Source organism: Clostridium sediminicola, assembly GCF_050402865.1.
Lineage (GTDB): Bacteria > Bacillota > Clostridia > Clostridiales > Clostridiaceae > Clostridium_AF > Clostridium_AF sediminicola.
In genome coordinates this window covers 1-107,898 of record NZ_BAABMF010000018.1, presented here as the reverse complement: position 1 = coordinate 107,898, position 107,898 = coordinate 1, and the positions used below count along the sequence as shown (strand labels likewise).

Annotated in this window: 100 protein-coding genes and 2 pseudogenes; 87 read left to right on the top strand and 15 right to left on the bottom strand. The window is 31.0% G+C overall.

The genetic code is table 11. The features are described from left to right. From ACQ3F0_RS21560 to ACQ3F0_RS21500, 13 genes and pseudogenes are all read left to right on the top strand, one after another. Positions 1–232, top strand: a pseudogene (locus ACQ3F0_RS21560) (alpha/beta hydrolase); the annotation flags it as partial. A 148-nt stretch (positions 233–380) separates the two neighbouring features. Further along, positions 381–1,763, top strand: a complete 1,383-nt coding sequence (locus tag ACQ3F0_RS21555; protein ID WP_428867792.1) for a sodium/glutamate symporter — start codon at positions 381–383, stop codon at positions 1,761–1,763. Between the two features lie 1,467 nt (positions 1,764–3,230). Continuing rightward, entirely contained in the window at positions 3,231–3,524 is a 294-nt protein-coding gene (locus ACQ3F0_RS21550) for an OadG family protein (RefSeq protein ID WP_428867791.1), read from the top strand. Between the two features lie 39 nt (positions 3,525–3,563). After that, positions 3,564–3,962, top strand: a complete 399-nt coding sequence (locus tag ACQ3F0_RS21545; RefSeq protein ID WP_428867790.1) for a biotin/lipoyl-containing protein — start codon at positions 3,564–3,566, stop codon at positions 3,960–3,962. Positions 3,963–4,052: 90 nt separating this feature from the next. Next, the gene (locus ACQ3F0_RS21540; protein WP_428867794.1) at positions 4,053–5,177 is read left to right on the top strand and encodes a sodium ion-translocating decarboxylase subunit beta; all 1,125 of its coding nucleotides are present in this window, start codon (positions 4,053–4,055) and stop codon (positions 5,175–5,177) included. 61 nt (positions 5,178–5,238) lie between these two features. After that, the gene (gctA, locus tag ACQ3F0_RS21535; protein WP_428867789.1) at positions 5,239–6,207 is read left to right on the top strand and encodes a glutaconate CoA-transferase subunit A; all 969 of its coding nucleotides are present in this window, start codon (positions 5,239–5,241) and stop codon (positions 6,205–6,207) included. Beyond that, positions 6,207–6,977: a glutaconate CoA-transferase subunit B gene (gene gctB, locus ACQ3F0_RS21530; protein WP_428867788.1), complete on the top strand. Its 771-nt coding sequence runs from the start codon at positions 6,207–6,209 to the stop codon at positions 6,975–6,977. Before gctA ends, gctB begins: the two co-directional genes overlap by 1 nt. 199 nt (positions 6,978–7,176) lie before the next feature. Then, positions 7,177–8,922: an acyl-CoA carboxylase subunit beta gene (locus ACQ3F0_RS21525; RefSeq protein WP_428867793.1), complete on the top strand. Its 1,746-nt coding sequence runs from the start codon at positions 7,177–7,179 to the stop codon at positions 8,920–8,922. 91 nt (positions 8,923–9,013) lie between these two features. After that, entirely contained in the window at positions 9,014–10,276 is a 1,263-nt protein-coding gene (locus ACQ3F0_RS21520; protein WP_428867787.1) for a nickel pincer cofactor-dependent isomerase, group 22, read from the top strand. 255 nt (positions 10,277–10,531) lie between these two features. Continuing rightward, positions 10,532–11,923, top strand: a complete 1,392-nt coding sequence (locus tag ACQ3F0_RS21515; RefSeq protein ID WP_428867786.1) for a sodium/glutamate symporter — start codon at positions 10,532–10,534, stop codon at positions 11,921–11,923. Between the two features lie 245 nt (positions 11,924–12,168). Next, complete coding sequence (hgdC, locus tag ACQ3F0_RS21510; protein WP_428867785.1) at positions 12,169–12,954, top strand: (R)-2-hydroxyglutaryl-CoA dehydratase activase HgdC; 786 nt, start codon at positions 12,169–12,171, stop codon at positions 12,952–12,954. Positions 12,955–13,061: 107 nt separating this feature from the next. After that, positions 13,062–14,285, top strand: a complete 1,224-nt coding sequence (locus ACQ3F0_RS21505; RefSeq protein WP_428867784.1) for a 2-hydroxyacyl-CoA dehydratase subunit D — start codon at positions 13,062–13,064, stop codon at positions 14,283–14,285. Beyond that, on the top strand, positions 14,285–15,424 hold the full coding sequence (locus tag ACQ3F0_RS21500) for a 2-hydroxyacyl-CoA dehydratase subunit D (protein ID WP_428867783.1): 1,140 nt from the start codon (positions 14,285–14,287) through the stop codon (positions 15,422–15,424). Before ACQ3F0_RS21505 ends, ACQ3F0_RS21500 begins: the two co-directional genes overlap by 1 nt. A gap of 102 nt (positions 15,425–15,526) precedes the next feature. Here ACQ3F0_RS21500 and ACQ3F0_RS21495 read toward each other — a convergent pair whose 3' ends face one another. After that, the gene (locus tag ACQ3F0_RS21495; RefSeq protein ID WP_428867782.1) at positions 15,527–16,282 is read right to left on the bottom strand and encodes an IclR family transcriptional regulator; all 756 of its coding nucleotides are present in this window, start codon (positions 16,280–16,282) and stop codon (positions 15,527–15,529) included. 262 nt (positions 16,283–16,544) lie between these two features. Between ACQ3F0_RS21495 and codY the strand changes: the two genes are divergently transcribed. Further along, positions 16,545–17,324, top strand: a complete 780-nt coding sequence (codY, locus tag ACQ3F0_RS21490) for a GTP-sensing pleiotropic transcriptional regulator CodY (protein ID WP_428867781.1) — start codon at positions 16,545–16,547, stop codon at positions 17,322–17,324. 23 nt (positions 17,325–17,347) lie between these two features. Next, on the top strand, positions 17,348–18,247 hold the full coding sequence (locus ACQ3F0_RS21485; protein WP_428867780.1) for an MBL fold metallo-hydrolase: 900 nt from the start codon (positions 17,348–17,350) through the stop codon (positions 18,245–18,247). A gap of 170 nt (positions 18,248–18,417) precedes the next feature. Here ACQ3F0_RS21485 and ACQ3F0_RS21480 read toward each other — a convergent pair whose 3' ends face one another. Continuing rightward, complete coding sequence (locus ACQ3F0_RS21480) at positions 18,418–19,746, bottom strand: MATE family efflux transporter (protein ID WP_428867779.1); 1,329 nt, start codon at positions 19,744–19,746, stop codon at positions 18,418–18,420. Positions 19,747–19,851: 105 nt separating this feature from the next. Here ACQ3F0_RS21480 and ACQ3F0_RS21475 point away from each other — a divergent pair, with 105 nt between their 5' ends. From ACQ3F0_RS21475 to prxU, 5 genes are all read left to right on the top strand, one after another. After that, positions 19,852–20,685, top strand: coding sequence for a MerR family DNA-binding transcriptional regulator (locus ACQ3F0_RS21475; RefSeq protein WP_428867778.1), 834 nt, complete (start codon positions 19,852–19,854; stop codon positions 20,683–20,685). 100 nt (positions 20,686–20,785) lie between these two features. Next, the gene (locus ACQ3F0_RS21470) at positions 20,786–21,925 is read left to right on the top strand and encodes an AI-2E family transporter (protein WP_428867777.1); all 1,140 of its coding nucleotides are present in this window, start codon (positions 20,786–20,788) and stop codon (positions 21,923–21,925) included. A gap of 19 nt (positions 21,926–21,944) precedes the next feature. Then, entirely contained in the window at positions 21,945–22,223 is a 279-nt protein-coding gene (locus tag ACQ3F0_RS21465; protein WP_428867776.1) for a MerR family transcriptional regulator, read from the top strand. Then, positions 22,220–22,480, top strand: coding sequence for a GyrI-like domain-containing protein (locus tag ACQ3F0_RS21460; protein ID WP_428867775.1), 261 nt, complete (start codon positions 22,220–22,222; stop codon positions 22,478–22,480). Before ACQ3F0_RS21465 ends, ACQ3F0_RS21460 begins: the two co-directional genes overlap by 4 nt. 337 nt (positions 22,481–22,817) lie before the next feature. Further along, positions 22,818–23,429 (top strand): thioredoxin-dependent peroxiredoxin, encoded by a 612-nt coding sequence (gene prxU, locus ACQ3F0_RS21455; protein WP_487250449.1) that lies wholly within the window; start codon positions 22,818–22,820, stop codon positions 23,427–23,429. 356 nt (positions 23,430–23,785) lie between these two features. Here the strand turns inward: prxU and ACQ3F0_RS21450 are convergent, their stop codons facing one another. Genes ACQ3F0_RS21450 through ACQ3F0_RS21440 form a run of 3 tightly spaced genes read right to left on the bottom strand, consistent with a single transcriptional unit; the run spans position 23,786 to position 26,912 of the window. Beyond that, complete coding sequence (locus ACQ3F0_RS21450) at positions 23,786–24,673, bottom strand: PHP domain-containing protein (RefSeq protein WP_428867773.1); 888 nt, start codon at positions 24,671–24,673, stop codon at positions 23,786–23,788. Beyond that, on the bottom strand, positions 24,674–25,864 hold the full coding sequence (locus ACQ3F0_RS21445) for an MFS transporter (protein ID WP_428867772.1): 1,191 nt from the start codon (positions 25,862–25,864) through the stop codon (positions 24,674–24,676). 19 nt (positions 25,865–25,883) lie between these two features. After that, positions 25,884–26,912, bottom strand: a complete 1,029-nt coding sequence (locus ACQ3F0_RS21440; protein WP_428867771.1) for an ROK family protein — start codon at positions 26,910–26,912, stop codon at positions 25,884–25,886. Positions 26,913–27,101: 189 nt separating this feature from the next. Between ACQ3F0_RS21440 and ACQ3F0_RS21435 the strand changes: the two genes are divergently transcribed. The 9 genes from ACQ3F0_RS21435 (at position 27,102) to ACQ3F0_RS21395 (ending at position 36,917) form a co-directional block, all read left to right on the top strand. Then, positions 27,102–28,025, top strand: a complete 924-nt coding sequence (locus ACQ3F0_RS21435) for a helix-turn-helix transcriptional regulator (RefSeq protein ID WP_428867770.1) — start codon at positions 27,102–27,104, stop codon at positions 28,023–28,025. Between the two features lie 195 nt (positions 28,026–28,220). Beyond that, a complete protein-coding gene (locus ACQ3F0_RS21430; RefSeq protein ID WP_428867769.1) occupies positions 28,221–28,988 on the top strand; it encodes a GNAT family N-acetyltransferase in 768 nt (255 codons plus the stop codon). A gap of 227 nt (positions 28,989–29,215) precedes the next feature. After that, the gene (locus ACQ3F0_RS21425; RefSeq protein WP_428867768.1) at positions 29,216–30,145 is read left to right on the top strand and encodes a MerR family transcriptional regulator; all 930 of its coding nucleotides are present in this window, start codon (positions 29,216–29,218) and stop codon (positions 30,143–30,145) included. A gap of 14 nt (positions 30,146–30,159) precedes the next feature. Beyond that, entirely contained in the window at positions 30,160–30,987 is an 828-nt protein-coding gene (locus tag ACQ3F0_RS21420; protein ID WP_428867767.1) for a MerR family transcriptional regulator, read from the top strand. A gap of 99 nt (positions 30,988–31,086) precedes the next feature. Then, positions 31,087–32,436: an MATE family efflux transporter gene (locus tag ACQ3F0_RS21415; RefSeq protein WP_428867766.1), complete on the top strand. Its 1,350-nt coding sequence runs from the start codon at positions 31,087–31,089 to the stop codon at positions 32,434–32,436. Between the two features lie 155 nt (positions 32,437–32,591). Next, entirely contained in the window at positions 32,592–33,788 is a 1,197-nt protein-coding gene (locus ACQ3F0_RS21410; RefSeq protein ID WP_428867765.1) for a DUF1835 domain-containing protein, read from the top strand. Positions 33,789–33,993: 205 nt separating this feature from the next. Beyond that, positions 33,994–34,860, top strand: a complete 867-nt coding sequence (gene epsC / locus ACQ3F0_RS21405; protein WP_428867764.1) for a serine O-acetyltransferase EpsC — start codon at positions 33,994–33,996, stop codon at positions 34,858–34,860. A gap of 220 nt (positions 34,861–35,080) precedes the next feature. Then, positions 35,081–36,244 (top strand): MFS transporter, encoded by a 1,164-nt coding sequence (locus ACQ3F0_RS21400; RefSeq protein WP_428867763.1) that lies wholly within the window; start codon positions 35,081–35,083, stop codon positions 36,242–36,244. A 67-nt stretch (positions 36,245–36,311) separates the two neighbouring features. Further along, complete coding sequence (locus tag ACQ3F0_RS21395) at positions 36,312–36,917, top strand: hypothetical protein (RefSeq protein WP_428867762.1); 606 nt, start codon at positions 36,312–36,314, stop codon at positions 36,915–36,917. Between the two features lie 126 nt (positions 36,918–37,043). Here the strand turns inward: ACQ3F0_RS21395 and ACQ3F0_RS21390 are convergent, their stop codons facing one another. Both ACQ3F0_RS21390 and ACQ3F0_RS21385 read right to left on the bottom strand, forming a co-directional pair. Further along, a complete protein-coding gene (locus tag ACQ3F0_RS21390; RefSeq protein WP_428867761.1) occupies positions 37,044–38,210 on the bottom strand; it encodes an FMN-binding protein in 1,167 nt (388 codons plus the stop codon). Between the two features lie 167 nt (positions 38,211–38,377). Beyond that, entirely contained in the window at positions 38,378–39,655 is a 1,278-nt protein-coding gene (locus ACQ3F0_RS21385; protein ID WP_428867760.1) for an FAD-dependent oxidoreductase, read from the bottom strand. 192 nt (positions 39,656–39,847) lie between these two features. Between ACQ3F0_RS21385 and ACQ3F0_RS21380 the strand changes: the two genes are divergently transcribed. After that, on the top strand, positions 39,848–41,266 hold the full coding sequence (locus ACQ3F0_RS21380; protein WP_428867759.1) for a VanW family protein: 1,419 nt from the start codon (positions 39,848–39,850) through the stop codon (positions 41,264–41,266). A 157-nt stretch (positions 41,267–41,423) separates the two neighbouring features. On the opposite strand, the gene ACQ3F0_RS21375 is transcribed toward ACQ3F0_RS21380, so the two are convergent. Both ACQ3F0_RS21375 and ACQ3F0_RS21370 read right to left on the bottom strand, forming a co-directional pair. Continuing rightward, positions 41,424–41,813 (bottom strand): hypothetical protein, encoded by a 390-nt coding sequence (locus ACQ3F0_RS21375; RefSeq protein WP_428867758.1) that lies wholly within the window; start codon positions 41,811–41,813, stop codon positions 41,424–41,426. Between the two features lie 247 nt (positions 41,814–42,060). After that, positions 42,061–42,627, bottom strand: coding sequence for a helix-turn-helix domain-containing protein (locus tag ACQ3F0_RS21370; protein WP_428867757.1), 567 nt, complete (start codon positions 42,625–42,627; stop codon positions 42,061–42,063). 257 nt (positions 42,628–42,884) lie between these two features. On the opposite strand from ACQ3F0_RS21370, the gene ACQ3F0_RS21365 reads away from it, so the two are divergent. From ACQ3F0_RS21365 to ACQ3F0_RS21340, 6 genes are read left to right on the top strand one after another with little or no spacing between them, the layout of a single operon-like run. Then, positions 42,885–43,304, top strand: a complete 420-nt coding sequence (locus ACQ3F0_RS21365) for a RidA family protein (protein ID WP_428867756.1) — start codon at positions 42,885–42,887, stop codon at positions 43,302–43,304. Positions 43,305–43,319: 15 nt separating this feature from the next. Further along, a complete protein-coding gene (locus ACQ3F0_RS21360) occupies positions 43,320–44,597 on the top strand; it encodes an aconitase X (protein ID WP_428867755.1) in 1,278 nt (425 codons plus the stop codon). Between the two features lie 2 nt (positions 44,598–44,599). Beyond that, positions 44,600–45,016 (top strand): aconitase X swivel domain-containing protein, encoded by a 417-nt coding sequence (locus ACQ3F0_RS21355; RefSeq protein WP_428867754.1) that lies wholly within the window; start codon positions 44,600–44,602, stop codon positions 45,014–45,016. 19 nt (positions 45,017–45,035) lie between these two features. Beyond that, positions 45,036–45,362 carry a DUF1904 family protein gene (locus ACQ3F0_RS21350; RefSeq protein WP_428867753.1) on the top strand — a complete coding sequence of 109 codons (327 nt, stop codon included), beginning with the start codon at positions 45,036–45,038 and terminating at the stop codon, positions 45,360–45,362. Positions 45,363–45,392: 30 nt separating this feature from the next. Then, positions 45,393–46,991 (top strand): BCCT family transporter, encoded by a 1,599-nt coding sequence (locus tag ACQ3F0_RS21345; RefSeq protein WP_428867752.1) that lies wholly within the window; start codon positions 45,393–45,395, stop codon positions 46,989–46,991. A 22-nt stretch (positions 46,992–47,013) separates the two neighbouring features. After that, positions 47,014–48,411 carry a trimethylamine methyltransferase family protein gene (locus ACQ3F0_RS21340; RefSeq protein WP_428867751.1) on the top strand — a complete coding sequence of 466 codons (1,398 nt, stop codon included), beginning with the start codon at positions 47,014–47,016 and terminating at the stop codon, positions 48,409–48,411. 101 nt (positions 48,412–48,512) lie between these two features. Here ACQ3F0_RS21340 and ACQ3F0_RS21335 read toward each other — a convergent pair whose 3' ends face one another. From ACQ3F0_RS21335 to ACQ3F0_RS21325, 3 genes are all read right to left on the bottom strand, one after another. Continuing rightward, a complete protein-coding gene (locus tag ACQ3F0_RS21335; RefSeq protein ID WP_428867750.1) occupies positions 48,513–49,958 on the bottom strand; it encodes an APC family permease in 1,446 nt (481 codons plus the stop codon). Positions 49,959–50,050: 92 nt separating this feature from the next. Further along, positions 50,051–50,428, bottom strand: coding sequence for a RidA family protein (locus tag ACQ3F0_RS21330; protein ID WP_428867749.1), 378 nt, complete (start codon positions 50,426–50,428; stop codon positions 50,051–50,053). A 12-nt stretch (positions 50,429–50,440) separates the two neighbouring features. Next, entirely contained in the window at positions 50,441–52,036 is a 1,596-nt protein-coding gene (locus ACQ3F0_RS21325) for an L-serine ammonia-lyase, iron-sulfur-dependent, subunit alpha (RefSeq protein ID WP_428867748.1), read from the bottom strand. A 461-nt stretch (positions 52,037–52,497) separates the two neighbouring features. Between ACQ3F0_RS21325 and ACQ3F0_RS21320 the strand changes: the two genes are divergently transcribed. The 46 genes and pseudogenes from ACQ3F0_RS21320 to ACQ3F0_RS21095 all read left to right on the top strand — a co-directional run bounded on the left by ACQ3F0_RS21320 (position 52,498) and on the right by ACQ3F0_RS21095 (position 97,101). Further along, positions 52,498–53,052 (top strand): helix-turn-helix domain-containing protein, encoded by a 555-nt coding sequence (locus tag ACQ3F0_RS21320; RefSeq protein ID WP_428867747.1) that lies wholly within the window; start codon positions 52,498–52,500, stop codon positions 53,050–53,052. A gap of 841 nt (positions 53,053–53,893) precedes the next feature. Next, positions 53,894–55,546: a BCCT family transporter gene (locus tag ACQ3F0_RS21315; protein WP_428867746.1), complete on the top strand. Its 1,653-nt coding sequence runs from the start codon at positions 53,894–53,896 to the stop codon at positions 55,544–55,546. A 179-nt stretch (positions 55,547–55,725) separates the two neighbouring features. Further along, positions 55,726–57,126 carry a trimethylamine methyltransferase family protein gene (locus ACQ3F0_RS21310; protein ID WP_428867745.1) on the top strand — a complete coding sequence of 467 codons (1,401 nt, stop codon included), beginning with the start codon at positions 55,726–55,728 and terminating at the stop codon, positions 57,124–57,126. Positions 57,127–57,192: 66 nt separating this feature from the next. Next, positions 57,193–57,981: an aspartate/glutamate racemase family protein gene (locus ACQ3F0_RS21305; RefSeq protein ID WP_428867744.1), complete on the top strand. Its 789-nt coding sequence runs from the start codon at positions 57,193–57,195 to the stop codon at positions 57,979–57,981. A gap of 242 nt (positions 57,982–58,223) precedes the next feature. Next, positions 58,224–58,769, top strand: coding sequence for a sigma-70 family RNA polymerase sigma factor (locus ACQ3F0_RS21300; protein ID WP_428867743.1), 546 nt, complete (start codon positions 58,224–58,226; stop codon positions 58,767–58,769). Beyond that, positions 58,769–59,710, top strand: coding sequence for a hypothetical protein (locus ACQ3F0_RS21295; protein WP_428867742.1), 942 nt, complete (start codon positions 58,769–58,771; stop codon positions 59,708–59,710). Before ACQ3F0_RS21300 ends, ACQ3F0_RS21295 begins: the two co-directional genes overlap by 1 nt. 90 nt (positions 59,711–59,800) lie before the next feature. Further along, on the top strand, positions 59,801–60,388 hold the full coding sequence (locus tag ACQ3F0_RS21290) for a hypothetical protein (protein ID WP_428867741.1): 588 nt from the start codon (positions 59,801–59,803) through the stop codon (positions 60,386–60,388). Between the two features lie 170 nt (positions 60,389–60,558). After that, the gene (locus ACQ3F0_RS21285) at positions 60,559–61,560 is read left to right on the top strand and encodes a putative ABC transporter permease (RefSeq protein WP_428867740.1); all 1,002 of its coding nucleotides are present in this window, start codon (positions 60,559–60,561) and stop codon (positions 61,558–61,560) included. 4 nt (positions 61,561–61,564) lie between these two features. Beyond that, positions 61,565–61,720 (top strand): annotated as a pseudogene (locus ACQ3F0_RS21280) (purine-nucleoside phosphorylase); the annotation flags it as partial. Positions 61,721–61,968: 248 nt separating this feature from the next. Further along, positions 61,969–62,451 (top strand): nucleoside deaminase, encoded by a 483-nt coding sequence (locus ACQ3F0_RS21275; RefSeq protein ID WP_428867739.1) that lies wholly within the window; start codon positions 61,969–61,971, stop codon positions 62,449–62,451. Positions 62,452–62,473: 22 nt separating this feature from the next. Further along, on the top strand, positions 62,474–63,559 hold the full coding sequence (locus ACQ3F0_RS21270; RefSeq protein WP_428867738.1) for a 4Fe-4S binding protein: 1,086 nt from the start codon (positions 62,474–62,476) through the stop codon (positions 63,557–63,559). A gap of 48 nt (positions 63,560–63,607) precedes the next feature. Continuing rightward, positions 63,608–64,822, top strand: coding sequence for a YgeY family selenium metabolism-linked hydrolase (locus tag ACQ3F0_RS21265; protein ID WP_428867737.1), 1,215 nt, complete (start codon positions 63,608–63,610; stop codon positions 64,820–64,822). Positions 64,823–64,877: 55 nt separating this feature from the next. Continuing rightward, a complete protein-coding gene (locus ACQ3F0_RS21260) occupies positions 64,878–65,861 on the top strand; it encodes an ornithine carbamoyltransferase (RefSeq protein WP_428867736.1) in 984 nt (327 codons plus the stop codon). Between the two features lie 94 nt (positions 65,862–65,955). Next, positions 65,956–67,308 (top strand): dihydropyrimidinase, encoded by a 1,353-nt coding sequence (hydA, locus tag ACQ3F0_RS21255; RefSeq protein ID WP_428867735.1) that lies wholly within the window; start codon positions 65,956–65,958, stop codon positions 67,306–67,308. A 22-nt stretch (positions 67,309–67,330) separates the two neighbouring features. Beyond that, positions 67,331–69,904 carry a selenium-dependent xanthine dehydrogenase gene (gene xdh / locus ACQ3F0_RS21250; RefSeq protein WP_428867734.1) on the top strand — a complete coding sequence of 858 codons (2,574 nt, stop codon included), beginning with the start codon at positions 67,331–67,333 and terminating at the stop codon, positions 69,902–69,904. Between the two features lie 32 nt (positions 69,905–69,936). Then, the gene (locus ACQ3F0_RS21245) at positions 69,937–70,323 is read left to right on the top strand and encodes a RidA family protein (protein ID WP_428867733.1); all 387 of its coding nucleotides are present in this window, start codon (positions 69,937–69,939) and stop codon (positions 70,321–70,323) included. Between the two features lie 14 nt (positions 70,324–70,337). After that, positions 70,338–71,549 (top strand): diaminopropionate ammonia-lyase, encoded by a 1,212-nt coding sequence (dpaL, locus tag ACQ3F0_RS21240; RefSeq protein WP_428867732.1) that lies wholly within the window; start codon positions 70,338–70,340, stop codon positions 71,547–71,549. 64 nt (positions 71,550–71,613) lie between these two features. Continuing rightward, complete coding sequence (gene arcC / locus ACQ3F0_RS21235; protein ID WP_428867731.1) at positions 71,614–72,543, top strand: carbamate kinase; 930 nt, start codon at positions 71,614–71,616, stop codon at positions 72,541–72,543. 222 nt (positions 72,544–72,765) lie between these two features. Further along, positions 72,766–73,419, top strand: a complete 654-nt coding sequence (locus ACQ3F0_RS21230; RefSeq protein WP_428867730.1) for a Crp/Fnr family transcriptional regulator — start codon at positions 72,766–72,768, stop codon at positions 73,417–73,419. Between the two features lie 240 nt (positions 73,420–73,659). Further along, positions 73,660–74,487: a selenium-dependent molybdenum cofactor biosynthesis protein YqeB gene (yqeB, locus tag ACQ3F0_RS21225; RefSeq protein ID WP_428867729.1), complete on the top strand. Its 828-nt coding sequence runs from the start codon at positions 73,660–73,662 to the stop codon at positions 74,485–74,487. 122 nt (positions 74,488–74,609) lie between these two features. Continuing rightward, positions 74,610–74,987 (top strand): iron-sulfur cluster assembly scaffold protein, encoded by a 378-nt coding sequence (locus ACQ3F0_RS21220; protein ID WP_428867728.1) that lies wholly within the window; start codon positions 74,610–74,612, stop codon positions 74,985–74,987. A 30-nt stretch (positions 74,988–75,017) separates the two neighbouring features. Beyond that, positions 75,018–75,827 (top strand): XdhC family protein, encoded by an 810-nt coding sequence (locus ACQ3F0_RS21215; RefSeq protein WP_428867727.1) that lies wholly within the window; start codon positions 75,018–75,020, stop codon positions 75,825–75,827. A 67-nt stretch (positions 75,828–75,894) separates the two neighbouring features. After that, positions 75,895–76,917, top strand: a complete 1,023-nt coding sequence (locus ACQ3F0_RS21210) for a molybdopterin-binding protein (RefSeq protein ID WP_428867726.1) — start codon at positions 75,895–75,897, stop codon at positions 76,915–76,917. Positions 76,918–76,922: 5 nt separating this feature from the next. After that, positions 76,923–77,411, top strand: a complete 489-nt coding sequence (gene moaC, locus ACQ3F0_RS21205) for a cyclic pyranopterin monophosphate synthase MoaC (RefSeq protein WP_428867725.1) — start codon at positions 76,923–76,925, stop codon at positions 77,409–77,411. Then, positions 77,401–78,180, top strand: a complete 780-nt coding sequence (locus ACQ3F0_RS21200) for an ABC transporter permease (RefSeq protein ID WP_428867724.1) — start codon at positions 77,401–77,403, stop codon at positions 78,178–78,180. The genes moaC and ACQ3F0_RS21200 overlap by 11 nt, the downstream gene beginning before the upstream one ends. Before the next feature lie 11 nt (positions 78,181–78,191). Continuing rightward, complete coding sequence (locus ACQ3F0_RS21195) at positions 78,192–79,283, top strand: ABC transporter ATP-binding protein (RefSeq protein ID WP_428867723.1); 1,092 nt, start codon at positions 78,192–78,194, stop codon at positions 79,281–79,283. A gap of 2 nt (positions 79,284–79,285) precedes the next feature. Then, a complete protein-coding gene (gene moaA, locus ACQ3F0_RS21190; protein WP_428867722.1) occupies positions 79,286–80,272 on the top strand; it encodes a GTP 3',8-cyclase MoaA in 987 nt (328 codons plus the stop codon). A 15-nt stretch (positions 80,273–80,287) separates the two neighbouring features. Then, positions 80,288–80,725 (top strand): MOSC domain-containing protein, encoded by a 438-nt coding sequence (locus ACQ3F0_RS21185; RefSeq protein WP_428867721.1) that lies wholly within the window; start codon positions 80,288–80,290, stop codon positions 80,723–80,725. Beyond that, positions 80,706–81,014 (top strand): molybdate ABC transporter substrate-binding protein, encoded by a 309-nt coding sequence (locus ACQ3F0_RS21180; RefSeq protein WP_428867720.1) that lies wholly within the window; start codon positions 80,706–80,708, stop codon positions 81,012–81,014. Before ACQ3F0_RS21185 ends, ACQ3F0_RS21180 begins: the two co-directional genes overlap by 20 nt. A gap of 5 nt (positions 81,015–81,019) precedes the next feature. Further along, on the top strand, positions 81,020–81,505 hold the full coding sequence (gene modA / locus ACQ3F0_RS21175; protein WP_428867719.1) for a molybdate ABC transporter substrate-binding protein: 486 nt from the start codon (positions 81,020–81,022) through the stop codon (positions 81,503–81,505). Between the two features lie 124 nt (positions 81,506–81,629). Beyond that, a complete protein-coding gene (locus tag ACQ3F0_RS21170; protein WP_428867718.1) occupies positions 81,630–82,103 on the top strand; it encodes a (2Fe-2S)-binding protein in 474 nt (157 codons plus the stop codon). Between the two features lie 40 nt (positions 82,104–82,143). Beyond that, entirely contained in the window at positions 82,144–84,411 is a 2,268-nt protein-coding gene (locus tag ACQ3F0_RS21165; RefSeq protein ID WP_428867717.1) for a xanthine dehydrogenase family protein molybdopterin-binding subunit, read from the top strand. A gap of 254 nt (positions 84,412–84,665) precedes the next feature. Next, positions 84,666–86,009 carry a uracil-xanthine permease family protein gene (locus ACQ3F0_RS21160; protein WP_428867716.1) on the top strand — a complete coding sequence of 448 codons (1,344 nt, stop codon included), beginning with the start codon at positions 84,666–84,668 and terminating at the stop codon, positions 86,007–86,009. 278 nt (positions 86,010–86,287) lie between these two features. After that, complete coding sequence (locus ACQ3F0_RS21155) at positions 86,288–87,586, top strand: amidohydrolase family protein (RefSeq protein WP_428867715.1); 1,299 nt, start codon at positions 86,288–86,290, stop codon at positions 87,584–87,586. 124 nt (positions 87,587–87,710) lie between these two features. Next, positions 87,711–88,292, top strand: a complete 582-nt coding sequence (locus ACQ3F0_RS21150) for a TetR/AcrR family transcriptional regulator (protein WP_428867714.1) — start codon at positions 87,711–87,713, stop codon at positions 88,290–88,292. 357 nt (positions 88,293–88,649) lie between these two features. After that, complete coding sequence (locus ACQ3F0_RS21145; protein WP_428867713.1) at positions 88,650–90,023, top strand: nucleobase:cation symporter-2 family protein; 1,374 nt, start codon at positions 88,650–88,652, stop codon at positions 90,021–90,023. Between the two features lie 26 nt (positions 90,024–90,049). Continuing rightward, the gene (locus tag ACQ3F0_RS21140) at positions 90,050–90,328 is read left to right on the top strand and encodes a hypothetical protein (protein ID WP_428867712.1); all 279 of its coding nucleotides are present in this window, start codon (positions 90,050–90,052) and stop codon (positions 90,326–90,328) included. A gap of 20 nt (positions 90,329–90,348) precedes the next feature. Then, positions 90,349–90,618 carry a hypothetical protein gene (locus ACQ3F0_RS21135; RefSeq protein ID WP_428867711.1) on the top strand — a complete coding sequence of 90 codons (270 nt, stop codon included), beginning with the start codon at positions 90,349–90,351 and terminating at the stop codon, positions 90,616–90,618. A gap of 32 nt (positions 90,619–90,650) precedes the next feature. Continuing rightward, entirely contained in the window at positions 90,651–90,776 is a 126-nt protein-coding gene (locus ACQ3F0_RS21130) for a hypothetical protein (RefSeq protein ID WP_428867710.1), read from the top strand. Positions 90,777–90,808: 32 nt separating this feature from the next. Next, positions 90,809–92,170, top strand: coding sequence for an APC family permease (locus ACQ3F0_RS21125; RefSeq protein ID WP_428867709.1), 1,362 nt, complete (start codon positions 90,809–90,811; stop codon positions 92,168–92,170). Positions 92,171–92,187: 17 nt separating this feature from the next. Next, the gene (locus tag ACQ3F0_RS21120) at positions 92,188–92,454 is read left to right on the top strand and encodes a hypothetical protein (RefSeq protein ID WP_428867708.1); all 267 of its coding nucleotides are present in this window, start codon (positions 92,188–92,190) and stop codon (positions 92,452–92,454) included. Positions 92,455–93,094: 640 nt separating this feature from the next. Next, complete coding sequence (locus tag ACQ3F0_RS21115) at positions 93,095–94,375, top strand: cytosine permease (protein WP_428867707.1); 1,281 nt, start codon at positions 93,095–93,097, stop codon at positions 94,373–94,375. Positions 94,376–94,398: 23 nt separating this feature from the next. Next, on the top strand, positions 94,399–94,587 hold the full coding sequence (locus ACQ3F0_RS21110) for a hypothetical protein (RefSeq protein ID WP_428867706.1): 189 nt from the start codon (positions 94,399–94,401) through the stop codon (positions 94,585–94,587). Positions 94,588–94,802: 215 nt separating this feature from the next. Next, a complete protein-coding gene (locus ACQ3F0_RS21105) occupies positions 94,803–94,955 on the top strand; it encodes a hypothetical protein (RefSeq protein ID WP_428867705.1) in 153 nt (50 codons plus the stop codon). Between the two features lie 9 nt (positions 94,956–94,964). Then, entirely contained in the window at positions 94,965–95,462 is a 498-nt protein-coding gene (locus ACQ3F0_RS21100; protein WP_428867704.1) for a Crp/Fnr family transcriptional regulator, read from the top strand. Between the two features lie 244 nt (positions 95,463–95,706). Then, on the top strand, positions 95,707–97,101 hold the full coding sequence (locus ACQ3F0_RS21095) for an amidohydrolase family protein (protein WP_428867703.1): 1,395 nt from the start codon (positions 95,707–95,709) through the stop codon (positions 97,099–97,101). A gap of 137 nt (positions 97,102–97,238) precedes the next feature. Here the strand turns inward: ACQ3F0_RS21095 and ACQ3F0_RS21090 are convergent, their stop codons facing one another. The 3 genes from ACQ3F0_RS21090 to ACQ3F0_RS21080 form a co-directional block, all read right to left on the bottom strand. Then, positions 97,239–98,324, bottom strand: a complete 1,086-nt coding sequence (locus tag ACQ3F0_RS21090; RefSeq protein ID WP_428867702.1) for a GerAB/ArcD/ProY family transporter — start codon at positions 98,322–98,324, stop codon at positions 97,239–97,241. Positions 98,325–98,634: 310 nt separating this feature from the next. After that, entirely contained in the window at positions 98,635–99,819 is a 1,185-nt protein-coding gene (locus ACQ3F0_RS21085; protein WP_428867701.1) for a Ger(x)C family spore germination protein, read from the bottom strand. Positions 99,820–99,846: 27 nt separating this feature from the next. Then, the gene (locus tag ACQ3F0_RS21080; protein ID WP_428867700.1) at positions 99,847–101,379 is read right to left on the bottom strand and encodes a spore germination protein; all 1,533 of its coding nucleotides are present in this window, start codon (positions 101,377–101,379) and stop codon (positions 99,847–99,849) included. Positions 101,380–101,667: 288 nt separating this feature from the next. On the opposite strand from ACQ3F0_RS21080, the gene ACQ3F0_RS21075 reads away from it, so the two are divergent. The 5 genes from ACQ3F0_RS21075 to ACQ3F0_RS21055 all read left to right on the top strand — a co-directional run. Beyond that, the gene (locus tag ACQ3F0_RS21075; RefSeq protein WP_428867699.1) at positions 101,668–102,501 is read left to right on the top strand and encodes a formate/nitrite transporter family protein; all 834 of its coding nucleotides are present in this window, start codon (positions 101,668–101,670) and stop codon (positions 102,499–102,501) included. Continuing rightward, on the top strand, positions 102,482–104,056 hold the full coding sequence (locus ACQ3F0_RS21070; RefSeq protein WP_428867698.1) for a sigma-54 interaction domain-containing protein: 1,575 nt from the start codon (positions 102,482–102,484) through the stop codon (positions 104,054–104,056). Before ACQ3F0_RS21075 ends, ACQ3F0_RS21070 begins: the two co-directional genes overlap by 20 nt. Next, positions 104,049–105,227 (top strand): trans-sulfuration enzyme family protein, encoded by a 1,179-nt coding sequence (locus tag ACQ3F0_RS21065; RefSeq protein ID WP_428867697.1) that lies wholly within the window; start codon positions 104,049–104,051, stop codon positions 105,225–105,227. The genes ACQ3F0_RS21070 and ACQ3F0_RS21065 overlap by 8 nt, the downstream gene beginning before the upstream one ends. A 130-nt stretch (positions 105,228–105,357) precedes the next feature. Further along, positions 105,358–106,707, top strand: coding sequence for a Na+/H+ antiporter NhaC family protein (locus ACQ3F0_RS21060; protein ID WP_428867696.1), 1,350 nt, complete (start codon positions 105,358–105,360; stop codon positions 106,705–106,707). A gap of 421 nt (positions 106,708–107,128) precedes the next feature. After that, positions 107,129–107,898: transketolase (locus ACQ3F0_RS21055; RefSeq protein ID WP_428867695.1), on the top strand; the 770-nt coding region annotated here is incomplete at its 3' end.

Here is a 107,898-nt window from a genome sequence, read left to right as displayed (position 1 = left end):
ATTTAATATAGAAGATACATTTAAACACTTAAACTGTGGAGTATTTGTAGGTCACGGAAAATATAATGAACTACATGATAGAGAAGAAGCTGATGAAGCTTATAGACTTGCAAAAGAGCCAAAAGAATTATATTTTGTAGAAGGAAAACATAACGAGTGGATGTTTGATGAAGATCCAAAATTTGTAGGTCTTATGGATGCACTGTCAGGTTTCTTCGCAAAATTCATCTGATTTAGTTTTTTACCAATAATAAAATAAGATTTTTAAATAGCTCAAGTGTTTATTATTAGAACTTTTAAAACTTAAGGTGATGAAATGTAACGAGTGTAGCAAAATACTTACTACACTCTGTATACATAAAAAAAGGAGGTTTTTTATTATGTCTTTCGGTCCATATTCCATGTTAATCGATTTTTGTATAATGTCCGTTTTCTTGTTTATTGCACAAATGTTAAGAAGTAAGGTGAAGTTCTTTCAGAATTACTACATTCCCGCATCATTAATTGCCGGATTCTTAGCTTTATTCATGGGACCACAATTCTTAAATGTACTACCTTTTAGCCAATCAACTGGGTCTTATCCTTATCTTCTTGTATGTGTTTTGTTTGCAGGTATTTTTCTAGGAAAAACAGAGAAGCTTCATCTTAAAAAAATTGTTAATAAAGTTGGAGATACATTTTTAATTAATATGTCAAGTGAGGTTATTTGCTTTGGTGTAGCATTGCTCCTTGGTGGATCATTAATGTTTATATTATTTCCTAATGTCTTCAATGAAATTTGTGTGTTACTACCAGCTGGATTTATGGGAGGACATGGTTATGCAGCGGCAATTGGAGGTACGCTTAATGGCTTGTTAGGACGAACTGATGGTGTAGTTATTGGACAAACATTTGCCACTTTTGGTTTGTTGTCAGGTATCTTTGGAGGAATTTTATGTATCAACTTTGCAACTAGAAAAGGTGCAACACGTTTGATCTCTAGTATAGGATCTCTTCCTCAAGAATGTAAAACTGGAATGATTCCTCCGGAAAAAAGACCATCTATGGGAGAAGAAACAATACATCCTATGTCTATGGACCCTTTGGCATGGCATATAGTATTGATACTGATGGCAACTGGTATGGGGTATGGAATATATAAGTTATATAAACCTTATGCTCCGAACATCGAAGTTCCTATGATGTGCTTGACTATGATGGCAGGTGTGTTTATACAAACGGTTCTCAACAAAATTGGTTATGGTGGATATGTAGATAAAAAAATTGTAGATCGTGTAGGTAGTGGTGTTACTGATTACCTAGTAGCTTTTGGAATTGCCACAATAAAGATATCCGTAGTTATGCAATTCATAGGACCGATATTGGTATTATGCGCTGTTGGTATAGCTTGGCCATTCGTAATGGTATTCTTTGTTGGAAGAAAGTTGTTTAGAAATTTTTGGTTTGAACGTTCAATTTTCATTTTTGGATATATTACTGGGGTAGTTGCTGTGGGAGTTACACTTCTTCGTATAGTAGATCCTGAAATGAAAAGCGGAACATTAGACGATTTTGGAACATCTTATACCTTGCAGTCTATAGTAGAACTATTTATTGTGACGATGGTGCCGGTATTTGCTGTACAAATTGGAACGATTCCTGTTGGGGCTGTATTGACGAGTATAGGGGTGTGTATGCTTATCTTATGTAAAGTTAAATATGGATCCTATAAGATGCCAATGCATCAGTTGCGTAAAGGAGAAAGCGAAATAATTGCAAGTTAAAAATCAGTATATCTACTATATAAGACTTATATTTAAACATATTTAAAGGGTATTTTTATAAAAATTCAAAAACGAAAGGACATAACAAAAGTGAAGAAATTTGACAAAAAAAGGCTCCAAAGAATACATACAAGATTATAATAAAGACCTCTACCAAGGTCAAAAACATGATATTCTAGATGCATACATAGGAGCATAAAAAATTAAATCAGATAAATTATAACTAAATTATTGAAAGAAAGCAACAGCAAAAGAAAAATTAAAAATAAATTGGTATTAGGAAGATATAAAATACATAATATCTTCCTGATCTTCAATAAATAATACTATTCGGTTTTAATTTAGAATAGTTTATCGCTACTTTGTTTTCTAGATAGATGGTTTATTTTTGATGTTATATTTAGTGGTAACAATGAAAATAAGCTATCTATAATTAGAAAGCTTTAATAGTTAATCCATAAATATTAGTAAGTTTTGCTATTTTACTGTGGTGCAAATCCACCCTCCTTAGCGCACACCCATGACGTGCAGATGAAAAAATAGCTAGGGTAGTCCAAATATTACAAGGTATAAGGATTTGAGAAAGTTATCCTGCGTAGTGTAACAACTACGTTACCCCTTTAAATTTAAAATATAAAGCTATTGGTAATAGTATTAGATTTAATTTTAATGCTATTTTGTGTGGTTTTTAATGAATTTAATTCTATTATTTATAATGATTAAAATTTATGATTGGAAATATTCCAAAATTTAGTATCGTTATAATAGTGAAGGATATAACTTGAAAAATGTTGAAAGGTACAGTGTTTCCAAATTAAAAATATTTTATCTACTATACATGGAAAGAAATATCATAGTCGTAAATTTAAAGTTTAAATTTACGACTATGATATTTCTTGTGATTATCGTGTTGTATTATTGGAGATTTTTTGTTGTCGAAAAGATCCATAATTTTATTGTCGAAAATATTGATAATTTATTGACAAATATAATTTTGTATGTTAATATCAAGATATAATTTAACTTGATTACGTTTATAGATAATTAAATTGTTTTAAAAAAGCATTATGAGTGGTTCTAATTAGTTGAATTTTTAAATAGCAACATGCTAATTTGTAACCTAGTTGTTCTACTTATCATAAAATGAACATATATTTAATTGCAAAATGATAGATCTATTGGGGGGAATCATTTTATTATTTTTCTATCAAAACAATGAAATGCATTTCACAATGTGGAATGTTAAGAAATGAAGATTATATTTTGATAGAAAGATATATAGTTCGTTATAAAGAAAAGTATAGAATTTTATTAAGAAACAAAGATATTTTTAAATTAAGGATTAAAAATCTATTTTATTTAAAATATCATTTTTATTGTTATCAATTTAATGAAATGAATTTCATAATGTGGAATATGAAGTTTTTGATAAACATCAAGCTTTATGCAGAGGGGGGGTAGAAATTAATGAAGGGATTAGACTCCATGGACTTCGGTCAATCTTTAGTAGTTTCCGGTCTTGGGATATCAACCGTAATATTGGTGTTGATAGTATTAGCTTTGGGTATTATTACTGTATCTAAATTTTTAATGATGCTTGGACTAGGGGTCGAAAAAAAAGTGGCTTCTGCTGTTCAGAGTGTAAGTCAGAGGGATAATCTAGATGAAGAGAGTTATGCAGTGTTGATGGCTGCAGCTTGTGAAGAAATGAAAGAAACACCAGATAAGTTCAGGATTGTTGGAATAAAAGAAATACATTAAAATTAAAAAAAATTAAAAATGTAAAGGAAGGTTATGAAAATGAAATATATTGCTACATTAAATGGTAAAAAATATGAGATTGAAATTGAGAAAGTGGCTGACTACCAACCATTATCACGTCAAGAGGCGGTAGCGCCAGTAGCTACTCCAGCTCCAGTGGTAGCACCAACTCCAGCGCCAGTAGCGGCTCCGGCGGCGGCTCCAGTAGCAGCACCAGCGGCAGCAGGAGAAACTACAGTAACTAGTCCAATGCCTGGTTCAATTTTCGATATCAAGGTTGCAGAAGGTCAAACTGTAAAGACTGGACAGGTTATACTTGTACTAGAAGCTATGAAGATGGAGAACGAAATTGTTGCTACTGCTGATGGAACTGTATCTTTATCAGTTAAAAAAGGTGATGCAGTAGATACAGATGCTGTTCTTGCTGTTATAAAGTAATAGCGTAAACAAAGTATGAAAAAATAAGTATAAGAACTTTATACTTTCTATAAATTAAGGAGGGGTCATCAAGTGGATTTTTTTACTATTATGGGAGGACTGTTAGCTGAATCTGGCTTTGCAGCAATGACATGGCAAAATGCAGTCATGATCATTATTTCCTTTGTTTTGATTTACTTGGCTATAGGTAAAAAGTTTGAACCATTGTTACTATTACCGATTGCTTTTGGTATATTCCTTGCAAACCTACCAGTGGCGGGATTAATGGCAGAATCAGCAGAACATTGGTATAGCTCAGGTGTTCTTAGAATTATATATTATGGGGTTAAGAGTAGTGTATTCCCTTGTTTAATGTTTTTATGTGTAGGGACTATGACAGATTTTGGTCCTTTGATTGCAAATCCAATTAGTTTGTTATTAGGTGCTGCGGCACAATTTGGTATTTATGTAGCATTCACGCTAGCTAATGCTACTGGCCTTTTCTCAGTCGGTCAAGCTGCGGCGATTGGTATTATCGGAGGAGCTGATGGTCCAACAGCAATTTATATTGCAAACAATCTAGCACCTGAGTTAGTTGCTCCTATTGCAGTAGCTGCGTACTCATATATGGCTTTGATTCCAATGATTCAGCCACCACTTATGAGAATGCTAACAACTGAAAAAGAGCGTAAAATTAAGATGGCTCAATTGAGAAAAGTAAGTAAAGTAGAAAAAATTGTATTCCCTATATTTGTTGCGTTATTCTGTTCGTTGATATTACCAGCAGTAGCGCCGTTGTTAGGAATGTTAATGTTTGGTAATTTGCTTCGTGAATCTGGGGTAACAGAGCGTTTATCTAATACAGCACAAAATGGATTATGTAATGTTATTACTATTTTATTAGGATTAACAGTTGGTGCTACAGCAAACGGTGAAATTTTCTTAAGAACTCAAACAATAGCAATTATTGCTATGGGTTTACTAGCGTTTTCTTTCTCAACTATGGGTGGTCTTTTAATAGGAAAGCTTTTATGTCACCTAACAAAAGGCAAAATAAACCCGTTAATAGGTGCAGCAGGAGTTTCAGCAGTACCTATGGCAGCACGTGTAGCGCAGGTTGAAGGAGCTAAAGCGAATCCAACTAACTTCTTGTTAATGCATGCTATGGGGCCTAATGTTGCAGGTGTTATAGGTTCGGCAGTAGCAGCTGGATTCTTTATGATATTATTTGGTTAGAAATAAATGGTTTAAAAAGCTTAAAAAAGGTTAATATAAAAAATGAATAGGAGGAGTTATTGTGAGTAATAAAGTTTATAAATTATCAGATGCAATAGCTAAATTTGTTGAAAGCGGAGATCATCTTTGTTTAAGTGGTTTTACTACAAACAGAAAACCGTATGCAGCAGTTGCTGAAATTTTACGCCAAGGTCAAACTGATTTTATTGGTCAAGGTGGACCAGCTGGTGGAGATTGGGATATGCTTATTGGTGAAGGACGTATTAAAGCATACGTTAACTGTTACACAGCCAATTCAGGTGTTACAAATGTATCACGTCGTTTCAGAAGTGGTATAGAAAAAGGTACTCTTATTTTTGAAGACTATTCACAAGATGCAGAGATGCTTATGTTACATGCAGCTTCATTAGGTTTACCTTACTTGCCTGTTCGTTTAATGATGGGAACAGATTTAACAGATAAATGGGGTATTAGCAAAGAAGTACGTAAAACAATTGAAAAATTACCAGACGATAAGTTTATATATGTAGACAATCCATTTAATCCAGGTGAAAAGATTGTTGCATTACCAGTACCAAAACTTGATTTAGCAATTATTCATGCACAAAAAGCTTCTCCAGACGGAACTACTTCTATTGAAGGTGATGAGTTCCATGATGTTGATATAGCTATAGCTGCAAAAAAAGTAATTGTTACTTGTGAAGAATTAGTTAGTAATGAAGAAATCCGTAAAGATCCTAGTACAAATTCAATTCCAGGATTCTGTGTTGATGCTGTTGTACATGCTCCATACGGTGCGCATCCTTCACAATGTTATAACTATTATGATTATGATAATCCATTCTTAAAACTATATGATGTTGCTAGTAAGACTGATGAAGCGTTCAAAGAGTTTGTAAATGAATGGGTATATGACTGTGAGAATCACGAAGCTTATGTTAATAAATTAGGTGCAATGCGTTTAGTTGACTTAAAAAATGTTCCAGGTTTAGGATATGCAAAAAGTAAAAGTAAGGAGGACGATAAGTAATGGCTGATTTTACATATAAAGAGATGCAGGCGGTTGCTATTGCTCAACAAATCGAAAATGGGCAAGTTGTTATTGTTGGTACAGGATTACCTTTAATAGGTGCTTCATTAGCAAAAAGAGTTTTTGCACCTGAGTGTAATTTAATTGTAGAAAGTGGTCTTATGGATTGTGCTCCAATAGAAGTTCCAAGAAGTGTAGGAGATAATCGTTTTATGGCTCATTGTGGTACACAATGGCCAAATGTAAGATTTGTTGGTTTTGAAACTAACGAATGGTTACATGACAGTGAGCGTTTGATTGCTTTCATTGGTGGTGCACAGATTGACCCTTACGGAAACGTAAACTCAACTTGTATAGGAGACTATCACAATCCAAAAACACGTTTTACTGGAAGTGGTGGTGCCAATGGTATTGCAACATATTCAAATACAATCATCATGATGCAACATCAAAAGCGTCGTTTCATTGAAAAGATTGATTATTTAACAAGTCCAGGTTGGATGGATGGTCCTGGTGGACGTGCTAAAAATGGAATTCCAGAAAATAGAGGACCAGTAATGGTTGTAACAGATAAAGGAATTATGAAGTTTGATGAAGAGACAAAACGTATGTATCTTGCAGCATATTTCCCAAATTCTTCAATAGAGGATATTGTAGAGAATACAGGATTTGAGATAGATACATCAAGAGCTGTTGCTTATGAAGCACCATCTGAAGAAGTTCTTCGTATTTTACGTGAAGAAATTGATCCAGGACATGCTTTCATCTAAAGTAAACATAATATAAAGAAAAATATATTATTATCCTCCTTTGTGGTTATTAACTTTAATGTAGTTATTGTGTAATGTCACGTTGGAGGATAATGTAAAGCATAGAGATTAAAAGATAGTAGAATGAAAGATTACAGTATTCTGTAATCGACTATTTGAAAAATAGAAAAGAGGAGAGTTAAAAGTGAGCCAATATTCAATGCCAGGATACTTTCAAAACATGCCTGTTGTAGGTAAAGCAATTGGAACTCCAAATGCAGAAAATGAAGAAAGCATTAAAAAGGTTGAACAAGAGATCCATGAAAGTATTAAAAAAGTTCATGCAGCAGGAACTCCAGATGAAAAAATAAACAAAAAAGGTCAAATGACTGCATTACAACGTATTCATGAGTTAGTAGATAACGGAACATGGAATCCATTAAACAGCCTATTTAATCCAGAAGATAACGCTAACGGATCAACAGGAATTATTAAAGGTCTAGGACGTATTAATGGAAAGTGGGCAGTAATTGTAGCTTCTGATAACAAAAAATTAGCAGGTGCTTGGGTACCAGGACAATCAGAAAACTTAATACGTGCCTCTGATACTGCTAAGTTATTGCGCATTCCTTTAGTTTATGTATTAAATTGTAGTGGTGTAAAATTTGATGAACAAGAAAAAGTTTATCCAAACCGTCGTGGTGGAGGTGCACCGTTCTATAGAAATGCTGAGTTACAGAAACTAGGTATACCTGTAATCGTTGGCATATATGGAACAAACCCAGCAGGTGGCGGATACCACAGTATTAGTCCAACAATTCTAATTGCACATCAGCAAGCTAATATGGCTGTCGGAGGTGCTGGTATACTTGGTGGTATGAATCCAAAAGGATACATAGATATGGAAGGTGCTGAACAAATTGCAGATGCTGTAGCAAATGCAGGAAAACAGACTCCTCCAGGATCAGTTTCTGTACACTTTAATGAAACAGGTTTCTTCAGAGAAGTATATGCTGAAGAACAGGGTGTATTAGAAGGAATTAAAAAATATGTAGATTCTTTACCGGCGTATAATTTAGATTTCTTTAGAGTTGCTGACCCATGTCTTCCTAAACTTAGTGAGGAAGAATTATATTCTGTAATACCTATGAATCAAAAACGTCCATATGATATTTATGATGTTATTGGTCGTGTGTTTGATAACAGTGAATTCTCAGAATATAAAAAAGGATATGGTCCAGAAGTAGTAACTGGATTAGCTAAAATAGATGGTTTATTAGTTGGTGTTGTTGCCAACGTTCAAGGTTTATTAATGCAATATCCTGAATATGTAGAAAAAGGAATAGGTGTTGGTGGTAAGTTATATCGTCAAGGTCTTGTTAAGATGAATGAATTTGTAACACTATGTTCACGTGACAAATTACCAATAGTATGGCTTCAAGATACATCAGGTATTGATGTTGGAGATCCAGCTGAAAAAGCTGAATTACTTGGTCTTGGACAGTCTCTTATCTATTCAATAGAAAATTCAGGTGTACCACAACTTGAGGTTACATTACGTAAAGGTAGTGCTGCAGCACATTATGTATTGGGTGGTCCACAAGGAAACAATACCAATGTATTTTCTTTAGGAACTGCTGCAACTGAAACTTATGTTATGAATGGTGAAACAGCAGCTAGTGCTATGTATTCTAGAAGATTAGCAAAAGACAAGAAAGCTGGAAAAGATTTACAACCAACAATTGATAAAATGAATAAACTTATCGAAGAATATGTTGCTAAATCTCGTCCAAAGTTCTGTGCAGAAACAGGTATGGTTGATGAAATCATAGATATGACAGCTATACGTGGTTATGTAAGAGCATTTACAAGTGCTGCTTATCAAAATCCGAAAGCTATTTGTGCATTCCATCATATGTTATTGCCAAGAGCTATAAGAGAATTTAATACATTTAATAAAAAATAGAATAATAAATATTTAATAGATTTTCATAAGTATTCGCTTGTGGAATTCCACAAGCGAATACTTATAAGTCTAAAGAAAGGAGAAGTGTTGCATGAACGTAATTAACAAACTACTTGACGGATATGAGATACCTAAAGTTGTGAAAGTTAAACAATTCTTCAATAATGATGTTGTGGAAAATGTTGAAGAAGTACTTATGGCTGAGTTAAATGCAAAGGAAATTCCAATTGCATCTGGTAATCGAATTGCTATTACTTGTGGTAGCCGTGGTCTTGATAAGTATATTCCAGTTGTAAAAACTATAGTAGAGTTTGTTAAATCCAAAGGTGGAATTCCATTCCTTGTACCTGCTATGGGTAGTCACGGTGGTGCTACTGCTGAAGGTCAAAAGGAGGTTTTAGCTCATTATGGTATCACTGAGGAAACAGTTGGAGCTCCAGTTATTTCTTCTATGGAAGTAGTAAAACTTGGAGAGACTGATAAAGGTCTCGGTGTTTATATTGACAAAAACGCTTGTGAAGCAGATGGAATTATTTTGTATAATCGTGTAAAACCTCACACTTCCTTCAGAGGAAAAATTGAGAGTGGATTAATTAAAATGATGGCTATTGGACTTGCAAAGCAAAAGGGTGCTGAAGCTACTCACTTTTTAAAGTATGAAAACATGGCTGAAAACATTGTATCTGTTGGTAAAATTGCACTAGAGAATTTAAATGTTGTATGTGGTGTTTCTACTATTGAAAATGGCTATAACAAAGTCGCTAAAATAAATGTTTCACGCAAAGATGAGATTTTAGCTAATGAACCAGAACATTTGGAAGATGCTTGGTCAAAAATGCCACGTATTGCTTTAGATAAAATTGATATTTTGATGGTAGGTGAAATAGGAAAAGAAATCAGTGGTACAGGAATGGATACGAATATTATTGGACGTTTTCATACTCAAGCTGCTTCTGGTGGACCAACTACTGTCAAGCTAGGAGTTTTAGATGTAACTGATAAGTCGGAAGGAAATGCTAATGGCATGGGATTAGCAGATTTTATTCCTAAACATATGTATGACAAAGTAGATTTTACAAGTACTTATGTGAATACGCTTACTTCAACAGAACCAAGTAGTTCACGTATGCCAATGGTTTTAGATGATGATCGCCGTGTATTTCAGGCATGTGTAAAGCTATGTGGACAGGTGAACAATGATGATATCCGTATGGTTATCATTAAAAGTACTAAGTATTTGGACGAAGTGTATATGACTAAAGCGGCAGTAGAAGCTGCAGTATTGCCTATAGAGACAATAGGTGATTATAAAGAAGTTAAATTTGATGAAAATGGGAAAATGATATTATTCTAAATGATATTTGCTAAGTTTAATTTATAACTTAGTTATGTAGCGTGAGAAGATTTCAAAATAATAAATTTCTTATCTTCTCTAATAAAGAATAACTTAACCTAAATAATGTAGATTGTTTAATATTTAATGTTGATGAATTTAATGGGTATCTGTTTGGTAATAATATTCTATGATGATTTTTAATGAAAACTTGACAAAAAACTAATCATAAGAACTGAAAGAACTAATAGATAAATTTATTTAGGAGGAATATTTATGGAATTAACTATGAAAACAGCAATCTGGAATATGTTTTTAGATGCATCTATTATGGGTGGATTATTACTATTAGCACAATTATGTAGGGCACAAATTAAAGTTTTACAAAAACTATTAATACCACCAGCATTAATTGCAGGATTTTTAGCGTTAGCATTTGGACCAAAAGGATTAGGGTATCTTCCTTTATCTGATAGTATAGGTACATACGCATCGATATTGATCGTTGTAGTTTTTGCAGCAACTCCAATAGGCGATAAACCTAAAAAAGAGGATATTTCTGGTCCTGTTATGGGTGGTATGTTCTTCAATATCACAGGTATCTGTGTTTTAGAGTATGCAGTTGGTATGTTAGTTGCTGTTTACGGATTAGTTCATCTTTTCCCAGATCTTCCAAAAGAATTTGGTTTAATGATGGCTACAGGTTTCTATGGTGGACATGGTACTGCAATTGCAGTAGGTAATGCGTTACAAAATTTAGGTGTTGAAAACATGACAGATATTGGTAGCACATTTGCTACTATTGGTATTGTCGGCGGTATTATTTTTGGTATGATAATTATTAACTGGGGTGCTCGTAAAGGATATACTCACTACGTTGCAGATCCACAAGATTTACCAACAGAATTACGTACAGGTCTAATTCCAGTTGAAAAACAAAAGGCAGTTGGTAAAGTTACTATTTCTTCAATTTGTATTGATCCTATGGCATTTCATGTAAGTCTTGTATTATTGGCATCTTTAATGGGTTATTATATGACTAAATATTTCAAAGTCTTCACAGGTAATTTAGGTTATAAAGTTTCTATTCCTGTATTCTGTACTGCTTTATTTGGTGGATTCATATTAAATATGATCTTGAATAAAACTGGTGGAATTAAATATGTTGATCGTTATACAATAGGAAGAGTTCAAGGAACTGCTACAGATTTCCTTATGGTTGCAGGTATTGGATCATTAAACTTATCAGTTGTTTTAGAGTATGGAGCTCCAATATTAATTCTTTCTGCTATTGGATTCTTGACTGTATGGTTCTGGTTTATGGTTGTAGGTACAAAATCATCAAAACATGATTGGTTTGAACGTAATATGATGAGTTGGGGACATGCAACTGGTGTTGTTGCAACTGGTGTTTTATTATCACGTACAGTTGACCCAGACTTAAAGTCTCGTGCTATTGAAGATACTGGTTTTGCTGATTTATTGAATCGTCCGATTGTTATTGGATTACAGGTTATTCCTCCAATAGTTATGAGTTTGGTACCAGCTTTAGGAGCACATTTCGTAACTTGGGGTATCGTTGCTGTAGTAGCAGTTATGTGGATTTGCGCATACATGTTTAAATGGTGGGTTCCATCTAGACCTATAAAAACATACGATAGAAAATAAATGTTCTACAATAAAAATTGAATTCAAGAAAACCATAGTTTAAATCATAGAATAATGGTATTTTTATTAATAGATATTTAATTACTTTATGTGTATATAACTTGTATACACTAAGGTGTGTTCATCAATATTAACTTTAAATATTTAGTGGTAAATTTGTTGTTAATAAGATATAATACCACTTATAAATTTTTAGGATAGTTTAATCTTTTGATTAAACTATCCTATAGCTACGGAGGTTAGAAATGGGGAATATATATACAATGGGAATAGATGTTGGGTCTACAGCATCTAAGTGTATTATTTTAAAGGATGGAGAAGAAATAATCAGTAAATCTTTGATACCAGTAGGTACTGGTACAACTGGTCCAGCCCGTGCAATTCAAGCAGTTTTAGAACAGTGCAATCTTAAAAAAGAAGATATGAACTATATTCTGGCAACAGGTTATGGACGTAATTCTATTGAAGGCATTGATTCGGAGATGAGCGAATTAAGCTGTCATGCAAAAGCAGCATATTTCTTATTTCCTAATGTACGTACTGTTATTGATATCGGGGGACAAGATGCAAAAGTATTACGTATCAGTGATAGAGGAATGCTTGAGAATTTTGCTATGAATGATAAGTGTGCTGCTGGTACAGGAAGATTTCTTGATGTTATGGCACGTATTATTGAAGTAGGGGTTGATGACTTGGAAGATTTATCAGCTAAATCAACTAAAGTTGTTAGTATAAGTTCTACTTGTACAGTTTTTGCTGAGTCTGAAGTTATTTCACAATTAGCGCAAGATTCAGATGTATGTGATATAGTTAGAGGAATTCACAGATCTGTAGCAGGTCGTGTAGCTGGACTTGCAAAGAGAGTGGGAGTTGTGGATGATGTTGTGATGACTGGTGGAGTTGCAAGAAATAATGGCGTTGTTATAGCCCTTGAAGAAGAGTTAGGTAAAAAAATATACGTATCACCATTAGCTCAATATAATGGTGCTTTGGGAGCAGCATTGTTTGCATACCAAAAACATAAAGGTTAACTTTAGCTATATACTGAAATATCAATGAATGATATTAAATAGATTGATTTTGTATGCTTTAATCTTTGTGATTAAAACAGACTAATTAAAACAGGGAGGTAAATAATATGTCAGAAAATGAAAGAGTACCAGCTAAGCTAAAACTTAGGGCAGTTGTTGATCAAGTTTATCAAAATGCATGGGACGCGAAAAAAAGAGGGGAACCGATTGGGTGGTCATCTTCAAAATTCCCATCAGAAATCGCTGAAGCTTTAGGGCTTGCTGTATGTTATCCAGAGAACCAAGCAGCTGCTATTTCAGCAAAACACGGTGGAGAAAGAATGTGTGAAAACGCTGAAGCTATGGGATTCGATAATGATATCTGTGGTTATGCAAGAATTAACTTGGCTTATGCTGCAGGATATGAGGCAGATGAGAAACCAATGCCACAACCTGATTTTGTGCTTTGTTGCAATAATATTTGTAACTGTATGACAAAATGGTATGAAAATATTGCAAGAATTCATAATATACCTTTGGTTATGATAGATGTTCCATATAATAACACAGTTGAGGTTAACGACGATTATGTTGCTTATATTCGTGGCCAATTCGATGATGCTATAAAGCAACTAGAAGAGATTAGTGGACGTAAATTTGATGAGAAAAAATTTGAAGAAGCATGTGCTAATTCTAACCGTACTGCAAAGGCATGGTTAAAAGTATGTAATTATTGTCAGTATAAACCATCACCATTAAGTGGTTTTGATTTATTTAACCATATGGCAGTAGTTGTTACTGCACGTGGTAAAGTGGAAGCTGCAGAAGGATTTGAACAATTAGCTGAAGAATTAGAGCAAAATGTTAAAGAAGGAAAATCAACATGGCGTTATGAAGAGAAACATAGAATTATGTTTGAAGGAATTCCTTGTTGGCCACAACTACAAGCATTGTTTAAGCCTTTAAAAGGTAATGGTATTAATACAACAGCTGTAGTATATGCACCAGCATTTGGATTTGTATATAACGATATGGATGAAATGATGAGAGCTTATTGTAAAGCACCTAATTCAGTATGTCTTGAGACTGGTGTTCAGTGGCGTGAAGAAATTTGTCGTGATAATAAAGTTGATGGTATATTGGTACATTATAACCGTAGTTGTAAACCTTGGAGTGGTTATATGCCAGAAATGCAAAGAAGATTCCGTAAGGATCTTGGCGTACCTGTAGTTGGCTTTGATGGCGACCAAGCTGATCCAAGAAACTTCTCAGAAGCACAATATAATACACGTGTGCAAGGACTTTTTGAAGTTATGGAAGAAAATGATAGAGAAAAAGGAGGAGAGGCATAATGAGTAGAATAGATGAACTTTTAAGTCAGTTTAGTGAAATAGCGGCTAGTCCAAGAAAACAATTAGACAAATATTTAGCACAAGGGAAAAAAGCTATTGGATGTTTTCCTTACTATGTGCCTGAAGAAATAGTTTATGCTGCAGACATGGTACCATTTGGTATATGGGGACAAACAGGTGGAACAATTAATGCGGCTAAAGAATATTTTGCAGCTTTCTACTGTACAATCGCTCAATTAAATCTTGAAATGGGATTAAAAGGAACATTAGACGGTTTATCAGGTGTTATTGCAACTTCAATGTGTGATACTTTACGTCCTTTTACACAGAACTTTAGAGTAGCTTGTCCACAATTTCCTTTTATGTTCTTAGCACATCCACAGAATCGTAGAAAATCTTATGGTGTTGATTTTACTATGGCTCAATACAAAAATGTTAAGGATAAATTAGAAGAAATTGGTGGAAAAGAAATTTCAGATGAGAGCCTTAAGAATGCTATTAATGTTTATAACGTAAGCCGTTCTACACGTCGTCGCTTCGTTAAGCTTGCAGGTCAACATCCAGAACTTATTTCTGCTAAACAACGTAATGCTGTACTAAAAAGTGCATACTTTATTTTAAAGTCAGAGCATACAGTTTTATTAAATGAATTAAATGATTTACTAGAAGCTGCACCTATAGTTGAATGGAAAGGTACTAAAGTTGTTACTTCTGGTATAGTTCTTGATAGTCCATCACTTCTTGAGATTTTCGATAACAATAATATTGCTATAGTTGCAGATGATATGGCACATGAATCACGTGCAATTGCTGTAGATGTTCCTGAAAATGAAGCAAATCCAATGAAAGCTCTTGCTCTTCAATTTGCTGCACAGGATAATGATACTTTATTATATGATCCAGAGATTAATAAACGTCCTGGATATATGATTGATAAAGTAAAAGAAAGTGGCGCTCAAGGTGTTGTTATAATGATGATGCAATTCTGTGATCCAGAAGAAATTGAGTTCCCTTCTCTGAAAAAAGGTTTGGATGAAGCAGGTATTCCTTTTGTTAAGATTGGTATGGATCAGCAGATGACTAATTTTGGACAAGCAAAAACATCTCTTCAAGCATTTTCAGACATGTTATCAGTATAGAAGTAAGTGAATCAAATAGGTTAGATTTTTAAGCCTAATAAATAAACCTCCTTAAGTGGATAAAGTTATCCTTATTAGGAGGTTTTTTTACATACATAATTTTTATTTAGGTGAATTACCAATAGAAATTGATAGTTGAGTACCATAATTTTTAACTATGTTCTTAAGTTTTTCCATATGATCATCGTCTTTTAATCGTGAAGCGGAAAAAACGATTCCAATAGAAGCTACAACATTATTTTTATAATCAAAAATAGGAGTACCAATTCCAATGGCGTTTTTAATGTATTCTCCATATGAAACTCCTATGCCAGTTTCTCTAATTTTTTCTATGTTAGTTAAAAGGGTTTGAGGTGACATTTTTGGAAAAGAACCCTCTTTAGTTAAAACTTTGTGTATATATTCTTTAATGAAATCATCTGACTGATAGGCTAGTAAAGTTTTTCTAATAGCACCACAGTGTAAGTTTCTTTCATAGCCATATCGATCAACAATTTTTAATGGATTATGAGATTGTGACATTTCTAAAACTAACCCTTTAAAATCTGACCTAATTATTAAAAATGAATCTTCTTCTGTTTCGCATGAAAGCTTATTTAAAATTGGTTTTGAAAAATCTAGTAAATGTAAATTATGCTGGGATATTAGACCTAATGAAATTAATGCAGGGCCTAACTTATAAGTATGTGCTCGTTCATCCTTTATAACATATTTTATTTCACATAATGTTTGTAAGAGACGATGTACAGTACTTGGAGACAATTGTAGTTCTTCGGATAGAGTAGCTATAGAAAATTCTTTATCAGGAACCTTAAGAGCTTCCAGAAGTGCTGATGCACGTAATATGCTTTGTATCATTGTGTTATATCTCCTTCTAATATTTACCAACTTGTATAGTAGAGTATTAATATAGTTCTAAATTAATACAAATCAATGTCTAAGTAAATTTAAATTCTTTGTTTGAATGATTATTTTGATTAAAAAAACTTTATAGTTTACTCTAAATTATATCATAAACATAAGATATGGTAAAGGTAACATTGTTTTGAAATTTTATAAATCTTTATTTATTAAATTACAGCATCAACTATAAGAAAAAATGTAAAAAGGGAGTGATAATATGACTTCAGAACTGTTGGAGAAAATGAGGTTATTAAATAATAAAATACTACAAAAATCAGGAGTTGAACATGTAGGATTTCAAGACATATGTGATACTTTAAGTTATTTATTAGGTAGTAATGTTTATATTATAAACAAAAAGGAAAAAATACTTGGGTATAGTTTCAATAATTCAGAATATGAAAGGGCAGACCATATTGATCAAAAGAGAAAAGATTTATCGCAATATTATAATAGCAAGTTTATGTCAATAAAAAAGATATTGCATAATATTGAAAATAATAGCAGATTAACCTTTGATGAAACTAAGTCTAGTGAAATAGAAGGCGAATATTTCATTATTACACCGATAATAGGGAATGGAGAAAGTTTAGGAACTATTTACCTAACAAGATTTAAAAAGAAATTTGATGACATAGACCAAATATTAGCTGAGTATACCGCAACAATAGTTGGACTTGAAATGATGAGATTTAGAAATGAAAAATTAGAAGAAAAATCAAGAAAGAAAGCAGAGGCTGAGCTAGTACTTAGTACACTGTCATATTCTGAGGTTGAAGCAATTGAACACATATTTAATGAATTAAAAGGTCCTGAAGGGCGATTAGTAACTTCAAAAATTGCTCGTAAAGAAGGAGTAACAAGGTCTATAATTGGTAATGCTTTGAGAAAATGTGAAAGTGCAGGAGTAATAAAGGCAAAATCTTTAGGAGCGCAGGGTACTCACATAAAGGTATTAAATGAAAAATTGTTATGTGCATTGAGAAGACTAAGATAGAAATAAAAAATGAAGGTGGAATTATGGAAATAAAGAAAGTAAAGGGAAATACATTTTGTATTGATACTGGAATGACATATGTACCTTTTTATAAGATTAATGATAAAGAAATTATTATGTTGGATTCAGGGTGGGCAAAAGGAGAAAGAGAAGGAATAGATGCGCTTTTGGAAAAGAACCAATTCAAAGTAGTTGCTATAGTTTGTAGTCATGCACATAGAGATCATATTGGAAATATCTCATATTTTAAAGAAAAATATAATTGTATTATTGCTATGCCAGCATATGAGGCTTTATTTTGTAGTTCAACGGTGAATCTAAAGGTTTATTATAGTAACCAGAATTTATCTGATGTAGAAAAGAACTTAGGACATTTGGTTTGCGAAACAGAAATAATGATTCTTAATAACCAAGATAGCATATATGTGTGTGGAATTAAATTTAAAATTCTTCATACACCGGGACATAGCCCTGCGCATATATGTATCACAACGCCTGATGATGTTGCATATGTAGCGGATGCGCTTATAAGTTATGAAGTCATGGAAGGAGCTAAAATGCCCTATGCTTATATAATAAAAGAAGATTTAAAAAGTAAAAAAAAGCTTTATGACTTAAAGTGTAGTAAGTATATAGTGGCACATAAAGGCATATATAATGATATTACAGAACTTATAACTGACAATATAGATTTCTATAAGAATAGAGCAGCAAAAGTATATGATGTTATAGAGGGTGCTATGACAATGGAAGATATTATGAAGGCTGTAATTATAAAGTGGAATATTAGTGTGAAAAACATTTATAAATATGCCGTAGTAGAAAGAATGCTAAGGGCAAATGTTGAATATTTAAATGAAATAGGAATGATTGAGCTAACTGTAGAGGATGGATTTCTTAAATATACTTCATTAAAAGCTTAACCATATATTATATAAGTGAATAAACCTTTAATATTGTCTATAAAAAATGATTTAATACTTATTAAGTATTAAATCATTTTTTAAAAATCACATGAAAATAACCTAAAAAATTTTTAGATTTATTGGAACTAATTTCGGGACTTATATGGAGGTAACTATATAATTTGTTCTTAACTAGACATACAATATTTTTTATTGCTTTTAGATTTCATAAAATAAACAACCATTATAGCACATATACCCTCAGCTAAAGGCTGAATTAGCCATACACCGGTCAACTTAAATAGGACAGGTAAAGTTAATGACCCTGTTAAGAAGAAAATAAAAGTTTTAGAAAAAGATATTAAAGCAGAAATCTTTCCGTTGGAGAGAGCAGTAAATAGTCCAGAACCATACATATTGAGCCCATTAAATATAAAACTTATAGAGAATAGGTATAAGCCTTGTACAGCAATAGAATAAACTGGATCTGATTGATTTACAAAAATCGATACTAATAATGGAGTTGTTATTAATGTTATTACAAATAAGAAAGGGCTGCAAATCATTAAAAATCGTCGGCAATATAAAAGAACTGTATTTAGTTCTTTTTCATTACGGGCACCATATTGGTAGCTAATTAATGGAGCTACACCTGTAGAAAATCCAATATATATTGAAGAAAAGATAAAGTTAATATAGAGTATAATGGATATAGCTGCAACACCACTATTTCCAGCATATTTTAGTGTTAATGTATTGAAGACCAATGTAGTAAAAGCAATAGCAATCTCATTAACCATTTCAGAAGAACCATTGGTTACAGTCTTTAATAGAAATGAATAATCTATTGGCGACAAGCTGAATGAAAGAACAGATTTGCCAGATTGAAAATGTGCAAATCCTATAAATAAGGATATAAATGCTCCTAAAAAAGTGCCTAATCCAGCTCCGGATATTCCCATACCCATAGGAACGATAAAAATATAATCTAAGACAATGTTAGTTACACCACCTAGAATAGACATTTTCAATGAAAGACCAGGATTACCATCTGCTCGCAAAAATCCCTCAAAGAGAACTTTGCAAATTAGTACAGGGAAAGATATAATCATAAAAAAACTATAATCTTTTGCATAAGGTTTTAAGGCTGTTGTGGCACCTAAAAACTGTAAAAGATGATTGTGGAATAATAAACAGATTACTGTTGCAAGGATACCAAAGCTTATACCAACAACCAGTAATTGAGTGAAGTTTTCACTTGCTTCTTTGATATGCTTTTGTCCAAGTTTAATAGACACAAGTGCCCCGCCTCCTGTGGAAAACATAATACCTACAGCAAATGCAATTGTATATAAGGGCAAAACAATATTAATAGCAGCTAAGGCGTTTGATCCTACAAAGCGTGCTACGAAAATACCATCTACTACGGTATAAATTGATATACATAGCATCACTAAAATAGATGGCAGAATAAACTTTGTAAAACTCATAGGGGTAATTTTTTCTTTGAAAATCATTATAAAAGCCTCCAAATTAAATAATAAATTTTATTGCATAGTGGTTACTTCTATACTAATATAAGGTATATAGCAACTATATAGTCAAGGAGAAGATAGAAAAAAATGATTAAAAAACAAAGTTTATTGACCACTGGGCAATTTGCTGAACTTTGCAATGTTTCCAAACAAACACTTATTTATTATCATAAAATTGGACTCTTTTCACCGTATTTTATAGATGAAAGTGGTTATCGTTATTATTCTTTGAGGCAACATGAGACGTTTCAGATTATTTGTATACTAAAAGAATTTCACACACCGCTAAAAGAAATAAAAGAGTATTTGAATAACAGAGATAGAGAGCAATATTTAGCCTTATTAGAAAAGAAAAATGAGGAAATGAAAAAGAAAATAAAAAGATTGACTAGATTATCTAATATAATTCAAAACAAATGTACAGACCTTACAAAAGGTATTAAAGTTATAAACAAAGGGCAAGAAGTTTTTTTTGAGACAAAGGAAGAAGTGGTATTAATTCTTAGCAAGCCAGTTTTACCAGAAGATAATAGTATGGATGAGCATTTCAAATACTTTCATGAGTTAGAATCTTATGTGCATGACATTGATGAAGGATATCCCGTTGGTGCAATTCTATCAAAGGAGAACCTATTAAAAAAAGATTTTAAACAACTGAATTATTTTACTGTAAGGATTAATAAATCAATAGGAGATTCTAGAGAATATTATTTTCCGGCAGGATGTTATTTATCAGTGATTCATAAAGGAAGTTACGAAGAAACTTGGAGAGGTTATGAAAAGTTATTTGCTTTTATTGAAAAAGAAGGATATGAATTTGATGGGGATTCTTATGAAGAAGGATTAGTGGACTTCTTAGGTGAAAAGGATGAAGAAAATTATTTTACCAAGATATCTGTTAAAGTAAAGAACAAAAGTTAATTCTTTCATTGACCTTCAAGTTACTTGAAGGTATATTATATATAATTAAGTAGACGAGCATTGATTATACGTATGATTTGTCTATAACTAAGGAGGAGCTATGTTTAAGGGAGTAGATAAAAAGAATATCATTACATATGTAAGTATTATTACATTAACAATAATAATATATTTGTTGTTGAGTAATTTAAGTACGGTAATTGGAGTATTAGCAAAGTTCATTGGAATTATGTCTCCAATTATTATAGGTTTTGTTATTGCCTATATTTTTAATATACCAATGAAGGCCATTGAAGAAAGAATATTGAGTAAAACCAAATTATCAAATAAGCTAAGGAGACCTATTGCATTAATTATAACAATTTTTGTTTTAATTTCACTTTTCATTGGGATATTCTCTTTTGCAATTCCGCAGCTTGCTGATAGTATAGATGTGTTAGGCAAAAATATTCCATCTTATGTAGGGATAGTTCAAAAATTTGTAGATACTTCTTTATCTCAATATAATATTAACGAAGAAATTACAGATAGAATAGTCAAGTCATGGAATGGATTGCTTCAAAATTTAACCAATATTGTGTTGGGACTTGTTGAGTCTTTATATGGATTTGTTTATGGATTGTTTTCTGGCATTGTAAGTACTTTACTTAGTTCAATTTTAGCTATATATATGTTACTTAGCAAAGAAAAGATATCTTTAGTGCTAAAAAAGGTTTTGTTTGCTTTTACTCCAACTAAAGTAACTAATGGGATAATTAAAGTTTTGCAAATTATGAATAAATCTTTTGAAAACTTTTTAAGAGGACAAATTTTAGAAGCACTTATTATTGGAGTCTTAAGTTTTGTTGGTATGACAATTTTTAGATTTGAGTATGCTCTTTTGATTAGTGTAATAGTTGGAATAACTAATATGATTCCTATGTTTGGTCCATATATTGGAGGTATTCCATCTTTTCTTATCCTGTTTATGGTAAGTTCAAGCCAAGCACTTTGGTTTATACTTTTCGTAATAGTACTACAGCAGATAGAAGGTAATATTATTTATCCTAGAGTGGTTGGCTCTTCTATGGGTCTTTCTGGATTTTGGGTACTAGTGGCAGTTATTATTGGAAATAATTTATTTGGTATGTTAGGTATTATTATTGGTATACCAATATTTTCTACTATTTATACATTAACGAGAGAAATTACTAATAACAAATTAGAAAAAAAGGGAATAGAAGAAGAGTTAAAGTTTTAGTATAAAGGGTGAGATTTCTATGAATAATAAATTTTCAATTGGCGAAATGTCAAAACTTCATAATGTTCCAATTAAAACATTAAGATATTATGATGAAATTGGATTATTTAAACCAATTGAAGTAAACAAAGATAATGGATACAGATATTATTCAACAGAACAATTCCAACAACTAAACACAATAAACTATCTGAAATTTTTAGGAATACCCTTGAAAGAAATTAAAAGTTATTTGGAGATTAGGAATATTAATTATTTTTTGGATCTGTTGGAGAAAAAAAATAAAAAGAATCGATGAAAGAAATTTTATTGGAAGATGTTATTGATAACAAACTTGCAAAAGCATTAAAAAAAGGGGAATATGCATGTATTTACTATAGAGGTTGTAATCATAAGGAATCTGAGAAATATTATAAAATACTATTGGGATATATAGAAAAGAATAATTACAAAATTATTGGAGATGCAATAGAAAGAGTTATTATTAATGAATATATATCTAATAATACAGATGATTATCTTACAGAAATACAAATTCCGGTTAAAAAACATTGACCCTCCAGCAACTGGAGGGTTTTTAATAAGTATATACTTATTTCGTTAAGAAAGAATTTACCATTAATTAAGGATTATATGCTCTGTTTTAATAGGCTCTCGTCTGTATCGATATGTAGGAATGTTAATTGGATTATTTGTGGATTAAAACCTAATTTGAAATAATGTTAATATTTTACTGGACACCTCATATATATAGATATTGATATTTATTTTTAAAGGAGGTGAAGATATGCCAGAAGAATTTAAGATAGGCTGTAAAAGACCAGACATCAAAAAACAAAAAAGTATTGAACATACGAATAGTGATATTTTTCCTAAAAAGGAGGATGTGGATATGTTGAAAGTAGGGAAGACAGCTCCTGATTTTACTGCACCATCATATTTTCAGGGAAAGTTTATGAGTGTGAATTTGAATGAATACAAAGGTAAATGGGTCTTACTATGCTTCTATCCTGGAGATTTTACTTTTGTCTGAGCTACTGAAGTTTCAGCAGTTGCTGAAAAGTACAAAGAATTACAAGATTTAGGAGTAGAAGTTATTTCTGTTAGTGTTGATAGTGTTTTTGTGCATAAGATGTGGAACGATAATGAATTATCTAAGATGATTGGTAAAGATATTCCATTTGTAATGGTGTCAGACCAAGGCGGAAGTATAGGGAAAATGTATGGAATTTATGATGAAGATAGTGGTATAGAAGCACGAGGGAGATTTCTTATAGACCCAGATGGAAATGTACAAGGGTTTGAAGTTTTAACACCTCCAGTTGGAAGAAATGTAAGTGAAACAATTAGACAAATTAAAGCATTCCAACTCGTAAGAAAAGCTGGTGGTACTGAGGCAACACCTTCTGGCTGGAAGCCTGGTAAGAAGACACTTAAACCAGGGCCAAAAATGGTAGGTAATGTATGGAAGGAATGGAAGGTAAGTGAGGCATTCGAAGATTAGTTGAAGCTAAGAAGAAAATTAGTGTGAAGTTATAATTTTTATGTTCTTCATTAAGAGAAGCAAAAGCTAATGACTCCTATATATAAAATTTTTATATGTAGGAGTTTTTATTCATTGTATAGGAATTTCATACTTGTCAAATGCAGTTATAACAATACATTGTAACATTGTGTAAAATATTTACACTGATTTATAAATTCCATCCTTCAGTGGTGAGAAGAAGCATATATAGCGTAAAAGTCATCGTAACAAACTTTAGAATTTCTTAGTGAAGTGGAGTGACTTTCTAGCTATATATGCATTTGTTCTCTGATAATCTTTCTTAGTTCTAAAGAGGTGTAAAAAAATCCTTAGTTTTAATAGTTTAATAAGGAATTCATTTCTTTCAAAAGTTCTTCGTCGCTAAAAGTATAATTGGTATTACCAAGTTTAACACTAGGTTTGTTTTTCCCATGAAAGTCACTACCTGCCGTAATAATCAATCTATTTTCTTTTGCCATGTTATAAAACAATTTACATTCTTTTCTATTATGATAAGATGAAAATGCTTCAATACCTTGTACACCAAGAGCAATTATTTCATCTATTTGTTCATAATTATCTCTAAAAGTTACTCCTGGATGTGCAATAATTGGAATACCACCATTATTTATAACTAAAGCTAATGCTTCTTCTATTGAAGGAAATTCCATATCAACATAACATGTTTTACCTTTAGAAAAGTAATCCCAATAAAAATTCACGTAAGGATTATCACTTCTATGTCCACCAGGTAGATATGGTGTTAGTAATTCATGTTTAGCAGCATAATTTTTATTTAATAAAACTTCTGCAATTTCTTCTGGGGTAACAATAAAATTATTTTTTAATCTTGGAAAATCTTCAATAGTTAAATAGAAACCAAGTTCATTTATTTTTTTTATTCTTTCAAGAGAAACAAGAGCCTCTTGCTCAAAAAGAGATCTGTATAAGTCATGAAATAATCTTGATTTATAATCAATGTTATACCCTAATAAATGTAGGTTGGTCTCTTTGTAAAAACAGTCTATCTCAATGCCAGGAATGAGTTTAATACCTATTTTTTTTGCATAATAGAGGCATTCATCAATTGCTTCTACACTGTTATGATCGGTAATTGATATAGTTTTAAGTCCTGCTCTTTCACATAGATTTATTATTTCTTTAGATGAATATTCCCCATCTAAACTCCACTTACTGTGCATATGCAAATCTATAACAGTCATTTAAATTGCCTCCTTGTTTTGAGTTATTTTGGCTAGCCTTTCGGAGCAGAAGAACATAATTAATATACAAGAAACTAAGTAAAATGGAAATATTGACATACTAGTATTTTTTGCTACTACGCCAAATAATGGTGGCAAAAAAGCATTTCCAATATAAGCAAAACCCATTTGATATCCAATAATAACTTGAGATTGACTCTTTCCAAAACGAGAAGGTGTTGCATGAATCATTGCAGGGAATATTGGTGAAAGTCCAAGTCCTATCAGAACAAAAGAACTAGCAAGTGCAAAATTGGGTAAAGGTAATAAGAGTAAAATAGTACCAGTTAATGCGATTTTTATACCAAGACGAATCATTTGAGTGTTATTTAATTTAAATGATATAAAACCGGAGATAAATCTTCCTAAAGTAATTCCCCCATAATACATTGCTACCCAAGAAGCGGCAGTCTCGACTGGTAAGTTTTTAATCTTCACAAGAAAACTACTACCCCACAAACCGACTGAAAGCTCTGTTGCACAATAGAATAAAAATGTTAAAAGAGCATATTTGACTCCATTTATTTTAAAAACATTTTTTCCTTTAGGGGTTTCTTTTACTTCATTTATTTCTTCTTTGTCCCTTTGTTTTACTGAATTCGCATGTTTTTTCCATAGAGGTAGGCTGATGAACAATATTATTGCTATGACTAGTTGAATAAAAGCAATAGTTCGATACCCTAGCCTCCATGAAGATGTTAGTAGTAAGGCTTGTGCCATAATAAGTGGACCTAGAGTAGCACCAATACCCCAAAATGAATGAAGCCAGTTCATATGATGAGCTTTAAAGTGTAGGGCTACATAATTGTTAAGTGCTGTATCCACTGATCCAGCTCCAAATCCTAAGGGGAAAGCTAATATAAGTAGCCATACATAAGATGGAGCAAATGAGAAGCCAAGTAAAGCTCCACCCGTCATAGCACAACTAAGAAAAGTTACTTTTCCAGTTCCAAATTTCTTAATAATATGACCACTTAGAAAGCTTGATACAATAGTACTACCTGTAATTAATATAGCAACAAGACCAACAGCATCAAGTGCCATACCCCATTCAGCCTGCATTATAGGCCAAGTAACACCAAGTAAAGAATCAGGTAGTCCTAAACTGATAAATGCTAAATAAATAATAATTAATAATACTATTGTAATCATGATAGTTCTCCTTATTATTTTAGTTTTTTTCAACTATTTTAATGCTGCAAGATAATTTTTCAAGAGCCATAGATGTCAATCCATTAATATAACTATCATGAATATCTTCTTCAAAAATCATTTCTGGGATATGGGCATCTGGTATTAAGCTGCATAGAAACGACTTAATTGATTCTATAATCTGTTCACTAAAACAGTATCCTGATAAAACAACACTTTTTGGATTTATAATGCAATTAATGGTCACTATAGTCTTAGCCACTAGTTCAGAAAAAAGAGGTGAATTTTTCTGAATATTGCCTTTGTCTTTAGAACTTATATTAAGTGGAAGGAACGATACTTCACCAGCAAAGTTTGTCTGTCCCCATAAGATTTCACCATTGATAATTATACCGGAACCAGGGTTTCCATCTACTGGATAATAGATATAGGCTAAGTTTTCATTAATTTTATACTGTGATTTACTATAAAATCCTATTGCTGTACAATTTAGATCATTTTCAGCTACAACAAGTAATTTATATTTGTTTGAAAAGTGATTTTCAATAGGTATATGACTTAGATTTTTGAAGTCACAAATACCTACAATACCTTTACTAACTACACCAGGTATTCCTAGTCCTAATACTTTGATATTAGGATAGATATTAAGTAACATTTCTACTGCATGTTCCAATTCTTTAATTGTTATATCATTATGCTCAATATATGTTTCATATACATTGACACCAATTATATTTGAGACAACACAAGATAAACTATTATAATTTCCTTCCTTACGAGCGTAAATCACAGCTACATAAGCATAGTTTTCATTATATACAAATCGTCTAGAAGGTCGGCCTCCTGTTGAAGGCTTTAAGTCTACCTCTAAAACTTCACCAGTCAAAAGTAACTCTTTTAGAATATTACCGCAAGTTGCAATACTAAGACCAGTTGCACTTGCAATACTAGCTTTAGTATTATATTTTTCTAGCTTGAGAGTTGATTTTACTATTTCAACATTAATTTGCTTTAGTTTCATTGAGTTAGTGGTAATTATTTTCATTAATACACCTACTTTCGTTAACACTTGTCATAAGTAAAATTATAATAAAGTTATTGGGACTTGTCAATTCGATATGTATGTGAATCAATGCAATAGAATTTTTATCCATTGAGTCATACAACTGGTAAAAAAAATATTTTAGATTTATAATTAGGATAAAAGCTACAAATAAGAAATTGGAGAATGATTATGAAAATAGATAGATTGTTTTCAATTGTAGTAATATTGTTGAACAAAAATAATGTGACTGCAAAGGAACTTGCTGAAAAGTTTGAGGTATCTACAAGAACGATATATAGAGATATTGATGTGTTATCATCCGCAGGTATTCCTATTTATACAAATAAAGGTACTGGTGGCGGTATATCGTTATTAGAAAATTATACAATTAGTAAAACTATGATCTCAGAAAAAGAAAGTGAAGGTATAATACTGGCTTTAAAAACATTGCAAACAACAAAGTATCCTAATATAGATACAATCATTAGTAAATTATCTTCGGTATTTAAAAATGTAGGTATAGAGGATTGGGTTAAAGTGGATTTTTCAGACTGGGAAGGTAACACTGATAGCATGGATAAGTTTAATACTATAAAACAAGCTATATTAGGTAGTCAAACTATAAGATTTATATACTTTAATTCATATGGTGAAAGAGCAGTGCGTGAAGTTAATCCTGTTAACCTTATCTATAAAGGACGAGCGTGGTATCTTTGGGCTTTTTGCAAATTAAAAAATGATTTTAGGATATTTAAAATAGATAGAATAAAAGAATTAGATATTTTAGAAGAGAATTTTGAAAGAGAAGAATTGGTTAAGCTAAAGAACTATGAATATAAAGAGAGCTTTAATCCTTATAATAAAATGGTGGAATTAGAATTAAAATTTAATTGTGCTGTTTTATATCGTTTGTATGATTATTTTGATGATAAAGATTTAGTTATGAATGATGACGGATCATATTTACTAAATATTGCTTTTCCAGAGGATGAATGGATTTATTCGTTTCTGCAATCTTTTGGAGGAAATGTTGAAGTTATTAAACCACAATATATAAGAAATGAGCTGATAAATAGATTGGAAAAAAATCTTAGAATATATAATAATAGATAAAGATACGAAGTAGTTTATCTATATAGAGACATACCACTTCAACTATAAATCTATGCAGGTCCAAAACTCACTGAAGCCTGAGATTTTGGACTTACATAGATTAACTTTTCGTAAGGTATGTCTATAATATGACAGACTGTTGTCAAGTTAGGTTTGATATTATTAGATTATAAAAGAAAAGAGATGGTGTTAATAATGAAAATGGACTTTATAACAGTAACAAAAGATAATATAGAAGAGGAGCACATCTGTTGTGCTTTTTCTGATAAAAAGAGTAAAGAAGGGTATAAAGCAAAGAAAAAATGGCTTGAAAAGCAATTTGAAAATGGTTATAAATTTATCAAATTAAATGAGAGAGCTAAAGTATTTATTGAATATGCTCCATCTGAAATAGCTTATCTACCTATCAATGCTCCTAACTATATGGTAATAAATTGTTTTTGGGTATCTGGTAAATATAAAGGTAATGGATACGGAAAAAAACTATTAGAAAAATGCATTAAAGATAGTAAAAAGAGTGGAAAAGATGGGATTACGGTTTTATGTAGTGATAAAAAAAGACCTTTTATGTCTGATAAAAAATTCTTTTTAAAACATGGTTTTGAAAAATGTGATACGGCAGAACCTTATTTTCAGCTCTTATATTTAAAATTAACAGAAAAGAATAAAGCACCTCAATTTTTAGAAACTACAAGAAATGTAACCTGTGAAAATAACGGTGGCTTTACAGTGTATTATTCTAATCAATGTCCGTATATGAACTATTATATTGATTTACAATCGAAAATCGCTGAAGAAGAAGGATATATTTATGAAAAAGTGCTTATAGATAGTAAACAAAAAGCAATTAAAAATCCATCACCTTTTACTATATATTCATTATTTTATAAGGGTAAATTTATAACTCAAGAACTTACAGCTGAGAAAAAATTTCGGAAGATAATAGAAGAAATGAGAGATTGAAATAATGATGAACAGAAAAGTTTCAAATTTATGAAAGAGTTTTGTATAAATAACAACATACAAAGGAGTTCTATGAAACATCGTGAAATTTATCTTACGGATGCAAGAAAGACTAAGCCAGAAAAATTGAAAACAGTATTGAGATTTAAAGTATAAATTATAAGTTTCAAAATAGTATTGACTAACACCCAAGGGCATAGATTATCATTAGTTTTGAGGTGATTTTCATGAAAATAAATGAGGTATGCAATTTAACAGGATTAACTAAAAAAGCTATAAGCTATTATGAAAAGCAAGAATTAATAATGCCAATGAAAGATAAAAATGGATATCGGGATTATGCTAATAAAGATATTAAGCTATTAAATGAGATATCTTTATATAGAAAACTTGACATATCAATTAAAGAAATTAAATTATTACTAGCTAGTGATGATAAAAAATCCATCTTAAAGAATATAATAATTGATAAGCAAAAGAAAGAATTTCAAATTAAAGTACAGAAGGTATTCTTAGATAAGATTATTAAAGGAAACTTTGAAGAAGAAGATATAAAGCTATTAAATGAAAAAATTATAAATAATGAAAAAAAATCTGGTGAGTTTATAAAAAATGAGCTAAAGAGAGCTTTCCCTAGTGGGTTAGGTTTATATTTATCATATCATTTTTCACCCTATTTAAATGAACCTATTAATTCAGAAGAAAAATATAATGCATGGATTAATATAGTAGAATTTTTAGATAATCTTCCACAGTTAAATATTAAAATGCCAGAAGCTGTTCAATCCTATTATGAAAACATATCAGAGGAAATGCATAAGAAAATAGTAGAAGGCACAAGGGAAGAAATTTTGAAGATGGTAAATGCTGAAGGAGAAGAACTAGAAAAGTATAAGAAAAAAATATTAGATACAATTGAAAATCAAAATGATAAAGAGATAGCTGAGGCTATGAAGCCAGTATTTAAATTTAAAAAACAAATGAATGAGTTTTTCAATAACAGTGGATATTATAATATCTTTTTACCTAATATGAAAGTTTTAAGTAATGAATATAAGGAATATCATAAAAGTCTTTTAATGTTAAATGAAAAACTATCTAAAGAATTAGGCATAGAGTATGATGAAAATATGAGGATAGTAAAAACTGTAAAGTGAATAAGGTGAGTAAAGTGAAACAAAAGTTAACAATAGGAGAGTTCGCAAAACTAAAAAATGTTACAACTGAAACATTGAGACACTATGATAGAATAGGATTACTTAAACCTATTGAAATAGATCCTAAAACGGGATATAGATACTATTCAATTTTTCAGGAAGAAGAATTAGGAACTATTAAAGACCTTCGTCAACTAGGAATGAGTATTGATGAAATTAAGAAGTATTTTAATAATAGAAATTTGAAACAGTCAATTAATATATTAAAAGATAAACACGATGATTTAAAAAAAAGAATACAAGAGTTACAACAATTAGAAGAAAGCATTAGTGAAAAAATAAAACACTTAGATAATATATCTGGAGTATTAGACTTTGAAGATATTATTATTAAAGAAATTGATGAAAGAGAAATAGTTACTTTTGATAAACCAATAAAAGATAGAATAGGGTTAAGTTATGCATTTGTAGAATTAGAGAATGTTTTAGAAGGAATAGCACCTATACTTGCAGGTAATCGTATTGGAACAATTATTAGCCAGGAGGAAATAGAATTAAATAAGTACTCAGAATCAGCTATTTTATTTTATTTTGCTAAAAACAAAGAGAGTATTAATGTAAGTCATGTAAAAAAGATTCATAAAGGTACTTACGCTTGCATGTATTATAAAGGAAGTATCCTGAACTTGGAAGTTAATCTAAAAAAAATGATTGACCATATTGAAAAAAAGGGATATAGATTATGTGGGGATGTCCTTCAAATTGTTCAAATAGATATTACTGTTACAGATAAAAGTGAAGAAGTATTAAACGAAATACAAATACCTATAAAAAAATGTTGACCTTTGTGTTACACAAAGGTTTATACTATATTTCGTAGAACAAAACATAGTGACTATACATTCGCTATGTTTTCTTATATTCTTTTGGAGGTAGAGTAAATGAGTGAAAACATATTAGGGACAGATAAAATATCTAGATTGTTTATTAAATATTCAATTCCAGCAATAATTTCTATGGTTATATCAGGGGCTCAGATTATAATTGATGGTATATTTTTAGGTAATTTTGTTGGTCAAAATGCACTTGCTAGTGTAAATATAGTACAACCATTTATGCAAGTTATAATTGGAGTTAGTATGATTATGGGTGTAGGTTCTCTAAGTTTTATAGGTAGAAAATTAGGAGAAGATAAAAAGGAAGAAGCTCAAAATGCTTTTAAAACAGCATTTCAATTTATTACTATAATTGCTTTAATAATAACACTAGTTGGTTGTTTATTTAGTAAAGAAATTGCAGTAACCTTAGGTGCAAGCCCAATATTATTAGAAGGAGTTTCAATATATATAAGAACTATAGCACTATTTGCTCCGCTAATGTGCTTAATGTTTATATTTGGATTTACAAATAGAGTTGTTGGTAAGCCGGAAGCATATTTAGGTGGTATGATTTTAAGTATAATTGTTAATATAAGTTTAGATTATGTATTTATAAAAGAATTAGGTTTTGGAATTAGAGGAGCGGCCTTTGCTACAGGAATAGCACATGTATCAGCGCTTCTTATTGTAGTGATACCTATGTTAAACAAGAAGAATGTAGTGAATATTTTTAAAGGAAAATTTGATAAATCATTAATTCTTCCTATGTTATACAATGGCTCATCAGAAGGAGTTATTTCATTTTCAACAGCTACAACTGCATATTTGTTTAACATTACATTTATGAAGATTGCTGGAGAAGCAGGTGTTGCTGCATTTACAATAATCAATTATATTTCTCAATTTGGTATACTTATTATGTTTGGTATATCAGATGGAATTACACCTATATTAAGCTATAATTATGGTAATAAAAGGCAGGATAGATTAAATGATACATTAAACTTAGCATCTAAAGTAAATTTAGCTATTGGATTGATACTATTTTTAACATTATTTATATTTGGAAAACACTTAATAGCATTATTTGCAAGCGGTAACAAACAGGTTTTAAATCTAGCAGTAAGTGGATCAAGATTATATTCATTTGCTTTTTTATTATGTGGATTTAATATCATTCGTTCAGGATATTTTACCGCTATGGGGGATGCCAAAGCGTCTATTATACTATCAGCTAGTAGAGGGATAATATTTATAGTTTTAGGTATAAATATACTTCCTATGCTTGTTGGAAATAATGGTATATGGCTTACTGTGCCTTTTGCTGAGAGTATGGCATTTATTGTAGGGATTTATTTACTTAAAAAGAATAACAAGATAATAATAAAAGACCTCAAACTTGTTGGGAAATAAGTTTGAGGTCTTTTATTCACATTTGATACATTTGAGATCAATCTATTTTACTAAACATAATTAAATTTGGGAGAGTAAAAAAGTGTGAAAGTGGTACTACAATTACTTTATTGGTATAATAAAAATACATTTGAATGTTAAAGGAGAATAGCGGATTGAGTAAATATATGCATATTGTTTTTGGAGATTCGGCAGCAGGATTATTGAAATATTATTTTCATAAAAATAAGAATGAATTCAAGGGTGAAATAATAAATTTAAGAAATGATTATTCTATTGGTCCAATACATGAAATCGAAACTGACGCAGGGTTTAGAAAACGGAAAGAATGGTTCAAAAAAATGCTAAAAGAGGTTTGGGCATATGAATACTATGAGGAATTTGAGGAAGAATTCATAAATACTTATGAAAGCGTAAAAAATATTGAATCAGATTCAAAAATAGTAATATGGTATGGTAAAAATGCTTCTGATGAAATAGGGATTAGATATTTAAGTTCATTGTTAGAAGATAGAGAATTATATCAGGTAAATATTTCTGAATCATATGTGAAGAGTTATGGGGGAAATAGCTATAAACCAAGAGCTTTTGGAGAGTGTGATCCAGAAGAAATAAATCATTTGATTTTAACAATGAAAAAAATAGAAATGGAAAAATGTAAAGATTTAATTAATCAATGGGAGATTATAAAAAATTCAAAAGAAAATTTGAGAATTTTACAAGATAATAAAATAGTTGGAGTAGATGAAAATTACTATGATAATGAAATCTTATCAAACTGTAGTTTTAATTTCAAAAAAGCTCCTAGAATAATCGGAGCAACAATGGGAAAAGCGCAGCAACTAGTTTCTGATTCTTACATCGATTATAGGGTTAGAAGACTTATTGAAAGTGGAATAGTTGAATATAGAGGAAAACTAGAAACTATGAGAGATTTTGAAATAAGAGTACAGGGTAGTTTGAATGAGTTTTTTATAAAGCTATTTGAGAAGAGTTGCGAAAAAGATAAAGATGGTTTTTATCACTATTTATTAGAAACAAAAGAAAATGATTTAGTAGTTGATACAACACATATAACTAAGTGGGATACAAGTGATTTGTATAATAAATTGATATTGGATTATGATGAGGAAAATATGTTTTCTTTGACTTGGTTCAAAGAAGGTATAGATATAATTAGGATTAATCATACTTTAGTAGATAATATTGAATATAGAACACAAGTATATAATGATGAAAATAGTAAAGAAATAAAAGAAGAAACAATAATGATTTTTTTAGAAAGTTTATGGGATAAATATATAGAAATTCAAATTAAACCGTATATAAAAATTGTGCTAAAGAATTTATAAATATTATACCTATGGAGTAAAAAACTTGTTTAACAAATAGCTTTAATGATAATATACTATATATACATAAAACTTAGTTTAAGATTTTCTGTAAGAAAATGAACCTTAACAGTGCATTGTGAACTGTGTACTGTGAACTGAAAAATGGGAGGGAATTGCAATTAATATAAATGATTGGCTAAATAATGAATTACCAAATATATCAATGACTTTGGAAAAAATTAATGAAAAACATTTTTTTAAAGAAAAGACAATTGGATTTGCAGGTAAAGAAACAACAAAAAGAATAATTTTTAATCTTCGTTCTGCCCTATTTCCTGGCGTATATGAGCCATATCCTATTAATGAAGCACGAGCTAATATAATTATTGGTAATAATATTAGAATGGCAGCTCTTGAATTAAGTGAATTGATGGAAAGTGCTTTGATGAATTGGTGTGAGAACAAAGATGGTCACAATGAAGGTTGCACTAAATGTAGAGATAAAGCAAATGAAGCTGTAATAGAATTATTAAATAGTTTACCAAACATTAGAGAAATGCTTAATACTGATATTGAAGCTGCTTTTAATGGAGATCCTGCGGCTATTTCGAAAGAAGAAATACTTTTAAGTTATCCTTCAATAGAGGCTGTTAGTATACATAGAGTAGCTCATTTACTATATGAATTAGAAATTCCTTTGATTCCTAGAATAATGTCAGAGTTGGCGCACCAAAGAACTGGAATTGATATTCATCCAGGTGCAAAATTAGGTGAAAGCTTTTTTATTGATCATGGAACTGGAGTAGTTATTGGTGAAACATGTACCATAGGTAAAAATGTAAAGATATATCAAGGGGTAACTTTAGGGGCTAAAAGTTTTCCTTTAGATGAAAATGGAAATCCAATAAAAGGGATAAAAAGACATCCTGATATTGGCGATAATGTAGTGATTTATGCAGGTGCTACAATCTTAGGTGGAGATACTGTAATTGGCCATGATTCAGTTATTGGTGGTAATGTTTGGTTAACACACTCTGTACCACCACAATCTAATGTTTATAATATACAGCCTTCACCAATAATAAAATAGTTGTATATTATAACTTAAACTTTAAAATTTACAATATCTAGAATAAGTAAAAGTTTGAAACAAAGCTTAATAAATAATAAAAGGAAAATTTGCTAATACAAAATTTTTCTTAACAAGGAGATATAAGCATGGTTAGTCCAATTTAAGTCACATACCAAAATAAATTTTTAGGCCTTTTTTATAAGGCCTTTTTGTGATGCAAATTTTGGAGGTGCTTAAATTGAATAATAAAAAAATAACTAATAGATCAAATATATATATAATGTATGCTATTGTATTTTTTCAAGGTTTTGTTTTTTACGGACCTGTTGCAACTTTGTACAGGCAAGATAGAGGAATTTCTATGTATCAAATATTTATCATTGAATCAGTTTTTTGGATACTAATGTTAGCCTTTGAAATCCCTTGGGGATTATTTGCTGATAAATTTGGGTATAAGAAAACACTTTTAATATCAAATTTGATATTTTTTATATCTAAGATTGTTTTTTACAAAGCATTTTCTTTTGAAATGTTTCTTTTTGAAAGAATATTATTAGCAATAGCAATATCTGGTTTATCGGGGTGCGATATGGCTTTATTGTATGCTTCTATAAAAGATGATGAAGCACAAAAGGTATTTGGGAGATATAATGCTTTAGCTACTTTAGGGTATTTAATTGCATCTTTAATGTCTACAATGATTGTGAAGTATTCAATTGACAAAACGGCATTATATACCATTGTACCTTATGGAATTGCTACAGTATTAACTTTGTTTATAGATGATATAAACAGAGATGTAGAGAAAAAGCCAAGGATAAGAGATAGTTTCAAAAATGCTCTGAGAAATAAAGAGATAATTGTTTTAGTAATTTCTATTGCATTAATACGGGAGGTATTTCAATCAGTAAGTGTATTTTTAAACCAACTCCAGTATATAAGAAGCGGAATAGATATAAGATATTTTGGAGTATTAGCTGTAGTTATACAAATTGTAAATCTAAGTTCTGATAAATCTTATATTTTAAGTAAAAAATTTGGGAAGAATAAAAGCATTGAAATTTTGATACTTACTATTACAATTTGTTGTTTTTTGTTAATACTTACTAGAAATCCAATAATATCTGTAATAATGATAATTTTTGTTTCTGGATCAATGTCTTTAATTAATCCAATTATTACTGATATACAGAATAAATCAATAGCTACTGCAGATAGAGCAACTATGTTATCTATTTATGCTATGGTAGGAAATATTGTTGCAGCTATAATCAATCCATTTATAGGTAAAAGTGCTGATATATCAGTACAAAGTGCATTTACTATTTGTTTATTTATAGCCACTTGTGGCTATGGATTTTTCATTATATATAAAAAATTAAAAAAGGAGAACTTTTCATAAACTCTTATGTGTATAAAGTGAAAACAAAATTTTATTATTTCAAAATTATATTCAGGAGGAAATGAAAATGAAAAAAAATATTCTTTTAATATCAGTATTATCTGTTGCAATTGCTTTTGTAGGGTGTTCAAACAATAAAGCTTTAACTACTTCACAGTCCAATTCAACAGAAGACAATTACGAGACAGTTGGAAAAATAATAGATTTTGATAATGAAGGTGTGCATATATTAACAAGAGATATAGCAGAAATATATAAAGTGGATTTAGAAAACCAAAAAGATTTTTACTTAGGAGAAACTGTAGCTGTCGAGAAGATAGGTGAAGGTGGATTTAAATTAGTCAAATGTGAAATTAAGGAATTTGAACAAAGATACACTAATATGGGAGATATAATCATTAAAGCATCTGGTAAAGTAAAGAAGGTTGATGATAAAAAGGTAATAATTGAAACAAAAGATGGAGAATTGGAATTTCAATTATACGAGGGGATGACTTTTGAAGGAGGAACAGATGTAATTGTAGAGTATTTAGATAAGGAAGACGGCAAAATTCTAATTAATAGTTATGATGAAAACACAAAAATAAATTTAATCGTTAAAAGTATAAAAAGAACGGAAAGTAATGGTATGATGGCTATAGAAACTGAAGATGATAATAATAGTATATCCTGAGGCTATTAGAGAAAGTTATCCTGCACAAGTAGATGCAAAAATGATAATTAGAAAGTAATTTTAGTAAGGTTTATTATTAATAAGATAAAATATCTGCCGTCGAGAAGCATGACGGTAGATATTTTTTTACTTAGCTTTATTTAATGCATCGTTAACAGCATCTTTTATCCCTAGTGATGAGTATGTTGCACCACTAACTAAGTCAACATCGGTACTTTGATTTTCGACTATTCTATCAGGTATAATATCATTTGCTCTATTAAACCACTTTCTATCATCATTATGTGCTACAACTTCTACTGTTATAATTTGTTGATTTTGAACTGTTACTGCCACTGTCATTATACCTCTAAAACCTTCACCATCACCTTTATAAATTCCATCTGCAACACCAGAAGCTTCTCCTAAATTTTTAATATCAGAAGTGACATTTTCTGAAAGTTCATTTTTTGAGGATTTAGCCTCTGAATTTGAAGGTAAGGTTTCTGTTGCTGTAGATTCTGTATGTTGTTTAGTCTTTAAATTAAAAGGGGTATTTCCAATAAAAACATTATACACTAAAAAAACTCCGATTAATATTGACAGGGTTGTAAGAGCACCAATATATTTTTTCTTTTCACTCTTTGTCATATTAATTTTTCCATAATGGAGCGTGCCATCTATTGGGCAGCTAGTAATACATTGGAAACAATTGATGCACTGAGGAGATCTAAGGTTGCTACATTTTGATATTTCAATATCCATAGGACAACTTTTATCACATTTTTTGCAATTTATACAAGTATTAATATTTCTTTTGATTGTAAGTGGCCTTAAAAAACTTATTAATCCATATTTAGCTCCTTCATAACAAAAATAATTGCAGAATGGTCTTTGAAAGAATAAAGAAATTAATAAAAAGAAACAGATGACAATAATTGTTCCGATAGATCCAATGTTGCCTAGCAATAATTTTTCAAAGTTAGTTCTGGGATCGAATGAAACAATACTAAAAACTAAATCTGTTCCAACTAATAGTACTAGTAAGAGTAGTATATATCTGCTGAATATCATTATTTTTTGAATAGAAGAGGGCATTTTCCTTTTTTTTATACCTAATAATTTTCCTAATTTACTCGATAGGTCTTGAAGTAATCCAAAAGGACAAACCCAACCACAGTAGAATACACCAGATAAAAGTGTTAAGCACATAATCACAAGCATAGTTATTTTAAAGTTAATGAAAAATGAAAATATAGTTAAAATTAAACATATAATTTGTGTATAAAGACGATATTTTTGTATATTTTTCATATATAACACGACCTTTCATTAGTTCATATTTTACTAAAGTATTTATATCTAGTTATATTATAATTTCATATGTAAATTTAATCTAGTATAAATATATGTGAAGATTATGGGAATGCTGTGGGCAGAAAAAAAGCACCTGAGGTCGTGAAATACGACATCAGGTGCTTTTAAGATATTGTAGATTTTGAAAAAATTCCTGATAACCCTAAATTGGCGACGTTATTTTGAATTTCTTCTATGTTAGTAGTGTACAACCCTAGATCTTTCATTCTATCAAAAAAAATAGACCCGGAATATGTATATTTTTTTCTAAATCCTGATTGAGTTTGCATTTGTTCATTTACAAAAGCTATAGATTCACCAATGGCTAGTTTTCTAGGTAATTCTAGAAGCTTTTTTCTTTTACAGAATTTTGTACTATTGTATCCAGCTAAAGTGCCTGTAACAATGGCTTCTGTATGACCAACCAAAAGACCTGCCTTTTCACCTGCACAAAATAGATTTTCAATATTTTTTACTTTTAGAGTATTATCTCTAGGTGCCATAGAGAAGAATCTCATTGAATTCCCGTTACTTCCCGCATACGGATCTGCGTACCTAGCATCCTCTAATCCAGGGATTTGATGTAATTTATCTATATTAAAGTAAGGTGCCATTAATTTTGCGTGGCCAGTATCTAAAAGGATAATATTTTCATTGTATTCTTTTAATGCATATTGTTGACATGCTTTTATATTAAGATGATCTTCAATCATTGATTGTGGTAGTGGAATAATACATACTCCTTTTGTGTTCAGTTCATTTATTATATTTACTGAAAGAGAGTCTTTGAATAATTTACAAGAACCGCTCATTGCTCCTACTGATCCATCAGCCTTTTTACCTACATATTCCTTAATGCCAGCGAGTGAAGTGAGACTTATTCTTCCTCCAAAACTAGGACATCTTATTATGCACATAGCACATCCATTTCCATATTTAATACAATTCTTTATTGGACCTGCTGTACCCGTTGTATCTATAAAAACATCTCCAGGGTATAAATTATTATTGTCATCTTTAACACTTAAAATAATGTTATCATCCATATTAACTCTTCTTATTCTTGATTGAAATTTCACGTCTACTTTAAGTTCTTTAAGGTAATTGAATACAGCACTGGGAGTTTTGTCTATATCGTATAAACTAGCATGTTTGTGGCCAGGAAACTCAATGTTACTATGTCTTGAGTTGGCATCAGTAATAGTGAATAAATCTCCTCCGCCCAATGCAATCATTTCTTCTGTAGCAGTATATCTTCCGTTATTTCTCATTATACCGCCTACAAGACCTGTACCTAAAAGCATATCAGTTCTCTCTAGTAATGTAACTTTTCCTCCAGCTTTACTGGCACTAATAGCAGCAGCACAACCAGCCCAGCCAGCACCTACTATAATGACTCTCATAAGAACCCTCCTTTATTGAATATAGATATTATTTGTTTTTAATAGGGATTTATACAAAAATAAAAATTGATTTACAAATTTATGTAAAAAATATGAAAATTAAAAGGAAATAGGGAGATAATGTATAATATAATATAATGGAATAAATTTACAAACAACAACTTGTAACTATAAGGTAAGGGAGCTGGAAATGTGGAGATTAATAATGAAGTCAGTAATAAAATAAAAAATAAAACAAATGACAAAAACCATGTTCGAAATAATGGAAAGACAAATATAAAGAAAAAATTATTAACAGCTGCTAGCATAATTACATTTATTTGTGCAGGGATAGTAGGATATATGTATCAAGAAATAAATGAGTGGGAATTAGTAATGATGCCCAATGTTATTATTGAAGGTATTAATTATACAGGAAAGACAAAGGATGAAGTTTTAACAGATATTAATAAGACTTATGGTGACATAATTTTAGATAAAACAGTAGAAATTAAAGCAGGAGAAAAAGAATATTCTATTGGTTTTGAGGAATTAAAAGCAAAATATAATACTATTCATATTGTAGATGAAGCTTTTGAATATGGAAAAAAACTTGGTTTTATAGATAAGTATAAATTAATAAAAAATCCGCGAGATAAAGAATTTGAATTAAAATTTACTTATGATAGTAATCTAATTGATAAAGTTGTAGGGAAGATTGAAGAAGATGTTAATAAAGAGCCTGTAAACGCAACTATTAAATATCTTGGAAAAAGTAAATTTGAAGTTACAGACGATGTTAAAGGGGCGAAATTAGATTCTGAAAAATTGATTATTGATATAAATAATGGAATAATGAGCAAAGCAAAGGAATTAAAATTTGTAGCTCCTATTGAAACATTAGCTGCAAAAATAACTGGTGAAAGTTTGAGAACAATAAATTCAAGTATTGGTTCATTTTCTACAAGATATACGAATTCAGGGGCTAATAGATCAAGCAATATTGCTCTTGCTACTAAAGCTATAAATGAAACAATATTAATGCCAGGTGAAGTATTTAGTTTTAATGATACAGTTGGACAGAGAACCAGAGAAAAAGGATATAAAGAGGCTCATGTTATAGTAAACGGTGAATATGTAGATGGTCTAGGTGGAGGTATATGCCAGGCATCATCAACCCTATATAATGTAGCTTTACTAGCTGGTTTGGAAATTGTTGAGAGACATCATCATACATATCCCTCAAGCTATGTTCCTGTTGGACAAGATGCAACAGTTGATTATGGAAATCTAGACGTGAAATTTAAAAATAATGGAGAGTACCCAATTTATATTTCTGCATATACACAAAATAAACAAGAATATTTTACAATATTTTCAAATGGTAATTTAAACAAAACTGAGAAAAAAATATGGAATGATATATATAAGAAATACCCAGCTTCATATAAAATAATTGAAGATTCTAACCTCCCCAAAGGTACAGAAAAGATCGATAAAAAAGCTCATACTGGATATAAAGTAAAAGTATATAGAGTAACTTATGAAAATGGTGTTAAAATCAATACAGAAACAATTTCTTCAGATTATTTTGTGCCTGTTAAAGGAGTTAAGAGAGTAGGGACGAAATAGTTGTAAGTTGTAAGTTGTAAGTTGTAAGTTAAGGGTGATTTTCTTTCAGAAAATCTAAAATGAAGCCTTTGCTTGAGAATGGTGTCCTTAACTTACAACTATAAACTTCATCCGTTATTTTAATTAAAAATATCTTAACAATTCCAAAAAAATATTATTATTCAGTAAGTACTGAGTCTCTATTTACTATATTTTCTTCAGATGAGTTTTTGCTTTGTGAATAAAGCCATAATGGTATATAATAGCCTAACACAATAAATCCTACCCAGGTTGATTTCCAATCAACTTCCAATGAATTTAGATAAACTACTCCAATTAAATAAAAAGGAATATTAATAATTCCAAACAAGAGGGCAATATTATTCCATCCTTTTGGAGCTTTAAATGATGCTTCAAGTTTTGATAGTTTTGAGTCTCTTTTTGCTTTTACATAGGAAAACAAACTTATGCCATTTGCAAATACGTATCCAATAGAAGATGCTGCGATAATAGCAGTAGGAGTTCTAAGACTTATAAGAACTAGATTTAATAACGCAATACAAATCATTGCATTTATTGGAGTGTGCAAAAGCGTTGATAGATATAGCCCATCCAGATTTTAAAGGTGAACTTATGAAAAGGTACAATGAAAAATTTAGATAAGATTATATAGATAAAAAGGGTTTGAAAAAAAGCATATATAACGAAAAAAGTTATTTCAACAAACTTTTTTGATATATATGCTTTTATTCATATTCATGTCTTAGTAGCTCATTACATTTATTTTGAGAAATATTTTCTATTTATATTAAAGTTTAATAGTTATTTAAGTTTATATTCATATTGTTAGCAGCTTCATGATAAGTCCAGTAGCTTATACATTCACCGCCGCATAATTTTCTGAAACTATGCTTAGTATTAGCTTTTATATATATAGAATCTCCTTCTTCTAATAAATATGCTTTATCATTGACAGTCATTTCTAAAGAACCTTTAATTATGATTCCGAATTCATCTGTATTATGCTCATAGGATTGATTCAATTTAGAATTATCATCTACTACCATACATACTCCTTTAAGGTTTCGCTTACCTTCTGAAGTTAATTCATATCTAATATGAGATTTCGTTTCAAAAATTACACGTCTCTCGTTTTTTTTCACGCATATTTTATCTTCTTCTAATGTGGCTAATAAATCAGTCATATTTACATCTAGTGCATTGCATATTTTTTGAAGATTTACTATTGTAGGACTATTAAGATCCCTCTCAAGTTTACTTAAAAAACCTGTTGATAATTCTGTTTTATCAGACAGCTCTTGGAGAGTTATACCCTTTTGTTTTCTCATTTTTTTTATATTCGAACCTATTTCATTTACCAAAAAATCACCTCTAATTGTTTAACTAGAATACCATATAATTTCACGTGTGTAAAGATTACATGCAGATAAGTTGCTGTAAATGTTCATGCGTGTAAAAATATTTTTACCAAAATGAAAATATAACATTGACATAAATTTTGGGTGGTGATATAATGTAAACGATGTTATTCATAAACGTAAAAAAAATAATGAAAAAACGAATTAAATATTCATTAAAATTAAAAATGGTGTTGTACGTGAAAAGTTAAAGCTTGTTTATGTTTTTTACGATTATTAAAAATAAGGAGGTGGAATTCATAAAAAGAAAATTTGATTCTAATAAAGGTTTTGTTCCAAGTGGAACAATTGCACAAGTAAGTATAGGTAATAACATTGCGCATGTTTCTGGTCAAATTTCGATCAATCCTGAGACGGGTGAAATTGAAAAAGGTACAGTATCTCATCAGACTAAAAGAGTGCTAGAAAATATCAAGGGCATAGTTACTGATATGGGATTATCGATGGATGATATTATTAAGTGCAATGTATTTATTTCATCTATGAAGTGTTTTGATGAAATGAATGAAGTGTATCAAAAGTATTTTTCAATAGAAAACCCGCCTGCTAGGCAAACAGTTGGAGCTGAAATATGGGGAGGATTGGATGTTGAGATTAGTGCAGAAGTATTAATAGACTAAAAGGAGATATATACTATGGTTAAATTAACAGATTATGAAAAAAGAATGTTAGAAGGAGAGAAGGGTGACTTCAAAAAAGTAGCTCTACAAAATATAATTAAATATGCAGAAGCTTTAGGAGCAGAAGAGTTATGTGAAGTTACAAAAGCAACTGTATATTTAGGAGCACACCCTTATCTAGATGTTGTTGATTCTGAAAACTATGATGAGATTTTTTCAAAGATGCTTTTGTGTAGTGATGATACAATAGAGATGGACAAGTTTGCTGAAGGATGTAACTGTCAAACTTGTGTTGCGCCTTGCGATCAATATGTATATGAACCATTAAATCTTACAAAAGAATTTTTCGATAAGAATAATAGGTTTTTAGAAATTACAAAAGAAGCGGGTGTAAATATTACAGGTTCTTGTACACCGTATCTTGTTGGGTGGCTTCCGTTAAGAGGAGAGCATTTTGTTACTACCGAATCTAGTAATGTATTATTTTGTAATTCAGTGTTAAGTGCTTGTGGAAATTCAGATGGATTAGAAGCAGCTGCTTGGTCAGCTATTTGTGGAAGAACTCCTAAATGGGGAAATCATATTATGGATAATAGAAAAGGAACGCATGTATTTAATATTGAATGTCCATCAGAAACTGCATTGGATTGGGATGTTTTAGGATATACAGTAGGAAGAAAGCTTCCACCTCATGCAGTGCCAATAATAAGTGGTGATTTTAAAAGACCTGATGTAATTAAATTAAAACAATGTTTTGCTTCTTTAGCTACAACTAGTGGAGCTGAAATGTGTCATATAGTAGGTATCACACCAGAAGCGGTTGATTTAGAAATGGCTTTAGGAGGAAATGAACCTAAAGGTACTATAACAATTACTAAAGAAGATTTTGAAGAATCTTTAAATATGTTATGTGATAAAGGCGATGAAGAGATACAATTTATTACTTTGGGATGTCCACACTATACTTTAGAAGAGATTAGAGATGCAGCATTATATATTAAAGGTAAAAAAATCAAAGATGATATATTATTTATGGTTTGGACAGATTATGCTACAAAAGAAATGGCAAATGTAAATGGATTTACAAAGATTATTGAAGAAGCTGGTGGACATATTCTTACAAGCGGTTGTCCGTTGGTTATTGGACATAAATGTCATGAAGGAGTAACAGGAATGGCTATGGACGGAGCAAAACAAGCCCATTATATTAGATCAGAGACTGATGCAACAGTGTATTACGGTGATATGTATAAATGTATCGATGCAGCAGTTACAGGAAGATGGGAGGCATAATTATGGAAAAAATAGTAATTAAAGCTAGAGGTGCTATTAAAGGAATTGCAGAAGGAGAAGCATTAGTTTGCCCAGAGAGTATACAAGGTTGGGCTGGAGTAGATGATCATACTGGTAATATAATAGAAAAAGGACACTCACAAGAAGGACAAAACATACATGGTAAAATACTTGTATTGCCATGTAGTAAAGGATCTAATGGATGGTCTTGTCATTTCCATTCAGCTCAAGTAAAAGGGAAAATTCCTGCTGGGTGGGTATTTACAAAAATGGATTCAAGATCAGGTGTAGCGGCAGTTGTCTTGGATGTACCAATGGTTGCGGATTTTGAAGATGTAGATCCTTGTGAAATAATTGAAACAGGTGACTGGGTAAAGGTAAATGGTGATACAGGAGAAGTGGAAATCACAAAAAAATAGTTAAAGGAGTGTATTGAAAATGCCTCAAATAACTTTTAAAGGAATAAAAACGGACGAATTATGCTCGATAAGTAAAGAATTAAAAGATAATCTAGAAAAAATAATTGGGTGTGAAAGAAAACATATTAAATTTGACATTATTAATTCTCTTGATGTAGATAATGGCACAGTTATTGAATCCTTTCCTAGAGCTCAAATGCTTTGGTTTCCAAGAGATCAAAAGATGCAAGATACTGTAGCTAAGGAAATCACTGAACAATTGTATAATATTGGATATAAACATATACAAGTAACGTTTAATGTATTTAAGCCAGAAAACTTTTATGAAAATGCTAAACATTATTAATTAAACAAGCAAATTATAGGAGGAAAATCTATGAAAAAACATGATAAGAAGGATTTTAGGATTAATAAAGTAGTTATAGGTATTTCAGCAGTAATTTTTGGTGCGATTTTTATTTTAGGTATTGTATCCCCAGAACTATTTTCCAGTGTGCTTGGTGGAATAGTTGACTTCTTATGTGACCAATTGGGGTGGTTCTTGAATTTAGCGGTTATATTCAGTATTGGGATGTCATTATTTTTCTTATTCAGTAAATATGGAAAGATAAAAATTGGTGGAAAAGACGCAAAACCAGAATTTAGTAAGTTTACATGGTGGGCAATATCGCTTTGTGCAGGTATGGGAATGGGGATAGTTTTCTTCCCGCCAGCAGAAATAATAGAATACACATTTAATCCTGCTGTAGGAAGTGGCTTAGAAGCAGGAGGAATGGCAGCTTTATCAAACGCCTTTGAATTTACATATTTACATTGGACAATAACTTTATATGGCGTGTATGTTGCTGCTGGATTAGTAGCGGCTTATATATATTATAATTTGAAGCAACCATATAGTATCACATCTAGTTTGTATCCTTTGTTTGGTAAAAAGGTATACAAATATAGAAACTTTATAGATGGACTTGTAACATTTGCAATAATTGGTGGAGTTGCAGGATCATTTGGTTATGGAATATTACAAGTATCTGATGGATTGAACCAACTCTTTGGGTTACCTACAGGCGCATTTATGTGGATTATAATTGCAATAGTTGTTACATTAGTATATACTTTATCAGCTGTAACAGGACTAAAGAAAGGTATACAATTTTTGGGAGATAATAATGCCAAACTCTTTATTGGAATGCTCTTATTTGTAATTATATTTGGGCCAACAAAGTTTTCAATGAATTTAGGTGTGCAAAGTACTGGAAACATGTTTACTAATTTATTTAAGAATCTTACTTTTACAGAGCCTTTTGAACCGGCAGCAAAATGGTCAGTATGGTGGAACTGGTTATGGTATTTAGATTTCTTTATCTTTGCACCTACGACAGGATTGTTCTTAGCTAGACTTAGTAAAGGAAGAACAATGCGTGAATTTGTAACTGTTAATATGGTCGCACCTTGTTTATTTGGATGGTTATGGGTAACAATATTTGGTGGTCTTGCAGCGAATGCACAGTTTGTTGGAGGTTTAGATTTATGGCAATTAATTCAAACTAGAGGGCATGAAGCTGTAATGTTAGGTTTGTTTGAACAATTACCTTTACCAATGATATTAAAAGTCATAATGATGATAGTAGTACTTGTATCTTTTATAACCCTAGCAAATGCAGTTACTTCTACAATATCAAAAATGAGTGTAACTACAGGTGAAAACTATTTAGAAGATGACGCTCCAGCATCAGTACAAATTTTCTGGGGAATATTCATGGGAGCAATTGCTATAATATTCTTAATAAATGGAGGTCTAGATGGAGCTAAAACAGTAAAGATGTTAGTAGGATTCCCAATAGTAATATTGCAAGTTGTAGCGGGAATAGGTTTCTTGAGAATGTTTGCTAAAGGTAAATATGTTGAAGTGGATGAAATAGAGAATAATGTAATACAAGAAAGTGTACCAGGAGAAGGAATTGTAGAAGATATGTAATTTTATTTGAGGGGGATTATATATGAAACTTATAAATAATTTTTTAGACAAGGTAGAAGTAGAAAAAATCCACAGCATGACTTTGAGAATCCTTTCAGAGGTGGGAGTTGAAATTGATTGTGATGATATAGTGGAATTATTTAAGAAACATGGTGCAAAAACTGAAGGAAATAAAGTTTTTATCCATGAAGAATTATTTGATAAAGCCATGAGTACTATTCCTAAAGAGTTTGAGTTATATGGAAGAAGAGGATCTATTACAGTTGGTGGGGACAGTAAAATAATTGCACCAGTATCAGGACCTCTAATGGTAATGGAGGGCAACGAAACTAGAAGTAATACAGCTGAAGATTTTGTTAAATTCCAAAAACTACATCATAGTAGTACAGTAATGGATGTAATGAATCCTAATCTTATAGAACCACAGGATATTGATCGTGAAAATGTTAGAAATTATCAAATGGCAGTTTGTCTAAAATATTCAGATAAACCTATGATTGGATTTACAACGAGTCCTAAAGCATCTATTGATAGTATTAATATGGCACAAGAGTTTTATGGCTGCAAAGAAAATGTTGTGTTGGGGATAATTAGTGTTATTTCGCCTTTAAAATATGACGGAGTAATGTTGGAAGCAACTAAAATATATGCAGAAAAAAATCAACCTCTAATGTTTGCGTGTTGTTCATCACCAGGGGCAACAAGTCCAACAACTTTATCAGGTACAGTTGCAGTAAATAATGCAGAGGTATTGGCTGGTATAGTAATATCCCAATTATTACGTCCAGGCTTACCGGTTTTATACGGAAATACTACAGGATCATGTGATATGAGATTTGTATCTCCCGCAATAGGTTCTGTGGAAACTGGATTGATAATTTATGCAGCAGCGGCAATGGCCAAATACTACGGAATACCATGCAGAACTGGAGGTTCTTTATCAGATGCAAAAGCGGTAGATTGGCAAGCTGGTGTAGAGTCTACTATAACAATGTTACCAGCATTAATGTCTACTAGTAATTTTATATTACAATCTTGTGGTGTTATGGATTCATTTAATATAATAAGTTATGAAAAGTTTATATTGGATGAACAAAATATTGAAATGTTCTTGAGAATGACAAAAGGATTTGAGGTGCTAGATACTGAAGAAGAATTTGAGTTAGTTAAAGAAGTTGGACCAGGTGGAGCGTATATAGAAGAAATGCATACATTTGAAAACTTTAGAAATGAACACTATACTCCTAAAATGTTTAATAAAGAGGGTTATGAAGTTTGGCAAAATCATGGCGGACTATCAGTGTTAGAAAAAGCAAGTTTAGAAGTTAAGAGAAGATTAGAAGAACATGTATATGTTGAAAACACACCAGAACAGGAAGAAGTATTAAATAGATACTTAGGTGGTTATGAAATAAATTAAAAGATTAATTCAGTAACTTATAAAAATGTACCCTATAGAGTGGACAAAGAAAAAAAGTCTACACTATAGGGTTTTCTTATTTTTAAACAGAGCTAATAATATTATTTATCAGTAAGGATTGAATCTCTATTTACTAGATTTTCCTCAGATGAGTTTTTACTTTGTGAATAAAGCCATAATGGTATATAACAGCCTAACACAATAAATCCTACCCAGGTTGATTTCCAACCAACTTCCAATGAATTTAGATAAACTACTCCAATTAAATAAAAAGGAATATTAATAATTCCAAACAAGAGGGCGATATTTTTCCATCCTTTTGGAGCATTGAATGATGCTTCAAGTTTTGATAGTTTTGAATCTCTTTTTGCTTTTACATAGGCAAACAAACTTATGCCATTTGCAAATACGTATCCAATAGAAGATGCAGCAATAATAGCAGTAGGAGTTCTAAGACTTATTAGAACTAGGTTTAACAACGCAATACAAATCATTGCATTTATTGGAGTTCCATATTGATTTGTTTTTCCGAAAAATTTTGGTAGGTTACCTTCAAGTGACATTGAGTACATTGCTCTTGATGAACCTAAAAGTGCAGTTTGTATTATTAGTACCATGGCTGCAATTAACATAAAGATAGATATATACGCACCTGTTGAACCAAGAGATACTTTTGCAAGAGAAAGCATTGGAGAAAGAGGTGCACTTAATATACCGTTTACTCCTAAAGTTCCTATACATGCAGTTTGAACTAGTGCAAAGATTAGAAAACAAGCTATTCCACAGGAAAATAAAGCTTTAGGTAAATCTGATTTTGGATTTTTATACTCTGGTCCATATATTGAAGCTGTTTCCCATGCACAGGCACTCCATTGGGCCATTGCGAAGACACCAAAGAGCATCATAATATGAGATAAATCCCATTGCCAACTAGTTGGGAGCCAGAATTCAGTAATATTACTAAAATGAAATTGTTTTGTTATAAATGGAGATAAAGCAATTATAATAACAGGTGCTAATGAAATACCTGCTAGTATATATCCTAGTACTGCGCCGCTAGATAACCCCTTATAGTTAACAATAATTAGTAGTGAATTTATAATTATTCCTACCAATAAGCATAATTTTAGTTCGGAAACCGAATTAAAAATTGGTAATAACTCGTGTAAGTAGGTTCCAATTAATATTGAAAATATAGCTAAAATAGGATTCCATGCAAACCAATAGCTCCAAGCGCTGAAACCACCAATAAATTTACCTATGCTGTATTTATTTTTACTATTATTATTCTTAAAAATACTTTGAGCAAAGCCTGGTAATCCAGAGGCATTGGGAAACATTGTTGCCATTTCTCCATAAGCTAGATTTTGCATAAAGCCTTGGAATACAGATAACATCCAAACGATAATAGAAAATCCCCACACATAGTTTGTGAAATAGCCTATTGAAGGTAATATTAATAATGGAACACCAATAGCTATGGCTAATCCTTGTTTCCAATCTATACCTCTTTGTAGTTTTGCTGATGTATTATTTTTCTCTGACATAAATAATCCTCCTGTAAATATTCTCTTTTGGTGATTAATTTTATAATATAAAAAGAGGTGTGAAATCACCTCTTTTTATATAGCACAAACAACTAAATGAATGCCACTACATCTACTTCTATATCTAAATTTTCGTATAATTCCTTCACTGCAACAGTTACGCGAGCTGGTGGGTTATTTGGAAAGAATTCCGTGTACACTTCATTCATTTCTTCGAATTTATCCATTGAAGAAATATATACATTACATTTTAATACTTTTTCAAGGGATGACCCTGATGCTTCTAATATATTTTTTATATTTATTAAAGATCTTCTTGTTTGCTGAGCTACAGTATCTCTTTCCATTTCATTTGTTTCAGGATTTATACATATTTGTCCTGATAAATAAATAATATCATTATGTACAACGGCCTGAGAATAGGGACCTACAGCTTTAGGAGCCTCATTTGTTGATATAATTTTTTTCATTGTAAGTTCTCCTTATCTGTGGGCATCTCTTTCAGCTTGTTCTCTAGCTAATCTCTGGCCAGTTGGAGTTGTGCACAGCCCACCATTGCATGTACATCTTAATTCGCTTGGTAATTGAGCACCGACTCTAAACATAGTTTCTGTTGATTCGTCAAGTGGGATGCAAGGATCAAATCCGCCTATTACAATATTTGCACAAATTACTGCATTTGCAGCGGACATAGCATTTCTGCTAATACAAGGAACTTGAACTAGACCTGCCACAGGGTCACAGATAGTACCGAGTATATTTTGTATTGCCACTGATGCAGCATCAAGTGCTTGCTTTGCAGTTCCACCTATGTAATGCATTAAACCTGCTGCAGCCATTGCTGATGCTGCGCCTGGTTCTACCTGACATCCATAAAGTTCAGCAGAGAAGTTACAATCTTTTGCCATACAAACACCTACAATTGCAGTTGCAAGCATAGCTTTTATTTTATCATCTTCATTTAATCCTAATTTATTTGCAGTTCCGAGTATAGCTGCTGGAATTACGCCGGCTGATCCACCGGTTGGGGCACATAAAACTACTCCCATTGCACTACTATACTCCATAGTTGCGATAGACCATGGTGTAACTAAATCAAGAATCCCGGTGCTTAACCACTTCTTTTCATTTTCAGAAGCTTTTTGAATTTTTCCAGATGTAGGTTTCAATATACCATACATATCTATTTTACCTTTTAAAGCCTCAGCAATACCGTCTTCCATTATCATTATTATTTTTTTCATATAATCAAAGATTTCTTCCTTAGACCATCCACTTCTTGCTGATTCATACATTACAGCAAGTTCCCAAAGTTCTTTGTTTTCTTTTTCAGCGATTTGAAGCATTTCTTCAGCTGATTTAAAAGGAACTTTATCATGTAAGTTAGATAAAACAGTAAGTACTGGTTTGATTTGTTTTACTGAAATAATATTTTTAAAAGCTTTTATTTGAGAGATTAAATTATCAGAAACCTCTATAGTGGTTTTTATATTAATTAATCCTCTACTATCAACAGTAGAAAAATCTATTTTTTCAACTCTATCTAATTTATTTTTTATATCATTACCTAATTCTTTTAATGCTTCTAGCTCTAAGTTTTCTGTGAAAATTAAAAGCTCATTAGCATCTCCTACAATGGATACAGGTAGGTCATTAATTGATAAAAGTTTTACAGTTCCTCCGCCTGTAGAATCTGCATGTACACAAACTACTTCTCCATCTTCACTTGCCATTGTAATTTTTGAGATGTTTGGAACTATGGCTTGGAAATCACTAATTAAAAAGCTAATATCTATTCCCATTTCTTTTGCATCTAAACCTGCTGTACGAAGTCTAGGATCTTCAGGGCGTCTACCTAAAAGACCTGAAGTAAATCCTAAATCAGATTTTTGTCCTTTATACATATTTGTATAAGCACCTTCTCTTGCAAATTCAACAACAGCCTTTTTTAACTTCCTGTCTAAAAGTTGACTACTTAAGTATCCAATTCTAGCGCATCCACAAGTGTGAGAACTTGATGGACCTACCATAATTGGACCGATTATATCATTAAAAATACTGGGATTCTGTCTTGTCATAAAAAAACCTCCTTATTAGTTAAAAAACTATAAAATTCAAATATATGAAATTATTAATAGGATATGAAATTCACATATATGAAATAAAGGAATAGGTTTTTTATTAATTATGGATTGGAAATTTCAAAATAATAAAAATGGATATAAAATATTTTAAAAATATTTATTGTAAATAGGTCTGAGTAGTATTGATAATCTATTTAGAGTATATAATAAAAAAATAAAAATTACAAGCTGCAATTTCATGAATTTGAAAAAACACAATATGTGCTAGTTAATATATAAATAAAAATTTTATGATTATAAAATTTTTATTTATAAAAGAGTGTATTTATAGTATAATTATAATGAATATATATACCATAGCTCTAGATACAAAGATACTTAGAAATAGTATTGAAATACTCTAATAAAATGTACTTATTAAATTATAGTGAAATGATATATACAGGAGGAATAAGATGGAACAAAATAATAGAATTTCTGAGATTGGAGATAGAATTAAAGATATTAGAAAGCAAAAAGGATTTACATTACAACAACTATCTGAAAAATCTGGATTATCAATTGGTTATCTAAGTAATTTAGAAAGAAATGTGAATAGCCCCACTCTTGACTATTTACAGAGAATTTGTGAAGTGCTTAATATCAATATTATTGAAATTTTAGAAAAATCGCCAGAAAATAAGCTGCATATAAAGAAAGATGAACGACGAGTAATATATGAAAAAGAGGAAAAAGTTAAATATGAATTGATTACTGAAGGAGAAAAAGATATAAAAGGTATTTGTATGACTATAGAAGAAGGGGTAGATTATAAAAGCATATCTTGGGGGCATAATTCAGATGAGCTTGGTGTTATCACTAAAGGTACAATGGAGATTGAAACTGCAGAAAATAAATATGTTTTAAAAGAAGGAGACTCATTTTACCTTTATGCAAATAGTATGCATACATATAGAAATATAGGAAATGGTGAATGTGTAAGTTATTGGGTATCTATAGATAAAGAATAAAGTAGTTGGCAATAATTCTGGTGGTAATTTAAGTGTCTAATATTTTCGTTTAAACAAGAGGGTTGGCAAAATTTGATTTTGTCAACTCTCTAATTTTTTTTGGGTAGTAATTATAACAGATAAATAGAAGATAAATTCAAAAATATGAAATATGATATTCGTAATAGATTTGATAGATAGCAATACAAAGCGGTGTAAGAAAGGAAATTTCACTATTTTGAAAGAGTTCAACGAGAATTAACCATTTGAAATTTTATTGCCATATCTATAAAATGGGAGGTTGACGTAGGTGTAGTGCGGATATTTGCTGTTGTTCAATTGAAATTAATAAAAAATTAGAATCAATGATTGACATGTAGAAGCAAAAGTTATATAATAATTTCATGGATATGAAATTACATAAATATGAAATTGGATAAGTAGATTAAAAGAAATTTTAAGTGTAGGTTGGTAAAAAAATAAGGTTATAAAAGGAAGAGTATTATCAGGTGTTATTTATTTGTAGAAATGAAAACGATTTACATTATTTGTTAAAATAGTGGTGAAAAATAATGAGTTGTTGAATTTATACGGATGTTATAAATTTTTAATAAAGAAAGTTTAAGTGAAAAATGGGAACAGTCACCGTTTTTGAGTTTCATGTTCTGTGGGAAGATCAATGGATAACTCTAAAAGGTGACCTAACAGTAATTATACCATTAAATATTTTTAGAAAAAATAGATTTACAAGAAAAATTAAAAATAGAATATCAAATATAGTCTTGAAGAAAACTAATATTCAACAACTACTATTAATTTTAATAACCACTATTATTATAAAATTATTTGAGAGGATGGTTATATGGCAAAAGAAAAAAAAGGTTTTTGGTCTTTAGTCAACAAGCAAGTATTCTTTCCACCTGCAATTTTATTAACTGTTGGAGTTATTTTAGGAGTTGTTAATCCAGAAGGTTTTGGAAAAGCCTCCTCGGCGGCATTAGATTTTACATTAAAATATTTTAGTTGGGCTTATGCTCTTGGGGCAATAATATTAACATTATTTTGCTTTTGGGCTGGATTCAGTAAATATGGGAAAATTAAACTTGGAGGGCCTAAAGCAAAGCCAACAATGAATCGTTTTACATGGTTTGCAGTTACTTTTACTTCTTCACTTGCAATTGGGATTAGTTTCTATTGTGTTGCGGAGCCTATGATGCATTACATGAATCCTCCAACATTTTTAGGTATAGCTGGAAAATCAGTTGAGTCTGCAGCTGTTGCATTAAGGTATACTTATTTACACTGGGCATTTATACCTTTTGCTATTTATACTAGTGCAGGAGTTGGATGCGCATTTGTTTTCTATAATGCAAGAAGAGCATTTAAAGTTAGTTCTTCTTTGTATCCACTTATAGGTGATAAAGCTGATGGTTTATGGGGAAATTTAGTAGATGCATTAGCAATATTTGCGATGGTTGGTGGTATTGGAACGTCTTTTGGTTTAGGTACTATGCAGATTGCAGGTGGAATGGACTTCCTATGGGGAGTTAAATCTGGAGCGGGTGCTTGGACTGTGATTATTGCTGTTATGGTGGTTATTTATACTTTATCTGCTTGTACAGGAATACATAAAGGGATTAAATATGTTAGTACAGCAAATATGTATATGTATTTTATACTTTTAGGAGCAGCATTCTTATTTGGACCTAAAATAGCTATTCTTGAGAATACTATAACTGCTGTTGGTGATTATTTAGGTAATTTAATTCCGATGTCATTTAATCTTGATCCTATTAAACAAACAGGTTGGACAAAAGATTGGACGATGTTCTATTGGGCTTGGTGGCTGGCATTTGCCCCACTTACAGGATTATTTATGGTTAAATTATCAAAGGGAAGAACAATAAGAGAATTTGTTACAATGAACTTAGTTGCTCCTGCTACATTCGTTATAGTGTGGTTCGGTACATTCGGTAGTGCAAGTATATTTATGGATCATTTCCAAAATACAGGTATTGGGGCAATCATTACAGAACATGGAGTGGATGTTGCATTATTTGCTTTTTTTCAAAAGCTACCATTAGCTCCGTTAACATGTACGATTGGTTTGTTAGTTGTTGCTGCATCTTTTATTACTCAAGCAGAAGCTGTAAGTATAACTTTATCAACTATGACTACTGTTGGATTTGATTCAGCTGGAAATGAAAAAAATCCACCAAGAGTGGTGACTATTTTCTGGGGAGTATTAATGGGGGCAATTGCCTTGATTCTTCTTTTAACTGGGGGAGCTAAGGCTCTTCAAACATCGGTTATTGTATGTGGTTTACCAATTATAGTTCTTCAACTTGTTATGGCTGTTGCTCATGTTAAAGCGATGAAAAATGCTCAAGAACTTGATAAAGTAGGAACATTTGATGAAGGTAGAAATCCTTTTGTAGATGATCCGATGTTTGATGAAAGTTCAAATTTGGAGGCAGCTGTTAGTTCAGAGATTGCTGCTGATAAGATAAAATAGTATTTGAATATAAAATCCCTGATTATTCATAGATTATACCAATCTATGAATAATTGGGGAACTATTAAAAGTGGTATCAAATAGCGAAAAATAAAATTATGTAATATAAAATAGATAAGTCTAAGTTTGGATTTAAGATTTATTAAAACAAATCCAAAAACATATGAGGGGGTTAAGATATGCAAGCAAAAGGTACTTTTGTTAACAAAGAAGACATATTAAAGATGCATGAAGCGATATTGAAAATATTATCTGAGATTGGTGTTAAATTCCATTACGAAAAAGCGTTAGATGTTTTTAGAGAGCATGGTGCTAGAGTAGAGGGAGAAGTAGTTTATATAGAAGAAGAATTATTAAATAAGGCGTTAAAGACAGCACCAAAATCTTTTGTTATCCGTGCAAGAGACGAAAAAAATAATGTAGAAGTAGGTGGGAAAGAAAGTGTTTTCTGTCCAGCTTATGGACCAGTTTTTATAAAAAGAGGCGATGAAAAACGTTTAGCAAATAAAGAGGATTTTATTAATTTCACTAAACTTACACAAGATAGTGAAACTATAGATATGTTGAATCCGTACGTGGTAACTCCATCAGATATACCTGAAAAGGAGATACAAATGTTCCAACAAGCTACATGTTTGAAATATGGAACAAAACCTATGATGGGAATTACAGCAGGTTATGAAAAGTCAAAGGAATGTATCAAATTAATAAAAGATTTTTATGGTCCAGAATACAAAGATGATCATGTTACAATAGGGTTAATGAGTGCTATATCTCCATTGTCTTATGATGATGCAATGATTGGTGGTATATTTGCTTATGCAGAAGAAAATCAACCAATTATACTTGGATGTGGTGCATTACCAGGAGCTACTTCGCCAACTACAATAGCAGGAACTATGGCAGTTGCTGGTGCTGAACTTTTGGCTGGACTTGTATTAAGTCAATTAATTAGACCAGGGGTTCCAGCAGTATTTGGTAATATGGCAGCATCAACTGATTTACGTTTTGTTACTCCAGCAATTGGAACTCCAGAAGCTGGGCTTATAGCTATGTTTTCAAAAGCTTTAACAGACTTTTATGGAATTCCTTGTAGAGGTGGCGGTGCACTAAGTGATTCTAAGGCTGCAGATATGCAAGCTGGAATAGAGTCTACATTTACTATGATACCAGGTGTTATAGCAGGTGTTGATTATATTATTCATGCATGTGGTATTATGGATTCTTTTAATATTATATGTTATGAAAAATTCATAATTGATCAACAAACAATTGAAATGTCCAAACGTTTTAGAAATGGTTTTGAAATAAATGATGATACAATAGGATTTGATACAATTAAAAATGTTGGGCATGGAGGACAATATTTGGAAGAAATGCATACTTTCGAATATTTTAGAGAAGAGCATTTCATGCCACATTTATTCTGCAGAGAGTATTATGAAAACTGGGAGAATAACGGCTGCAAGACCGTTTTAGACAAGGCAAATGATAAGATTGATGAGATGTTAAATGAATTTAAAATGCCAAATATAACTAAAGAACAGGAAGAATTAATAGCACCATTTGTGTTAGATTAGAATGATTTTGAGATAAAGCTTCACAGATAAATAAAATTATAATATTATTTATGAGGAGGATATAATATGTATTATAACGGAAGAGATATGGGAATCAATCATATAAAAGCAAGAAAACAACATAGTTGCTATGGTATGGGATTAGGAATTATGATATTAGATGAGGTATATCCAGGATTTCCAGGGGATGTTAGAAATGCAAGTGCATTTCCTTACCCAGTGCAATATGATATAGTAAAGGATATAGATATTTTTAAATTAGTTTGGGAAGAAGATAAAAGCCAATGTTTGCAGCCTATTTTGGACGCAGCTAAAAGACTTGAAAAAATGGGATGTAGAGCAATTGCGGCTGAGTGTGGATATTTTGCATATTTTCAAAAAGAAGTGGCAGCACATGTAGATATTCCAGTGTTTATGTCTAGTTTACTACAAGTACCATTTATTCAGCAATTAATAAAACCTGATCAATCAGTAGGTATCGTAGCTGCTCAAGGGAAATTCTTAAAAGAAGCTCATTTAGTGAATGTAGGTATTAATCCTAAAAGTAATCTTGTAATAGTAGGTGCTCAAGATGAATATGGATGTACTCAATTTGATAACTTATGGGATCATGAAAAGAGACCCGAAGTGCCAGAAGCGTATTTTGATAAATCAGAAGAAGATATGGTAAGATTATGTAAAGATCTTGTTGAAAAGAATCCAAATATGGGTGCTATAATGCTAGAATGTACAGGTATGCAGCCATTTGCAAGAGCTATACAAAGAGAAGTAGATTTACCAGTATTCAGTTGGGGAACTTTATTAGATTATGCATATTCAGTAGTAAATCATAGAGAATACTATGGTCATGTATAAAATTTAAAAGAAATAAAAAAGGACTGTCTCAAATATAATAAATTTTGAGACAGTCCTTTTTTATTTAATTATTTTTGATTAATTACGAGTGAAAACTACAAAAACCATTGTATTTATATATATCACTTAAAGTATGGTTAAACCACAAAAAGTAAGTTCAACTAAATTACTTTTTGTGGTTTAACCAGAGTATAATTGGATAAACAGTATTTTTAGAAATCTAACAAGAATGAGGGTAAAAAATGGAGGATAGTAGAATACTTTTGCTTCTTAAAAATAGTCCTGAAAGAGGAATTTATGAAGCAACTGTAAAATATGGAGGGTTGGTTAAAGGAATTGCAATAAAAATTTTGCATAATAGACAAGAGGATATAGAGGAATGTATTGCAGATACTTTTATCGTTTTGTGGAAAAATATTAATAAAATTGATTTTGACAGAGGATCACTAAAAGGATATATTGCTTGTGTAGCGCGCAGTACTACTATTAATCGTTATAACAAATTAGCGAGAGAAAAAATTGATTATTTTGAAGATGAAAATATGGAGGCAAAAGAAAATATTGAAGAGTATTTAGCTCTAAAAAGTGATGTAGAGGTTTTACAAAATATTATTAACGATATGGGAGAACCGGATAAAGAGATATTTACTAGGCGATTTTTTCTCTTTGAAAAAGTGAAGGATATAGCTTCATACTTATGTCTTACCCCAAAAACGGTCGAAAATCGTATATACAGAGGACGTAAACGGCTGAGGAAAGAAATGATTGAAAGGGGGATTGTTCTTTAATGAAATATGATGAAAAATTATTAGATGCATTAGATAAAATGGAGATGAATATGGAAAAATTAACTGAAGATGAGTTAAAAAGAATTAGTGCTTTGCAAAAGCAAAAAATGAATCTAAAGAGACCGAAATCTAAAAAAGCAAAATGGAAAATAAAACAGTTCTCTAGAATTGCAGCAGCTTGTGTAATCATAGTAGGAGGTGCTTTGATATTTATTCAAAGTAGTGGTTGGAAAATTCAAGAAACAAATGATAGTAATTTAATCACTAAAGAAGATATTGATTCAAAAAATAATAAGGATAACATAGGAATCGCAAGTATTGATAATTTTAAGAATGAACAAAAAACAACAAATATTGAGCCGGATGCTACTAATCAAGGCGATGTTCTTACATCAGATGATAATAATGTAGGCATTGATAGTATCGATGATTCAAATGATCAACAAAATATTACAAGTGTTCAATCGGATAATTCGGATACAACAAAAGAAAATAAAACAGATAAAAATAATGACATAGGAATTGCAAGTATAGATAACTTTGATAGTCACAATAATACAGTAAGTGTAACATGGAATAATTTTAATCAAGTGAAAGAAATTTTAGGATATACAGTTATGATTCCAATTGGTAATTTAGATGAGCTAAGTAGAGGGGATATTAAAGTAATTGATAATGAAATATTAGAAATTAATTATGAATATAATAATTCTTTTATTACTTATAGAACTGGAAAAGGAAACATAATTACTGGAAGTGGTGTAGTAGATGATAATACAAAAACAATTACACATAATGAAATACTAATTACTATCAAAGAAAATAAAGGTAAAAGGATGTTTGGATTTAAGAAAGAAGGCCGAAGTTATTCTATGGATATAAACGGTGTTATTTCTGATGATGAAATTATAAAAATAATCGACAGTATTAGGCCATACTAAATTTTTTCAAAAAAGATGAGTGAAAACCAATTAATCATTTGTATGTATATATGAAAAACAAATTATTGGTTAAAATTTAGGAGGAAAACAATGAAAAAACTATTAATTATGGCATTGGCAATTTCAATATCATCAACAATGTCTTTTTCAGTAAAAGCTGATGAAGTAAAAACTAAAAGAACTGTTAGCAATAATAGGGTAGAAGAGAAACAAGAAGAAAATAAACTTTTTATAGGATTAATCAAAGGCTATGAAAATGGTAAGGTAAGAGTAAAGGCTTTATTTGATGTGGATAGTGGTTTGGAATCAGAAGATACTATTTATATTAATGTCGATAATGCAGAATTTCCTAATGGCGAAGTAAATGAATATCCAGAAGGATATTTAATAACTATCAATTACGATGAGATAAAGCAAGCATCAAATGGACATGAAATAATAGCTAAAGTGGTTCGTGCGGTAGAAGAAGACCAAGAGGTAACAATAGCAGAGAGTCCGGAGATAAATTTAATTTCTGCTAATCCTTCTCAAATAAAAGAAAAACGTATCAAGCCTGAATTAATTAATGAAGAAGTTATGCACTATGATGAAGAAGCTAATGAAATTATAGATGATAATACTGTAGCAGAAGGTTTCTTTAGAAGAATTATATTGTTATTTAAACAAATCTTTTCATAATTACAACATAATAGAGAAAAATCTATAGTAAAAAGATAATCTTTGGTATTTAGAGATTATCTTTTTTTTATAAAAAATCTTGGTTAAAATTATTAGATAGCTGAGTTTTATATTATTTTTTTGGGAATAACTAATATTATAAATTCTATAGGAATAGGACGGTGGAAACATTGCATTCAGTTTTAGAACTAATAATATTATTCTTTGTTTATTCCTTTTTAGGTTGGGGCTTAGAAATTTTTTATGCATCATATTTAACAAAAAAACTAGTCAATAGAGGATTTTTGAAAGGCCCTTTATGTCCGATTTATGGATTTGGCTCCTTAACAATTGTAATGATAATGCAATTAGATTCTAAATTTGTACACTCATTATCTATAAAGCTTTTTATTGCAATTATCGCAGTGACCCTTCTAGAATATATCACAGGAGTTTTATCAGAAAAGGTTTTGAGTAGGCGATTATGGGACTATAGTGATAATATTTTAAACATTCAAGGACATGTTTGTATACATTTTTCGATTCTATGGGGAGGATTAGCATTTTTGTTAATTAGGTTTGTTCATCCAAAGATAATTGGACTAATAAAATTAGTTCCTACAAGTACTAACAAAACACTTACATATATTGGGTTTATAGTATTTTTAATTGATATTATTTATTCTTTAATTAATAACAAAGAAGAAATTACTGTTAAGAATACCGAAAATCCTTCTAGTGAAGAAAAATTCAAAGAGTATATTGAAGATATAGTGGGCCATGATGCGGTAAAAGAAATGAAAAATTTTTGTCATCATCGTAATGTGAGTTGTTATGATCACTCTTTGCATGTTGCGTACAATAGTTATAAAATTTGTAGACTTTTAGGATTAGATAGTAAATCAGCTGCAAGAGGGGGACTTTTACATGATTTTTTCCTATATGATTGGAAAAAAACTAGACCGCCTGAAGGGTTACATGCATTTTCACATCCATCTATAGCTTTTAAAAATGCTAATAAATATTTCACAGTTAATAAAATTGAAAAAGACTGCATAATGAGACATATGTGGCCTGTAACTTTGATGCCCCCAAAATATCCGGAATCTATTATTGTATGTTTAGTTGATACTTATTGTGCTGCTACAGAAATTTTTTTCAGGAATAGAATTAAGATTATGAGAATAAGTTGATATAATAGGAATTGATGTACTTGGAATATCTTGCATTACCAATATGGCTACAGGAATACAAAAGGTCAATCACTCACACGAAAGAGTAGTAGAAACAGCTAAAAAGGCATCTGTTGATTTTTGTAAATGGGTAACTAAGATAATCGAAAATTTAGAGTAGAAATAATGCGTTGATTTAGATTAATAAAATCTGGATTGGCGCTTTTTCTATTTATATTAAATATATTTTGTAAATAGGGTTTATTTAAATAAAAACCAATGGAGTGGAATTTGTCGCATTTTGCGATTTTTTAGAAAATTATAAGTATTGACAAAATTGAAACAAGGGTGTATTATAATAATTAATTAGACTGACTAGTCAGTAAAATTGTTTAATCAGTCAAAAAGGTGAGGAAGGAGGTTATGATTATGGCTTGGAAAACTGATGAGTGTTACTTTAAAAAGGCTATTGAAGTATCTAGGGAAGCTCTTGATACAGGTAATGATGGATTTGGTTGTATCTTAGTTTCTCCTGAGGGTGAAATAATCATGAAACAAAGAAATGCTGTTGCAGATGAAAATAATCCAACTGCACACGATGTAAATACTATGCTGAGGGAAGCAGTTAAAAAGTACTCTCCTGAATATTTATGGGGTTGTACTGTATATGCAACAATGGAACCGTGTTGTATGTGTACAGGAGCAGCTTTTTGGGCAAATGTTGGTAATATAAAATATGCTGTATCTGAAAGAGAACTTGGAAAACTTCTACCAGGGGGATTGGATATACCTAGTAGACAAGTGATAGAAAGTAGTGGTAAAGAAATTAAAATATCGGGACCATTCGAAAGCGTTCATGATGAGGCTATCGTGGTAATAAAAGAATGGGTAGATAAAATTTTAGGTAAATAATAAATAAATAGGAGGAATACTAATGGATATTACAACAAAAGTAGCTAGTTTAACTTTGTCAAATCCTTTGTTACCTGGTTCAGGTCCGTTGACTGGCGATGATGAAAGAATGACATATCTAGCTAAATTAGGTTTAGGAGCGTTAGTAACAAAAACAGTTGCACCTGAAGGGGCGGTTGTAGGTAGACCTTGTATTATTGGAACAAAAAATATGATTGCTAACTCAGAAGCTTGGTCTGAATATGGTTCAGATGAGTGGGTTGATAAATTTTTACCAAATACAAAAAAAAATGTAGATACGCCAATTATAGTTAGCATAGGGTATGATGAAGCTGATATGAAGAATCTAATTCCTCGATTAGAACCTTTTGCAGCAGGTTATGAATACATACCTAGATACATAGGTAAAAACTTTGATGAAGTGCAAAAAGTAGTAGCAACAGCAAGAAAATTAACTGAGAAACCTATATGGGTAAAGATGAATGCTAATATATCAGACCCTGTAGGATTTGCTAAAGCGTGTAATGATAGTGGTGCAAATGGGATAGTAGCTATCACATCATTAGGACCTAATATGGTAATAGATATTGAAAATAGAAAACCGGTAATAGGTATTGATTCAGGTTATGTATGGACATCAGGTCCGCCAATAAAACCTTTAGCCTTGGCTTATGTAAATATGATTAAGGAAGCATACCCAAATCTATCTGTAATCGGTTGCGGTGGGGTGGCTAATGCAGATGATGTAATAGAATTTTTACTTGCAGGTGCAGATGCTGTACAAATGCTATCAGAAGCAATGTTAAAAGGTAGAGATTTATATAAGAAAATAATTGAAGATTTACCAAAAAGATTAGAAAAATATGGATTTGAAAGTATAGAAGATGTTAAGCGTACAGGCCTTACAAAGAAAAAAGTAGCTACTGAGCCGTCATACCCAGTTGTTGATCATGAGAAATGTACAGTCTGTGGAATATGTGAAAAAAATTGTCCTTATTTTGCAATTACAAATGAGTCAGGAAAAATAATTATAAATCAAGAAAAGTGTTTTGGCTGTGGTCTTTGTGAATCAAGATGTCCAGTAAAGGCAATAAAAGGAGTTTTATAAATTTATATAAAAACTAGGAATATTAAAAAATAAGGGAGAGATAATAATATGAATAATAATGAACTTAAAGCAAAAATTTTAGAACTTAGTGAAGAATATCGTGATTATACTGCGGAAGTTCTATCAAAAATGGTGAAAGTTCCAGGGTTTAGTGGTGCAGAAAAAGACAGATGTGAATTAATTGTTGAATTATGTAAAGAAGCTGGATTTGATGAAGTACGTATTGACGGATTAGGTAGTGTTGTTGGACGAGTTGGTTATGGTCCTAAAGTATTAGCATTCGATGCTCATATTGATACAGTTGGTATTGGTGATATAAAGCAATGGAATAAAGATCCTCATTCAGGGGAAATAGTAGATGGCCTTGTTCATGGTCTTGGAACTTCTGACCAATTAGGTGGAGCAGCAGCTATGATAGCGTCTGGTAGAATGTTAAAAGATTTAGGGTATGACGGTGAGTTCAGTGTTTACTATACATTCACAGTAATGGAAGAAGACTGTGATGGTATTGCTTGGATTTACTTAATCGAAAAAGAAGGTTTAAAGCCTGATTACATTGTTTCTTCAGAGCCAAGTGCTTGTAAGTTATACCGTGGACAAAGAGGTAGAATGGAAATAGAAATCTTAATTAAAGGTATTTCATCTCACGGGTCTATTCCACATAATGGACATAGTGCAGCTTATCTTGCATCAAAAGCAGCATTGGCTATAGAAAAGCTTAACGAAGAATTACAACCAGATGCTGAGAAATTCTTAGGTAAAGGATCAGCAACTGTATCATTAATGGAAGTTTATGGACCATCTCAATGTTCAGTTCCAGATGAAGCAAGACTTTATATTGATAGAAGATTAACTTGGGGTGAAAACGAAGAAATAGCAATCGGTCAAGTTAAAGATTATATAAGCAAAGCTATGGGTGAAGAAGCTCAAAAAGTATACATGCCTTACTATGACAAGAAAGGTTATAAAGGAACAGACTACGGTCAAGAACTTTATTTTCCAACTTGGATAGTTGAAGAAAAACATGAAATCGTTCAAGGTACTGTAAAAGCATTTGATAATTTATATGGTGAAAAATTGGTACCAGGCCCATGTACTTACTCAACTAATGCAGTATCTTTCTGTGGTCGTTATCATATACCATCAGTAATAATAGGACCTGGAGATGTTGATAAGTGTCATAAACCAAATGAATTTACAAGAGTACAAGATTTAGTAGTATGTAGTGCGTTATATGCGATGTTACCTTATACACTAAAATAATTAAACTAATTTAATAAGAATAAAATAAACTATTTAATTAAAAGGAGAGACAAATATGCAATCAATATTTAGAGGGAAACATTTTATCACACTTCAAGAATGGACAAAAGACGAAATAAATACACTTATTGATGTATCACTTGATTTAAAAAGAAAATTTGCATTAGGCCAAGATACACCATACTTAACTAATAAAACAGGTTTCTTGATGTTCTTTGATAGTTCTACAAGAACTAGAAATTCTATGGAAGCTGGTTTAGCACAATTAGGTGGACACGGAAGTTTCCTTGATACTAGTACAATGCAAATTAAGCATGGTGATAGTGCACAAGATACAGCAGTTATTCTTTCAAGATTTGGTCATGGTATAGCTTGTAGACATTGTGGTTGGGAAGTAGGAAATGCTTATATTAGAGAAATGGCTAAACATTCAAGCGTTCCAGTAATGAATCTTCAGTGTGATTTATATCACCCAATGCAAGGTGCTGCTGATTTAATGACTATACAAGAAAATTTTAGAGAAACTAAAAACTTAAAAGTTTCTATAATTTGGGCTTATGCAACTACACATAAAAAACCAGTTTCAGTTCCATTAACTCAAGCTATGTTATTTCCAAGATATGGCATGGATGTAACTCTTGCATATCCAGAAGGATATGATTTGCCAGATTGGGCAATTGAAACCGCTAAGAAAAATGCTTTAGAAAATGGTGGAACATTCAGAATAACTCACAATATGGAAGAAGCATATAAAGATGCTGATGTAGTAATTCCTAAAAATTGGGGTAGCTGGGTAAACAACCAATCTACAGAAATTGTAGATGATATGCTAAATCAATATAAAGGATGGAAATGTACAGAAGAAATGATGAAACTTGCAAAACCTCATTGTAAGTATATGCATGCATTACCAGCAGATAGAGTAAATGAAGTTGAAGATGCAGTTATAGATGGACCTAATTCTATCATCTACGATGAAGCTGAAAACAGAATTCATACTGCAAAAGCTGTAATGGCACTTACTATGGGTGGAAAATAATAGAGTTTAATATAAGTTACTTTACAAGGATTTTATCTAAATTAAAATCCTTGTAATTGTATATATAGTTTGTTTAAAGAGAGTAGGTGCTTATGTGTTTATTATTAAAGATGGGACTATAGTATCATCTACAGAAAGTTACAAGGCGGATATTAAGATAAAAAATGGCATTATCATTGAGATTGGTGAAAAGTTAAAAGATGATAGTGCGACAATAATTGATGCAAAGGATTGCCTTGTGTTTCCTGGATTTATAGATGCACATACTCATTTTGACTTAGATACTGGAGTGGCTAGATCATCAGATGATTTCTCAACAGGTACTAAAGCAGCTATATTAGGTGGAACCACTAGTATTATAGATTTTGCTAATCAGTACAAAGGGGAAGGTCTAGTTGAAGCTCTTGACAACTGGCATAAAAAAGCAGAAAATATTTCTTCTTGTGATTACGGTTTTCATATGTCTATAACTGATTGGAATGATAATGTAGCTCAGGAAATTGAAGAAATGTTTAAAAGAGGGGTATCGTCTTTTAAACTATATATGGCATATGATATTAAAGTAAATGACGGTGAAATTTATGAAATTTTATCAAAAGTTAAGGAGTATGGTGGAATAGTTTCTATGCACTGTGAAAATGGTGAATTAGTTAAAAAATTAACTAAAATTCAGTTGAAAAAAGGAAACACAGCTCCATCAGCTCATCCTTTATCAAGACCTAATTATGTAGAAGCAGAAGCTATATCTAGGTATACATATATAGCTGGATTAGTTGATGTGCCTGTCAATATAGTACATTTGAGTACAGCAGAAGGATTGGAAGAAGCACGTAAAGCAAGAAAGAGAGGGCAAAAGGTATATGTAGAAACATGTCCTCAATATTTATTGTTTGATGATAGTAAATATGCTTTATATGGTTTCGAAGGTGCTAAATATATTTTATCACCACCTCTGAGAAAGCAAAAAGATATAGATGAACTATGGAATGGTATTAGAAATAAAGAAATTGATACTATTGGAACAGATCACTGTAGTTTCAATTTTGAACAAAAAAAGATAGGCATAGATGATTTTAGTAAAATACCTAATGGTATACCGGGAGTAGAACATAGACCTGCACTGATTTATACATATGGAGTAAATAAAAACATTATTACACAAGAGCAGATGTGTGGTTTGCTTTCAGAAAATATAGCAAAGATGTTAAATGTGTATCCTCAAAAAGGAACGATTAGTGTAGGTAGTGATGCGGATATCGTTATATGGAACAAAACCCATAGAGAAGTTATTTCATGGAGTAATCAAAGTCAGAATGTTGATCACACTCCTTATGAAGGTATAGATACATTAGGAAAAGCAAAGCACGTTTTTTTACGAGGTAAGCATGTGGTTCAAAATGGGAAACTTGCATTAAAAAATACGGGGAGATTTATAAGCAGGGGATAATATTTTATGAAGAGGTGAGAATATGTCCAAATTTATAGTAAATAGTAATGAAGTAGAAGTAACGGAAAATAAAAAGTTACTTACATTTTTAAGAGAAGACTTAAATCTTACATCAGTTAAAAATGGGTGTTCACAGGGTGCATGTGGAACATGTATGATATTGATCGATGGAGTAGCTAAAAAAGCTTGTGTTATCAATACGGATAAACTAGAGGGAAAAGAAGTAATTACTGTTGAAGGACTAGCAGCTAAAGAGAAAGATGCCTTTAGCTATGCATTTGCAGAAGCAGGAGCTGTACAATGTGGTTTCTGTACACCAGGAATGGTTATGAGTGGAAAAGCTCTTATTAATAAGACTCCAGATCCAACAGATGATCAAATTAAAGATGCGATAAAGAATAATATATGTCGTTGTACAGGATATGTAAAGATAGTAGAAGGAATAAAATCAGCAGCAAAAATATTAAGAGAAGATATAAAAGTTGAACAAAAGGATACATCAGCTTTAGTAGGTAAAAATTTTAATAGAGTAGATGCGGTTGAAAAAACTCTTGGAATAGCAGAGTATGTTGATGATATTCGTATTGACGGCATGGTTTATGGTAGTGCTGTCAGAACAAAATATCCTCGAGCATTAGTTAAGAAAATAGATACAACAGAAGCAGAAAAATTAGAAGGGGTTTTAGCAGTTTTAACTGCAAAAGACCTTCCAGGCAAAAAGAAAATTGGACATATAGTAAAAGATTGGGACATTTTGATAGGAGAAGGAGAAGCTACTAGATATATAGGTGATGCTATAGTATTAGTAGCTGCAGAGAGTCAAGAAATATTGGAAAAAGCCAAAAAAATGGTTCATATAGAATATGAAGAATTACAGCCAATTACAGATCCAAAAGAAGCAATGAAAAAAGATGCTCCTAATATTCATGAAGCCGGCAATATATTGACTGTTCAGAAGCTTAAAAGAGGAGATGCTGATGCTGTAATAGAGAATTCAAAATATGTGGTTAGAAATATATACAAAACACCTTTTACGGACCATGCATTTTTAGAGCCAGAATCAGCTGTTGCAATGCCAGATGGTGAAGATGGAGTAATAGTTTATTGTGCAGATCAAGGTGTTTATCAGACTCATAAAGAATGTACAGAGGCACTTGGAATTCCAGCAGACAAGGTAAGAGTTATAAGTAAAATGGTAGGTGGAGGCTTCGGTGGAAAAGAAGACTTAGTAGTACAACACCATGCTGCTATACTTGCGTATAGCATCAAAAAACCTGTAAAAGTTGCACTTACAAGAGATGAAAGTATAAAAGTCCATGTAAAACGTCATGCTATGGAAATGGAATTTATAACTGCATGTGATGAGAATGGTAAATTGACTGCTATGAAAGCTAATATAATAGCAGATACTGGGGCATATGCTTCATTAGGTGGACCTGTTCTACAAAGAGCTTGTACTCATGCGGCAGGACCATATAATTATCAAGATATTGAAATAGTAGGAACAGCAGTATATACAAATAATCCACCAGCAGGTCCATATAGAGGATTTGGAGCTACTCAAAGTTGTTTTGCAACTGAGAATAATATAAACCAATTGGCAGAAATGGTTGGAATTTCGCCTTGGGAAATCAGATATAAAAATGCTATAAGACCTGGGCAAGTGCTTCCAAATGGACAAATAGCAAGTGAAGATACAGCATTAGTAGAGACCTTAGAAGCAGTAAAGGATCAATATGATGCAAATCCAAAAGCGGGTATTGCATGTGCATTGAAAAATAGTGGTTTAGGTGTAGGTATACCAGATATAGGTAGGTGCAGAATAGTTATAAAAGATGGTAAAGTTCATACTTATACTAGTGCAGCCTGTATTGGACAAGGATTAGCTACGGTTATGACTCAAATGATTACTGAGACTACAAATATATCTCATGATGATATAGTGCACGAAGCACCAGATACAGGATTAGCGCCAAATGCAGGAAATACTACTGCTTCAAGACAAACTTTAATGACAGGTGAAGCTACAAGAAAGGCAGCTCTATTATTAAAAGATGCTTTAGAAGGAAAAACATTGGTAGAACTAGAGGGACAAGAGTTTTATGAAGAGTTTACTTATGAATCTGATCCTATAGATTCAGATAAAGAGAATCCAGTTAGTCATATTGCTTATGGATACGCCACTCATATGATTATATTAGATGATGAGGGTAAAATCAAAAAAGCAATAGCAGTGCATGATGTAGGAACACCTATTAATCCAAAAGCTTTAGAAGGACAAATAGAAGGTGGAGTAGTAATGAGTCTTGGATATGCACTAACAGAAGATTTCCCACTAAAAGATGGAGTGCCAACAGCTAAATTTGGAACTCTAGGACTATTTAAATCAACTCAAGTACCTGAAATTGAAGCAATAGTATTAGGAAAAAAAGGGCTAGAGAAGAAAGGTGCTGCTTATGGTGCAAAAGGAATAGGAGAGATAAGCTCTATCCCAACAGCTCCAGCAGTTACTTTAGCGTATTATAATTATGATGGTAAATTTAGAACTAGTTTACCAATTAATAATACGCCATATGAGAAAAAAAGAAAGAAGTAAAGTTAAAAAAAAACAATAAGGAGTATAGAAATATGTCAAAAGTAAAAATGTTTAATTCAGAAAATGCACCAGCTGCTATAGGACCATATTCTCATAGCGTGATTTTAGGTGATGTAATATATGTATCAGGTCAGTTACCTGTTAATCCAAAGAATGGGGAAGTTTCACAAGATGTTTGCGAACAAGCAAAACAATCTTTAGAGAATTGTAAAACTATATTAGAAAATGCAGGTTCTTCACTAAACAATGTAGCTAAAGCAACAATTTTTATAAAGAATATGAATGATTTTGGGGAAATTAATGAAGTATATGGAGAATATTTCAGTGAGCACAAACCAGCTAGAGCTTGTGTAGAAGTTGCAAGATTACCAAAGGATGTTTTAGTAGAAATAGAAATGATAGCTAGTTTAAAATTATAAGGGAGATAAAGAATATGGAAAAAGTAAAATATATAAAAAATAATATGCCAAAGACTGATGATAAACATTTAAAGCTTATGTCTTTAAAAGAAATAGAGAAAGTGAGAAATTTTCATAAAAGTTTCCCGCAATATTCTGAAACACCATTGGCTGAGTTAAAAGAAATGGCTAAGGTATTAGGAGTAAAGGATGTATATGTAAAGGATGAATCTTATAGATTTGGATTAAATGCATTTAAAGTATTAGGTGGATCTTATGCAATAGCAAGATATATTGCCGGTGAATTAGACAAAGATATATCACAAATGGGATATGATACACTTACATCTCCAGAGTTAAGAGAAGAATTTGGTCAAGCAACTTTCTTTACAGCTACAGATGGTAACCATGGTAGAGGTGTTGCATGGGCTGCTAATAAATTAAATCAAAAAGCTGTTGTACGTATGCCAAAAGGTACTACTGCAACAAGATTAGAAAATATAAAAAAAGAGGGCGCTACAGTTACAATAGAAGAAATGAACTATGACGATTGTGTAAGAATGGCAAACGGGGAAGCACAAGCATGTGCAAATGGTGTTATGGTTCAAGATACTGCATGGGATGGATATGAAGAAATTCCATCATGGATAATGCAAGGATATGGAACTATGGCTATGGAAGCTGGAGAACAGTTAAAAGGATATGGATGTGAGAGACCTACACATATATTCGTACAAGCAGGAGTTGGGTCATTAGCTGGAGCAGTTCAAGGTTACTTTGCAAATTTATATCCAGATAACTGTCCAACTACAGTAATAGTTGAAGCTAACAAAGCAGATTGTTTATACAAATCAGCAGTTGCACAAGATGGAGATATCAGAATAGTAGATGGTGATATGCAAACTATTATGGCTGGATTAGCATGTGGAGAGCCAAATACTATATCATTTGATATATTAAAGAATAATAGTTCATTCTTTGTATCTTGTCCTGATTATGTAGCTGCAAAAGGTATGAGAATGTTAGGTGCACCATTAAAATGGGACCCTCAAGTAGTATCTGGAGAATCTGGAGCAGTATCAATGGGACTATTAGCATTAATTATGCAAGATGCAAGATTAAAAGAATTAAAAGAAGAGTTAAAATTAGACGCAAATTCTAGAGTTCTTATGTTCTCAACAGAGGGAGATACGGATCCAGAGAATTATAGACGTGTAGTTTGGGATGGAACTTTTGCATCAGTTTAGTTAGATAATTTATTATGAAATTATCTAAAACTATATAAGTATCGGAATTATAGGGGGAATGTAAGTGAAGAAGAAAATTGTAATTGCGTTAGGTGGAAATGCTCTAGGGAAAAATCTTTATGAGCAAATGGAGGCTGTTAAAAATACAGCTAAAGCAATTGTTGATTTAATAGAAGAAGGCCATGAGGTTATAATTTCTCATGGTAATGGACCACAAGTAGGACTTATAAACTTAGCTATGGAGGAACAATATAAAAATGGAGGAAACAGTTCTAGAACTCCAATGTCTGTATGTGTTGCAATGAGCCAAGGTTATATAGGTTATGACTTGCAAAGTTTAATTAGAGAGGAGTTACTTAATCGTAATATAAATAAACCAGTAGCAACTATAATAACACAAGTTACTGTTGACGGAAATGATAGAGCATTCAAAAATCCTACTAAGCCTATTGGAAGTTTCATGAGTAAAGAAGAAGCAGATAAGTTGATAGCTAAAGGGGAAAATGTAGTTGAAGATTCAGGACGTGGATATCGTAGAGTAGTAGCATCGCCTAAACCTGTATCTATAGTAGAAATAGATACTATTAAGACCCTAGTAGATGCAGGGCAAGTAGTAATAGCTTGCGGTGGTGGTGGAATTCCTGTAACAGAGGAAGGGAATCACCTAAAAGGAGTAAGTGCTGTTATAGATAAGGATTTTGCTAGTGCTCAATTAGCGAAATTGGTAGATGCAGATTGTTTAATTATATTAACAGCAGTTGAAAAAGTAGCAATAAACTTTGGTAAAGATAATGAAGAATGGTTGTGTGATATATCTTTAGAACAAGCTGAAGAATATGTAAAACAGGGACATTTTGCACCAGGTTCTATGTTGCCAAAAGTTCAAGCTGCTATGGAATTCGCATCTTCTCAAGAGAATAGATATGCACTTATTACTTTACTTGAAAAAGCTAAAGAGGGCATAGCTGGAAATACTGGTACTGTAATAAGATAGAATTATTTTTATTCTCCATATATACTAGAATTAGATTTTTTTATGTATTTTAAGATTTTGTGTGGAGGTATAGAAATCTTACTTCAAAAATCTGTAAATGTAGTATTTAAGAGTTTATATATTGTAAATTTTGTTGAAAATATATTAAAAAATAGTATAATTAGGATAAGGGAGTAAATATTTTTACACAAAATTTTTTATTAAATTACTAGGAGAGCTGTTATGAAAAACGAAAGATATTTTTTGTATGGAAATCATGATTGTTCTGAAAAGATGATAGAAATAATACATAAGAATAGTGCAGAAGTAAGGTACAAAAAAGGTGACACCATTTTAGAATATGGAGAAGAAACTGAATATCTTAATTTTATTAAAGAAGGAAAGGTTTTTCTTATAACAAGTCATTTGAATGGTGAGGAACGTATAGTAGGAATACTAGAAAAAGATAAAATATTTGATTGTACTTCATTTATTCTGAATACAAAAACAAAGTTTACGGCCGTTGCAAAAAAAAATGTAGTTATATACAGAATGAACAAGAAAATATTTAATAAACTGATGGATGAGAGTATAGATTTTAGGAATGAAATACTCATATATATGTCTAGTGTAACATTTAAGTTAAGTGAATTGATAGATGACATTCATTTTTCGGATTGCAAAAAGAGGATATATAATCTTTTATATGGTTCTAGAATAGATGATAATGATAATGAATGGATAGAATTAAAATATAAATACACTCATTATGATATAGCAAGAATTGTAGGTTCTTCTAGAGTTACAGTTTCAAAGATGATTCATGAGTTATGTGATGAGGATTTAATTAGAACTGTTAATAGAAAACTGCAAGTTAAAAATAAGAAATATATATAATTGGTTATACATAAGTGTATAATTTTAGAAGCATTAAATTTGGAGACAAGTTTAATGCTTTTTTTATAGCATATTAATTTTAAATACTTATATTGTAAACTATACAAACATGTAATCTATGTTACATGTTTGTATACGTTAACATTTAATTGACTTAGTTTACGAAGAAAAGGTTTAGAGGTAGTGTTAAATAAAAGGAAGTATTAGCTCTAAAAATAATTGGTGAGAGGAAGGAATATTATGTTTTCTAAATATACAGTAATTATTAAAAGTGGTGGTGATTTAGCTACTGCAGTTGCTCATAAATTATTTAGTGTTGGTTTTTCGGTGATTATTACAGAATTAGATAATCCTATGATGGTAAGACGTACAGTATCTTTTGCAAATTGTGTATATGAAAAGGAATGGAAAGTTGAAGGAGTAACAGCAGTATTAGCTCATAATACTCAAGATGTGAAAAAAATATTAGGACAAGGAAAGATTCCTGTAGTTATTGATGCTAAATGTAGTATTTCTCAAGAATTAAAACCAACTGTAATTATAGATGGGATTTTGGCTAAGAAAAATCGTGGCACAAAAATAACAGATGCACCTATTGTAATTGGATTAGGTCCTGGATTTACAGCAGGTGAAGATGTAGATATGGTTATTGAAACACAAAGAGGACATAAATTAGGAAAAATAATTTGTAAAGGGCAGGCTATTGCTAATACTGGAATACCAGGGAATATAATGGGATATACATCTCAAAGAGTATTAAGATCATCTTGTAAAGGTATAGTGAAAAATTTTGTAGATATAGGGAGTAATGTTGAAACTGGACAAACTATTTGTTCTGTAGACGGAGAGGATGTTGTAGCGGAGATTAGAGGAATTGTTCGTGGCTTGATTCATGATGGGTTATTTGTAAAAAATAAGGAGAAGTTAGGAGATATTGACCCTAGAGGAGAAAAAGAATATTGTTATATTATTAGTGAAAAAGGAAGAAATATAGCAGGAGGGACATTGGAAGCTATTCTAGTTGAACTTAATAAAAGATATTGTTTAAAAGTTGAAAATAGAGAGTAATATTCTTTTTTATAGAAAGAATTACGGGAGATTCAACTTTAATAGATATTTTTTTAACTATCGTTATTTGAAATAAAGTATAATGGAAAATTATTATATAATTGATAAATGGAGGAATGAGTATGTATACAGATATAGTAATGGAACATTTTAGAAATCCACAAAATGTTGGTACAATAGAAAATCCTGATGGAATAGGAGGGGTAGGAGATCCTGATTGTGGAGATTACCTGAAAATATATCTTAGAGTAGTTAATGGAGTTATAGAGGATATTAAATTTAAAGTTCATGGATGTGGTGCAGCTATTGCTTCTAGTAGTATGACTACTGTTTTGGCAAAAGGAAAACCTGTTATGGATGCATATACTATTTCAGCAAAAGATATTGTGAAATCACTTGGAGGATTACCAGAGGAAAAAATACATTGTTCTGTATTAGGTGCAACAGCATTAAAAAAAGCAATTGTTGATTATGCACAGAATATTACAAAGAATGAATAAAACTATAAATAATGAAATGGAGAAACTGTAATGGAAATTCATTTAGTAAAAAAACTTTCTCAATCATTAGAGGAAAATAAAGATGTTGCATTAGTTACAATTACTAATGTTCATGGGTCTAGTCCGCGTGGAAAAGGAAGTATGATGCTGGTAGATAAGGATGGGGATTTATTAGAAGGAACTATTGGTGGGGGAGCAGTAGAAGAAAAGGCAAAGTCTGATGCAGCGGAATGTATAAAAAGAGGTATATCAAAATCAATATATTATGTATTAGATCAAGACAAAGGATCAGATTCGTTACAGATGGCTTGTGGAGGGGATATAGATATTTTTGTTAAAGTTTTTCATAGTAGTGAACAGCTTATAATTGTTGGAGCAGGACATATAGCTGTTAAACTAAGTAAGGTAGCAGGTATATTAGGGTATAAAATAACAATAATAGATGATAGAAAGGAATTTGCTACAAGAGAACGATTCCCTGAAGCCCAAGAGATAATGGTGGGAGACGTTGGAGAAAATTTAAGAAAATGTAGCATTGAAGAAAAAACAAATATAGTGATTGTTACTCATGGACATAATGATGATCAGATAGCTTTAGAAGCTGTTATTGATTCAAAATCAAGATATATTGGTATGATTGGAAGTTTTAAAAAAGTAAAAGAATCTTTCAAAGCATTAGAAGATAAAGGATTTTCACAAGAAAAGATAAATAAAGTACATGCACCTATAGGTATTGATATAGGTGGAGAAAAACCAGAAGAAATTGCACTATCAATTATGGCGGAGATTCAAGCAGTGGAGTATGGAAAAATTGGACAAATAAAATCTTTATACTTATAAATTTCAGAAAATAGATGAATTTATATATAAACACAACAGTGTTGTGAGGACAAAGAAGGAGGTTTATATGAAAAAAATAAGAGTACAAGATGCAATAGGGTCAATATTGTGTCATGATATAACACAGATTATTCCGGGAGAAATAAAAGATAGAGCTTTCAAAAAAGGCTATATTATAAGAGAAGAAGATGTTAAAGTTTTACTTTCATTAGGAAAAGACCATATTTATGTATGGGAACATCAAGAAGGAACTTTACATGAAAATGAAGCAGCAGAAAGACTTAAAAACTTGTCAGCAGGAAAAGGGATGAATTTTAGTGAAGTAAAAGAGGGAAAAATCTCTTTTATAGCAGAGCACGATGGCCTTTTGAAAATAAACACAGATTTACTTATGAAGATAAATTCTTTAGATGAAATAATTATTGCAACTAGACATAATAATTATCCAGTAAAAAAAGGGGAAAAGCTGGCGGCAACTAGAGTGATTCCATTAGTAATAGATGAAGAAAAAATAATTGAAGCTGAAAAAATTGCTGAGGGTAAAACTATTGTAGAGGTTATGCCATATCGTAAACTAAAGGTCGGAATTGTTACAACAGGAAATGAAGTTTATTATGGAAGAATTAAAGATGCTTTTGGGCCTATTATTAGAAAAAAAGTAGAAAAATATAATTGCGATGTTATTGAACAAAAGATTGTATATGATGATAGTGATATGATTGCACAAGCTATAGAGGAACTAATTGAAAAAGGTGCAGAGATGATTACTTGTACAGGTGGAATGTCAGTAGATCCTGATGATGTAACCCCTATTGGTATCAAGAAGACAGGTGCAAAAATTATATCTTATGGAGCACCAGTACTTCCAGGGGCAATGTTTTTGCTTTCCTATAGAGGGGGAATACCTATCTTGGGTTTACCAGGATGTGTTATGTATGCAAAAAGTACTGTTTTTGATTTAGTTCTACCTAGAGTTCTGGCAGGGGATAAAATTACTAAGAAGGATCTTGCAGCTTATGGACATGGTGGACTTTGCTTAGAATGTAGAGTATGTACATATCCAGAATGTAGTTTTGGAAAAGGGTGGTAAGAGTTATGATTGAAAAACAAAAGCTAAACCATTTTGACAAAGAGGGTAAGGCGATTATGGTGGATATTAGCGAAAAAAAAGATACGGTGAGAGTTGCAATAGCCAGAGGAAAAGTAAGGATGTCTGCTGAGACATTGGAGTTGATACAAAATGGCGAAATGGGAAAAGGAGATGTTTTAGGAGTGGCTAGAGTTGCGGCAATTATGGCTACTAAAAAAACTCATGAATTGATTCCTATGAGTCACCAACTTATGATTACAGGAAGTTCCATTCAATTTGAGATTAATAAAGAAAAAAAACTAATAGAAATTGAAGCTATTACTAAGACAACAGGAAAAACAGGGATTGAAATGGAAGCGTTAACAGCAGTATCTATAGCTGGACTTACTATATATGATATGTGTAAAGCAGTAGATAAAAAAATGGTTATAGGGGAAATACATTTGGTGAAAAAAACAGGCGGAAAAAGTGGTACATTTATTCATGAAAGATAATACAAAAGGAAATAAACTCTTATATTTTTCCTATGGAGTATGCGCTTTTTTTCTTGGAATACCTATAATTTCTTTGTTTTTATCTCCTTGGGTAAAAGCAGTAAAATCTTTAGGAGATACTTTGGTTATTCATGCAATTCTTATAAGTTTTAAAAGTACATTTTGTTCTTTAATAATTATACTTTTGTTTGGGTTACCTACTGCATATGTTATGGCAAGGTGTTCTTTCTCCGGGAAGAGATTTTTAGAGCCAATATTTGATTTACCATTAGTACTTCCTCCAGCTGTAGCAGGATTGTTGCTTTTAATAACTTTTGGAAGAAAGGGAATAATAGGCAAGTATCTTTATTTTTTAGGAATGCAGATTCCATTTTCATTTATAGCTGTTGTAATGGCTCAAATTTTTGGATCTGCTTCTATTTTTATAAAATCAGCAAAAAACGGGTTTCAGCAAGTGGACAAAGATTTAGAAATAACAGCGGCTACTTTGGGAGATACACCATGGCAGGTTTTTAAAAGAGTAACATTACCCTTGTCATGGAATGGAATTTTGACTGGAGCAGTTATGGCTTGGGCTAGGTCTTTGGCAGAGTTTGGAGCTACAATTATGTTTGCAGGAAATCTACTTGGAAAAACACAAACGCTGCCATTGGCAATTTATACAGCTATGGAAAAAGATATGAATCTTTCTATGGCTATTGCAGTAGTACTAGTAGTAATTTCTTTAGGAATTTTAGTATTATTAAAAGAAATTTCGATTAAAAGTTAGGGGTGACCTCTATGCTTAGCATAAATATTTCAAAAAGATGGAAAGGTTTCTGTTTGAATGTCGATTTTGTTTTGCAAAAAGGAGAAATTATAACAGTATTAGGTTCCTCTGGATGCGGTAAGTCAACATTACTTAATTTGATTGCAGGTGTAGTTGCTCCTGATAGTGGAAAAATTACTTTTGATGAAGAAATAATTTATTGTGACAATGAAAAAAATTCACCTATATATAAACGAAATATTGGGTATATTCAGCAAAAAAGCAATCTGTTTCCTCACATGAACGTGATAGACAATATATGTTATGGAGTAAAAGGGGAAGTAAACAAATCAAAGTTAAAAGAACTCTTGAATATTTCAGGTATTATGCATATACAGAATAAAAAAACTTATGAAATATCAGGAGGACAGCAACAAAGAGTATCTATTGCAAGAGCTTTGATGACAAAGCCTAAAATCTTATTGTTAGATGAACCTTTTAGTGCATTAGATAATAGAAGAAGAAGAAAATTAAGAGAATTATTACTAGATATCAAAGAAGAGCTTGGAATACCTATGATTTTTGTAACTCATGATTTAGAAGAAGCCTATGCCCTGGGAGATAAGGTTGCTGTTATGAATAATGGAAAATTTTTGCAATTAGGTTCTAGAGAAGATGTATTTAGAACCCCAAAGAATATAAAAACTGCAAAATTCGTAGGAATGAGCAATATAATATGGGGAGAAGTAGTGGATAAAAACACTGTTTTATTCAAAGGTGTTTTTTTAAAAATACCTTCTATGAATTATAAACAAGGAAAAAAAATTGCATTAGGCATTCGTCCGGAAGAAATTATTTTTATTAAAGAAGAAGAAATAACAAAGGAAAATGAAAATAGTATTTTTAATGGAGTGGTAAATAAAGAAATTTGTGGAATTGAAAGTTGCAGATTAGAAATAGCATTAGATAAAACTTCATCTAAATTGGAAATGTCACTACCAAATTATATTTATCAAGAAGAGCACATAGGTGTTGGAGATAAAATAAGAGTATTTATAAAAAATAGTAGAATAACTTGTTTAAGTGATAAAGGTTACATAAAGAATGGCAGAAAGGAGAATTAATTATGATTGATACCTATGGACGAAAAATAGAGTATCTGAGAATATCTGTAACAGATAGATGTAATTTAAGATGTATCTATTGTATGCCAGAAAATGGAGTAGACCTACTTTCTCACAATGAAATACTAACTTTTGAAGAAATAATAAGAGTTGCAAAAACTTCTGCAAAATTAGGTATTAATAAGATTCGTATTACTGGAGGAGAACCATTAGCTCGTAGAGGAGTTATAAAACTAATAAAAAATATAAAATCAATACCGGGAATAGAAGAAGTGAGTATGACAACAAATGGGATATTTCTGGAAAAGTATATAGATGACCTTGCAGATTCAGGTCTTGACAGAATAAACATTAGTTTGGATACATTAAACAAAGAAAGGTATAAAATTATAACTCGTAATGGAAATCTAGGGAAGGTGTTAAATGGAATACACCTTGCTTTTGAAAAAGGAATTATGCCAATTAAATTAAATGTAGTAATTATAAAAGAAATGAATTATTCAGAAATAATAAATTTTGTGGAATTATCAGAAGAGTTGCCTATAGATATAAGATTTATTGAATTGATGCCAATAGGAGAGGGAAAAAACTTTACATCTGTATCTAATGATGAAATAAAAGAGGAAATTTTTAAATATAGGACATTAGTTCCTTATGTACACAAAAAAAGTTCTGGGCCAGCTACTTATTTTAAAACACCTAATAGCAAAGGAAGTATTGGATTTATAAGTGCTATGAGCCATGAATTTTGTGATAAATGCAATCGCATACGACTTACAGCAGATGGTTTTTTAAAACTTTGTTTGCATTTTAATACTGGAATTGATTTAAAAAAATATTTAAGAAATGGTGTGGAAGATACAGAACTTTTGCAAATTATTTCAGAGGCAGTAAAACAAAAGCCTATTAGGCATAAAATGAATAATAGATTTCAGTCTGAGACAGATTTAGAGTTGGATAAAAGAAATATGTTTCAAATTGGTGGATAAGAAGGGATGAGAAAAATGGGGAAAATACTAGCAGTTTGTATTAGTGAGAAGAAAGGTATTCAAAAGAAGAATGTTTATGAAGCGGTGTTATTAGAAAATCATGGGATAAAAGGAGATGCACATGCTGGAGAGTGGCATAGACAGGTAAGTTTACTTTCTTATGAAAAGATTGATGCATTCAAAAAAAGAGGGGTAGATGTTACAGATGGCGATTTTGGAGAAAATATCATTGTAGAAGGAATAGATCTTGCAAAGCTTCCAGTAGGAACAAAATTAAAAACGAAAGAAATAGAGTTAGAAGTAACTCAAATAGGTAAAAAATGTCATGCACATTGTGAGATTTATAAAGTGGTGGGAGATTGTATTATGCCAAGGGAAGGAATATTCACACGTGTCTTAAAAGGAGGAAAAATTAAAGGTGGTGATGAGATTTATGTGGTCTCAGAACAATAAAAGAGTTTTAAAAAAATATATTTTATTGTCAATTTTGATAGTTAATCTGTTGGGGTTTAGTGGATGTGGTAATGAAAAGGATACCATAAGTGTTTTTGCAGCAGCTTCACTTACTGAAAGTATGGAGGAAATAAAAGAAGTATTTGAAAAAGAAAATCCAAATATAGAGATACAATTAAATCTAGATAGTTCAAGTCGTTTGAGAACACAGATTGAACAAGGTACAGAAGTTGATTTATATCTATCAGCAAATCAAAAGCACTATGATGCTTTAAATCAAAAAAAATAATCGCAATGGGCACAAACTTTATATCTAATTCATTAGTTATAATCCTTCCAAAAGACAATCCAGCCGGAATTGAGCAACCAGAAGATTTAGTGAATAAATGTAAATTAGTTACTGCACAAAAAGAAGTTCCAGTAGGAAGCTATACACTAGAAATTTTAGAGGCTTATGATAAAAGTCTTGGAAATAAGTATAAAGAAAAAGTATTAAAAAATCTTGTATCAGAAGAAAATAATGTGAAGCAAGTACTATCAAAAGTTGTGTTAGGAGAAGCAGATGCAGCATTTGTATATGGTTCAGATGTAACAGAGAATAATAAAGATAAACTAAAAGTAATTCAAATTCCTCCACAATATAATGTAAAAGCTGATTATTGGATGGGAAGTATAAAAGGTTCAGAAAATAATGAAATAGTACAGGCTTTTTATAATATGGTCATAGGAGAAGAAGGGATTAAAATCTTTCAAAAATACGGATTCAATAAAACTCAATAAATCAATTGTAACCAATACAAAAATGTAATATATATTACATTTTTGTATTGGTTTACATTTAATTGGTTTAATTTCTCTAGAGAGAATTTTCTGATAATATTGAATCAAAGGAGGTGTTGTAGTTTTGGATTATTTAAAACTAAATGTAAACGGAGAATTATATGAAATAGACAAAAAATATGAAAAGGAAACATTGTTATTTGTATTAAGAAATGTTTTAAGATTAACTGGAACTAAAAAAGGGTGTGGAACCAATGACTGCGGTGCTTGCAGAGTTATAATGAACGGAAAACCAGTAAACTCATGTGTTGTACCCATGAGAAAAGCAAACGGAAGTGAAGTTATTACTATAGAAGGAATAAGTAAAGGTAATGGTATACATCCTATCCAAGAAGCTTATGTTGAAGCTGGAGCTGTACAATGTGGATTTTGTACTCCTGGTATGGTTATGTCAACAAAAGCACTACTAGATGAAAATCCTAAGGCTACTGAAGAAGAAATTAGAGAAGCTCTTGCAGGAAATATATGTAGATGTACAGGATATGAAAAAATTGTTGATGCAGTAAAATTAGCACAGGATAAATTAGATGAAAATTAATTTTATTGTTTCAATGAATTTGATTTAAAGGGGTGTGAATATGAATAGAAAAGAAGGCTATAAATATGTTGGCGAAAATTATCCTATGCAAGATGCTATTGACAAAGTAAGAGGTAAAGCTAAATATACAACTGATATTAAATTAGATGGTATGGTATATGCTAAAATGATATATAGTACAATAGGGCATGGAGAAATTTTATCCATGGATACTAGCGAGGCGGAAAAAATGGAAGGTGTTTTACATGTTGCTACACCTTTTAATTCTCCAAAAAAGAAGTTTAATACAGGATATCGTTTTAAAGGACATAAAGGTATGGACTTTGATGAAATGATTTTTAATGATAAAGTTAGATTTTATGGTGATAGAATAGGGGCAGTTGTAGCAACAAGTGAAGCAATTGCAGCCAAAGCATTAAAACTAATAAAAATAGAATATAAAGAATATGATGTGGTTATCGATCCTAAAGAAGCATTAAAAGAAGATGCTCCTAAGATACACGAAAAAGGTAATTTATTAGGTAATGTTGTAGCAAAAGTAGGAGATACTGAAAAAGGATTTGAAGAAGCAGAGTATATATTTGAACATGAATACAAAACACCAATGGTACATCATTATGCTATGGAACCACATTCTGCATTAGCAGATTGGGATGGTAAAAATCTTACAATATGGACTTGTGCACAAAATATATATGCATACAGAGTAATACTTTCTGAATCTTTAGGTATTCCTATGAATAGAATAAGAATAATAAAACCAGTTGTAGGAGGCGGTTTCGGAGGAAAGAATGAAGCTGTATTAGAACCAGCTGCAGCTCATCTTGCTATTGTTGTAGGTAGACCTGTAATGATGGAACAAACAAGAAATGAATGTATGGTTTCAAGTAGAACTAGACATGCAGCAATAGTTAAAGTTAAAACAGGGCATAAGGAAGATGGGACACTTACTACTATACAGTATGATGCTATGCTTAATGCAGGTGGATATGCTACTACTACCTTAAATGTATTAGGTGGTATGAGTGCTAAATGTATGATGCTTTATTCTGCTCAAAATGTAACTTTTGAAGGAACAGGAGTTTATACTAATTCACCTATGGGAGGTGCAATGAGAGGGTATGGATCTCCTCAAGTATTAACACCATTAGAAATGCATATGGAAGAAGTAGCAAAAGAATTGAATATAGACCCAGTAAAGTTTAAATTAGATAACTTGGCAAGACCATATGGAAAACACCCTAGAGGAGGAACATTTGGAAATGCAAGAGTAGTTGATTGTCTTAATAAAGGGTTAGAATTATTTGATTGGGAAAATAAAAAGAAAAATGTAAAAAGTGAAGGTAATATAAAAAGAGGTATAGGATTTTCAACAGGTGTTCATGGAAACGGAATGTTCCCAAAACACATAGATTGTACAACTATAGAAATTAAAATGACAGAAGATGGTAAGTTTATCTTGTTCACAGGAAATCAAGACATTGGACAAGGCATAGGACAAGCATTGTTAATAATAGCAGGTGAAGTATTAGGTGTAGAGCCTAATTCGATAGAATTAGTGGAATCTGATACAAAAATAACACCTTTCGATTTAGGTACTTTCTCAAGTCGTGGTACTTGGGTAAGTGGTAGAGCTGCTAAGGTTGCTGCTGAGAAGATGAGAGAAAAAATAATTGAAGTTGCAAGTCAAATGTTAGAAATACCTAAAGAAGATGTGAAGATTGGGTACGAGTATGCTTATTCTGCTAAAGATGAAAACAAAAATGTTTCTTTTGAAGAAATAGCAATATATGCTCAACAAGAAATCTGCATAGGAGAGTTAAAAGTTTGTAATACACATTATTCTGATTGTAATACAGGTTCATATGCTGCAGACTTTGCAGAAGTTGAAGTTGATATTACAACAGGAAAGGTTAAAGTAGTTGAATTTGTTGCAGTTCACGATGTGGGAAAAGCAATAAATCCACTAATGGTAGAAGGTCAGATTGAAGGTGGAATACAAATGGGGTTAGGCTATGGACTAACTGAAGAACTTGTATTAGATCCTGACACGGGTAAAGTTAAGAATGCTCATACAAAGAAATATCCAATATTTAGAGCAAACCAGATGCCAAAAATTAAAGTTGGATTAGTCGAAGAAGGGGCAGAACCAGGACCTTATGGAGCTAAGAGTATAGGAGAAATAGCAACTGTACCAGTAGCAGCTGCAGTAATAAGCGCTGTAAATAACGCATTAGGAACTAATATGAGAGAAATACCAGCAACTCCTGAAAGAGTACTTAAAGCAATAGAAGAACAAAGTAAATAAATATAAGAATGAAAAGAAATAATAAATTCAATGAACTTTAGTTTAAGTAGATAAATGTTATAATTAGGATGTATGATATTTAAAAACAACTATATTTTACATCCTAACAACCTATTATATTTAACATAAATTATGAGTTAACATGTTAAAAATTAAGAATAGAATTACATAATTTGAGTGCTAATAAAATAAATACCTTAGTATAAGTATAATTTGAATTGATTGAATTTTCGAAAAAAGGGAGAGATAGTATTATGAGTAAACAAGCTAAGTATGGATTAACAGATATGCCACCAGTAAAAGAAGCGGTAGCTTTGAGTTTACAACATGTTATCTTATTTATTGCAGCAACGGTAGCAGTTCCTTTGATAGTTGGTGGAGCAATAGGTTTTGATAAAATGGGTATAACATTTTTATTACAATGTTCTCTTTTTACAGCAGGTATTGGTACAATGATACAGTCTTTTGGAGTAGGACCAGTAGGTAATAGATTGCCAATAATTATGGGAGCTACATTTATTTTTGTAGGACCATGTATTGCACTATCAAATGAATATGGATATGCTTCTTTTCTTGGAGCAAGTTTAGTTTGTGGATTAATAGTTGGATTTGTAGGGCCAGCGAGTATTAAAGTATTAAGAAAGATTTTTCCAACATTTATTACAGGAGCAACAGTTGCAGTTATAGGTATATCTTTGATGGTAGTTGGAATTAAGTACTCAGCAGGTGGGGTAGGTTCACCTACTTATGGACAATGGCAAAACTATGCTTTAGCCGGTTTAACTTTAGTAGTAATTATTATTTTTAATAGATTTGGTAAAGGATTCTTTAAGGCTGCTTCAGTATTAATGGGGATGTTGTTTAGCTTTATTATAGCTACAGCTTTAGGAATGGTTGATTTTAGTAGTGTTGCAAATGCATCTTGGGTAAGCATACCTCAACCTTTCAAATATGGTCTTGAGTTTAAATTGACTCCTATACTAATTGTAGGTATTTGCTATATAGTAGCGGTAGTTGAATTTATTGGCGATACAACAGGTTGTGCAATGATGGCGGCTAATAGACAACCAACACAAGAAGAATATTCAAAAGGAATTTCTTGTGATGGTTTTTCAAGTGCTATAGCAGCAATGTTTAACTTCATACCAGCAGTTTCATATAGTGGTAATATAGGACTTATAGGTGTAACAGGTGTTGCAAGTAGATATGTAGTTGGAATAGCTGGTATTTTTATTACAGTTTTAGGACTTGTACCTAAATTAAGTGCTATCTTGACTTTGATTCCAACAAGTATTATAGGCGGTGCTACAATAGTTATATTTGGAATGATTGCAACTACAGGAATAAAAATCATAAATGAGGGAGATTTAAATGAAAGAAATACACTAATATTAGCTATTTCATTAGCGGTAGGATTAGGATTTAAATTTACTCCTGGTGCATTAGAGGCATATCCATTCTATGTAGCTGTTTTATTAGAAGGTATTCCTGGAACAGCAATTACTGGAGCTATATTAAATTTAATTTTACCAAAACAGAAGGAAAAGTCTGTTACTGAAGTAGAAGATGCTAAAGTTTCTGTAAATGTTGCAGAATAATTAATGTAAAATATTAAACTTATAATTTGTTTTTATATATCAATAAAGCACAAACCGCTCAAAAGTGATTTGTGCTTTTATTACGCGCTCTATTTAGGGAAACGGATAAGTGTATCTTTATAAAGCATAATTGAAAATTTTATTGAATTTTAAAGAAGGCGCTAACCAATGTATATTGACAAAGAAGAAAAAAAAAGATACTATTAGTTTATAGATTGATTAATCAGTCTATAAAATTCAGATCTTTTGTTGTTTATAAAAGATGTAGGAGGGATTCTATGAAAGCAATAATTAATGCAACTATCTATGATTTTTATAAGTATAAAGAAAATCAATATATTTTATTTGATGACAGTATTATTGATGTAGGTTCAATGGAAAAATATGGTTTTAGTGGCGAATATGAAGAAGTAGTTGATATTAAGGGGTCACTTATATTACCAGGTTTAATTGTTGGACATGGTCATATGTATGGTGCCTTTATGAGAGGTTGTAATTTTTCACCGTGTTCACCTATGAACTTTAAAGAGCATTTAGAACAAGTTTATTGGAAAATTGATGGAGGACTTGATTTAGATTCAACTTATCACAGTGGTAAAGTAATGTCTGTGGATCACATAAAATGTGGGGTAACTACTCTTTTTGATCATCATGCTAGTGGAGTTAATATTGCAGGTACATTAGATCAATTGAAAAAAGCATGGGTAGATGAAGCAGGACTTCGTGGAGTATTTTGTTTTGAAACCAGTGATCGTTTCGATATAAATGATTGTATAAGCGAAAATGTAAATTTTAACAATAAAGGTAAAAGTGAAAAACATGCTGCAATGTTTGGTGTACATGCATCCTTATCAGTTTCTGATGAGACATTATCAAAAATTTCTGAATCAATAGGGAACATACCTTTACACGTACATATAGCTGAAAGTTTGGAAGATCAAACTGAATCAATTGCTCGTTATGGTAAACGAATTGTAGAACGGTTTGTTGATTTTGGACTTGTAAATGAAAATTCTCTATTTGCACATTGTGTAAACATAGATGAAAAAGAGGCTGCTCTTATGGCAAAATACGGTTGTACAGCAGCAATAAATGTTACATCTAATTTGAATACAGGGAATGGTATTCCAGATTATAGATTGTTAAAAAGATATGGAATAAGAACTATTATAGGAAATGATTCTTTAGGAACCAATATTGCCTCAGACATTAGAAATACTTTATTTGCAATGCACTTAAGAACAAAATCACCATGGTGGTTTAGTTATGAAGACATACTAAATTGTGTGAGAAATAGTTATGATTATGCTTCTATTATATTAGGTATAAAATTAGGAAGATTAGAAAAGGGATATAAGGCAGATTTTTTATCCGTTGATTATCACGCACCAACGGAAATGTCAGAAAACAATATATGGGGACATATTTTTGATGGAGTATTTAATAGTTTTCATCCAAGGAATGTATGGTGTGATGGACAAGCGAAATTAAGAAATTATGAGACAGTTTTAGATGAAGAAAAAATATGTGCTGAAGCTAAGATATCTTCAAAAAAATTATGGAATAGAATAGGTTAAATAACATATTATAAAGGCTGTTTTTATTTTATAAAAATAGCCTTTATAATATGTTTAAGAAATGCTTAGCACTTGTTTTTTGTAATGTTGTATATTATTATTATTGTACGGAGGTTTTGTTTTTATGAAAAAAAATACAGTTAAAGAAAATATATTAGATGCAGCTTTAGATGTTGTTTCAGAAAATACAATCAGCGGTACGAGAATGCACTTAATTGCTGAAAAAGCAGGGGTTGCACAATCAAATCTCCACTATCATTTTAAAACAAAAAAAGATTTGATGTTAGAAATGTACTCTAGAATGCAAGAGAAATTTTCCAAGGACAGAGAGGAATTTGTGGAAAATAGTGAAGATACAATACATGGTAAAATCAATGTTTTTTTTGATCAAAAAAAAGATATCATTTTAAATAATAAAAAATGTGATCGTGTACAATTTGATTTTTGGCAATTTGGTATAGTAAATGAGGATGCTAAAAATTTATTTACAGAAACATATGATACTTGGAGAAAACATATATTTGACACTTTAAGTCCATTTTTAGATGGAATAAATGAAGAGAAGTTGAAAAATATTTCTGCTGTAATGGTGTCTATGATGATAGGTGCTTCACTGCAATATTTAAATAAACCAGATGTATTTGATTTAGATGAGTATTTTGATATGTGTGAACATATGATTTTAATGGAAATGCGGTATAAATGATTTTTTTATCATAGAAAATATATGATTTAATTGTACTAAGTAAAAATAAATTAAATATAAAACATTCAAAAATATAAATTTTTTGAATGTTTTTTTATTATAATATTAAATTTTAAAACAGAGCAATAATTCAAATAATTTTTTAGAATATTTTGTTAATTAATATTGACAAATAAAGATGAAAAATATATCATATATAATATATTGACTGACTAGTTAGTCGAATTTTTAAAATTAGGTAATAAAATTTAATATCCGGAATTATAGTTAGAAATATAAAAAATAAGGAGGGATTCGTAAAAACAAAAATTAATATAATTGATTATATGTAGAAATAAAAATTAGAGGGGCGATAAAATGAGTAATAAAACTGATAAAAAAGTAGCGGTTGTTGATGAGGTACTTCCTTTTAAACAGATGTTGATTTTTGGATTTCAGCATATTTTAATCATGTGTTCTGGTGCAGTGTCAATACCGCTAATAGTAGGGAATGCAGCAGGATTATCAAATGAAGAAATTATATTTTTGATTAATGCAGACTTATTTATAGCAGGGATTGCTACGTTGATTCAATCATTAGGTTTTGGTAAATTTATTGGTGGTAAGATACCTATGGTAGAAGGGGCTAGTTTTGCTGGTATTAATGCTATGGTAGCTATAGCTAGTACGTATAAAGGAGAACCAATGACTGCAATTACTACTATATTTGGATCAGTTTTTATTGCAGGTATCTTTTGTTTTATAATGGCGCCATTTTGGGCAAAATTAATAAGATTCTTTCCTAATGTTGTAACAGGAACAGTAATTACTATTATTGGTTTATCGTTAATTCCAGTAACAGTAAGATGGTCCGCTGGGGGCAATGTTGCAGCACCTAATTTTGCTAGTAGTGAAAATATATTTATGGCAATTTTCGTTTTAGGAATTATCTTGTGTTTATCGCAATTTTTAAAAGGGATTTTGGGAAATCTATCAATACTTTTTGGTTTAATTATTGGAACTATCGTTGCAACATTCACAGGAATGGCAGACTTTTCTTCAGTTTCGGAAGCAGCATGGATTAGTGTAAATATACCTTTCCATTTTGGATTTCCTAGATTTGATGTGAGTGCAATTGTTTCAATGATTCTAGTTATGGTGGTAATTATGACAGCAGCTACAGGGAATATTGTAACTGTTCATGAAATAGTTGAAAAGCCAATGGATGACAAAAGTTTAGCAAGAGGACTTAGGTCGGAGGGGTTTGTAACTATGATTGCTGCAATATTCAACACATTTCCACAATCAGTTTATGCTCAAAATGTTGGACTTCTTAGTCTGACAGGTATCAAAAGTCGCTTTGTTGTAGCAACATCAGGAGGTATACTAGTATGTCTTGGATTATTTCCAAAGATGGGTGCAGTGGTTACATCTATTCCCTATCCAGTTCTTGGAGGAGCTGGGTTTATAATGTTTGGTATGGTTATAGCAGCAGGAGTGAAATCCCTTGGAAGGGTAAATTTTGATGGAAGTAAAAATGGCGTAATTGTGGCAGTTAGTATAGGAATATCTATGATTTCAACCGTAGTACCAGAGTTTTATCATGATTTCCCACAATGGGTAAATACGTTTTTCAGTAGTGGTATAACAACAGGAAGTCTTTCAGCAATTCTACTTAATCTTTTCTTTAATGAAATGAGTACAAAAAAAGTTGAAAATATATCTAGAACGAAATTAGTTAAAAATAATTAGTAATAAAATTTTTGGAGTGGTGTTAAATGGAAAAGAAAATAAAGAAAATGTATAACCAAGATTGTGCTATTATTTTCTTGTTTATGATTGGTTTGTGGACAATATTGATATATGTATTGATGCAAATAAATAGTGTAGTTGCAAATCAATCAGTGAGAACTTTAATATTTTTTATAGGAATAATAGCAGGAACTTTTGCTATAGCAGCTTTAATGGCGGTAGTAAATCATCTTAGAAAAAATCGTACACAAATATATACGGAAGAAATTACAGTATCTGAAAATAACCACGATTTGAGTATTTAAATTGTAGAAGGGATGAAAAAATGAAACACAAAAAAGATAAAGGAAATGGTATGTTTTTAGAGTTATTTGATACTTTATTTATTATGATTCTTTGCTTTGGGACACTTTTAAGCGCTATGCTGTTTAAAGGAGAAAATATCAGTGGAATTAAATATTTATTTAATGCTTCTACTTTTGCAGTAACTATTTTATGTTTAACAGTTTATATAATCTTTATACTAATACAATCAGATAAGGGGTTAAGAAAATTGACTAAGCACATCTATAAGGACGAAGTGGAAGTAGAATAAAATCAATTATAGAATAGTGAAGGAGGAGCAGAATGAGTTTTTGGGGTATTATGAATTGGGTAGCATGGATGTTATGTGCTGTCTTTGCATATTTAATAGCGTCAGATTTTATAAGTGTCGAGAAAGAAATACTTAAAAATAAAAAGAAAAATCAATAATAAGTAAAGTTTGAAAACGGGAGGTTTTAGTTGTGGAACAAAAGCATCTTTCTAAGGTTTTAGGTCCAATGCATATTTGGGCATTAGGTGTAGGAATTGTTCTAGTAGGGCAGTTTATGGGATGGAATTTTACAATAGTAAAAGGGGGTTCTCTTGGTTCAATTATTGCATGTTGGACAATGGGAATATTATATATATCACTAATTATGATTAATACAGAAATTGGATCTGTTATACCTGAAGCAGGTGGACAGTATGCTATGGCAAAGTATCTTTTGGGTCCTCTTGCAGCTTTTAATATCGGGTTAATGCTAGTATTTGAGTATGTTATGCTTGAAGCAGCAGATGCCCTTGTTGTTGGACAAATTTTAGAGACAATAAGTCCAGATGTACAGGCATTGCCATATATTGTTTTGAGTCTATTGGCTTTGACATATCTCAATTACAGGGGAATGCATGCCACGTTAAATTTAAATATTGTACTAACAGGTATTGCATTTATGACAATTCTTATTCTTTTATTTAGTACAAAATTTTATTCACCTTCTCAAAGTCTTTTAAATCTTTCTGAATTTGCTAATGGACTACCTTATGGTTGGATGGGAATACTTGGAGCATTTCAGTTTGGATGTTGGTTCTATCTTGGGATAGAAGGGACTGTTTTAGCAGCGGAAGAATGTCGTTCAACAGGGCGTTCACTTCCTATAGGAGCTATTGTTGGATTAGTAACATTGATGATAGGAGCAACAATTACTTGGTTTGTATGCTCAGGATTAGTACATTCTAGTAATCTTGCTGAATCAGTTTATCCTCTTTTTGATGCTGCTATTGCAACAAGAATTCCATTTGTTGTTCATTCATTGTTTTTAGGAACACTTTTAGCATGTTTAGCAAGTGCTAATGGATGCATTGCTGATGCAAGTAGAGCATGGTATTCAATGTCTAAAGATACTTTAATTCCAGGAATTTTTGCTGTATTGCATCCTAAATATAAAACTCCATATCGTGCCATCGTATTTCTTCTTCCAATAGCTATTGCTTTTGGATTTACAGGTTTATTAGATCAAGTAATTACATTTTCTATTTTTTCTGCATTATTGGTGTACTTGTTAACGGCATATATGATGTTTAAGTTTAGAAAAATGTATCCACTGGGAACCATTGAGAGAGGATATATTTCTCCATTACATCCTCTTCCAGCTATAATTTTGATTGTTCTTGCTCTAGCTACCTTAATAGGTATGTACTTTGGATATTGGATAAATATTGTATCAGGGTGCACATTCTATCTATTAGCATCTCTTTGGTTTACTCTTCATAGAAGCAAGTTTTTGGAGGAAGATTCTTTTATAGCTGGTGGTACTTCATGTTGGCCGAAACCAGAAGGTTATTAACGTATAAGTAAGAGAGGATGATTATCATAAATAAAAAACCAAAAGAAAAAATATTCAATTGGTTGATAATAGTTGCAGCTATTTTTGTACCAGGATCTGGGCATGTGTTTTTAGGCAAACCTGTTAGAGGACTATTTTTGATATTTTGGATGTTTATTTTCGGATACATTACATTTCAGTTAACAACTCCAGAAATATCCTTTATAGGTCGTTTATCAGGTGGATTTGCTATTTGGACAATATCAGTTCTAGAAGTATATAGAATAGTCAGGTTCTTTAAATAAGGTTAGTTATTGGTTTAGCAAAATACATTAGAGTTGAATTAGTATTAATAGCACAAAGTAAAGAAGAAAAATTATAATACCCAACTTTCAGCATTAAACTCGGAAACGGGTTTAATGCTTTTTTATATTAGTTTTATTATGTAAAGCTGGCAAATATGTAATATATGTTACAAAGCAAATAACGTTTACATTTAACTGATTTGATTATCTAATAAAGGTATTTTTGGTAATATTAACTCAAGGGATGTGTTGTAATTTTGGATAAGATAAAACTAACTGTAATTAGTGAGCAATGAATGGTTATGTCAACAAAGGCTAATACTCTTTTGTTTGTTTTTTTAGAACATCTTCTTTTTTTAGGGCATTCATTTCCAAAAATTATTATTTAAGAGAATGATTTAAATTACTACAAATTATTCCTTGATACAAACATACTACATTGACATAGGCACTTAGAAAAAAATTTTCTTTATGAAGATAATGATTAATTTTATTTTTACTTCAAGTATTTTAGGCTCTAGCTGAATTTCTGGGAGGAATAATAAAGGAGGGGGCATAATAAAAGAATCTCTTGGAATTCAGGTATATGGATACCTAAGGGTTTCCGAATATATTTCTATAAATAAAGGAGGAAAAAATTATGAATGAAAAAGCAAAAGAAATTATCAACGATTTTGAACTTCAAGCTGTACCTGAAAATGAAAGAAAGAGTTTTTTAAGTATTACCATGGTTTGGACAGGTTTTGTTTTTGTGATTTCTAGTATGTTGGCGGGAGGAGGATTAGCAGCAGGTCTGACAATGAAAGAAATAATAATAACTACAATAATAGGAAATTTATTTTTGAGTATTGTTGCAATATTAATAAGTACTATTTCATGTAAAACTGGACTTACATTTGCACTTTTAACAAGATATAGTTTTGGAAGAAAAGGTTCTAGAGTAGCATCATTTTTTGTGCCTATAGTAAATATTGGATGGTACACAATTCAAGCAGCAGTTTATGGTCATTTAGTAGCACAAATATTACATCTAAATGCATTAGGAGAAAATATAGCTATGATGATTAGTGCCTTGGTTATGGGAGTATTTGCAATTATAGGTATACAAGCACTAACTGTACTGGGTTTTGTAGCTATTCCAGCTATTATATTTTTATGCATTGCCACAGCTATGAAAGCTACAGGAGTTGCAGGCGGGTTTAATGCAGTTATGGCAATAGTTCCGGAGAATCCGATGAGTATAAGTTCAGCACTTACTATTGTAATAGGGACATGGATTTTTGCTGCTTCAACATGTAATGCAGATTTTATGAGATATGCTAAAAATGTAAAAGAAGCTGCTTTAAGTTCCTTTGTGGGACTAGTTGTTGGAAATACTTTATTGATTACATGTGGTGCTATTACAGCATTTGCTATGAACGATAGCGATTTAACAAATGTCTTGTTGAAAATGGGATTGGTTATACCTAGTTTTATATTGATGACAACTAATATATTTACAACAAATGGAGGTAATATATATTCTACGGGTTTAAACTTAGCAAATGCATTAAATATTGAGAAGAAAAAAGCTATTATAATGATATTAATTATATCAGCTTTGTTAACGTTAACAAGACCTTATCAAATTAGACCTTTATTTGGATTTCTAGGGACATTAGGAAATTTAGTCCCACCACTTCCAGGGATAATGTTTGCTGATTACTATATTTTGAATAAAGGTAAATATAAAAGATTAGATGATGCTAATACCGTAAATTGGAATTTAAAAGCATGGGTTGCATGGATTTTATCAGTAATATTAGTCTTTACAGTTAAAGTAGGGTTTGCACCAATAAATGGGATTATTTTGGGGGTTGTTATTTATACAGTATTAATGAAATTTGGGGATAATAAGCAAAATCTTCTTGTAGAAAACTAAATTCGTAATGGAGGTAAATGGATATGAATAAAGCTTCAGCAGAAAAAGTAGAAAGAAGCAAAAAAATGGCGTTAATAGGCATAGGGATAATGGCAGTAGGAGCATTTATGTCATGTCTGGCTGAAAGTAGTGTTTTTTCTAATATTGGTGTTGGATTATTATTATTTAGTATTGCCTTAACAGCTTATGGATTTACATATTGGCAACCGTAAATTAATATTTTTCTTTTAGCAAAATGATTATAGAGTTAGATTTAACAAATTTATTGTAAAAAATTTGTTAAATCTAACTCTATTTTTTACATATTTTTTTAATATTTGCTTAATTACCATGTAAATAGTATGATAAAATATAATTGTAAAGAAAAGGACCTTAAATATTGAATAGTCTAAGGAGAGGGACCAAATATACATTAAGGGGAGAAATTATGTTGGATTCTAAATATTTTCCATATGGAGATTATTATTTTGATGATGGGACCAAAACGTTAATACATATACATGGAGAAAGAATAGAGTATCCTTCGAATAAAGTAATATTAAATCCAGGTGATATTGCAGAATATTTATATTATATCTAAAAAGGAAAAGTGACATTGGGGATTTGGAGCATAGAAGGTGAAGAGAGGGTTATACAAATTTTAGAAGATGATAATTTCTTCGGTACGGCCTCATTAATTACTGAGACTCCAGACAGGATTTTCGCAGTTACAGAAGTTCCAACGGTTATATATAAAGTAAATAGAAAAACTTTTATAGAAATAATAAATTCATCTGAAAAATTCAGAATTGTATTTATGAAATATATTGCAAATATAATAATCAAATTAACAAAACATAAAGAAAGCATATTATTTTTAAGCTGTAAAGAAAGGTTATATGATCTTCTATATGGATCAAAAGATGATAATTCTATTGTTGAGAAAGAATGGTTTGAAATAAAGTATAAATACACTCAATATGAGATTGCCAAAATTATTGGTGCTTCAAGAGTGACTGTTTCAAGGCTTATTAATGAATTATGTGAAGAAAACTTAATAAGAATTGTAAATCGTCAAATACAAGTGAAAATGAAAGATAAGATATAAAATTATTTTTTTATAAATATTAAAATTTAATAGATAGTAAAAGTATGTAAAAGAAGCTACAAGTCTTTAATAATAAGACTTGTAGCTTTTTATAATATTTACTTTAAGAAATAGTTTGATTAATGTAATATAGATTACATTTTAAGCTAGGATATGGTATTACAATTGTAGTTTTCTAATTGTAAATATCTTGTTAACATTTAAGCAACAGTAGGTATAAATAAAAAACTAGGGGGTTAAAGGTATGAGTAAAAAATTAATAAAAAATGCTGATTGGATAATTACTATGGATGAAGATAAAAGGAGATTACGCAGAAGCGATGTTTTAATTGATGGAGCAGAAATAGTTGCCCTAGGTAAAAATCTTATTTCTGAAGAAGATGTGGATGAAATTATAGATGCTATAGGTAAAATAATTATTCCAGGAATGGTTAATACGCATCATCATTGTTTTCAATCTCTTGTCCGTAATATTCATGTAGCTAATGAATTATCATTAATGCCATGGCTTAAAGTTGTATATAATATTTTCCAAGATATAACTCCAGAAGTGGCAGATGCGGGAGCTTTGATAGGGTTAGGAGAGCTTTTAAAATCTGGTTGTACAACTTCAATGGATCATCATTATGCTTTTCCAAGAAGTACAGACAAGAAATTAATTGATGTTACTATAAATGCTGCTCAAAAACTAGGTATTAGATTCCAACCAACAAGAGGAAGTCTATCTATTGGTGGAGGTCATATACCGGATAGCTTAGTTGAAACGGTAGATGATATTTTGATCGATAGTGAAAGACTAATTAAAACATATCATGACAACTCTAAATTTTCTATGTTACAAGTGGACCTTTCACCTTGCTGGCCAGAGTATGATGTTCCTGAGTTATGGGATGAAAGTATGAAAATGGCGAAAAAATACGGCGTAGGGTGTCATAGTCATTTAGCAGAAAGTAAAGATGAAGTTGAATATTGCTTGGAGAAGTTTAATTGCCGTCCAGCAGAATACGTTTATCGAAAAGGATGGATGGGACCTAGAGTGTGGTTTGCTCATAGTGTACATCTAACTGATTCGGATATAGAACTTTTTGCAAAGACTGGAACAGGAATTGCTCATTGTCCAATTTCTAATATGAAATTAAATTCTGGTATTTGTAGAGTACCTAATCTTATAGACGCTGGAGTTAATATAGGAATAGGAGTTGACGGTGCAGCTAGTAATAACGCTTCAAATATGTTAAGTGAAATAAGAGTAAGTTACTTAATGCATCAATTACAATATGGAAACAAAGGTCCAAATGCTGAAAAAATTCTTGAAATGGCAACGGTAGGTGGAGCTAAAGTACTAGGCAGAACTGATATTGGATATTTAGCTCCTGGAATGGCAGCAGATATGGTATTAATAGATTGGAATCAGTTTGAGTTGGCTGGAGGACAAAATGATCCAGTATCTGTTGTTGTGATGAGTGGTGATAGCAAAATGGTGAATACGGTATTGGTTAATGGTGAGGTAGTAGTAGAAGAAGGTAAATTGGTTAATATTGATGAAGAAAATACGGCAGTAGAGGTTAATAAAATTGCCAAAAATATGTTAAGGAAGGCTTCAGTAAGAGAGAAAGGTTTAGAATTGGATTTAAGATAATAGGATTAATCTTTTGATAGAGGACGTAGTAAAGTAAGGAGAGAAGATAGTATTACCTTTTTTTATAATTGATTTTTGCAAATGGGTAACTAAGATAATAGAAAATTTACATTAGAAAGTTTCATATTGGATTCTCTTTAGTGACGATTTTTGAAAAAATCTATTATCAATGCAATAACCGGAATAGTTATAAACAAGTTGAAAAAATACCAGGGAGTTACATTCATGCCAATTGATAGATGCTTAGGATAGTTATTTGCAATAATCATTGAAGTTACATATATACCAATCCCAAATGGAATAGCAAGCCATTTGGGATCTTTCTTCATATTAAAAAGCTGTGCGGTACCGATTATTCCAGCATACAAATGAACAGTTATTTTAAAAAACAATCCTACCATAATTGTTAGGATTGTCAAAATATCTATACGATCAATAGATCCTACTTTTACAAATCGCATTGTTTGAAGTAATGGAAAAAGAGATGTTGAAGCAAAATCTACTCCAAGTGTAGAAATGATCATTATAGTATTGAAAGATAATGCTAATCCAATAAAAATTATAGTATATATTGATGTTCTTCTTACTTTTTTAGGCTCATTTACAAAAGGGAATATCATTGTATAGATAACACTTACTCCATATGGAAATTCTACACCTAGAGGAAATACTTCTTTTAAAATAGGCTTGATACCTCCTTCAAAGATAGGTTGCAGATTATGAAATTCAACAATACCCTTTGTCATAAAAAGGAGAACGTATTCTATAAAGAATATACAAAGATAAAAAGGTAAAGTAATTTGAGCTAACCTGCCTATATTTTCGATTCCTGAATATGCTCCATATGATACTGCGATAGTAACTATTAATGCTATTAAATATAGAGATGCATCAGGCATTACAGCAATAAGTGTAAGTTCTGCAAATTCTCTTAATATTCTTGCTCCATTATAGAAGAATCTTAAAATGTAAAAAATGCAAATAATAGTGCCTATATAATTACCGAATATTTTACGCATATAAATAACAAGTGTATCTCCTGGATATTTATAGAATAATGTTGTATATATAAGTACTTCTATAATACCAACAGGTATTCCAAAAATCAGAACTAACCATGCGTCCTGTCTTGCGGAGGCTCCTAAAAAGAAAAGAACAGCACTTCCCATTAATGATAAGACCATTGCAGCAAAAAGTTGGGAAGCAGATATTTTATAATTCATGATATATCCTCCTTAGGGATTGTTTAAGAATAACTTCCACTATATTTCATTAAAAAAACATATAGAGTTTTTAATTCAACTAATTATTTTAGATAAGCAACTTCAACTAATAATTAATACATCGATAAAAAATGTTGAAGATTCATTATTTTATCAATGTATTAATTAAGTTTACATAATGTTATCTATCATACAAGTCTAAAACTCATTAATACCTGAGATTTTGTATATGTGTAAATAAAGTTTCATAATTAAAACTCTTGATTGCATATTTCTTAATGAAAAATGGAATTAATTTTTAAGGCGACCCTTAATATGCCGGTTTTGAGATAGAACCAGGTCTTTTTAAAGTAGAATCAACTTTTATTTTAACAATTATATACGGAAATAGTTTATCCCAATCATCTTTTATGATATTCCAAGTTTCTGGATATTTTCTGTGTATGATTTCTCCAAAATCAAAAAAGTCTACTTTATATTTTTTTTGCGCTTTTTCTATAGTAAGTTCTATTTGTTTTTTTATGGTCTCATTCTGAACCTCTGCTAATGTATCTAATAGTTTATAGTTTTTCATAGGATCATATTTACCTGTCATACCTACAATATCACTTTGTTCATTTATAATTATTTCTATTAAGTAATGATTATCGTTTATGATAGGTTTTATTTTGCTTTTAGAACTTAATATTTTAAGTGTAATTATATCATCTTTATTATCAGGTGAAGTGATTACAATATCACCAGTCTGTACATTGCCTTTAACCCATGATAATCCTTTAGTTTCTTCTTTATTTAAAAAACCTATTAACTTATCTTCTTGAAAAATAGCAGTACCTTCTATTCTAAATATTTCACCCCTATGAGCTATATCATTAGCTTTCTCAAGATATATAACACCTGTTGAAATTGAACTAGTCTTATTTGCTAAACCATTATATAATTGTTTCAGGTTAGTCATAGTGGATAAAGATTTTTCTGATTGAAGTTTGATTATGTTTTCTATTTCAATTGATGGAATAGTATTATTAGGTGTCAGTGTTTTTATAATATCGTAAGCTGTACCTTTAGCAACGAGTACTGGAGTATTAGGTCTCATTTCATTGCCTCTTAAATCACTATCAACCACTAATGCTATTCCGTTACTTGCAAGTTTTTCTCCTATAATGATAAATTTATTATGAGCAAAATATGGTTCTTCTCCTAGTGTTGTCGTTAAATTATCAAATGCTTCATTAATCGTATTACCAATACTTGTATATATAACTACATCTGAAGGAATTGACGGTTGTTCTCCCCCACCTTCAAGTGTTCCGCTTGTTTGCTGTTTAGTTGTTTTTAATACTTGTATAGTAATCATGTATTGATCGTTTGATACATAATCATATCCTGTACTCATAACCATTGCTAATTTTTCAATATCTTTTTTTACTGTTCTACAGCCAACACACAGTATTAAAAATATGGATATTAATAATAGTATTAATATTTTTTTCATAATTGCTCCTTTTTAAAACAATTAATGTTATTTTTTTGATTTACTTCGTAAAGAATATTTCCAGGTAAACAAAGTAGGACGTTTATTCATTTTACTTAAAGGTGCTCTTATAATTGTATCCTTTAATTCATTTACTACTAATGGAGCAAAAGGTGCAATATAAGGTACACCAAATGAGCGTAAAGATATTAGGTATATTAATAATACTAATAACCCAGAAAGTAATCCAATTAATCCTAAAGTTCCAGCTAAAAAAAGAAATATATATCGTGGGATTATTAAACACCTTGTTAGCTCAATAGAAGGAATTGCATATGTTGCAATTCCTGCAACTGCAACAACTATTACCATTGGAGTACTTACTAATCCTGCTGAAACTGCTGACTGACCAAGTACCAAAGCACCTACAACACTTATTGCCTGCCCTAATGGTTCAGGCATTCTTATTCCAGCTTCTCTTATGATTTCATATGCTATCATCATAAAAAATGCTTCTACTAATGTTGGAAATGGTAGTCCGCTTCTTGCTTTTACAACAGTTACAACCAACGATGTTGGAATGAGTTCGTGATGAAAAGTGCTAATCGACACCCAAAATGCTGGGAGTAATAAGGATAAAATGAATGATACAAATCTGAAACCTCTATCTATTGTAGCTATTACATAATTATTGTAATAATCTTCACCTGCTTGAATATGTTCTATAAAAATACAAGGAACAAGTAAAATAGTGGGACTACCATCTGTTATAATTGCAATTTTTCCTTCAAGAAGTTTACCGGCTGCGATATCTGGCTTTTCAGTACGAAATACAGTTGGAAAAATGTTTAATATACCACCATCTTTTACATATTCCTCTATATATGATGAATCAAGTATAGAATCTATATCTATTTTTTTTAATCTTAGTCTTACTTCTTCAACGATTTTTTCATTTGCAATGTTGGATAAGTATGCGACTATAATATCTGTCTTTGTTTGTTTCCCAATTGTAAAGTGTTCTAATTTTAAATTAATGTTTTTAATTTTTTTCCTTAGTAGGCACGTATTAGTTCTAATTGATTCAGTAAACCCTTCACGAGGGCCTCTTATACATCCTTCAACGGGTGGTTCAACAATATTTCGTTCAGGTGGGTTTTTCAAGGTAATTATGATTGCTGAATCAATACCATCTATAAATAATACTGCATTACCGTTTAATATAGCTTGAAAAGTGATGTTCATTTGGCGTGGCATGTTATTATCATTTATACCAAGTAGGTATTGACAATATTTTTTAATTCCAGGATTATTAGTTTTATCATCTGTTTTCTCAATTAGCTTATTTATGATGGCCAGTTCAATAATCTCTTCTTTTAGCATACCATCTAAATATATAAGTGCAGCTTTATATTTTGGATTGCTTGCAATATATAATTTTCTAATCACGATATCTGTACAGTTATTAAAAGTCTTTTCTAGATGATTAATGTTTTCTAGCAGATTTAGTGATATTTTCAAGTCATTATCTTCACTTTCTTGATTTGTACTATTTTTGTTTTTTCTTATAGTTTTAATCATATAAACACCTTTATATATTAACAATTTTAGTATTAGTATTATCGGTTAGATACCAAATTATTCAATGGAATAAAATCATTCCACTGTGTTAAAATTAAACCACTTGAAATGTAGTAAAATGGTCATTAATTAAAAGTGGTTTAAAAACAAACCAAAATACAAATTAACATATTGCTGAAAGGGGGATATTGCTTAGAATGAAGGTTGGCATAGAAGTTGCTAATATAATTATTAAATGAATCGGTTATATTTAAAAAATAACCAGAGATTAAAAGGATGCTGATTACAATGAAGACACCACAAGAGATAACAAAAACATTATATGAAAAATCTTTTAGTTTTTTAGAAAAATCGAACAAGGAACTGATTATTGGAGGTATTTTAGCTGGAGCATTTGTTGGTTTAGCTGCAATAACTTCAGTTACTGTATGCCAGGATATGGCCAATTATTTTGGAGTTGGATTTACGAAATTGATATTTGGAATAGTTTTTAGTTTAGGATTAATAATGATAGTTTTATCAGGGAGTGACCTTTTTACAGGAAGTAACTTATATATAGTTTCAACTTATAAGAATAAAAACAATTACAGTAAATTATTAAAAAATTGGGGTATCGTTTATTTTGCTAATATGGTTGGATGTATTGTTTTGATTTTTATTATTTTTAGAACAGGAATATTTAACGATAAATCTATTAGTGATTATATGATAAATATTACAAAATCAAAATTAAATCTTACTGCAAGTCAAGCTTTTTTTAGAGGTATTTTATGCAACTTCTTGGTGTGTTTAGCGGTAAGAGTTGGAGCATCATCTGATGAAGTTTCGGGAAAAATTATGGGATATATATATGTAATTGGTGCATTCGTAATTAATAGTTTTGAACACTCCATTGCAAATATGTTTTTTATACCTTCTGGAATAATTCTTGGAAACCAGCAAGGAATAAATCTTTCATGGCAAACTTTTATTTTCAAGAATTTAATTCCTGTGACAATAGGAAATATAGTAGGTGGAGCGTTATTTGTTGGAGTAGTTTACTATATTATGCACAATAAGTATTTTCGAGAAAATGAAAACAAAGAAAGTAGGCGTGATACTTATGGAGATTTTACGGCTTGAAATAAAAACATCGGTAGATAGACCTCATATGACTTATGACATATGTTCGGTTTTTTATAAATATAAAATAAATATAATATGGATGGAAGTATATACGCATATAGTATATATGAAAATAGCTAAACTAGAATCAAAATTACAAAATAAGATATTAAAAGAGTTATCAGATATAGATGGTATAGAAAGTATAAAAGAAATAAATTTGATTTCAGTTGAAAAAAAAGAAATAGAAATAAAATCAATAATGGACACAGTACGTCAAGGAATTCTTGTACTGGGTAAAGAGGAAAATCTTAAATATATCAATGAGTATGCACTACAGAAAGTATTTATGATTGAAAGAAGTGAAATTGCAAATAAAAAAATATGGGATTTATTACCTGGAACTTATATGAAAGTAAAAAAAGCATTACAGAAGGTAAAGAAATATAATGAAGTTCTAGATTTCGAAATACAAATTGATAATAAAGATTATCTTATTAGTATTAATTCCATAATTAGTGATGATAAGGTTTTCTGCGGGTATATTATTACTTTGCAAGATACAAAAAGAATAAATGAGATACTGAACAAAAAAAGATATGATAATAGAATTACTTTTGATGATATTATTGGTAAACATCACAAAATGGTTAAAGCTATAAATGATGCAAAAATATTTTCACAGTCAGATTCACCTGTTTTAATTATGGGAGAAAGCGGTACGGGAAAAGAAATATTTGCAAGAGCCATACATAATTTAAGTAATAGATCATCAATGCCTTTTGTAGCGATAAATTGCGGAGCAATTCCAGATCAACTATTAGAAAGCGAGCTCTTTGGATATGAAGCAGGAAGTTTTACTGGAGCAAAAAGTAAAGGTAAAATTGGAATTTTTGAAATAGCAAATGAGGGAACAGTATTTTTAGATGAAATTGGAGAAATGCCAACTCATTTACAAGTAAAACTACTTAGGGTTTTACAGGAAAAAAAGATAAGAAAATTAGGAAGTAATAAAGAAATAGAAATCAATGTTAGGATTATTTCCGCAACTAATAAAAATTTAAACAAAATGGTTGAATCAAATCAATTTAGACTTGATTTATTTTATAGAATTAATATCTTCACTCTTATAATTCCGCCACTAAGAGAAAGGAGAGAAGAAATAAAAATTTTAGTGGAGCATTACCTAAGAGAATTTTCTAAAGAATATAATAAAAAAATAGTTGAAGTTGCACCCAACGCCATGAAAAAATTATTGAACTATGAATGGTTTGGTAATGTAAGAGAACTTCAAAATGTAATGGAAAGAGCCGTAGCATTAAACTATTCAGGAACAATACTAGAACAAGATGTTAGGTTGAACAAAGTTACTGATAAAAAAATAATAAGTAATTCAACTTCTCTAAAAGAAACTTTAGAAGGAATAGAAAAAGAAATTATAGAAGATGCTTTAAATCAAAACAAAGGAATTAGAAAAACTGCAAAGGCTTTGGGGACTACACATACTTTATTAATTAATAGAATGAAAAAATATAATATCAATCAAAATGAATGGGGAGATCGAAATGAATAAAGGGATAATGACAAAATTGGCTAGAGTAGGTGAAAAAAGTTCTAAATCTATTTCAACACCTAAATCGTTACCAATTTATATGAGTTCATCATTTTCTTTTGATGATGTGGATTCATTAGAAAAAGTATACAGTGGAGAAGAGTCTGGATATATTTATTCAAGAATAAGTAATCCAGGACATGACGCTTTAAAAGAATTAATGGCTAGTGTTGAAGAAGGAGAAGATGCTCAAGTTTATTCTTCAGGTATGGCAGCTATTGCTATGAGTATTATAGCACATGTGAAAGCAGGAGATCATATCATTGCTGCAAACGTATTGTATGGGGGAACTTATCAATTTTTGAAAGAACAACTTGCTAAATTTAATGTAGAAGTTACTTTCATTAACACAAATATGAACAGATTAGAAGAGTGTTTTAAGGATAATACTAAACTTGTATATATGGAAACTATTTCAAATCCTTTGATGGAAGTAGTTGATATAAGAAATATAAGTGAAAGATGTCATAAAAATAATGCAAAACTTATCATTGATAATACTTTTGCTACACCTGTTATATGTAAGCCATTATCACTTGGAGCAGATATTGTAGTTTATAGTGGAACAAAATATTTGTGTGGACATAGCGATATGACTGCTGGAATAGTTGTTTCAGATAAGGAAACTATAGAAAAAATTAGTCATACAGGATGTTTATATGGACCTACAATGAGTGTATTCGATAGTTGGTTACTTATAAGAAGTTTAAGAACTTTAGAACTAAGGGTTAAAAAACATAGTGATAATGCTCTTAAGTTAGCAGAGTTTTTGGACAAGCATGAAAAGGTTGAAAAAGTATATTACCCAGGACTTTCTTCATCAGAATCATGCGATATGTCAAAAGAATTATTTACGGAAGGACTTTATGGAGGAATGCTCTCTGTTGATTTAGTAGGGGGAGAAAAAGCTGTTTGTGATATAATAGCCACTCTAGAATCTATCAAATTTGTCCCAAGTCTTGCAGGAGTTGCAACTTCACTATCTTTTCCAGCAAGAACATCTCATAGGGCATTAAATGATCAAGAACTTAAAGATGCAGGTATTTCAAAAGGTTTATTAAGAATTTCTACTGGACTAGAAGATATTAATGATATAATTCGCGAATTTGATGAAGCTCTTAAAAAGATTTAATATTTTACAAATGCATAATATTCCGTAGATAAAAGATAAAAAACTAATCTTTTATCTATAGAGAATCCAAAGTAAATAAACCTTTGAAATGGATTCTCTAAGCGGAAATTAAATAGGAGGTATATATATTATGGAAAACAAAGTAAAAGCAAACGGAAAGGCACTTATACCATTTTTAGTATTTATTGTTGTTTATTTAAGTAGTGGAATCATTTTACAATCAAAAGGTGTTGAGATGGCATTTTATCAATTTCCAGCTCCAGTAGCTATTTTCTGTGGTGTTATAGTTGCAATGATTATGTTTAAAGGAACAATAAATGACAAGTTTATGAAGTTTATAAGAGGTTGTGGACAAGATGACATAATGATTATGTGTGTTATTTATTTGTTAGCAGGGGCTTTTGCTGGAGTTTCTAAAGCTATGGGTGGAGTAGATTCTACTGTAAACTTAGGCTTAACTTATATACCAGCGCAATATATAGTAGCAGGATTATTTATTATTTCAGCATTTATATCAATTTCTACAGGAACTTCTGTTGGGTCTTTGGTAGCTGTTGCACCAATAGCTGTAGCGTTAGCTGATAAAGCAGGTCTTAATCTTCCATTAACAATGGCAGCAGTAGTAGGTGGAGCAATGTTTGGTGATAATTTATCTATTATATCTGATACTACAATTGCAGCAACAAGAACTCAAGGTTGTGAAATGCGAGATAAGTTTAAAGTAAACGCATACATAGCTGTGCCAGCTGCTATTCTTACTGTTATTTTACTATTAATATTTGGAAAACCAACAACTATTACTGAAATACAATCATTTAATTTTAACATTATAAAAGTATTACCATATATAGGTGTATTGGTTGCTTCTCTAGCTGGATTGAACGTTTTCGTTGTATTAACAGGTGGACTTGTGTTCTCAGGTATTATTGGACTTGCTTATGGAGATCTAACTATATTAACTTTTGCTCAGCAAACTTTTAGCGGATTTACTAGTATGACTGATATTTTCCTTGTATCAATGATGACAGGTGGACTTGCGTATATGGTTACTAAAGAGGGTGGACTTCAATATATAATTGAGGCTATACAGAAAAGAATTAAAAGCAGAAAGTCTGCTGAGGTTGGTATTGCAGCTTTAGTTGCAGTAACTGATGCAGCTATAGCTAATAATACAGTTTCTATAATTATAGATGGTCCTGTAGCAAAAGAAATGTGTAACAAATATAAAGTTGATCCACGTAGAAGTGCTTCTTTATTAGATACTTTTTCTTGTATAATGCAAGGTATGATTCCATATGGAGCTCAAATGTTAATGGTGGCAAGTTTTACAAATGGAGCTGTATCACCATTTCAAGTAATTCCATTATTATGGTACCAGCAATTGTTAGCAGTATCTGCAATAGCTTCAATTTTCATACCATTTGCAGATAAAGCTATAAAGAAAAATCCGTGGAAATGGGAAAGTGATGTATCAGCTTAAACAATTAGCATATCGTATAATTCTGAAATAAGGTCAGAAGTTCTACAAGCCCCAATTGATTGTCTTTATTACAATTAAATGGGGGGGTTGTTTTATAATGTCTAGAAAGCTCTCAATTTGAGGGCTTTTTTTAGTGGATAGAAAAGTTCCACGCTTATTTATTGCATAGCGATTCTAAAGATATTATTTAGAAAAGTAATTGGGAAATTCTCATTACAGGGAAATTACATGAAAAATAATGGGAAAAAATTCCCAGTAATGAGAATAAATAAATACAATAATTGGTAAAAACATAAAAAAGATATGAAAAACTATTTAGAATTACGACTATATTACTATTATTTTAGTTGGCATAATTGTTGCTTTTATAAATTATATGGCGGTAAGAGAATTACCATAAAAAACATAGGAGGGTAACAATATGTTAAATGAAACTAAATTGCAAGAACTCAAAGAATTTGCGGCATCTATAAGAATAGAAACACTTGAACAACTTGTTGCTAGAGGATTTGGGCATCTTGGTGGTTCAATGTCTATTGTTGAATTATTAGCAGTATTATATGACGGAGAAATGAAAATTGATCCAAAGAATTCAGCATGGGATGAAAGAGATTATTTAATATGTTCTAAAGGACATGCAGGGCCTGCTATTTATTCTACACTAGCATTAAAGGGATTTTTCCCAATGGATTGGTTAAAAACATTAAACCAACCTCATACAAATCTACCAAGTCACTGTGACAGAACAAAAACACCAGGTATAGATGTAACAACAGGTTCTTTAGGTCAAGGATTATCCGTTGCTGCAGGTATTGCATTAGGGCATAAGTTAGACGGAAAGGATAATTATGTTTACTGTATCGTAGGTGATGGAGAAACTCAAGAAGGTCAAAATTGGGAAGCAATTATGTTTGCTGCACAAAAAGAATTGGATAATTTAATTTTGTTTGTTGATAACAATAAAATTCAATTAGATGGGCCTACTTCAATGGTAAACAACATGGAAAGTTTTGAAGAAAAATTCCAAAGTTTCCACTGGAATAGTATTAGAGTAGATGGACATGATTTTAATGCAATTAAAGACGCCATTGCAAAGGCAAAGGAAACTAAGGGCAAGCCTACTGCGATTATCCTTGAAACTGTTAAAGGTGCTGGTATTGTTTGGGCAGTGGATAATTTTAATCATCATAT

Bases quoted from the DNA above. Each gene is read 5' to 3' on its own strand.
- ACQ3F0_RS21295 (WP_428867742.1), top strand. From the start codon at position 58,769: ATGAAATATGATGAAAAATTATTAGATGCATTAGATAAAATGGAGATG.
- ACQ3F0_RS21445 (WP_428867772.1), bottom strand. From the start codon at position 25,864: ATGATTACAATAGTATTATTAATTATTATTTATTTAGCATTTATCAGT.
- ACQ3F0_RS21260 (WP_428867736.1), top strand. From the start codon at position 64,878: ATGCAATCAATATTTAGAGGGAAACATTTTATCACACTTCAAGAATGG.
- codY (WP_428867781.1), top strand. From the start codon at position 16,545: ATGACTTCAGAACTGTTGGAGAAAATGAGGTTATTAAATAATAAAATA.
- ACQ3F0_RS21290 (WP_428867741.1), top strand. From the start codon at position 59,801: ATGAAAAAACTATTAATTATGGCATTGGCAATTTCAATATCATCAACA.
- epsC (WP_428867764.1), top strand. From the start codon at position 33,994: ATGACTTTGGAAAAAATTAATGAAAAACATTTTTTTAAAGAAAAGACA.
- ACQ3F0_RS21495 (WP_428867782.1), bottom strand. From the start codon at position 16,282: ATGATACAAAGCATATTACGTGCATCAGCACTTCTGGAAGCTCTTAAG.
- ACQ3F0_RS21375 (WP_428867758.1), bottom strand. From the start codon at position 41,813: ATGATTTGTATTGCGTTATTAAATCTAGTTCTTATAAGTCTTAGAACT.
- ACQ3F0_RS21180 (WP_428867720.1), top strand. From the start codon at position 80,706: ATGTGGTCTCAGAACAATAAAAGAGTTTTAAAAAAATATATTTTATTG.
- modA (WP_428867719.1), top strand. From the start codon at position 81,020: ATGGGCACAAACTTTATATCTAATTCATTAGTTATAATCCTTCCAAAA.
- ACQ3F0_RS21165 (WP_428867717.1), top strand. From the start codon at position 82,144: ATGAATAGAAAAGAAGGCTATAAATATGTTGGCGAAAATTATCCTATG.
- ACQ3F0_RS21220 (WP_428867728.1), top strand. From the start codon at position 74,610: ATGTATACAGATATAGTAATGGAACATTTTAGAAATCCACAAAATGTT.
- ACQ3F0_RS21505 (WP_428867784.1), top strand. From the start codon at position 13,062: ATGTCAGAAAATGAAAGAGTACCAGCTAAGCTAAAACTTAGGGCAGTT.
- yqeB (WP_428867729.1), top strand. From the start codon at position 73,660: ATGTTTTCTAAATATACAGTAATTATTAAAAGTGGTGGTGATTTAGCT.
- ACQ3F0_RS21105 (WP_428867705.1), top strand. From the start codon at position 94,803: ATGTTGGATTCTAAATATTTTCCATATGGAGATTATTATTTTGATGAT.
- ACQ3F0_RS21395 (WP_428867762.1), top strand. From the start codon at position 36,312: ATGAAAAAAAATATTCTTTTAATATCAGTATTATCTGTTGCAATTGCT.
- ACQ3F0_RS21360 (WP_428867755.1), top strand. From the start codon at position 43,320: ATGGTTAAATTAACAGATTATGAAAAAAGAATGTTAGAAGGAGAGAAG.
- ACQ3F0_RS21085 (WP_428867701.1), bottom strand. From the start codon at position 99,819: ATGAAAAAAATATTAATACTATTATTAATATCCATATTTTTAATACTG.
- moaC (WP_428867725.1), top strand. From the start codon at position 76,923: ATGATTGAAAAACAAAAGCTAAACCATTTTGACAAAGAGGGTAAGGCG.
- ACQ3F0_RS21185 (WP_428867721.1), top strand. From the start codon at position 80,288: ATGGGGAAAATACTAGCAGTTTGTATTAGTGAGAAGAAAGGTATTCAA.
- ACQ3F0_RS21525 (WP_428867793.1), top strand. From the start codon at position 7,177: ATGCCAGGATACTTTCAAAACATGCCTGTTGTAGGTAAAGCAATTGGA.
- ACQ3F0_RS21080 (WP_428867700.1), bottom strand. From the start codon at position 101,379: ATGATTAAAACTATAAGAAAAAACAAAAATAGTACAAATCAAGAAAGT.
- ACQ3F0_RS21215 (WP_428867727.1), top strand. From the start codon at position 75,018: ATGGAAATTCATTTAGTAAAAAAACTTTCTCAATCATTAGAGGAAAAT.
- ACQ3F0_RS21320 (WP_428867747.1), top strand. From the start codon at position 52,498: ATGGAACAAAATAATAGAATTTCTGAGATTGGAGATAGAATTAAAGAT.
- ACQ3F0_RS21430 (WP_428867769.1), top strand. From the start codon at position 28,221: ATGAAAATGGACTTTATAACAGTAACAAAAGATAATATAGAAGAGGAG.
- ACQ3F0_RS21415 (WP_428867766.1), top strand. From the start codon at position 31,087: ATGAGTGAAAACATATTAGGGACAGATAAAATATCTAGATTGTTTATT.
- ACQ3F0_RS21065 (WP_428867697.1), top strand. From the start codon at position 104,049: ATGAATAAAGGGATAATGACAAAATTGGCTAGAGTAGGTGAAAAAAGT.
- ACQ3F0_RS21540 (WP_428867794.1), top strand. From the start codon at position 4,053: ATGGGAGGACTGTTAGCTGAATCTGGCTTTGCAGCAATGACATGGCAA.
- ACQ3F0_RS21350 (WP_428867753.1), top strand. From the start codon at position 45,036: ATGCCTCAAATAACTTTTAAAGGAATAAAAACGGACGAATTATGCTCG.
- ACQ3F0_RS21145 (WP_428867713.1), top strand. From the start codon at position 88,650: ATGAGTAATAAAACTGATAAAAAAGTAGCGGTTGTTGATGAGGTACTT.
- ACQ3F0_RS21090 (WP_428867702.1), bottom strand. From the start codon at position 98,324: ATGAATTATAAAATATCTGCTTCCCAACTTTTTGCTGCAATGGTCTTA.
- hgdC (WP_428867785.1), top strand. From the start codon at position 12,169: ATGGGGAATATATATACAATGGGAATAGATGTTGGGTCTACAGCATCT.
- moaA (WP_428867722.1), top strand. From the start codon at position 79,286: ATGATTGATACCTATGGACGAAAAATAGAGTATCTGAGAATATCTGTA.
- ACQ3F0_RS21110 (WP_428867706.1), top strand. From the start codon at position 94,399: ATGAATAAAGCTTCAGCAGAAAAAGTAGAAAGAAGCAAAAAAATGGCG.
- ACQ3F0_RS21385 (WP_428867760.1), bottom strand. From the start codon at position 39,655: ATGAGAGTCATTATAGTAGGTGCTGGCTGGGCTGGTTGTGCTGCTGCT.
- ACQ3F0_RS21070 (WP_428867698.1), top strand. From the start codon at position 102,482: ATGGAGATTTTACGGCTTGAAATAAAAACATCGGTAGATAGACCTCAT.
- ACQ3F0_RS21545 (WP_428867790.1), top strand. From the start codon at position 3,564: ATGAAATATATTGCTACATTAAATGGTAAAAAATATGAGATTGAAATT.
- ACQ3F0_RS21265 (WP_428867737.1), top strand. From the start codon at position 63,608: ATGAATAATAATGAACTTAAAGCAAAAATTTTAGAACTTAGTGAAGAA.
- ACQ3F0_RS21095 (WP_428867703.1), top strand. From the start codon at position 95,707: ATGAGTAAAAAATTAATAAAAAATGCTGATTGGATAATTACTATGGAT.
- ACQ3F0_RS21450 (WP_428867773.1), bottom strand. From the start codon at position 24,673: ATGACTGTTATAGATTTGCATATGCACAGTAAGTGGAGTTTAGATGGG.
- ACQ3F0_RS21115 (WP_428867707.1), top strand. From the start codon at position 93,095: ATGAATGAAAAAGCAAAAGAAATTATCAACGATTTTGAACTTCAAGCT.
- ACQ3F0_RS21200 (WP_428867724.1), top strand. From the start codon at position 77,401: ATGAAAGATAATACAAAAGGAAATAAACTCTTATATTTTTCCTATGGA.
- ACQ3F0_RS21135 (WP_428867711.1), top strand. From the start codon at position 90,349: ATGAAACACAAAAAAGATAAAGGAAATGGTATGTTTTTAGAGTTATTT.
- ACQ3F0_RS21425 (WP_428867768.1), top strand. From the start codon at position 29,216: ATGAAAATAAATGAGGTATGCAATTTAACAGGATTAACTAAAAAAGCT.
- ACQ3F0_RS21335 (WP_428867750.1), bottom strand. From the start codon at position 49,958: ATGTCAGAGAAAAATAATACATCAGCAAAACTACAAAGAGGTATAGAT.
- ACQ3F0_RS21275 (WP_428867739.1), top strand. From the start codon at position 61,969: ATGGCTTGGAAAACTGATGAGTGTTACTTTAAAAAGGCTATTGAAGTA.
- ACQ3F0_RS21365 (WP_428867756.1), top strand. From the start codon at position 42,885: ATGTTTTTTACGATTATTAAAAATAAGGAGGTGGAATTCATAAAAAGA.
- ACQ3F0_RS21270 (WP_428867738.1), top strand. From the start codon at position 62,474: ATGGATATTACAACAAAAGTAGCTAGTTTAACTTTGTCAAATCCTTTG.
- ACQ3F0_RS21440 (WP_428867771.1), bottom strand. From the start codon at position 26,912: ATGAAAATAATTACCACTAACTCAATGAAACTAAAGCAAATTAATGTT.
- ACQ3F0_RS21120 (WP_428867708.1), top strand. From the start codon at position 92,188: ATGATTATCATAAATAAAAAACCAAAAGAAAAAATATTCAATTGGTTG.
- ACQ3F0_RS21515 (WP_428867786.1), top strand. From the start codon at position 10,532: ATGGAATTAACTATGAAAACAGCAATCTGGAATATGTTTTTAGATGCA.
- ACQ3F0_RS21355 (WP_428867754.1), top strand. From the start codon at position 44,600: ATGGAAAAAATAGTAATTAAAGCTAGAGGTGCTATTAAAGGAATTGCA.
- ACQ3F0_RS21390 (WP_428867761.1), bottom strand. From the start codon at position 38,210: ATGAAAAATATACAAAAATATCGTCTTTATACACAAATTATATGTTTA.
- ACQ3F0_RS21150 (WP_428867714.1), top strand. From the start codon at position 87,711: ATGAAAAAAAATACAGTTAAAGAAAATATATTAGATGCAGCTTTAGAT.
- ACQ3F0_RS21460 (WP_428867775.1), top strand. From the start codon at position 22,220: ATGAAAGAAATTTTATTGGAAGATGTTATTGATAACAAACTTGCAAAA.
- ACQ3F0_RS21060 (WP_428867696.1), top strand. From the start codon at position 105,358: ATGGAAAACAAAGTAAAAGCAAACGGAAAGGCACTTATACCATTTTTA.
- ACQ3F0_RS21555 (WP_428867792.1), top strand. From the start codon at position 381: ATGTCTTTCGGTCCATATTCCATGTTAATCGATTTTTGTATAATGTCC.
- gctB (WP_428867788.1), top strand. From the start codon at position 6,207: ATGGCTGATTTTACATATAAAGAGATGCAGGCGGTTGCTATTGCTCAA.
- ACQ3F0_RS21520 (WP_428867787.1), top strand. From the start codon at position 9,014: ATGAACGTAATTAACAAACTACTTGACGGATATGAGATACCTAAAGTT.
- ACQ3F0_RS21230 (WP_428867730.1), top strand. From the start codon at position 72,766: ATGAAAAACGAAAGATATTTTTTGTATGGAAATCATGATTGTTCTGAA.
- ACQ3F0_RS21155 (WP_428867715.1), top strand. From the start codon at position 86,288: ATGAAAGCAATAATTAATGCAACTATCTATGATTTTTATAAGTATAAA.
- ACQ3F0_RS21345 (WP_428867752.1), top strand. From the start codon at position 45,393: ATGAAAAAACATGATAAGAAGGATTTTAGGATTAATAAAGTAGTTATA.
- ACQ3F0_RS21195 (WP_428867723.1), top strand. From the start codon at position 78,192: ATGCTTAGCATAAATATTTCAAAAAGATGGAAAGGTTTCTGTTTGAAT.
- ACQ3F0_RS21465 (WP_428867776.1), top strand. From the start codon at position 21,945: ATGAATAATAAATTTTCAATTGGCGAAATGTCAAAACTTCATAATGTT.
- ACQ3F0_RS21325 (WP_428867748.1), bottom strand. From the start codon at position 52,036: ATGACAAGACAGAATCCCAGTATTTTTAATGATATAATCGGTCCAATT.
- ACQ3F0_RS21075 (WP_428867699.1), top strand. From the start codon at position 101,668: ATGAAGACACCACAAGAGATAACAAAAACATTATATGAAAAATCTTTT.
- ACQ3F0_RS21330 (WP_428867749.1), bottom strand. From the start codon at position 50,428: ATGAAAAAAATTATATCAACAAATGAGGCTCCTAAAGCTGTAGGTCCC.
- ACQ3F0_RS21245 (WP_428867733.1), top strand. From the start codon at position 69,937: ATGTCAAAAGTAAAAATGTTTAATTCAGAAAATGCACCAGCTGCTATA.
- ACQ3F0_RS21140 (WP_428867712.1), top strand. From the start codon at position 90,050: ATGGAAAAGAAAATAAAGAAAATGTATAACCAAGATTGTGCTATTATT.
- ACQ3F0_RS21435 (WP_428867770.1), top strand. From the start codon at position 27,102: ATGAAAATAGATAGATTGTTTTCAATTGTAGTAATATTGTTGAACAAA.
- ACQ3F0_RS21300 (WP_428867743.1), top strand. From the start codon at position 58,224: ATGGAGGATAGTAGAATACTTTTGCTTCTTAAAAATAGTCCTGAAAGA.
- ACQ3F0_RS21130 (WP_428867710.1), top strand. From the start codon at position 90,651: ATGAGTTTTTGGGGTATTATGAATTGGGTAGCATGGATGTTATGTGCT.
- ACQ3F0_RS21310 (WP_428867745.1), top strand. From the start codon at position 55,726: ATGCAAGCAAAAGGTACTTTTGTTAACAAAGAAGACATATTAAAGATG.
- ACQ3F0_RS21210 (WP_428867726.1), top strand. From the start codon at position 75,895: ATGAAAAAAATAAGAGTACAAGATGCAATAGGGTCAATATTGTGTCAT.
- dpaL (WP_428867732.1), top strand. From the start codon at position 70,338: ATGGAAAAAGTAAAATATATAAAAAATAATATGCCAAAGACTGATGAT.
- xdh (WP_428867734.1), top strand. From the start codon at position 67,331: ATGTCCAAATTTATAGTAAATAGTAATGAAGTAGAAGTAACGGAAAAT.
- ACQ3F0_RS21160 (WP_428867716.1), top strand. From the start codon at position 84,666: ATGAGTAAACAAGCTAAGTATGGATTAACAGATATGCCACCAGTAAAA.
- ACQ3F0_RS21500 (WP_428867783.1), top strand. From the start codon at position 14,285: ATGAGTAGAATAGATGAACTTTTAAGTCAGTTTAGTGAAATAGCGGCT.
- ACQ3F0_RS21305 (WP_428867744.1), top strand. From the start codon at position 57,193: ATGTATTATAACGGAAGAGATATGGGAATCAATCATATAAAAGCAAGA.
- ACQ3F0_RS21475 (WP_428867778.1), top strand. From the start codon at position 19,852: ATGATTAAAAAACAAAGTTTATTGACCACTGGGCAATTTGCTGAACTT.
- ACQ3F0_RS21485 (WP_428867780.1), top strand. From the start codon at position 17,348: ATGGAAATAAAGAAAGTAAAGGGAAATACATTTTGTATTGATACTGGA.
- ACQ3F0_RS21480 (WP_428867779.1), bottom strand. From the start codon at position 19,746: ATGATTTTCAAAGAAAAAATTACCCCTATGAGTTTTACAAAGTTTATT.
- ACQ3F0_RS21550 (WP_428867791.1), top strand. From the start codon at position 3,231: ATGAAGGGATTAGACTCCATGGACTTCGGTCAATCTTTAGTAGTTTCC.
- ACQ3F0_RS21340 (WP_428867751.1), top strand. From the start codon at position 47,014: ATGAAACTTATAAATAATTTTTTAGACAAGGTAGAAGTAGAAAAAATC.
- ACQ3F0_RS21315 (WP_428867746.1), top strand. From the start codon at position 53,894: ATGGCAAAAGAAAAAAAAGGTTTTTGGTCTTTAGTCAACAAGCAAGTA.
- ACQ3F0_RS21470 (WP_428867777.1), top strand. From the start codon at position 20,786: ATGTTTAAGGGAGTAGATAAAAAGAATATCATTACATATGTAAGTATT.